The sequence below is a fragment of the Halosimplex marinum genome (assembly GCF_051414075.1).
Classification (GTDB): domain Archaea; phylum Halobacteriota; class Halobacteria; order Halobacteriales; family Haloarculaceae; genus Halosimplex; species Halosimplex marinum.
The window spans coordinates 1-110,547 of sequence record NZ_JBLKNY010000002.1 but is presented as its reverse complement, the minus strand read 5'-3'; the positions used below and the strand labels follow the sequence as shown (position 1 = coordinate 110,547).

Annotated in this window: 113 protein-coding genes (1 of these 113 only partly in view); 56 read left to right on the top strand and 57 right to left on the bottom strand. The window is 70.7% G+C overall.

The features are described 5' to 3' along the window. Positions 1–370, bottom strand: the beginning of a protein-coding gene (locus ACMGFI_RS00825) for a DUF3604 domain-containing protein (RefSeq protein WP_436906688.1). 1,307 nt of this gene lie to the left of the window's left edge; only the first 370 of its 1,677 coding nucleotides appear in the window; it begins with the start codon at positions 368–370; its stop codon lies beyond the left edge, outside the window. Between the two features lie 215 nt (positions 371–585). Between ACMGFI_RS00825 and ACMGFI_RS00820 the strand changes: the two genes are divergently transcribed. The 4 genes from ACMGFI_RS00820 (at position 586) to ACMGFI_RS00805 (ending at position 4,290) form a co-directional block, all read left to right on the top strand. After that, positions 586–2,217 (top strand): protein kinase domain-containing protein, encoded by a 1,632-nt coding sequence (locus ACMGFI_RS00820; protein ID WP_436906687.1) that lies wholly within the window; start codon positions 586–588, stop codon positions 2,215–2,217. Continuing rightward, on the top strand, positions 2,207–2,941 hold the full coding sequence (locus ACMGFI_RS00815; protein ID WP_436906686.1) for a hypothetical protein: 735 nt from the start codon (positions 2,207–2,209) through the stop codon (positions 2,939–2,941). The genes ACMGFI_RS00820 and ACMGFI_RS00815 overlap by 11 nt, the downstream gene beginning before the upstream one ends. 533 nt (positions 2,942–3,474) lie before the next feature. Next, positions 3,475–3,939, top strand: coding sequence for an NUDIX domain-containing protein (locus ACMGFI_RS00810; RefSeq protein ID WP_436906685.1), 465 nt, complete (start codon positions 3,475–3,477; stop codon positions 3,937–3,939). Between the two features lie 78 nt (positions 3,940–4,017). Then, positions 4,018–4,290, top strand: a complete 273-nt coding sequence (locus ACMGFI_RS00805; protein ID WP_436906684.1) for a zinc-ribbon domain-containing protein — start codon at positions 4,018–4,020, stop codon at positions 4,288–4,290. Positions 4,291–4,299: 9 nt separating this feature from the next. Here the strand turns inward: ACMGFI_RS00805 and ACMGFI_RS00800 are convergent, their stop codons facing one another. Next, a complete protein-coding gene (locus ACMGFI_RS00800) occupies positions 4,300–4,911 on the bottom strand; it encodes a DUF998 domain-containing protein (RefSeq protein WP_436906683.1) in 612 nt (203 codons plus the stop codon). A gap of 546 nt (positions 4,912–5,457) precedes the next feature. Between ACMGFI_RS00800 and ACMGFI_RS00795 the strand changes: the two genes are divergently transcribed. Beyond that, positions 5,458–6,561, top strand: a complete 1,104-nt coding sequence (locus ACMGFI_RS00795) for an aminotransferase class V-fold PLP-dependent enzyme (protein ID WP_436906682.1) — start codon at positions 5,458–5,460, stop codon at positions 6,559–6,561. Position 6,562: 1 nt separating this feature from the next. On the opposite strand, the gene ACMGFI_RS00790 is transcribed toward ACMGFI_RS00795, so the two are convergent. Further along, positions 6,563–7,210, bottom strand: a complete 648-nt coding sequence (locus tag ACMGFI_RS00790; protein ID WP_436906681.1) for a glycerophosphodiester phosphodiesterase — start codon at positions 7,208–7,210, stop codon at positions 6,563–6,565. A gap of 85 nt (positions 7,211–7,295) precedes the next feature. On the opposite strand from ACMGFI_RS00790, the gene ACMGFI_RS00785 reads away from it, so the two are divergent. Continuing rightward, complete coding sequence (locus ACMGFI_RS00785) at positions 7,296–8,021, top strand: SDR family oxidoreductase (RefSeq protein WP_436906680.1); 726 nt, start codon at positions 7,296–7,298, stop codon at positions 8,019–8,021. 30 nt (positions 8,022–8,051) lie between these two features. Here ACMGFI_RS00785 and ACMGFI_RS00780 read toward each other — a convergent pair whose 3' ends face one another. Further along, on the bottom strand, positions 8,052–8,684 hold the full coding sequence (locus ACMGFI_RS00780; protein ID WP_436906679.1) for a hypothetical protein: 633 nt from the start codon (positions 8,682–8,684) through the stop codon (positions 8,052–8,054). 174 nt (positions 8,685–8,858) lie between these two features. On the opposite strand from ACMGFI_RS00780, the gene ACMGFI_RS00775 reads away from it, so the two are divergent. The 5 genes from ACMGFI_RS00775 to ACMGFI_RS00755 all read left to right on the top strand — a co-directional run bounded on the left by ACMGFI_RS00775 (position 8,859) and on the right by ACMGFI_RS00755 (position 12,002). After that, positions 8,859–9,065 carry a DUF7331 family protein gene (locus ACMGFI_RS00775; protein ID WP_436906678.1) on the top strand — a complete coding sequence of 69 codons (207 nt, stop codon included), beginning with the start codon at positions 8,859–8,861 and terminating at the stop codon, positions 9,063–9,065. Between the two features lie 57 nt (positions 9,066–9,122). After that, positions 9,123–9,503: a DUF7322 domain-containing protein gene (locus tag ACMGFI_RS00770; protein ID WP_436906677.1), complete on the top strand. Its 381-nt coding sequence runs from the start codon at positions 9,123–9,125 to the stop codon at positions 9,501–9,503. A gap of 83 nt (positions 9,504–9,586) precedes the next feature. Next, entirely contained in the window at positions 9,587–10,108 is a 522-nt protein-coding gene (locus ACMGFI_RS00765) for a DUF7346 family protein (RefSeq protein WP_436906676.1), read from the top strand. 36 nt (positions 10,109–10,144) lie between these two features. After that, positions 10,145–11,059, top strand: a complete 915-nt coding sequence (locus tag ACMGFI_RS00760; protein WP_436906675.1) for a hypothetical protein — start codon at positions 10,145–10,147, stop codon at positions 11,057–11,059. A gap of 166 nt (positions 11,060–11,225) precedes the next feature. Next, positions 11,226–12,002 carry a YihY/virulence factor BrkB family protein gene (locus ACMGFI_RS00755; RefSeq protein ID WP_436906674.1) on the top strand — a complete coding sequence of 259 codons (777 nt, stop codon included), beginning with the start codon at positions 11,226–11,228 and terminating at the stop codon, positions 12,000–12,002. Position 12,003: 1 nt separating this feature from the next. On the opposite strand, the gene rad50 is transcribed toward ACMGFI_RS00755, so the two are convergent. From rad50 to ACMGFI_RS00740, 3 genes are all read right to left on the bottom strand, one after another. Next, a complete protein-coding gene (gene rad50, locus ACMGFI_RS00750) occupies positions 12,004–14,703 on the bottom strand; it encodes a DNA double-strand break repair ATPase Rad50 (protein WP_436906673.1) in 2,700 nt (899 codons plus the stop codon). Continuing rightward, positions 14,700–16,073 (bottom strand): DNA double-strand break repair protein Mre11, encoded by a 1,374-nt coding sequence (gene mre11 / locus ACMGFI_RS00745; protein WP_436906671.1) that lies wholly within the window; start codon positions 16,071–16,073, stop codon positions 14,700–14,702. Before mre11 ends, rad50 begins: the two co-directional genes overlap by 4 nt. 142 nt (positions 16,074–16,215) lie before the next feature. Then, entirely contained in the window at positions 16,216–16,482 is a 267-nt protein-coding gene (locus ACMGFI_RS00740; protein WP_436906670.1) for a MarR family transcriptional regulator, read from the bottom strand. 261 nt (positions 16,483–16,743) lie between these two features. Between ACMGFI_RS00740 and pan1 the strand changes: the two genes are divergently transcribed. Then, positions 16,744–17,955 (top strand): proteasome-activating nucleotidase Pan1, encoded by a 1,212-nt coding sequence (gene pan1 / locus ACMGFI_RS00735; protein WP_436906669.1) that lies wholly within the window; start codon positions 16,744–16,746, stop codon positions 17,953–17,955. Positions 17,956–18,175: 220 nt separating this feature from the next. Here the strand turns inward: pan1 and ACMGFI_RS00730 are convergent, their stop codons facing one another. Then, on the bottom strand, positions 18,176–19,222 hold the full coding sequence (locus ACMGFI_RS00730; RefSeq protein WP_436906667.1) for a PAS domain-containing sensor histidine kinase: 1,047 nt from the start codon (positions 19,220–19,222) through the stop codon (positions 18,176–18,178). Between the two features lie 138 nt (positions 19,223–19,360). On the opposite strand from ACMGFI_RS00730, the gene ACMGFI_RS00725 reads away from it, so the two are divergent. Beyond that, positions 19,361–19,501, top strand: a complete 141-nt coding sequence (locus ACMGFI_RS00725) for a hypothetical protein (RefSeq protein WP_436906666.1) — start codon at positions 19,361–19,363, stop codon at positions 19,499–19,501. Between the two features lie 75 nt (positions 19,502–19,576). Here the strand turns inward: ACMGFI_RS00725 and ACMGFI_RS00720 are convergent, their stop codons facing one another. Further along, complete coding sequence (locus ACMGFI_RS00720) at positions 19,577–19,774, bottom strand: DUF5800 family protein (RefSeq protein WP_436906665.1); 198 nt, start codon at positions 19,772–19,774, stop codon at positions 19,577–19,579. A 146-nt stretch (positions 19,775–19,920) separates the two neighbouring features. Here ACMGFI_RS00720 and ACMGFI_RS00715 point away from each other — a divergent pair, with 146 nt between their 5' ends. Continuing rightward, on the top strand, positions 19,921–21,207 hold the full coding sequence (locus ACMGFI_RS00715) for a polymer-forming cytoskeletal protein (RefSeq protein ID WP_436906664.1): 1,287 nt from the start codon (positions 19,921–19,923) through the stop codon (positions 21,205–21,207). 55 nt (positions 21,208–21,262) lie between these two features. Then, complete coding sequence (locus ACMGFI_RS00710; protein ID WP_436906660.1) at positions 21,263–22,444, top strand: redox-regulated ATPase YchF; 1,182 nt, start codon at positions 21,263–21,265, stop codon at positions 22,442–22,444. A gap of 24 nt (positions 22,445–22,468) precedes the next feature. On the opposite strand, the gene ACMGFI_RS00705 is transcribed toward ACMGFI_RS00710, so the two are convergent. Continuing rightward, positions 22,469–22,915 carry a DUF7124 domain-containing protein gene (locus ACMGFI_RS00705; RefSeq protein ID WP_436906658.1) on the bottom strand — a complete coding sequence of 149 codons (447 nt, stop codon included), beginning with the start codon at positions 22,913–22,915 and terminating at the stop codon, positions 22,469–22,471. Positions 22,916–23,025: 110 nt separating this feature from the next. Here ACMGFI_RS00705 and ACMGFI_RS00700 point away from each other — a divergent pair, with 110 nt between their 5' ends. Beyond that, entirely contained in the window at positions 23,026–23,499 is a 474-nt protein-coding gene (locus ACMGFI_RS00700) for a hypothetical protein (RefSeq protein ID WP_436906657.1), read from the top strand. A gap of 128 nt (positions 23,500–23,627) precedes the next feature. On the opposite strand, the gene ACMGFI_RS00695 is transcribed toward ACMGFI_RS00700, so the two are convergent. From ACMGFI_RS00695 to tmcA, 4 genes are all read right to left on the bottom strand, one after another. After that, the gene (locus ACMGFI_RS00695; protein WP_436906655.1) at positions 23,628–24,692 is read right to left on the bottom strand and encodes a guanosine monophosphate reductase; all 1,065 of its coding nucleotides are present in this window, start codon (positions 24,690–24,692) and stop codon (positions 23,628–23,630) included. 123 nt (positions 24,693–24,815) lie between these two features. Then, positions 24,816–25,670 (bottom strand): UbiA family prenyltransferase, encoded by an 855-nt coding sequence (locus ACMGFI_RS00690; protein ID WP_436906654.1) that lies wholly within the window; start codon positions 25,668–25,670, stop codon positions 24,816–24,818. A gap of 490 nt (positions 25,671–26,160) precedes the next feature. After that, positions 26,161–26,667, bottom strand: a complete 507-nt coding sequence (locus tag ACMGFI_RS00685) for a DUF456 domain-containing protein (RefSeq protein ID WP_436906724.1) — start codon at positions 26,665–26,667, stop codon at positions 26,161–26,163. After that, positions 26,667–29,003: a tRNA(Met) cytidine acetyltransferase TmcA gene (gene tmcA / locus ACMGFI_RS00680; protein ID WP_436906653.1), complete on the bottom strand. Its 2,337-nt coding sequence runs from the start codon at positions 29,001–29,003 to the stop codon at positions 26,667–26,669. The genes ACMGFI_RS00685 and tmcA overlap by 1 nt, the downstream gene beginning before the upstream one ends. Before the next feature lie 73 nt (positions 29,004–29,076). Between tmcA and ACMGFI_RS00675 the strand changes: the two genes are divergently transcribed. The 11 genes from ACMGFI_RS00675 (at position 29,077) to ACMGFI_RS00625 (ending at position 38,011) form a co-directional block, all read left to right on the top strand. After that, positions 29,077–30,132, top strand: coding sequence for an NAD(P)H-dependent flavin oxidoreductase (locus ACMGFI_RS00675; protein ID WP_436906652.1), 1,056 nt, complete (start codon positions 29,077–29,079; stop codon positions 30,130–30,132). Between the two features lie 241 nt (positions 30,133–30,373). Continuing rightward, a complete protein-coding gene (rpl7ae, locus tag ACMGFI_RS00670; RefSeq protein ID WP_436906651.1) occupies positions 30,374–30,736 on the top strand; it encodes a 50S ribosomal protein L7Ae in 363 nt (120 codons plus the stop codon). A gap of 10 nt (positions 30,737–30,746) precedes the next feature. After that, positions 30,747–30,977 carry a 30S ribosomal protein S28e gene (locus tag ACMGFI_RS00665; protein ID WP_135362901.1) on the top strand — a complete coding sequence of 77 codons (231 nt, stop codon included), beginning with the start codon at positions 30,747–30,749 and terminating at the stop codon, positions 30,975–30,977. Beyond that, on the top strand, positions 30,977–31,420 hold the full coding sequence (locus tag ACMGFI_RS00660) for a 50S ribosomal protein L24e (protein WP_436906649.1): 444 nt from the start codon (positions 30,977–30,979) through the stop codon (positions 31,418–31,420). The genes ACMGFI_RS00665 and ACMGFI_RS00660 overlap by 1 nt, the downstream gene beginning before the upstream one ends. Further along, positions 31,417–31,896, top strand: a complete 480-nt coding sequence (gene ndk, locus ACMGFI_RS00655; protein WP_436906648.1) for a nucleoside-diphosphate kinase — start codon at positions 31,417–31,419, stop codon at positions 31,894–31,896. The genes ACMGFI_RS00660 and ndk overlap by 4 nt, the downstream gene beginning before the upstream one ends. 141 nt (positions 31,897–32,037) lie before the next feature. Further along, positions 32,038–32,262 (top strand): hypothetical protein, encoded by a 225-nt coding sequence (locus ACMGFI_RS00650; RefSeq protein WP_436906647.1) that lies wholly within the window; start codon positions 32,038–32,040, stop codon positions 32,260–32,262. Between the two features lie 115 nt (positions 32,263–32,377). Further along, the gene (locus tag ACMGFI_RS00645) at positions 32,378–33,391 is read left to right on the top strand and encodes a phosphotransferase family protein (protein WP_436906646.1); all 1,014 of its coding nucleotides are present in this window, start codon (positions 32,378–32,380) and stop codon (positions 33,389–33,391) included. Between the two features lie 167 nt (positions 33,392–33,558). Further along, complete coding sequence (locus tag ACMGFI_RS00640; RefSeq protein WP_436906645.1) at positions 33,559–34,218, top strand: YIP1 family protein; 660 nt, start codon at positions 33,559–33,561, stop codon at positions 34,216–34,218. Between the two features lie 97 nt (positions 34,219–34,315). Continuing rightward, complete coding sequence (locus tag ACMGFI_RS00635) at positions 34,316–36,088, top strand: COG1361 S-layer family protein (RefSeq protein ID WP_436906644.1); 1,773 nt, start codon at positions 34,316–34,318, stop codon at positions 36,086–36,088. Then, complete coding sequence (locus ACMGFI_RS00630) at positions 36,075–36,866, top strand: ATP-binding cassette domain-containing protein (RefSeq protein WP_436906643.1); 792 nt, start codon at positions 36,075–36,077, stop codon at positions 36,864–36,866. The genes ACMGFI_RS00635 and ACMGFI_RS00630 overlap by 14 nt, the downstream gene beginning before the upstream one ends. A gap of 35 nt (positions 36,867–36,901) precedes the next feature. Next, on the top strand, positions 36,902–38,011 hold the full coding sequence (locus ACMGFI_RS00625; RefSeq protein WP_436906642.1) for an ABC transporter permease: 1,110 nt from the start codon (positions 36,902–36,904) through the stop codon (positions 38,009–38,011). Positions 38,012–38,080: 69 nt separating this feature from the next. Here ACMGFI_RS00625 and ACMGFI_RS00620 read toward each other — a convergent pair whose 3' ends face one another. The 3 genes from ACMGFI_RS00620 to ACMGFI_RS00610 all read right to left on the bottom strand — a co-directional run bounded on the left by ACMGFI_RS00620 (position 38,081) and on the right by ACMGFI_RS00610 (position 40,882). Next, complete coding sequence (locus ACMGFI_RS00620; protein WP_436906641.1) at positions 38,081–38,590, bottom strand: HTH domain-containing protein; 510 nt, start codon at positions 38,588–38,590, stop codon at positions 38,081–38,083. 199 nt (positions 38,591–38,789) lie between these two features. Next, positions 38,790–39,872: a methionine synthase gene (locus tag ACMGFI_RS00615; protein ID WP_436906640.1), complete on the bottom strand. Its 1,083-nt coding sequence runs from the start codon at positions 39,870–39,872 to the stop codon at positions 38,790–38,792. Further along, a complete protein-coding gene (locus ACMGFI_RS00610; protein ID WP_436906639.1) occupies positions 39,869–40,882 on the bottom strand; it encodes a 5-methyltetrahydropteroyltriglutamate--homocysteine methyltransferase in 1,014 nt (337 codons plus the stop codon). Before ACMGFI_RS00610 ends, ACMGFI_RS00615 begins: the two co-directional genes overlap by 4 nt. A 131-nt stretch (positions 40,883–41,013) precedes the next feature. On the opposite strand from ACMGFI_RS00610, the gene ACMGFI_RS00605 reads away from it, so the two are divergent. Continuing rightward, positions 41,014–41,691, top strand: a complete 678-nt coding sequence (locus ACMGFI_RS00605; protein ID WP_436906638.1) for a hypothetical protein — start codon at positions 41,014–41,016, stop codon at positions 41,689–41,691. Here ACMGFI_RS00605 and ACMGFI_RS00600 read toward each other — a convergent pair. The 8 genes from ACMGFI_RS00600 to ACMGFI_RS00565 all read right to left on the bottom strand — a co-directional run bounded on the left by ACMGFI_RS00600 (position 41,675) and on the right by ACMGFI_RS00565 (position 45,873). Then, the gene (locus ACMGFI_RS00600) at positions 41,675–42,319 is read right to left on the bottom strand and encodes a HemK2/MTQ2 family protein methyltransferase (protein ID WP_436906636.1); all 645 of its coding nucleotides are present in this window, start codon (positions 42,317–42,319) and stop codon (positions 41,675–41,677) included. The two genes, ACMGFI_RS00605 and ACMGFI_RS00600, sit on opposite strands and share 17 nt — an antisense overlap. Continuing rightward, the gene (locus tag ACMGFI_RS00595) at positions 42,316–43,257 is read right to left on the bottom strand and encodes a 16S ribosomal RNA methyltransferase A (protein WP_436906634.1); all 942 of its coding nucleotides are present in this window, start codon (positions 43,255–43,257) and stop codon (positions 42,316–42,318) included. Before ACMGFI_RS00595 ends, ACMGFI_RS00600 begins: the two co-directional genes overlap by 4 nt. Next, positions 43,254–43,841 (bottom strand): DUF655 domain-containing protein, encoded by a 588-nt coding sequence (locus tag ACMGFI_RS00590; protein ID WP_436906632.1) that lies wholly within the window; start codon positions 43,839–43,841, stop codon positions 43,254–43,256. Before ACMGFI_RS00590 ends, ACMGFI_RS00595 begins: the two co-directional genes overlap by 4 nt. Before the next feature lie 69 nt (positions 43,842–43,910). Continuing rightward, positions 43,911–44,267 carry an RNA polymerase Rpb4 family protein gene (locus ACMGFI_RS00585; protein ID WP_436906631.1) on the bottom strand — a complete coding sequence of 119 codons (357 nt, stop codon included), beginning with the start codon at positions 44,265–44,267 and terminating at the stop codon, positions 43,911–43,913. Further along, positions 44,264–44,554, bottom strand: a complete 291-nt coding sequence (locus ACMGFI_RS00580) for a 50S ribosomal protein L21e (protein ID WP_436906630.1) — start codon at positions 44,552–44,554, stop codon at positions 44,264–44,266. Before ACMGFI_RS00580 ends, ACMGFI_RS00585 begins: the two co-directional genes overlap by 4 nt. A gap of 152 nt (positions 44,555–44,706) precedes the next feature. Further along, positions 44,707–44,973, bottom strand: coding sequence for an elongation factor 1-beta (locus tag ACMGFI_RS00575; RefSeq protein WP_135362885.1), 267 nt, complete (start codon positions 44,971–44,973; stop codon positions 44,707–44,709). A gap of 2 nt (positions 44,974–44,975) precedes the next feature. Further along, positions 44,976–45,155, bottom strand: coding sequence for an HVO_2753 family zinc finger protein (locus ACMGFI_RS00570; protein WP_436906627.1), 180 nt, complete (start codon positions 45,153–45,155; stop codon positions 44,976–44,978). An 88-nt stretch (positions 45,156–45,243) separates the two neighbouring features. Then, on the bottom strand, positions 45,244–45,873 hold the full coding sequence (locus ACMGFI_RS00565) for an FAD-dependent oxidoreductase (RefSeq protein WP_436906626.1): 630 nt from the start codon (positions 45,871–45,873) through the stop codon (positions 45,244–45,246). Between the two features lie 206 nt (positions 45,874–46,079). Here ACMGFI_RS00565 and ACMGFI_RS00560 point away from each other — a divergent pair, with 206 nt between their 5' ends. The 9 genes from ACMGFI_RS00560 to ACMGFI_RS00520 all read left to right on the top strand — a co-directional run bounded on the left by ACMGFI_RS00560 (position 46,080) and on the right by ACMGFI_RS00520 (position 55,282). Continuing rightward, on the top strand, positions 46,080–46,832 hold the full coding sequence (locus ACMGFI_RS00560) for a DUF4129 domain-containing protein (protein WP_436906624.1): 753 nt from the start codon (positions 46,080–46,082) through the stop codon (positions 46,830–46,832). Positions 46,833–46,863: 31 nt separating this feature from the next. Then, on the top strand, positions 46,864–47,535 hold the full coding sequence (locus ACMGFI_RS00555) for a DUF4129 domain-containing protein (protein ID WP_436906623.1): 672 nt from the start codon (positions 46,864–46,866) through the stop codon (positions 47,533–47,535). Next, the gene (locus tag ACMGFI_RS00550; protein ID WP_436906622.1) at positions 47,532–48,161 is read left to right on the top strand and encodes a DUF7269 family protein; all 630 of its coding nucleotides are present in this window, start codon (positions 47,532–47,534) and stop codon (positions 48,159–48,161) included. Before ACMGFI_RS00555 ends, ACMGFI_RS00550 begins: the two co-directional genes overlap by 4 nt. Further along, entirely contained in the window at positions 48,154–49,539 is a 1,386-nt protein-coding gene (locus ACMGFI_RS00545; protein WP_436906621.1) for a DUF58 domain-containing protein, read from the top strand. Before ACMGFI_RS00550 ends, ACMGFI_RS00545 begins: the two co-directional genes overlap by 8 nt. Continuing rightward, positions 49,530–50,030, top strand: coding sequence for a DUF7519 family protein (locus ACMGFI_RS00540; protein WP_436906620.1), 501 nt, complete (start codon positions 49,530–49,532; stop codon positions 50,028–50,030). Before ACMGFI_RS00545 ends, ACMGFI_RS00540 begins: the two co-directional genes overlap by 10 nt. Positions 50,031–50,145: 115 nt before the next feature. Beyond that, a complete protein-coding gene (locus ACMGFI_RS00535; RefSeq protein ID WP_436906619.1) occupies positions 50,146–51,375 on the top strand; it encodes a digeranylgeranylglycerophospholipid reductase in 1,230 nt (409 codons plus the stop codon). 88 nt (positions 51,376–51,463) lie between these two features. Then, positions 51,464–53,503 carry a hypothetical protein gene (locus tag ACMGFI_RS00530; protein WP_436906618.1) on the top strand — a complete coding sequence of 680 codons (2,040 nt, stop codon included), beginning with the start codon at positions 51,464–51,466 and terminating at the stop codon, positions 53,501–53,503. 57 nt (positions 53,504–53,560) lie between these two features. Next, positions 53,561–54,400, top strand: a complete 840-nt coding sequence (locus ACMGFI_RS00525) for an aldo/keto reductase (protein WP_436906617.1) — start codon at positions 53,561–53,563, stop codon at positions 54,398–54,400. Between the two features lie 135 nt (positions 54,401–54,535). Beyond that, on the top strand, positions 54,536–55,282 hold the full coding sequence (locus ACMGFI_RS00520; RefSeq protein ID WP_436906616.1) for a hypothetical protein: 747 nt from the start codon (positions 54,536–54,538) through the stop codon (positions 55,280–55,282). 46 nt (positions 55,283–55,328) lie between these two features. Here the strand turns inward: ACMGFI_RS00520 and ACMGFI_RS00515 are convergent, their stop codons facing one another. Further along, positions 55,329–56,051, bottom strand: coding sequence for an acyl-CoA synthetase family protein (locus tag ACMGFI_RS00515; protein WP_436906615.1), 723 nt, complete (start codon positions 56,049–56,051; stop codon positions 55,329–55,331). 204 nt (positions 56,052–56,255) lie between these two features. Here ACMGFI_RS00515 and ACMGFI_RS00510 point away from each other — a divergent pair, with 204 nt between their 5' ends. Then, positions 56,256–56,387 carry a hypothetical protein gene (locus ACMGFI_RS00510; protein ID WP_436906614.1) on the top strand — a complete coding sequence of 44 codons (132 nt, stop codon included), beginning with the start codon at positions 56,256–56,258 and terminating at the stop codon, positions 56,385–56,387. Between the two features lie 44 nt (positions 56,388–56,431). Here the strand turns inward: ACMGFI_RS00510 and dnaJ are convergent, their stop codons facing one another. From dnaJ to ACMGFI_RS00440, 14 genes are all read right to left on the bottom strand, one after another. Next, positions 56,432–57,598 (bottom strand): molecular chaperone DnaJ, encoded by a 1,167-nt coding sequence (gene dnaJ, locus ACMGFI_RS00505; protein ID WP_436906612.1) that lies wholly within the window; start codon positions 57,596–57,598, stop codon positions 56,432–56,434. Positions 57,599–57,732: 134 nt separating this feature from the next. Next, a complete protein-coding gene (locus ACMGFI_RS00500) occupies positions 57,733–58,344 on the bottom strand; it encodes a hypothetical protein (protein WP_436906611.1) in 612 nt (203 codons plus the stop codon). 248 nt (positions 58,345–58,592) lie between these two features. Further along, positions 58,593–59,231, bottom strand: coding sequence for a cupin domain-containing protein (locus ACMGFI_RS00495; RefSeq protein ID WP_436906609.1), 639 nt, complete (start codon positions 59,229–59,231; stop codon positions 58,593–58,595). 83 nt (positions 59,232–59,314) lie between these two features. Further along, entirely contained in the window at positions 59,315–59,914 is a 600-nt protein-coding gene (locus ACMGFI_RS00490) for a DUF5789 family protein (RefSeq protein ID WP_436906608.1), read from the bottom strand. Positions 59,915–60,010: 96 nt separating this feature from the next. Then, positions 60,011–60,277 (bottom strand): hypothetical protein, encoded by a 267-nt coding sequence (locus ACMGFI_RS00485; RefSeq protein ID WP_436906607.1) that lies wholly within the window; start codon positions 60,275–60,277, stop codon positions 60,011–60,013. 91 nt (positions 60,278–60,368) lie between these two features. Beyond that, entirely contained in the window at positions 60,369–61,277 is a 909-nt protein-coding gene (locus ACMGFI_RS00480) for an NAD-dependent epimerase/dehydratase family protein (RefSeq protein ID WP_436906606.1), read from the bottom strand. Between the two features lie 172 nt (positions 61,278–61,449). Further along, positions 61,450–62,574 carry a glycosyltransferase family 2 protein gene (locus tag ACMGFI_RS00475; RefSeq protein ID WP_436906605.1) on the bottom strand — a complete coding sequence of 375 codons (1,125 nt, stop codon included), beginning with the start codon at positions 62,572–62,574 and terminating at the stop codon, positions 61,450–61,452. After that, positions 62,571–63,728, bottom strand: coding sequence for a glycosyltransferase family 2 protein (locus ACMGFI_RS00470; protein ID WP_436906604.1), 1,158 nt, complete (start codon positions 63,726–63,728; stop codon positions 62,571–62,573). Before ACMGFI_RS00470 ends, ACMGFI_RS00475 begins: the two co-directional genes overlap by 4 nt. A 184-nt stretch (positions 63,729–63,912) precedes the next feature. Beyond that, positions 63,913–65,700 carry an asparagine synthetase B family protein gene (locus ACMGFI_RS00465; protein WP_436906602.1) on the bottom strand — a complete coding sequence of 596 codons (1,788 nt, stop codon included), beginning with the start codon at positions 65,698–65,700 and terminating at the stop codon, positions 63,913–63,915. Positions 65,701–65,973: 273 nt separating this feature from the next. Then, entirely contained in the window at positions 65,974–66,825 is an 852-nt protein-coding gene (locus ACMGFI_RS00460; RefSeq protein WP_436906601.1) for a glycosyltransferase, read from the bottom strand. 163 nt (positions 66,826–66,988) lie between these two features. Continuing rightward, a complete protein-coding gene (locus tag ACMGFI_RS00455) occupies positions 66,989–68,896 on the bottom strand; it encodes an ABC transporter ATP-binding protein (RefSeq protein ID WP_436906600.1) in 1,908 nt (635 codons plus the stop codon). Further along, positions 68,893–70,776, bottom strand: coding sequence for an ABC transporter ATP-binding protein (locus ACMGFI_RS00450; RefSeq protein WP_436906599.1), 1,884 nt, complete (start codon positions 70,774–70,776; stop codon positions 68,893–68,895). Before ACMGFI_RS00450 ends, ACMGFI_RS00455 begins: the two co-directional genes overlap by 4 nt. A gap of 203 nt (positions 70,777–70,979) precedes the next feature. Continuing rightward, positions 70,980–71,918, bottom strand: a complete 939-nt coding sequence (locus ACMGFI_RS00445; RefSeq protein ID WP_436906598.1) for a thiamine pyrophosphate-dependent enzyme — start codon at positions 71,916–71,918, stop codon at positions 70,980–70,982. 3 nt (positions 71,919–71,921) lie between these two features. Continuing rightward, complete coding sequence (locus tag ACMGFI_RS00440; RefSeq protein ID WP_436906597.1) at positions 71,922–73,826, bottom strand: 2-oxoacid:acceptor oxidoreductase subunit alpha; 1,905 nt, start codon at positions 73,824–73,826, stop codon at positions 71,922–71,924. A 371-nt stretch (positions 73,827–74,197) separates the two neighbouring features. On the opposite strand from ACMGFI_RS00440, the gene ACMGFI_RS00435 reads away from it, so the two are divergent. Together ACMGFI_RS00435 and ACMGFI_RS00430 are read left to right on the top strand one after the other, a co-directional pair. Continuing rightward, positions 74,198–75,961, top strand: a complete 1,764-nt coding sequence (locus ACMGFI_RS00435) for a Rieske (2Fe-2S) protein (protein ID WP_436906596.1) — start codon at positions 74,198–74,200, stop codon at positions 75,959–75,961. A 95-nt stretch (positions 75,962–76,056) separates the two neighbouring features. Further along, complete coding sequence (locus tag ACMGFI_RS00430; RefSeq protein WP_436906594.1) at positions 76,057–76,584, top strand: hypothetical protein; 528 nt, start codon at positions 76,057–76,059, stop codon at positions 76,582–76,584. A 416-nt stretch (positions 76,585–77,000) separates the two neighbouring features. On the opposite strand, the gene ACMGFI_RS00425 is transcribed toward ACMGFI_RS00430, so the two are convergent. Continuing rightward, complete coding sequence (locus ACMGFI_RS00425; protein WP_436906593.1) at positions 77,001–78,194, bottom strand: pyridoxal-phosphate dependent enzyme; 1,194 nt, start codon at positions 78,192–78,194, stop codon at positions 77,001–77,003. 140 nt (positions 78,195–78,334) lie between these two features. On the opposite strand from ACMGFI_RS00425, the gene ACMGFI_RS00420 reads away from it, so the two are divergent. Further along, complete coding sequence (locus ACMGFI_RS00420; RefSeq protein ID WP_436906592.1) at positions 78,335–79,627, top strand: NAD(P)/FAD-dependent oxidoreductase; 1,293 nt, start codon at positions 78,335–78,337, stop codon at positions 79,625–79,627. A 442-nt stretch (positions 79,628–80,069) separates the two neighbouring features. Here ACMGFI_RS00420 and ACMGFI_RS00415 read toward each other — a convergent pair whose 3' ends face one another. The 3 genes from ACMGFI_RS00415 to argS all read right to left on the bottom strand — a co-directional run bounded on the left by ACMGFI_RS00415 (position 80,070) and on the right by argS (position 83,389). After that, entirely contained in the window at positions 80,070–80,771 is a 702-nt protein-coding gene (locus ACMGFI_RS00415; RefSeq protein WP_436906591.1) for a metallophosphoesterase family protein, read from the bottom strand. 65 nt (positions 80,772–80,836) lie between these two features. Further along, on the bottom strand, positions 80,837–81,508 hold the full coding sequence (locus tag ACMGFI_RS00410) for a GNAT family N-acetyltransferase (protein WP_436906590.1): 672 nt from the start codon (positions 81,506–81,508) through the stop codon (positions 80,837–80,839). A gap of 123 nt (positions 81,509–81,631) precedes the next feature. Then, the gene (gene argS / locus ACMGFI_RS00405) at positions 81,632–83,389 is read right to left on the bottom strand and encodes an arginine--tRNA ligase (RefSeq protein ID WP_436906589.1); all 1,758 of its coding nucleotides are present in this window, start codon (positions 83,387–83,389) and stop codon (positions 81,632–81,634) included. A gap of 198 nt (positions 83,390–83,587) precedes the next feature. Between argS and ACMGFI_RS00400 the strand changes: the two genes are divergently transcribed. The 3 genes from ACMGFI_RS00400 to ACMGFI_RS00390 all read left to right on the top strand — a co-directional run bounded on the left by ACMGFI_RS00400 (position 83,588) and on the right by ACMGFI_RS00390 (position 85,808). After that, positions 83,588–84,373 (top strand): DUF7839 domain-containing protein, encoded by a 786-nt coding sequence (locus ACMGFI_RS00400; RefSeq protein WP_436906588.1) that lies wholly within the window; start codon positions 83,588–83,590, stop codon positions 84,371–84,373. Further along, positions 84,373–84,528, top strand: coding sequence for a hypothetical protein (locus ACMGFI_RS00395; protein ID WP_436906586.1), 156 nt, complete (start codon positions 84,373–84,375; stop codon positions 84,526–84,528). Before ACMGFI_RS00400 ends, ACMGFI_RS00395 begins: the two co-directional genes overlap by 1 nt. A 116-nt stretch (positions 84,529–84,644) precedes the next feature. Further along, positions 84,645–85,808 carry a thiolase family protein gene (locus tag ACMGFI_RS00390; RefSeq protein ID WP_436906585.1) on the top strand — a complete coding sequence of 388 codons (1,164 nt, stop codon included), beginning with the start codon at positions 84,645–84,647 and terminating at the stop codon, positions 85,806–85,808. A 161-nt stretch (positions 85,809–85,969) separates the two neighbouring features. Here the strand turns inward: ACMGFI_RS00390 and ACMGFI_RS00385 are convergent, their stop codons facing one another. After that, positions 85,970–86,617 carry a DUF6517 family protein gene (locus tag ACMGFI_RS00385; protein ID WP_436906584.1) on the bottom strand — a complete coding sequence of 216 codons (648 nt, stop codon included), beginning with the start codon at positions 86,615–86,617 and terminating at the stop codon, positions 85,970–85,972. A 165-nt stretch (positions 86,618–86,782) separates the two neighbouring features. Between ACMGFI_RS00385 and ACMGFI_RS00380 the strand changes: the two genes are divergently transcribed. Beyond that, the gene (locus tag ACMGFI_RS00380) at positions 86,783–87,904 is read left to right on the top strand and encodes a pyridoxal phosphate-dependent aminotransferase (RefSeq protein WP_436906583.1); all 1,122 of its coding nucleotides are present in this window, start codon (positions 86,783–86,785) and stop codon (positions 87,902–87,904) included. 84 nt (positions 87,905–87,988) lie between these two features. On the opposite strand, the gene ACMGFI_RS00375 is transcribed toward ACMGFI_RS00380, so the two are convergent. Next, a complete protein-coding gene (locus ACMGFI_RS00375) occupies positions 87,989–89,311 on the bottom strand; it encodes an MFS transporter (protein WP_436906582.1) in 1,323 nt (440 codons plus the stop codon). A 125-nt stretch (positions 89,312–89,436) separates the two neighbouring features. Between ACMGFI_RS00375 and ACMGFI_RS00370 the strand changes: the two genes are divergently transcribed. After that, the gene (locus tag ACMGFI_RS00370) at positions 89,437–89,808 is read left to right on the top strand and encodes a hypothetical protein (protein WP_436906581.1); all 372 of its coding nucleotides are present in this window, start codon (positions 89,437–89,439) and stop codon (positions 89,806–89,808) included. A gap of 25 nt (positions 89,809–89,833) precedes the next feature. Here ACMGFI_RS00370 and ACMGFI_RS00365 read toward each other — a convergent pair whose 3' ends face one another. Then, positions 89,834–90,409 (bottom strand): lycopene cyclase domain-containing protein, encoded by a 576-nt coding sequence (locus ACMGFI_RS00365; protein ID WP_436906580.1) that lies wholly within the window; start codon positions 90,407–90,409, stop codon positions 89,834–89,836. Positions 90,410–90,905: 496 nt separating this feature from the next. Beyond that, complete coding sequence (locus ACMGFI_RS00360) at positions 90,906–91,877, bottom strand: phosphoadenosine phosphosulfate reductase family protein (protein WP_436906578.1); 972 nt, start codon at positions 91,875–91,877, stop codon at positions 90,906–90,908. 170 nt (positions 91,878–92,047) lie between these two features. Here ACMGFI_RS00360 and ACMGFI_RS00355 point away from each other — a divergent pair, with 170 nt between their 5' ends. Together ACMGFI_RS00355 and ddfA are read left to right on the top strand one after the other, a co-directional pair. Next, positions 92,048–92,788 (top strand): stage II sporulation protein M, encoded by a 741-nt coding sequence (locus ACMGFI_RS00355; protein WP_436906577.1) that lies wholly within the window; start codon positions 92,048–92,050, stop codon positions 92,786–92,788. A gap of 85 nt (positions 92,789–92,873) precedes the next feature. Next, complete coding sequence (gene ddfA / locus ACMGFI_RS00350) at positions 92,874–93,128, top strand: DdfA family disk-determining factor (RefSeq protein ID WP_436906575.1); 255 nt, start codon at positions 92,874–92,876, stop codon at positions 93,126–93,128. A 131-nt stretch (positions 93,129–93,259) separates the two neighbouring features. On the opposite strand, the gene ACMGFI_RS00345 is transcribed toward ddfA, so the two are convergent. Further along, positions 93,260–93,865 carry a DUF7110 family protein gene (locus tag ACMGFI_RS00345; RefSeq protein WP_436906574.1) on the bottom strand — a complete coding sequence of 202 codons (606 nt, stop codon included), beginning with the start codon at positions 93,863–93,865 and terminating at the stop codon, positions 93,260–93,262. Positions 93,866–94,060: 195 nt separating this feature from the next. Here ACMGFI_RS00345 and ACMGFI_RS00340 point away from each other — a divergent pair, with 195 nt between their 5' ends. The 4 genes from ACMGFI_RS00340 (at position 94,061) to ACMGFI_RS00325 (ending at position 97,371) form a co-directional block, all read left to right on the top strand. Next, the gene (locus tag ACMGFI_RS00340) at positions 94,061–94,510 is read left to right on the top strand and encodes a DUF5788 family protein (protein WP_436906573.1); all 450 of its coding nucleotides are present in this window, start codon (positions 94,061–94,063) and stop codon (positions 94,508–94,510) included. Continuing rightward, positions 94,507–96,249, top strand: coding sequence for a DNA polymerase/3'-5' exonuclease PolX (polX, locus tag ACMGFI_RS00335; RefSeq protein WP_436906572.1), 1,743 nt, complete (start codon positions 94,507–94,509; stop codon positions 96,247–96,249). The genes ACMGFI_RS00340 and polX overlap by 4 nt, the downstream gene beginning before the upstream one ends. Further along, on the top strand, positions 96,246–96,815 hold the full coding sequence (locus ACMGFI_RS00330; RefSeq protein WP_436906571.1) for a Mut7-C RNAse domain-containing protein: 570 nt from the start codon (positions 96,246–96,248) through the stop codon (positions 96,813–96,815). Before polX ends, ACMGFI_RS00330 begins: the two co-directional genes overlap by 4 nt. Positions 96,816–96,882: 67 nt before the next feature. Then, entirely contained in the window at positions 96,883–97,371 is a 489-nt protein-coding gene (locus ACMGFI_RS00325; protein WP_436906570.1) for a DUF5797 family protein, read from the top strand. A 6-nt stretch (positions 97,372–97,377) separates the two neighbouring features. Here ACMGFI_RS00325 and ACMGFI_RS00320 read toward each other — a convergent pair whose 3' ends face one another. From ACMGFI_RS00320 to ACMGFI_RS00310, 3 genes are all read right to left on the bottom strand, one after another. Next, on the bottom strand, positions 97,378–97,716 hold the full coding sequence (locus ACMGFI_RS00320; protein WP_436906568.1) for a DUF5615 family PIN-like protein: 339 nt from the start codon (positions 97,714–97,716) through the stop codon (positions 97,378–97,380). After that, complete coding sequence (locus ACMGFI_RS00315) at positions 97,713–97,991, bottom strand: DUF433 domain-containing protein (protein WP_436906567.1); 279 nt, start codon at positions 97,989–97,991, stop codon at positions 97,713–97,715. Before ACMGFI_RS00315 ends, ACMGFI_RS00320 begins: the two co-directional genes overlap by 4 nt. 106 nt (positions 97,992–98,097) lie before the next feature. Continuing rightward, on the bottom strand, positions 98,098–99,195 hold the full coding sequence (locus tag ACMGFI_RS00310; RefSeq protein ID WP_436906565.1) for a DUF5787 family protein: 1,098 nt from the start codon (positions 99,193–99,195) through the stop codon (positions 98,098–98,100). A 325-nt stretch (positions 99,196–99,520) separates the two neighbouring features. Here ACMGFI_RS00310 and ACMGFI_RS00305 point away from each other — a divergent pair, with 325 nt between their 5' ends. Continuing rightward, positions 99,521–99,841, top strand: a complete 321-nt coding sequence (locus ACMGFI_RS00305) for a DUF4234 domain-containing protein (RefSeq protein ID WP_436906564.1) — start codon at positions 99,521–99,523, stop codon at positions 99,839–99,841. A 345-nt stretch (positions 99,842–100,186) separates the two neighbouring features. Here the strand turns inward: ACMGFI_RS00305 and ACMGFI_RS00300 are convergent, their stop codons facing one another. After that, positions 100,187–100,636, bottom strand: a complete 450-nt coding sequence (locus ACMGFI_RS00300; protein ID WP_436906563.1) for a bis(5'-nucleosyl)-tetraphosphatase — start codon at positions 100,634–100,636, stop codon at positions 100,187–100,189. Positions 100,637–100,761: 125 nt separating this feature from the next. Between ACMGFI_RS00300 and ACMGFI_RS00295 the strand changes: the two genes are divergently transcribed. After that, the gene (locus ACMGFI_RS00295) at positions 100,762–101,076 is read left to right on the top strand and encodes an uS10/mL48 family ribosomal protein (RefSeq protein ID WP_135362846.1); all 315 of its coding nucleotides are present in this window, start codon (positions 100,762–100,764) and stop codon (positions 101,074–101,076) included. Between the two features lie 353 nt (positions 101,077–101,429). Then, positions 101,430–102,710 (top strand): amidohydrolase, encoded by a 1,281-nt coding sequence (locus ACMGFI_RS00290; RefSeq protein WP_436906562.1) that lies wholly within the window; start codon positions 101,430–101,432, stop codon positions 102,708–102,710. 45 nt (positions 102,711–102,755) lie between these two features. Here ACMGFI_RS00290 and ACMGFI_RS00285 read toward each other — a convergent pair whose 3' ends face one another. The 3 genes from ACMGFI_RS00285 to ACMGFI_RS00275 all read right to left on the bottom strand — a co-directional run bounded on the left by ACMGFI_RS00285 (position 102,756) and on the right by ACMGFI_RS00275 (position 107,755). Next, positions 102,756–103,232 (bottom strand): archaellin/type IV pilin N-terminal domain-containing protein, encoded by a 477-nt coding sequence (locus ACMGFI_RS00285; RefSeq protein WP_436906561.1) that lies wholly within the window; start codon positions 103,230–103,232, stop codon positions 102,756–102,758. Positions 103,233–103,467: 235 nt separating this feature from the next. Continuing rightward, a complete protein-coding gene (locus ACMGFI_RS00280; RefSeq protein ID WP_436906560.1) occupies positions 103,468–105,699 on the bottom strand; it encodes a histidine kinase N-terminal 7TM domain-containing protein in 2,232 nt (743 codons plus the stop codon). 100 nt (positions 105,700–105,799) lie between these two features. Beyond that, complete coding sequence (locus ACMGFI_RS00275; protein WP_436906559.1) at positions 105,800–107,755, bottom strand: hypothetical protein; 1,956 nt, start codon at positions 107,753–107,755, stop codon at positions 105,800–105,802. Positions 107,756–107,944: 189 nt separating this feature from the next. Here ACMGFI_RS00275 and ACMGFI_RS00270 point away from each other — a divergent pair, with 189 nt between their 5' ends. Beyond that, positions 107,945–108,943: a DUF7537 family lipoprotein gene (locus ACMGFI_RS00270; protein WP_436906557.1), complete on the top strand. Its 999-nt coding sequence runs from the start codon at positions 107,945–107,947 to the stop codon at positions 108,941–108,943. Positions 108,944–109,051: 108 nt separating this feature from the next. Here ACMGFI_RS00270 and ACMGFI_RS00265 read toward each other — a convergent pair whose 3' ends face one another. Continuing rightward, the gene (locus ACMGFI_RS00265) at positions 109,052–110,422 is read right to left on the bottom strand and encodes a geranylgeranyl reductase family protein (RefSeq protein WP_436906556.1); all 1,371 of its coding nucleotides are present in this window, start codon (positions 110,420–110,422) and stop codon (positions 109,052–109,054) included. Between the last annotated feature and the right edge of the window lie 125 nt (positions 110,423–110,547).

Here is a 110,547-nt window from a genome sequence, read left to right as displayed (position 1 = left end):
GAACGGGGTTGCTGGTGAACCGCCGCCCCGACTCGTCGGTGAGCGTCAGGTACTGGACGCCGGGCGTCTCGAAGGCGACCCCCGAAAGCTCCGTCACGGCGTCGTCGGTCAGTCCGAAGTCGATCTCCTCGGGGTGGATCGCCTCGGGGTCCGTGCTGTCGACGGTGAGGGTGCCGTCGTAGTCGGGCAACAGCCGGAGGTACTCGTCCCAGACCGAGACGGTGGCCGACAGCGACTCCGCCGCGGCGACGCGGGAGGGGAGGACGCACTCCACGTCGTCGAATTGCCGTCGTCGGCCGCGCGCGAGGTCCCGCAGGGAGGGGTTGTTCTCGGCGAAGACCTTCACGGACTCGATGGCTTTCGTCAGCACGGGCACCACCGCCCCGGGCGGGGTGGCGCGACGGCGCCGCCGACCGCCGGGCGAGCGCCTGTCTGGACGGACATACCACCGGGGTCGGGCGGCTGGGGGTTAAGCTTCCCGGCGGTTCGGGCCGCGCGGATCCCTCCGCGACCCAAACAGTCTTGGCAGATGATCGGTGAATTATCCGAGACGTACCGCGCGTCGGGGCGCGGCGAGCGACCACGATGGCCGAGGACACCGACGGGACGGACCGAACCGGGAGAGGCGCCGGCGGGAGCGGCCGCGACGGCAGCGATGAACGCGGCCGCGACGGCGCCGACGAGCAGGGCAGCAACGGTGCCGACGAGCAGGGAAGCGACAGCGAGGTGCCCGACAGCGACGGCGAGGACCCGGTACTGACCGTCGTGGCCGACCCCGCCCGCGGCGGCGAGCACCTGCCGCAACTGCTCGGCGCGCTCGACGGCGACGACCGCTCTCAGCGGCTCCGCGCGGCGCTCGCGCTCTGTCTCGTCGTCGAGGCGGACCCGGACCTGCTCGGCCCCGTCGTCCGCCGGCTGGTCGACCGGCTGGACGGCGACCCGCCCGTCGAGGTGCCCCACGCGCTCGACTACCTGGCGGCCCGCCGGCCGAAGGCCGTCGACGAGGTAGTCACCGAGTTCGACGAGGAGCGGGAACTGCGGGCGCGCGAGCACCTCTTTCGGTCCGGCGGCGGGTTCGCCCGCAGCGAGTACCTCTCGCCGTCGCCCGGCGACCGCGGCGTCGGCCGGACCCGCGTGGCGGGCGGCGACGGCGGCGACGGCGGCGGCCAGCGCGTCTACACCGACCGCTCGCCCGGCGCCGACTTCGACCCCTCCACGCTCGCCGAGGGCGGTGAGGGGACAGAGGAGGGGGCCGACGCGGACGGCGACGACGAAGGAGCGGACGGCGGGGACGCGGACGGTACCGGCGAGGACGACGGCGACAGCCGACGGGAGCTCACCCGCGGGCGGCTGGCGCTGGTGACCCGTCGCCTGTCGACGGTGATAGAGCGGAGTCGCTTCGACGACCTGTCGGTCCTCTCGGACCGGGCGGAGTGGCGGTTCGGCGACCGCTACCGCGCCGTGGGGACCGTCGGCGACGAGGAGGCGCCGCTCGCGCTGACGGTCTTCCGGCTCCCCGACGAGGACCGGGCGGCGTTCGCTCGCGCGCTCCGGGACGCGCTCGACGCCTGGGCCGGCGTCGACGACCACGACTCGGTACTGAGCGTCCACGACTGGGGGCTGCGCCCGCGGCCGTGGGCCGCGCTCGAACACACCGGGACCGCGCTGGCCGACCGCGACGCGGGGGCGTTCGACCCCGGCGAGGGCGTCGCGACCGCCGTCGAGGTCGCCGACGCCGTCGCCCACGCCCACCAGCGCGGCGTCGTCCACGGCGCGCTCGACCCCGCGACCGTCGCCTACCCCGGCGACCGGCTCACCGAGCGCGAGCGCCAGCGCCCCCGCGTGACCGCCGTCGGCCTCGCCCGCGTCTACGCCGACCACCTGGGCCTCGCGAACGTCGTCGACCCCCGGTACGCCGCGCCGGAGCACTACGCCGGCCGGTTCGGCGGCGTCGACCACGCCACCGACGTGTACGGCCTCGGCGTCCTGCTCTACCGGCTCGTGACCGGCGAGCCGCCGTACGACGGGACCGCCGAGGAGGTCCGCGCGGGCGTGTGCTCCGACCGCGCGCCGGTGCCCAGCGAGGTCGACCCCGATCTGCCCGGCGGGCTGGACCAGGTGGTCCGCAAGGCGACGGCGACGGGGAAGCTCACCAGGTACGAGACGGTCACGCAGTTCCGGCGGGAGCTGCGGGGGGTGACCGGCGATGGCCGGTGACGTGGAGTTCGGGCTCTACCTGATCGCCGACGACCCCAGCCTCACCTTCATCGTCTTCATCGGGCTCGTCCTCCTGACGGTCATCGCCGCCCGCTTCGGCGCTTACGCCTACCTCAACATGCGCGCCACCGGCGTCGACGCCCAGCGGGTCCTCTGGGAGTACCTGCTGTACGTCGGCGGCGTCGCCGCGCTGTACGGCGTCGTCGGCATCCTCGAGATCGTCTCCTCGGTCCGCACCCCCTACGGGACCGGCCTCATGCTCGCCGTCGTCCTCCTGCTCGCGCTCGCGGTCCGGGAGGTCTACTTCAACGCCGCGCTGTCGACGACCGGCGCCGACCGCGTCTTCCCGGGCCGGCGCCTCGTCGAAGTCGCCTTCGTGGGTATCGTCGCTGCCGTCGTCTTCGGCGTCGCCGTCTTCGGCCTCCGGCGGTCGCTGTTGGCGCTCCAGGGCCTCGGGGCGCTGGCGTTCGCAGGCTACGGCTTCTGGTTCGGCCGCAGGCAGACCGCGGCCGCGATGGTCCAGGGGACCATGATCGACTCGCTGCTGCGCCACCTCCTGCCGGTGCTCGCGTTCGCCACGCTCGTCCCCGCGGTCGACCTGGCGACCGTCGCCGGCCTCGACCGCGTCGTCGTCATGCACGTCCAGATCGTCTTCGTCATCATGACCGCCACCGCCCTCATGACCGCCACCATCAAACTCCGACAGAACCTCGCCAGTCTGTGACGGCCGGTGGATTGCCGAATCGGCGCGCGCTGTCGCGCGCTCTCGTGCGCGCGACCGTAGCCGCGCGAGGTCTTCGCGAACCAGTGAGCGAAGGCTCGTCAGAGCTTGCTCTGACAGTGGATGAGCATCGCAGGCCGAAGGCCGAGAAGCGCAAGACGCTGGGGAGGCGTGAGGCTCGCGACACTCTGACCAGCCACCGTTCTGAGGCCACCACGGCAAGAACCTCCCTGGCGGACTGAAAGGGCGAGGCGTGCTCGCGTCCAGTTCAGTCGCCTGAGCGACCCCTATCCGAGCGACCGAAGGGAGCGAGGATATGTCGCTTGGTTCGAGAGAGCGAAGCTCTCTCGTCATCCTGAAAATCTTCGATTTTCAGAGACAGCGACCGCGAGCACGCCGAGGGCTTTCGGCGCTTGTTGTCCAGTGCTGTCGATTCGCTTCAGAGCGAGCACAGTGAGAGTCCAGCGGCGACCAGCGCCCACACGAACCGCGCCGACTCGAAAGACCGAAACCCGATATCCACGATGAGACACACCATGGACGAGTACGCGCACGTCGTCAACGTCGACGGGGTGGTCGCGAGGGAGCGCGACGACGACTCGGACGGCGATACGCCCGAGTTCCTCGTCATCGAGCGGAGCGCCGAGGAGGACCACGCGGCCGGCCTCCTGGGGCTGCCGGGCGGCAAGCTCGAACCCGAACCCGGGACCGACCACGCGATCGAGGCCACGGTCCGCCGCGAGATCGAGGAGGAAGTCGGCGTCACCGTCGGAGAAGTCGAGTACGTCTGCTCGGGCACGTTCGAGACGGACACCGGCCACCAGTGTCTCAACGTCGTCACACGCTGCGAGTACGAGGGCGGCGAGGCCCGCGTCCGCGACCCCGAGGAGGTCGCGGCCGTCCACTGGCTCACGCTCGACGAACTCCGCGCTCGCGGGGACGTACCGGAGTTCACCGAGACCTACGTCGAGCGGGCCGCGGCGGTTCGTGACGGGGAGTAGCGGTTCGACGCGCCGACGAGCCGTCGCGGCCCCAAAACTCATGACAGTCCGCCGTCGATTCCGGATCGGTGACCGACCGTGGCCTCGGAGTACCCATCCACGCTAGTCGAGGTCGGGAAGCTACTGCTGGCCATCCCGGCGCTGTACGCGGCGTTCGTGCTCTTCGGCCTGGGGCCCGTCGGCTGGGCCGTGCTGGCCGCCGCCGTGCTCCTCGGCGGGGCGATCTGGTACGACGGGAGCGACGGCGAGCGCGAGGGGTCGGAGCGGACGAACTGCCCGCACTGCGGGGCGCCCAACGACGCCGGGGCAGCCGTCTGTGAGTACTGTGAGGAGTCGCTCGCAGCGGAGTGAGCCCGCGGCTCACAGCCGGTCTCGGTCGACGCGGACTCGCTGGAACTCCTCGACGGCGAGCCAGCCGCCCCAGACCGCGAAGGCGACCGACCCGACCAGCTCCGGGATAGCGATCCCCGGTGGGAACCACGGGAACAGCGCCCACCAGGCCCACGAGACGACGTGCAGGACACCGAGCAGGACCAGCACCAGCCCGCGCACGGGCCGGTCCGCGGCGTAGTCGCCCGCCCCCCACAGGAACACGGCGAGCGTCAGGAACAGGAAGAAGGGGACGGCGACGACGCCGTGCAGCGGATGGGGCAGCGGGAACGCGCCGACCAGCGCCATGAACAGCATGGCGAGCAGGCCGAAGAGCCCGCCCGCTCGGCGGATCGGGTGGTCGGTGTCGGCCAGCACGGCGACGACGAAGCCGGTGCCGAGGGCGCCGCCGACCAGAAGCGCGCCGTTGAAGATCGGCGCCGTCACGACGCCGCGGGCGCCCAGATCCGAGAGAGCGTAGTACAGCGGCGAGAACCACGGCGCCGCGACCATCGCGTAGACGACGCCGCCGAAGGCGACGACGACCGCCGCGAGTCCGAGGGAGGAGGGAACCCGCTTCAGGGACGGATCGTATTCGGCCATACCGCGCGCTGGGTCCGCCCCGACGAAAAAAGACGGGGATGGTGTTCGGTTCATGGTGCGAGTGTATCAGTCGTTTCGAGTGGATTCTTCGTGGAAGAAACGAGGCCGATCGCAACCGACAGCGAGTGTTGAAAGCCCTCGGCGCGCTCGCGGTCGCTGAGGCGGGATATCCGCGCTCTCCGCACCGCCCGCGCGGATAGTGCCCGCTCAGGCGACTATCGGCGCGAGCGCGCCTCGCCCTTTCAGTCCACCAGGACAGCACCGCCCCGCACCGCCCCGCACAGCACCGCAGACGGCCACATACCTCCCCAGCCGATTCGCGACACGCGAGTCGCGAATCCCTCGCGCGGCTACGGTCGCGCGCATGAAAGCGCGCGACAGCGCACGCCGACCGCACCGCAACCGCTCACCGTAACAGCTACCGCCTGCACTCCGCAACCGTTCACCGCAACAGCCTTCCCCTGTATTGAACACGGCGGTCGCGAGTCCCCGCAGCGACGGCCGCGTGGCGTACGCTTTAACCGCGCAGGCGCCGTCGATTCGGGCATGACTCCCGAGGAACTCCGCGCGGAGATGCCCGCGCTGGACCGCGGCGTCTACCTCAACACCGGCGCCGGCGGGCCGAGCCCCCGCCGGGTCGTCGAGGCGACCGAGGCCGCCCTGGAGTACCACGAGTTCGAGGCGCCGACGGGCGCCGGCACCTACGGCGCGCTGTTCGAGGCGCTCGACGAGACGCGGGACGCCGTCGCCGACCACGTCGGCGTCGCCCCCGAGTCGGTCGCGCTCACCCAGTCCACGACCGACGGCATCGGTCGGATCGCCGCCGGGATGGACTGGGAGCCCGGCGACGCCGTCGTCCGCACCGACCAGGAACACTCCGCCGGGATCCTCCCCTGGGAACGCCTGCGCGAGCGACACGGCGTCGAGGTCCGCGTCGTCGAGGCGGCCGGCGGCCGCGTCGACCGCGACGAGTGGAAAGCCGCCGTCGACGGCGCGAAACTCGCCGTCTTCAGCTCGCTGTGCTGGACCGACGGCTGTCGGCTCCCCGTCGCGGAACTGACCGACATCGCCCGCGACGCCGGCGCCCGCGTCCTCGTCGACGCCGTCCAGTCGGTCGGCCAGCGCCCCGTCGACTTCGGCGCGTGGGGGGCCGACGCCGTCGCCGCCGCCGGCCACAAGTGGCTGCTGGCCCCCACCGGCACCGGCTTCCTCCGCGTCACCGACGAGTTCGCCCGGGAGCTCGAACCCGCACAGGTCGGCTACATGGGCGTCGAGGACCCCGAGGCCGACGACTGGGACCTCAAGCCCGACGCGCGCCGCTTCGAAGTGGGGAGCGTCTCGCCGGTGCCCTACGCCGGCCTCCGCGAGGGGATCGCCACCGTCGAGGAGCTGGGCTTCGAGACCGTCACCGACCGCATCGAGCGGCTGACCGACCGGCTCAAGGACGGCCTGGGCGACCGGCTGGTCTCGCCCGAGCGCTCCGAGTCCGGGCTGGTCGCGTTCGCGGCCGATGACCCTATCGCGACCGCCGAACGACTGGACGAGCAGGGGATCCGCGTCCGCGACATCCCGCCGACGGGCACCGTCCGGGTCTCCGTCCACGTCTTCAACACCGCCGACGACATCGACGCTCTCCTCGACGCGCTCTGAATCAGGACGGGCAACAGTCCGGGAAATCCGTGATCGCGCCGTCGGCGCCCGCCTCGCGGAGCCGCTCGGTCTCCTCGGGGTCGGTGACGGTCCAGGCGGTCACGTCGAGGCCGACGCCGTGTGCCCGTTCGACGAGCGACGCGTCGCAGGCGTCCAGGTTCGGGGCGACCGCCGAACAGCCAAGCTCCCGCGCCCGCGAGACCAGCCCCTCGCTCTCCCACTGGACGAGCGCGGTGGGCAACGCCTCCACTTCGGTCAGCGCCTCCGAGTCGAACGAGGAGACGACGACCTCCGAGTCCGCGTCGGCGGCGACCCGCTCGACGGCCTCGCCGGTCCCGCGCTCCTTCAGCTCCGCGTAGAGCGTCACGCCGTCGGGGATCGCCTCAACGACTTCCTCGAAGGTCGGGACTCCCTGGTCCGATCCCTCGACCGAGAGCGCGGCCAGTTCCTCGGCGGTGTGAGCCGAGACGGGACCGCTCCCGTCTGTCGTCCGGTCGACCGTCTCGTCGTGGCAGACCACGAGCTCGCCGGAACCGCAGATCCGCACGTCGACCTCGACGGCGTCGGCCCGCGATGCGGCGTCCGCGACGGCCGCGACGGTGTTTTCCGGGTTGACGCCGGGGAAGCCGCGGTGAGCGATGCAGTCCATGGCCCGGTGTTCGCTCGACGGTCCGGTAGGTCTTGCGCTGGCCCCGCGACGCACCTTTAACCGCCGCCGGCCCCAACACACGCCTATGTCAGCCGACTTCGACTTCGGGGGCAGCGTGGTGCTCGTGACCGGCGCCGGCGGGACGCTCGGCAGTTCGGTCTGCGAGGCGTTCGCCGACGCGGGCGCGACCGTCTGCGGCGCCGACGTGGTCGGGCCAGACGACGAGGACTTCGGACTGGACACCGACCGCGACCGCGTCGACTTCTACCAGGGCGACTTCACCGACGAGGACGAGGTGGCCGACACCGTCCAGTCCGTCGTCGACGACCACGGCGGCCTCGACGCGCTCGCGAACATCGCCGGCACCTGGCGCGGGGGAACGCCCATCGACGAGACCGACGCGGACACCTTCGACTTCCTCATGGACGTGAACCTCAAGACGATGTTCCTCGCATCGAAACACGCGGTCCCCCACCTCCGGGAGTCAGACCTGACCGGCCAGGGGGCGATCGTCAGCGTCTCGGCGCGCTCGTCGCTGGAGGGGGGCGAGGGCGACGGCCCCTACCGCGCGTCGAAGGCCGGCGTGCGCATCCTCACCGAGACCATCGCCGAGGAGAACGAGGGGGAGGTGCGCGCCAACGCGGTCATGCCGAGCGTTATCGACACGCCGATGAACCGCGAGATGATGCCCGACGCCGACCACGACAAGTGGGTCGACCCCGCCGACATCGCGGAGACGATCCTCTATCTCTGTTCGGACGCCGCCAGCGTCACCAGCGGCGCGGCCGTGCCGGTGTACGGGGAGGCGTAGCGCCCTCGAAATCGAGACGGGAGCGCCGGGCTAACAGCCGCCCGCGCCGCCCGCGGCACTCGCACCGGCACAGCTGGCGCCGGCCGCGCTCGCGCCCGCGGCGGCGGCCGCCGCGCCGGTCACCACGGCGGCGTTGTCGTTGCTGCTGTAGTCGACGCAGTCGCCCCACGCCACTGGCGCGATGTGGTCGTCGATGTCGTCGGCTTCCAGCATCGCCGACTTGAAATCGGCGGCGCCGAAGCCGGGCTCCGAGACGAGTCGGTCGGCCAGTTCGGGCGTGACGGCGATCCGGCGACACTCCTCGGCCTCGAACAGGCCGTCCCCGTCGAAGGTGAACTGCACGTCGTAGTGGCGGACGAACACGCCCTCGAAAGCCGGGACCATCGCCCGGACCGCCTCGCTCGCCAGGTCCCAGACGAGGTCGTAGTCGGGCGACTCCACGTCCTCGCCCAGCGAGAACCGGGCGATGGGCACCGTGATCGGCTCCTCGTCGGGGCCTTCGTTGACGACCGCGACGCCGGTCACCGCGCGGTCGTCGATGCCGTAGGTCTCGGGCGTCACGCGGTTGTGCAGGGCCTCGTGGGCCTCGTCCTCGCGCTCTTCGAGGTCGACACCTTCTTCGGTCGAGTCGTCGCCGAGCAGGCGTTCCAGCAGGGAGGGCATTGCGTTCGGGAGTGCGCGCGGCGTCGGTATAGCTCCTGTGGCGTCGGTGCGGTGGCGTCGTCCGACCGCCGGGGCCGTACCTGCTCCGTCCCCGCGAACGCCCCGTAGCGACCGGCCAGTGTCGGTGCAGGCAGAAGATACTTGCCACGGTGTACCAAACCCGGTCGTGAAGCCATGACGGACCACGCGCGGCGACGCGGCGAGGCGGACAGTGCGGAGAGCCAGCCGTCCGCGGACGTGCGAGTCGCCCCCGCCGACCCCGAGGGGGTCGCGGCCACGGACGCCTATGAGGTCGACGGCGGCGTGGTCCTGTTCGATACGGAGAACCCGCTCGCGTGGGTCGAGGCCGACGACGCCCTCGCGCTCGGGCGGATGGCCTGAGCGGCGTCGACAGGTCGAGTGGGAACCCTTTTGCCCGCGAGTCCGCTACCCGTCGGTGTGCTGGGAGACGACGGCGACGGCGGGGACGACCCGTTCGACGACCCCGGGGGCTCCGAGTCGTCGCTCGGCCCGGACATCCCCGAGGTCGACGTTCCGGAGGTCGACGTGCCCGAGGTCGACCACGACTACGGCGACGCCGACGCCTTCGACGCCGACGTGGACCCGGAGCTCAGGCGGACCTTCTGGCGGCTGGTCGTCGTCTTCGACGTGGCCCTGCTCGCGCTGTCGCTCGGGCCGATGTTCGTCTACTTCAGGGGCGACTGGGCGACCGGCGGCCCGCTGTTCGCGCTCGGCGCCGTCGCGTTCGCCTACGGCGTCCTGACCTACCGCCGCTACCGCGCCGACAACCCGACTGAGTCCGAGCCGGTCGGCGAGTGACGCGGCCCTGTCGCCCGCCGACTCCCCGGCCGTGGCCCTTCGCGACCGGAACGGCTAACCCCGCGAGGCCGCTACCGCCGCTCATGCGAACGGTCCGCGACGACTCCGGCCGACGGCTGGTCCTGCTGAAGGAGTCCGGCGACTCCTCGCTCGTCCGCGATCCCGACACGGGCGAGCGGCGCCACGTCGCCAACGAGACCCTGGAGCCGGTCGACGGCGAGTCGCCGCTGGCGACGGCCAGCCGCGCGGTGCCCGAACCGGTCCGCGCCGTCGCGAGCGCCGTCCGCGACGACCGCTCGCTCGGCCTCCTGCTGGAGATCGACGCCCGCTCGCCCGTCGACGTGCGGACGCTGACGGGCGCCGTCGACCTCTGCGAGAGCGACCTGCACGGCCTCCTCTCGGAGTTCCGGGCCGCCGGGCTGGTGGCCGAGACCGACGTTGCGGGCGTCCGCGGCTACGAGACGACCGACCTGGCGAGCGCGGGGCTGGCCGCGATGCGGGGCGCGGGCGTGGACGGTGACGACCCGGCCGAGAGCGACGACGACCCAGCCGAGAGCGACGACGACCCGGTCGCGGACGACGCCTCGAACGCGGCCGACCCCTGACCAAGACATTTACCGCAGCGCTCCCGACGGAGTGGTATGGACCGGAATTGGCTGCGGGCGCACGTCGTCGGCGAGCGCCCGAAGCTGATCCCGGCCGCGTTCGCCGTCGGCGTCGTCGCCGCGGTCGCGTTCGAACTGTTCCTCGCCGTCCTCGGTACGGGGCCGGGGTTCGCGGTCCTGACGGTGATAGCGTATCTCGTCGGCGCCGCGGCGCTGATCCGCCTCGTGTTGCGGTGGTCGGGCGGCGTCGTCACCGCCTGGGCGGCCGCGTTCCCGTCGATGTACGCGTTCGCCTGGCGGCTCTTCTCGTACGTCGGGATGCCACCACCGGACCTCGGCCGATTTCTCCCGCCCGCGGTCGCGCTGACGCTCGGCGTCGGCACCGCCCTGTACGTCCTCGGCACCGCAGTGGGGTGGATGCTCCGTAGGTCCGGCCTCTCACCCGCGAGCGAGAACCCTGCCGAGGAGGGGGTCGCAGGCGCGGTCCGTCGGAACAGGCGCGCCGTCCTCGTCGGGAGCGTCGGCGGCGTGCTCACCCTGACCGCCGGCGTCGGCCACGCGCTCGGCTGGTGGTGCCAGGCCGAGCCCGCTACCTGCCACGTCGATAACGAACTCCCGAGCGCGGTCGACGCCCGAGTCACCGTCCGCCGGGCGGACGAGACGGTGTTCACCGCGTCGCCGTCGCTCGGTCCGGCCGAGGACACCCAGGCGGGTTCGGCGGACGCGACGCCGGACGACGCCCGGTTCGAGGAGGCCGTCCCGCTCGGCTGTTCGTTCCCCGCGACGGTCACCGTCGCCGTGGAAGCCGACGACCGGTCCGCGACCGAGACGGTGACCTTCCCGGAACCGGACCTCTCCCGGTCAGAGAGCCTGTTCGGGTCGGTCCTCCACATCCGGGTCACGGACGGCGACATCGAGATCGAGGCGAACTACTCGATCGCGATCGCCTGAGTCGCCGGCCTGTCGGAGGCGAACCGGACGACGTAACGGATGGAACGTATCCGCCGCCGACCGTCCGACCCCGGACGCGGGGTTCGCCGTCCGGTCGCCTCGCGAGCCACGCGACCCTTTCCTGCGCCAGCCCCGCTTTCAACCGCTCGCGGCCGGTACCTGGCGTATGTCGACCGTCCGCTCCGTCGTCGCCCTCGCCCGCGACCGCAACCTCACTTTCCTGGCGGCCGGGATCACCTACTACGCGTTCGTGTCGATCATCCCCATCCTGCTGCTCGCCGTCGTCGTCGCGTCGGTCGTCGGCGGCGAGGCCCTGGTCGACCGCGTGGTGTCGATGGCCGACCAGCAGCTCTCCTCGTCGGGCGCCGAGAGCCTGACCCAGGCGCTCACGGCCTCCACCGGCCGCGGCGCCGCGGGAGTCGTCGGGTTCGTCACGCTGACCTGGAGCGCCCTGAAACTGTTCCGCGGCCTCGACCAGGCGTTCGACGAGGTCTACACCGACGACGTGGAGGCCTCGCTGCTCGACCAGATCCGCGACGCCCTTGTCACGGTCGCCGGCATCGGACTCGCCATCGGGCTCGTCGTCGCCGTCGGCGTCGCCCTCTCGGTGCTCCCGCTGGAGATCCCGCTCGTCAACGTCTTCGGGACTCTCGTCCTGGTCGCCGCCCTCGCGATCGCCTTCCTGCCGATATACTACGTGCTCCCGCCGGTCGAGGTGTCCGTCTCGGAGGTGCTCCCCGGCGCCGTCGTCGCCGCCGTCGGCTGGGTGCTCCTCCAGGTCGGGTTCCGGCTCTACGCGTCGAACGCCGGCCGCTACGCCGCCTACGGTGCGATCGGCGCCGTCCTCGTGTTCGTCACCTGGCTGTACTTCGCGAGTATCGTCGTCCTGCTGGGCGCGGCGGTCAACGCCGTCCGCCGCGGGCGGCCGGTCGAAACCGCCTGACTCAGTCGTCGGCCTCGACGGCCTCGGCGAGCCGGTCCTCGGGCTGTTCCCGGCGCACCGACGACCGATTCGTCGTCGAGTCCTTCTCGACGCGGACCAGGTCGTCGGCGGCGCCGACGAGTTCGTCGTCGTGGCTGACGACGAGGATCTGTTCGACCCCGTACTCGCGCATCGCCTCGACGAGTTCCACGAGCTGGGAGACGTGGCCCGAGTCGAGGAAGACGGTCGGTTCGTCGAGGATGAGCGGCGGCATCGGCGCGGCGCCCTCGATGCCCTCCGCGAGCAGTCGGTAGATGGCACACCGCAGGCTGAGGTTGAACAGGGCCCGCTCGCCGCCCGACAGCTGCTCGGGATCGAGCGCCTCGCCGTCCTTCTGGTAGACGGTGAGCTCGTACTCGCCGGAGAGTTCGATCCGGGCGTACGAGTCGTTCTGGTAGACGAGGTCGAAGATCTCGTTGAGCATCGCCTCCAGGCTCTCGACGTTGCGCTGGCGCAGTTCCGCCCGGAGGTCGCCGTACATCCGCTGGAGTCGCTCGGCCTCCTCGTACAGCGAGTCGAGCCGCTCGACGCGCTCGGCGAGTTCCTCGCGGCGCTCACGGAGCGATTCGAGTTCTTCGATCTCGTTCTCGACCCCGCCGATCGCGCTCTGGAGGTCGTCGCGGCGCTCGCGCAGTTCCTCCAGCTTCGCGTCCGCCTTCTCGATGTAGTCGACGGCGTTGTCGTGTTGCTCGCGGGCCTGCTCGATCCGGTCGTCGTCGAACTCCTCCTGTAGCTCCGACCGGCGCTCGCGCTTCTCGGCGAGCCGCTCGCGGCGCTCGTCGTTGGTCTCCGCCAGCTGTTCGCGGCGCTCGCGCAACCCCTCGATAGCGTCGGTCGCGTCGGCGACCTCGTCGAGCAGTTCGTCGACCCGCTCCAGCCGCTCGCGGCGCTCGCGGATCTCGCCGCGTTCGGCGTTGATCTCCCCGGCCCGCTCGCGGCACTCCTCGGCATCGCTCTCGTGTTCCTCGGCGGCCTCCCGTTTCTCCTGGGCCTCGGCCTCGAGGTCGTCGGCCTCCTCGCGGAGCCGCTCGGCCTGCTCGCCCTTCTCTTCGAGAGCGTCCTCGCGCTGTTCGACCAGCTGCTCGACGTTCGAGCGGTTCGTGCGACACTCCTGAACCTCCGATTCGACCTCGACGAGGTCCTCGGCGCGCTCCAGGCGGTCCTCGAGGTCGTCGCGACGCTCGCGGGCGTCTTCGAGGTCGGCCTCCAGTTCGGCGAGGCGCTCGCGGTCGTCGTCGATGGACTCGACGTGGGGGGACCCGTCCACGTCCTGGCCGCACTCGGGACACTTCCCCTCGTCCAGCAGTTCCTCGGCCTCCTCGATCCGGTCGCGCTGGTTCGACACGTCGGATTCGAGGCTGGCGACCCGCTCGCGGGCCTCGCTCAGCTCGTCGGCGACCTCCGCGCGGAACGATTCGGCCTCCCCGAACGCGACGGGCGCGTCGTCGAATTCGGACTGCAGGGACTCGATGCGTTCGCCCAGCTCGTCGATCTTCTCGCGGCGGTCGGCGAGTTCCTCGCGCGTCTCGGCCACCTCCGATTCGAGGTCGTCGGCCTGCTCGCGCTTGGCCTCGGCCTGCGATCCGAGGTCGTCGGCCGTCTCACGGAGGTTCTCCGCCTGCGTGCTGTGCTGGGACACGTCGGCGGTGACCTCCTGCAGCGTCTCCTGTAGCTCGTCGTCGCGCTCGGCGAGGTCGTCGAGCAGCGAGTCGACGGCCGCGGGGTCGGGCGGGTCGTCGGCGGTCCCGTCCAGTTCCGTCTCGGGGAGCAGGTCGCGGAGTTCCTCCCGCCGGGTCTCCCGGCGCTCCCGGTGGTCGGCGATCTCCTCGGACAGATCTTCGCGGTCGCGCTCGGTGTCGGAGATCGCCTCGCGCAGCTCCTCGACGTCCGACTCGATGTCGTCGAGTTCCTCGCGTTTCTCCTCGTAGCTGTCGAGGACGTCCCGGGCCTGGTCGCGCGTCTCGACGGCCTTCTCGCGTTGGTCCTCGAACCGTTCGATGTCCGACGTGACGGATTCGAGGTCCGTCCGGAGCTCGTTGAGCCGGGCGTGGAGGTCGTCGTCCTCCTTGGCCTCGATCTGGTCGTCGAGCTGCGAGAGGGAGCCGCGCTTGTCCCGGCGGACGCGGTCGACGCCGACGCGGGCGTCGCTGGCGCGCTCGCGGTAGTCCTCCAGTTTGCCGAGCTGGAGCAGCGAGTCGAGCATGTCCTGGCGCTGGCTCGGCGAGGCGTTGATGAGCTTGTTCACCTCGCCCTGGCGGACGTACGCGCAGTTGACGAACGCCTCGGCGTCCATCCGCAGCAGCTCCTCGACGTAGCCGCGCACGTCGCGGGCGCCCTCGACGGTCCCGTCGGGGCCCTCCAGCACGCACTTGGCCGTCTGGGCCTGATCGCCGGTCGCGCGGACGCGCCGCTCGACGTGATACGAGTCGCCGCCGTGGGCGAACCAGAGTTCGACCTCGGCGTCGTCGGCGCCGATGGTGACCACCTCGTCGAGGGTGTTGTCCAGCGCCTTCGCGCCGTACAGCGCGAAGAAGCAGGCCTCCAGCAGCGAGGACTTGCCGCTGCCGTTGAGCCCGTGGATGACCGTCACGCCGCGGTCGAGGCGCACGTCCGCGTCGTCGTAACACTTGAAGTTCGAGAGCCTGACGCGCTCGAACCTCACTGGAACTCACCCCACGTCGCCTGACCGTCCCCGTCTTCCGCGGGGGCTCCGTCTTCCGCCGGCGCTCCGTCCTCCCGGGCGTCCGATTCGGCGTCAACGTTTGATTCGCCCCCGGCATCTTCGGATCCGTCAGCGGGGTCGCCGCCGTCGGCCGCCGCGCTCGCGGCGGCCGTCTCGTCGTCGGCCGCTGGGGAAGCGGGTTCTCCGTCGCCGTCGTCTTCTGTCGATTCGGACTCGTCCTCGCGCTCCTCGGGGTCGACCGACTCGAAGGCCGCGGGGTCGCCGTCCTCGACGAGGTCGGCGACCCGGTCTTCGACCACGTCGTCGACGTTGGAGTCGGCGACCTTGCTGGCGCGGACGGTCTCGTCGAGCGAGCGGGCCGCCTCGCTGAGGCCGAGTTCGCGGACCCGCTCGCGGACGGCGTCGTCGGGGTCGGCGAACGACACCTCCCGCTCGGTCTCGTCGGCCGTCTCGCGGTGGTCGGTGACACGGGCGACCAGCGCCCCGCGGTCGAGGGCGAACTCCTCGACGGCGGCCGGGGTGACCGGCTCGCCCTCGCCGTCGATTGTGACGACGACGACCGCGTCCTCCAGGTCGTACTCGCCGACGCGCTGGCGGACGGTTTCGATACCTTCCCCCTCCTTGAGCTCCGGGTCGACGAAGACGAACTCCCGGGTGTCCAGCCCGCGGCGGCGGACATCCACCTCGCCGTCGAACTCGACGACGTTGTAGCCCCGCTCCTCGCGCTCGGCGGCGCTGGTGCGCTCGGTCGACCCGCAGTAGGTGACCCAGGTGTCGTCGACCTGGGCCGTCTCGGCGTGGTGGTTGTCCCCCAGCAGGAGCGCGTCGAAGTCGACATCCGTCGTCGCGAAGATGTCGCGGGGGTCCCACTCGCCGAAGTCGAACGGCTCGAACAGGCCGTGCGTGACTAAGGCGGCGTGGTCGGCGCCGTGCGGTTCGAGGTCCAGTTCGAACCCCTCGCGCTTCGAGCGCGGGACGAAGTCAAGCCCGTAGAAGGCGGTCGATCCGAGTTCGACCGGCTCGGGGCCCAGCCGGGTAGCCAGTCCAAGCGATTCGAACAGGTCGAGCCACTGGCCCTCGCGTTTGGCCTCGTGGTTGCCGACGACGGCGAGGAACGGGACGCCGGCGTCGTCGAGGGTCCGCAGGACCGAGAGGGCGCCCATGATGTCGTCGAGGGTCGGCCGCCGGTCGTGAAAGAGGTCGCCGGCGTGGACGACCGCGTCGACATCGTCGGCCACGGCGTCGTCGGCCACCTGTCGGAACGCGTCGAGGTAGTCCCGCTTGCGCTCCGGCCGGTGGTACTGCCGGTAGCCGAGGTGGGTGTCCCCGGTGTGTATCACGCGCGTCATCTACGCCGGGGTACGAAACCCCGGCCTAAAGAGGTGTCGCGAGCGCGGTGAAAGTACTCCCGTCGGGTACGGTCGACCTACCTCGCGGTCCGGCGAACGCCGCGCCGAGCGGGGAGAACGGGGACGGAACGCGGGAGCGCGATCACTCGATGTCGAGCGTGTAGATGCGCTTGCGGGCGTCGGCGAACGAAAAGCGGGAACTGACCACGTCGACGTCTTCGAGCCTGTTCAGCGCGTAGCGGACGGTCCGTGGGGGCAGCAGCGTCTCCTCGGCGAGCTGGCTCTGGGTCAGCGCGTCGTTGTACTCCAGGGTCTTGGCCACCAGCTTCGCGCTGGGGGGCAGGTCGCGAACGGCGTCCCAGCCGTCTTCGGCCACCGATTCCGCCTCCGCAGTCTCGGACGTGCTCATCGTGACTGTCGCTTTCGGATACAGACTAATAATATTTCCCGTTTCGAATAATTACCTCCGAGAATCTATCGGCAAGAACCGCACTCCCCGTCGTCGCGGGCGGACCGGTGTTCGGGGCCCGATACGTCACTCGATAACACATGACTCGGTCGGTGAGCCGAGCACGTGCGAGAGCGGGCGAGCGGGCCGGACGCGGCCGGGTCGGCAAGTGACCCGCCCGACCCGAAACCTCTTATTATCCCATCCGCTAGCAGGGGTGTAATGACCGACACCGTGGACGAGGTGGACCTGCCGTACGACGACGACGCCTCCCAGCAGGAGAAGATCGAGGCCCTGGAGGAGCGCCTCGAGGTGCTCGAATCGCAAAACGAGGAGATGCGGGACAAGCTGCTGGACGCCAACGCCGAGAACAACAAGTACCAGCAGAAGCTGGAGCGGCTCACCCACGAGAACAAGAAGCTCAAGCAGTCGCCGCTGTTCGTCGCCACGGTGCAGGAACTGACCGACGACGGGGTCATCATCAAACAGCACGGCAACAACCAGGAGGCCATCACCGAGGTCACCGACGAGATGCGCGACGACCTCGAACCCGATTCGAGAGTGGCCGTCAACAACTCCCTGTCGATCGTCAAGAGCCTGGAGGACGAGACGGACGTGCGGGCCCGCGTCATGGAGGTCGAGGAGTCGCCGGACGTGACCTACCAGGACATCGGCGGCATCGAGGACCAGCTGGAGGAGGTCCGCGAGACCGTCGAGATGCCGCTGAAGAACCCCGATATGTTCGAGGAGGTCGGCATCGAGCCGCCGAGCGGCGTCCTCCTGCACGGCCCGCCGGGCACCGGCAAGACGATGCTCGCCAAGGCCGTCGCCAACCAGACCGACGCCACGTTCATCAAGATGGCCGGCTCCGAGCTCGTCCACAAGTTCATCGGCGAGGGCGCCAAGCTCGTCCGCGACCTGTTCGAGCTCGCCCGCCAGCACGAGCCGAGCGTGCTGTTCATCGACGAGATCGACGCCATCGCGGCCAAGCGCACCGACTCCAAGACCTCCGGCGACGCCGAGGTCCAGCGCACGATGATGCAGTTGCTCTCGGAGATGGACGGCTTCGAGGAGCGCGGCGAGGTCCGCATCATCGCCGCCACCAACCGCTTCGACATGCTCGACCGCGCGATCCTCCGCCCCGGTCGCTTCGACCGCCTGATCGAGGTGCCCAAGCCCGACGTGGAGGGCCGCGAGCAGATCTTCCGGATCCACACCCGGAGCATGAACCTCGACGAGGAGCTGGACTTCGCGGAGCTGGCCGAGCTGACCGGCGAGGCCTCCGGCGCCGACGTGAAGGCCGTCTGCACCGAGGCCGGGATGTTCGCCATCCGCGACGACCGCACGGAAGTGCGGATGCAGGACTTCCTCGACGCCTGGGACAAGATCCAGGCCGAAGACGAGGACGAGGACGTGTCGCGCACCTTCGCCTGACCCGTCCGGTCCACCTCTCCTCATACGGATTATTGCAAGCGTGTACCGGGTCGACCGCACGACTGCGTGCGGTCGATCCCGGAATGTCTCGCAGTAATCCGTATCACTCGTTTTCCGACCGGCGAGCGGCCGCGCCGTCCCGTCGGAGCGCCGTGTCGTCGCGTCGGAGCGGTGATACCGGGCCCGGGCCGGAGAGAATAAACCCGTCCGTCCGACCCGGTCAGCGACTCGCGTCCGTTCCGTCGAGTCGCGGGAGCGCGATCTCGACCACGTTCCCGCGCGGTTCGTTCTCCGAGAAGGAGAGTTCGCCGCCGAGCGAGGTGACACACCAGTGCATCACCCAGAGGCCGACGCCGGTGCCGTGGTACGTGCTGGTGGTCTCGACCGTCTCGTCGAGCACCTCGGTCTCCACGTCGGGGATCGGCGGGCCGTCGTCGGCGACGCGGATCACGCACTGCCCACCTTCGGCCGCCACGGTCACCTCGACGGCCGGCGTCTCGCGGTCGTTGTGTTCGACGGCGTTCTCGACGGCGTGTTCGAGCGCGTAGCGGAGCCCGTCGTCTGCCATCAGCCAGGCGTTGTCCTCGACGGTCAGCGACAGCTCCGCGCCGGGATAGGCCTCGCGGGCGCCCTGGACCACCGGTCCGGCGACGGCCCGAACGTTCGTCGGCTCGCGCTCGGTGGCGTCCGGTTCGGCCATCTCCTCGATCTGCCTGACCGACTCGCTCAGCCCCGCGACCTCCTCGGCGGTCGCCTCGACGCGCTCCAGTTCGGCCGCGAGTTCCTCGTCGTCGACCGCCGCGCGGACGTGGCCGGCGCGGCCCGCCACGAGGTTCATCCTGTTGCGGAGGTTGTGGCGGAGGACCCGGCTGAGTAGCCGCAGCCGCCGCTCGCGGGTCCGATACTCCGTGATGTCGTCGATCTCGGCGAGGACGCACGTCCGCCCGTCGATGGTCGTCGGGCTGAGTCGCACGCGGACCCAGAGCAACTCCCCCGTCGCGCGCTCGACCTGCCACTCGAACGACTGGCGCTCGCCCTCGGCGGCCGCCCGGATCCGCCTCGTGGCCTCCGCCTCCGTGAACTTCGTCGACGGCGCCGTGTACTCCCCGACGGTCATCTCCCGAAGCTCCGCCGTCGAGTAGCCGTACAGCCGCTCCAGGCTCTCGTTCACGTCCAGGACCGCGCCGCTCTCCGGGTCGTGAAGGGTGATCCCGACATCCAGGTCGTCGAACGCCGGCGGTAGCGTTACGCCCCGGATCACGCTCATACCGATTGTTGTGATCCCAATCACTTACCAAATCGGCCTAAAATATTTGGCGGATAGGTTCGACCGCGGGACTGCGGTCGGATTCGACGGAGTGTCGACCGACCGAACATCTAAGCCCGCGGGCGTCGACCCTCGACCGTGAACGCACTCGATCGCTTCGACGGGCCCGCGTGGACGACGGCCGCGGCGACGATGGCCAGCTACGGCCTGATCCTCCTCCTGCTGTTCGCGCTGCTGTTCGCCGTCCCGTTCGTCGTCTACTCGCAGGGACTGGTCTGAGTGTGCGCCGGCGGTCGGTCGGGGGCGAGCGCGGCGGCGGCCGGGCCGCTCAGTAACCGCCGGCTGTCGCGTCCATCAGTCGACGATATCGGCGATCCGGCGGGGTTCGCCCGACAGCGAGGGGTCGCTCTCGACGAGCTTCAGCACCTCGTGGTCCGTGACCTCCGGGTAGGACTTCCGGGTGGCGTCCTCGATGAGCGACTTCTCCAGGCGGAAGTCGTGGCCCTCGTACACCACGTCGACCCCCTGCTCGTCGAACGAGAGTACGGTCATGCCCGCCGGTAGGCCGCCGCCGGATAAATATCTGGAGATCCGCGCGTCGGATCGAGAGCCCGCCGCCCGCCACACACCGGAGCCGTCAGACACGCGTCAGACGCCCGTCGTGCGCGGTGTGAGGGTTTATTACGACTGAAATCGCTATGTCGGGTGTGCCGATCCGCTCGGACCCGCTCGACGAACTCGCCATCCCCGACGGCACCACGGTCGAGGAGCACGACCTGGTGACCGACGGGGACGTGATCGTCGGCGGGCAGAGCACCGTCGAGTTCGGCGTCCGCGGCGACGACGTGATGGCGGGCGAGCGGGTCACCTTCGACGGCCACATCGAGGCCGAGGGCGACTGCCGGCTGGACATGTGGAGCGAGGTCGAGGCGGACGTGCTCGTCGGCGGCGACGCCTACCTCGGCGAGCGGACGCGGGTCGGCGGCGAACTCAAGGTCGCCGGCAACGTCGACATCGGTGACGACGTGGACATCGAGGAGAGCTTCGAGGCCAGCGGCCACATCGTCATCCGCAACCCGATGCCGACGGTCGTCTTCCTCGTCGTCTACCTCTCGCAGTTGCTTCGTATCGGCGAGGAGGAGGCCGCCGAGGACCTCGCCTCCCAGCTCGTCGACGCCGAGGACGACGAGGACCAGCCGGTCGTGATCCCCCGCGGCGCCCGCGTCAGCGACGACGCCTGGCGCGTCTCGACGCCGGCTACCGTCGGTGACGACTGTCGGCTCCACGGGAACATCCGCGCCGAGTCGCTCGACGTGGGCGAGAACAACACGGTCTTCGGCAGTCTCCGCGCCCGCGGCGACGTGGTCGTCGGCGCGGACACCGAGATCAAGGGCGACGTGACCACCCGCGGCGGCGACGTGTTCGTCGCGGAGGGCGCGACCGTCTGGGGCGACATCTCCGCCGAGGACGTGGAGCTCCACGAACACGCCGTCGTCGAGGGGAAGATCCGCGTCAGCGGCGAACTCACGCAGGTCCGCGACGCGCTCGGTCCCGAGCCCGCCGACGGCGAACCGACGACGGACGACAACGCGGGGGCCGGCGACGACGCGGCGACCGAAGACAGCGAGGCGGACGAACCGACCGACGCCGATGGCGACGACGGTCCGACAGACGACGAGGCCGAGACGGGCGACGACTCCGTCCCGGCGGAGACCGCCGACGATTCGGTCGACACTGTCGACGACGGGGACTCCGACGACGACACGGACCCCGCCGACGATACCGACTCCGCCGACGGAGTCGAGAGCGACCCTGACGAGGGATCTACCGACGAGCCGCCGGCGGTCGAGAGCCGCGAGAGCGTCGAGGCGGAGTTGGACGGCGTCGTCCCGATGATGGGGGGCGACGCCGACCACATCGAGAACGCGGACCACAGCGAGAACGGTCACGACGAGGACGCGGAGATCGTTCCCGACGCGGACTGACCGCGGCGGAGTGAGGGACCGAAAGCGGCTTTTCGCGGCCCCGGGAAGTAGGGGTATGCTCTCTATCGCGCTTGCCGGCAAGCCCAACGCCGGCAAGTCGACCTTCTACAAGGCGGCGACGATGGCCGACGTGGACGTGGGCAACTACCCGTTCACGACCATCGACGCCAACCGCGGCGTCACGCACGTCCGCACGGAGTGTCCCTGTCTCGACCGCGAGGAACGGTGCGGCGACGAGAACTGCCACGACGGCAAGCGGTTCGTCCCCGTCGAGTTGCTGGACGTGGCCGGCCTCGTCCCGGGCGCCCACGAGGGTCGCGGCCTTGGCAACCAGTTCCTCGACGAACTCTCGAACGCCGACGCCATCCTCCACGTCGTCGACGCTTCTGGAGGTACGGACGAGGAGGGCGAGCCCGTCGAGGTGGGTGAACACGACCCCGTCGAGGACCTGCAGTTCATCGAGGAGGAGATGGACCTGTGGCTCGCCAGCATCGTCGACCGCAACTGGGAGGGCGTCGAGCGGGCCTCGCGCTCGCCCGATTTCGACATCGACGAGGAGCTGACCGAGCTGCTGACCGGCGTCGGCGCGACGGAGCTGGACGTGGCCCGGACCCTCCGCGAGCTGGACTACCCCGACGACCCCATCCAGTGGACCGACGAGCACCGCGAGGAACTCGCCGCCGAGATCCGAGAGCGCACCAAGCCCATCGTCGTCGTCGCGAACAAGGCCGACGTGGCCCCGCCCGAGAACATCCAGGCGCTCAAGGAGCGCAACGAGGCGACCATCCCCGCGACCGCAGACGGCGAACTGGCACTGCGGAAGGCCGCCGAGGCCGGCGTCGTCGACTACGACCCCGGCGATCGGGACTTCGAGATCGACGGCGACGTGAGCGACCAGCAGGCCCAGGGGCTCGAACAGATCCGCGAGGTGATGAACGAACACGGCGGGACGGGCGTCCAGCAAGCGCTGGACACCGCTGTCTACGACGTGTTGAACCAGATCACGGCCTACCCGGTCCAGGACGAGACCCACTGGACCGACGGTCAGGGCAACACCCTCCCCGACGCCTTCCTGCTCGGCGAGGGGTCGACGCCGAAGGACCTGGCCTACGCCGTCCACTCGGACATCGGTGATGGGTATCTCCACGCCGTCGACGCGCGGAAGAATATGCGCATCAGCGACGAGGAGGAACTCGACGAGGGCGACGTGATCAAGATCGTCTCGACGGCGAACTGACTCGTTTCAGAAGCGCCCGCCCGGTCACTCCGACCCGGGGAGGCGGGCCCAGAGACGGTCGAGAAGTCCCGGATCCGACGAGCTGGGACCGCTGTCGGAACCCGCGAGCGACCAGCCGGCGGCGTCGGCCACCTCGGCGGGCCGGCGGAACTCCCAGCCGGTCGCGTCGGCGATCCGGCGGTCCTCCGGCGTCGTGCCGACGAAGACGTGTCGCGGCGCGTCGCTGTCCTCGCGGATGCCCTCCATCGCGAGCCAGATATCGCGGTCGCCCAACTCGAAGTCCTGCCGGATGTCGCGTTCGGCGACGAACTCGGCGACGGCATCGGTGTCGTTTGCGACGACGCCGACGTAGCGGCTCCACTCGCGGGCCTCGGAGAACACCCGTTCGGGGTCCGCGAACTCGCGGACGGCCGCGAGTTCGAACGCGAGGGTCATCTCGCCGTCTCGGTCGCCCCCGGCGTCGACGCTCATAGATGCTCGTTCGGTCGCCTCGGGTAAAGCTACTGGCCGGGCCGCAACGATACGGTGAACGAATAAGTATCAGTCCCAAAATAATAGTTCACTCTTGTAGTATCGTTCCTATGGACGACCTGTCGAGGCCCGAGGTGCCCCTCTCACGACGACAAGTGCTGGCTGCTGTCGGGGGAATCGCAGGGATGGGCGGAGCCGGATACGTAGGGGCCCGCAGGGCGGCGAAAGAGGGGACGATCAACGCTCGATTCGTGGCCGGGAATGACCTCAACGACAGCGGGACGGTAGTCGGGACGACGGATATCCTGACCGTGATCGGTCACATCGATTCACCGCTAACCCGCCGGATCCATCCCGACTATCGGCAAGCCTTCCCCGACGAGCCACCGATGACTGTGTCGGCATCGCTCCACCAAAGGCTCCAAAACGACTTCGACGACGTCGATTACGCCTTGAGCCATTCGTGTCCAGAAGCGGAGTGTTCGACGCCCCAAGTCAGTCGGAAAGATTTCAACAGCGGTAGAATGGGTGAGGAGATCCGACTGCTGTATCACTCCCAGTCGCGGGCGGTCGTTATTCCATAGGAGCCTCTAGGGTACACTGACCAGAGACGAGCGACCGACTGAGGGATTCGGTCGCGGGTGACGCTCTGCCGAATGGATTCTCTGTACCGAGCTTCCGACGGTGGATAGTCTGACCTGCCCCAGGGCCCTCAGTCGTCGACGACGACCGTCTCCCAGTCGTGGTCACCGTGGGCGCCCTCCCGCTCCTTGGCGGCCTGCTCGACGCGGATGAACTCGGCGTTCTCGCGGGCCTCGGGGATGGTGTGGCCGCCGCAGTACGAGAGCCCGGAACGGATGCCGGCGCAGAACTCCTCGGCCACGTCGGCGAGGGGGCCCTTGTACTCGGTGAAACCCTCGACGCCCTCGTCGGCGTCGACCTCGGTCCCGGCGTCTTCCTTGTCCGTGCGGTCCTCGGCGGCGGCGGTCGTCGCCATGCCGCGGGACTTCTTGTAGCGCTCGCCGTCGACCTCGACGATCTCCGGCGGCGTCTCCTCGGTGCCGGCGAAGAGGCTGCCCATCATCACCGTGTCGGCGCCGGCCATCAGCGCCTTGACGGCGTCGCCCGACGAGCGGATGCCCCCGTCTGCGACGATGGGGATGCCCAGGTCGGCGGCGGCGTCCGCGCAGTCGTCGACGGCGGTGAGTTGCGGGACGCCCGCGCCGGCGACGCGGCGGGTCGTGCAGTGGGAGCCGGGGCCGATGCCGACCTTCACGCAGTCGGCGCCGGCGGCCGCCAGGTCGCGGACGCCGTCGGCCGTGGCGACGTTGCCGACGACGAGATCGGTGTCGGGGAACTCCTCGCGGAGGCGTTCGACGGTGTCGAGACACCGTTCGAGGTGGCCGTGGGCCACGTCGACCATCACGCAGTCGGCGCCGGCGTCGACGACCGCCGCCGAGCGGGCGACCGCGTCCTCGGCGATGCCGACCGCGGCGCCGACCTGCTGGCCTGCGTCGACCACCTGTTCGACCGCCGCGGCCTGCTCGTCGACGCTGAGGAAGCGGTGGATCGTGCCGAACCCGCCGGCCCGGCCGAGCGCGATGGCAGCGTCGGGGCCCGTCACGGTGTCCATCGGGGCCGACAGCAGGGGAGTGTCGAGTTCGATGTCGGGCGTCAGCTGCGTCGAGAGGTCAACGTCGCTCCGGCTGTCGACCGGCGACCGCTGGGGGACCAGCAGTACGTCGCCGTACGAGAGGCCGGTTCGGAGGTTGTCCATACCGCCACAATCGTAACGCGTCCGGCCGTATAGCCGTGACGGTCCCGGGTCGGCGTATGCGGTGCCTACTCGCCTCGGAGCCGGCGGACCCGTGGGCACACGTCGGCCTCGGCGCGCCGCTCGTCAGCCAAGCGGTCGGAACCACACCGCGGCGACGAGCGCCGCGAGGAACAGGTACGACCCGCGGATGAGCAGCATCGTCGCGAGTTCGGGTTCGGCGCGGCGGGCGACGAGCGCGACCGCGCCGAAGACGAGCCCCGCGGCGCCCGCGCTGGGCGGGATGGCCCGCAGCCCGAGTGCGAGCGCGACGACCGCGACCATCCCGGTCGCCATGAGCGCGTAGGCGGCCCGGTGGGCGCCCCGCTCGCCCAGCACGACTGCGACCGTCCGCTTGTCGATCGAGCGGTCGTAGTCGTAGTCCTGCGCGTCGTCGATCACCTTGATCCCAGAGAGAAAGAGCAGGAACACGCCAGCGAGCCCGACGACCGCGGGGGTGAGCCGCCCGGCCTGGACGTGGAAGCCGCCGAGGAGCGCGAGCGCGATTCCGGCCGGGTAGCCCATCGTGGCGCCGACGGTGTTGGTGTCGAGCTGGGGGGCGTGAAAGTATCCCAGCGCCCACGTCGGCGCCGTGAGCGCGGCCGCGGCCGGTCCGGCGAGCGCCCAGACCGCGGCGAGCGCGAGCAGAAATCCGGCGGTCGACCCGACGAGCGCGCGCCGGCAGGTCGGCGCCGAGAGCGGGTGGCTGTCGTCCTCGTCGCGGACGTGGAAGTCGACGTAGCCGTCCTTGACGTGGGCCGTGTAGACGGCGAAGAAGAGGGCGGCGACGTGGGCGGCGGCCGCCGCCGGGTCGACCCGCCCGGCGAACACCCCGCCGAACAGCGACGCCGCCAGCGGCGGTAGCATGAACACCGGGTGTACCTGCGAGAGCAACGCTCGAACGACTGGAATTCCCCCACTGGCGTGCGTGGCCTCCCCCATGGGACCCCCTTCGGCCGGGAGCGACAACGTTCTTTCGCAGGATCAGGTTCCACTCTCGTGGGTTCGGTGACGAGAGTGTTCAATTCAGGCGGTAGCTGTTGCGGTCGCGGTGCGGTCGGCGCGCGCTGTCGCGGCCTCCGTGCCGCGACGTAGCCGCGCGAGGGATGAGCGACGATAGGAGCGAATCGGTTGGGGAGGTATGTGGCCGTCTGCGGTGCTGTGCGGGGCGGTGCAGTGCTGTTGCGGTCGCGGTCCTGGTGGACTGAAAGGGCGAGGCGCGCTCGCGCCGGTAGTCGCCTGAGCGGGCTACTATCCGCGCGGGCGGTGCGGAGAGCGCGGATATCCCGCCTCAGCGACCGCGAGCGGGCCGAGGGCTTTCACCGCTTGCTGTCAGGTGCGGTACTGACTCCAGCGAGCGAGCGGGCCGAGGGCTTTCAGCGCTCGCCATCGACTGCGGACACTCTCGAACGACTTTCTTCTACGACCCAACTCACAGCAGGAAGACGCCGACCATGGCGACGAGGACCCCGGCGGTCAGTAGCACCTGGAGGACGCTTGAGGTGAGCATCCCGAGCAGGGTCACGCCGGCGGCGCGGGCGCTCTCCTCGAACTCGCCGCCGTCGGCCAGTTCGAGGACGAACACGGTTCCGGCGGTCCCGAGGAGGAAGCCCAGCGGCCCCCACACGAGGCCGACCAGGCCGACGGCGGTGGCGATGACGGTCGTGCGGGTCGAGGCGCCGCCGGCCTTCGCGGAGACGGCGCCGGCGAGCCAGTCGGTCGCGACGGCGATCAGGGCGACGAACAGCAGTCCCGAGAGGACGAAGACGGTGGGCTCGGCGAAGCCGCTTCCCCACCAGTAGACGACGACGCCGGCGAGCGAGAGGATCCCACCGGGGACCAGCGGGGTGACGCTGCCGACGACGCCGCCGATCAGGAGGACGAACGCGGCGATCACGAACAGGTCGACGGGGAGGGCTTCGAGCGCGGGGAGTTGCATCATTCGAATCGCTCCAGTTCCGCCGCGACCTTCGGGCCGCCCAAGTGTGAAAGTAGCGGTCGGGTCGCCTCCCCGAGCGCCCGCATGCACTGGCCGTGGGAGTGGAAGTCCAACTCGTCGGCCACCGCGCCCCACGGATGGCCCTGCAGCGCCTTCCGGACCAGCAGGCGCTCCTGGCGGGGGTCGAGCAGCGCCCCGCTCGGGTCGTCGCCGGGCGGGTCGTCGTCGGGCGGATCGGCGTCGGTCAGATACCGGACGGTCAACCGCCGGAGCGGCCGCGGCGAGGTGTCGAAGATGCCCGCGCCGCCGACCGTTCCGGCCAGCAGGCGCCACTCCCACTCCGAGAGGTCGAGGTCCGGCGTCGCGTCCGCGCTGCGCAGTGCAGCCCGCACCACGTCGGGGTCCATGTCGTCCAGCGGGTCCGACAGCATCGCCCCGACGCGGTCGACGAACCACCGCGAGTGGCGGTCGGCCAGCTCCCGGCCGGCGTCGCTCGTCGGGTCGAGCATCACCGCGGAGTACTCGCCGCTGGCGTCGTTGCGCGTCGTCGAGAGGTGCACCGTACTGAATCCGTTCGCCCGCCAGAAGGTCAGGAGTTCCGGCGTCGCGCCGTAGCCGGTGCCCAGCCAGTCCACGTCGTCGGCGAACTCCCCCCGTATCTCGGCGAGCAACCGCGAACCCAGCCCCCGCGAGCGGACGGCGTGGTGGGTCGCGATCCGGAGCACGCGTAGCCCCTCCGGCACGCCCGCGTCCTCGTCGCGCAGTTGGCTCGTCAGCACGTCGGGGATCATGTTCCCGCGTACCCGGCCGCCCTCGTACATCTGCGCACGCAGGTCCGCGGGGAGGTTCCCCTCGCGGGCCAGCAGCGCGACCGAGACGACGTGGCCCTCGTAGGTGAGCGCCCGGACGGTCACGTTCGGCGCGTCGAGCAGGCGGGCGAGGTCCGACGGCTCCGTGCGGTAGTGGGCGGCGACGAGCAGCCCGAAGACCTCCCGGAGCAGGTGCTCGTCGGCCAGCAGGTCGGCGGCGTCGAACGCGCGGTAGTCGAGCGAGCCGGCGCCCTCGCCTTCATTCGCGCCGTCGCCGACGCCCTCGACGAGCGGGTCGACGGCGGGGCTGGCGTCGAGCAGGAGCGCGCGGAAGGCCCACACCTCCACGGGGTCGCCGGCGGCGTAGCGGATCGGGTCAGTCATCGCCGCGTCCGTCACTTCGAAGTCGCTGTCGGCCAGGCGGTCGCGGAAGCGGACGGAGAACCCCCGGCCGGCGCCCTCGTAGCCGTGGACCGTCGTGGTGAACGCCGCCGCGGGCGCGTCGAGAAATCGTTCGAGCAGTCGCACGGGTAGCGCCGCGGCCTCGTCGACGACGACCGCGTCGGGGTCGTCGGGCAGTTCGGCCGCGTCGGTCGGTTTCTCGAAGCGGACGCGGCCGGCCGGACCGTCCGTATCGGCGTCGCCTCCTACCTCCAGCAGTTTCGGGTCGGATTCGTCGGGGTCGCCGGCGAGTGCGTCGGCCTCGGCGAGTACCTCGCGGGCGCGGGCGAAGACCTCCGCTGCACTCCGGTACTGCGGCGCGGTCACGAGCACGTCCCGCCCGTCGAGCGCGAGCGCGCCCGCGGCGAGTCCGGCCGCGCTCGACTTCCCGCGGCCGCGGTCCGCCTCCACGACGACGGCGTTACCGGGTTCACCGAGCGCTTCGAGCGCTTCGACGGCGGTCACCTGGTCGTCGGTCCGGCACCGCTCGTAGACGGCGGCCGGGAACGCGGGGTCGTCGGGGACCGCCGGCGGGTCGGGCGGGCGACGCGGCGCGGGGTCGGTCAGTCCGTCGCGTTCGACGGTCGGGTCGCCCGCCCCGTCGCCTACGTCGACGACGGCGACCCCGGGGTGGGCGCGGAGCAACTCGACCAGCCGGCGCCGGAAGTTGCCGGCCACCTCGGACACGTCGAAGGGCGGGACGGCGAGCGTCTCGTCGAAGGCGTCCCGGCGGTCGGGCCAGGCGTCGAGCGACGGGGCACAGAGGACGAGGAGGCCGCCGCCGTCGACGGCCCCCACCGCTCGTCCGAGGGCGTTCGGACGGCACGCCTCGTGGCAGTCCACCACCAGCGCGCCGTGGGTCGTCCCGAGCAGGTCGCCCGCGCGGGCCGGCGGGACCCGCTCCCAGGGGGTACCCTCGGACTCGCCGAGGTAAGTCGCGTCCCGCGAGTCGATGTCGGCCGCGTCGAGCGCCCGCTCGGCGGCTTCGCGGGTGGCTGCCCCCTCCCCGGCGAGGACGAGTAGCCGTCGCTCGTTGGTGGCGCGGCCCTCCGCGCGCAGGGCCTCGGCGACGCGGCCGACGGTCATGGGTCCCCGTCCGCCGCCGAGCGACAAATGCCCGCCGATCGGATTGAAGGGCGGCCGCCGCACAGAGTTGAACGTGTCCCCCCACACGCCGCTCTGCGACGCGTCCGGGATCGACCACCCCGTCGTCCAGGCGCCGGTCGGGAGCGTCTCGACGCCCGAACTGGCGGCGGCGGTCTCCGCCGCCGGCGGACTCGGGACGCTCGCGGTGACCTGGCGCGACCTCGCGGCGACGCGCGCCGCGATCGCCGACATCCGCGACCGGACCGACGCGCCGTTCGCGGTGAACCTCGTCCTCGACGACGCCGCCCGCGAGCGGCCCACCGACGAGCATCTGACGGCGTGTCTCGACGCCGGCGCGCCCCTCGTCTCGTTCTCGTTCGGCGACCCGGCGCCGTACGTCGACCCGGTCCACGACGCCGGCGCGGACGTGCTTGCGACGGTGGGGAGCGCCGACGAGGCGCGCGCGGCGGCCGAGGCGGGCGTCGACGCCGTCGTCGCGCAGGGATGGGAGGCCGGCGGGCACGTCCAGAGCGACGTGGCGACGACGGCACTGGTCCCCCGCGTGGCCGACGCGACGCCCGACGACGTGCCGGTGGTCGCGGCCGGCGGCGTCGCGGACGGGCGCGGGCTCGCGGCGGTCCTCGCGCTGGGGGCGGACGGCGCCTGGCTCGGGACCCGCTTCGTCGCCACCGAGGAGGCCGACGCCCACGAGCGCTACCGCGAGCGCCTCGTCGCCGGCGAGGCGACGGAGACGGTCCGGGGAACGCCGTTCCCGAAGGGCTGGCCCGGCCAGCCCCACCGGACACTCGCCTCGCCGGCCACCGAGCGGTGGATCGCGGCCGGCCGACCGCCGCTGGCCGAGCGGGATGACGCCGACGACGTGGTCGCCGACCTCGACGGGGACCCGCTCGAACGCTACGTCGACCTGCCGCCGCTATCGGGGGTCGACGGGAGTGTCGAGGAACTGCCACACTACGCCGGCCAGAGCGTCGGCGGCGTCGACGCGGTGGCGCCGGCCGCCGATGTCGTCGCGGAGCTGGTCGAGGGGGCCGAGCGGACGCTCCGCTCGCTGGCCCCGGACCGCGACGCCGACGGGCCGGAGGGAGACGGACCGGACGGGCGCGGGTGAACGGCGCCGCTCCGGGCTCCGGGGAGGCGGGCGAAAGCGGACGTGACGTGTGCAGACTGCTCGCACGCCGTTGCATCTTCGAAAGTGCTTTTAGTACTCCTCTGCCAGATGGGTGTACAGCCCGCGCGGGGTTGATGATGCTCCTAGCCTCTCAGGATATTCCGCCGCGATTTTCTCGCGGCGCCCGGGCCAGGCCCGGCGGCGGGGGAGCGCGAGCCCACGCGCGGGAGGTGATCCACAAATGCCAGTATACGTAGATTTCGACGTGCCCGCGGACCTCGAGGACGACGCCCTCGAGGCCCTCGAGGTCGCCCGAGACACAGGCACCGTGAAGAAAGGAACCAACGAGACGACCAAGGCCGTCGAGCGCGGCAACGCCGAGCTCGTCTTCGTCGCCGAGGACGTCCAGCCCGAGGAGATCGTCATGCACCTGCCCGAGCTGGCCGACGAGAAGGACATCCCGTTCGTCTTCATCGGCACGCAGGACGACGTGGGCCACGCCGCCGGCCTCGAGGTCGGCAGCGCCGCGGCAGCCGTCGTCGACGCGGGCGACGCCCAGGACGACGTCGACGACATCGCCGGCAAGGTCGAGGAACTCCGGTAGGTGATCCGGTATGTCCGCTGAAGAATCCGACGGAGACGGCGGTTCCACGGCCGCCGAAGTCATCGAAGTCGTGGGCCGCACGGGGATGCACGGCGAGGCCATGCAGGTCAAGTGCCGTATCCGCGGCGGCGAGAACCAGGGCCGCATCATCACGCGAAACGTCCTCGGGCCGGTCCGGGAGGGCGACGTGCTCCAGCTCCGCGAGACCGCGCGCGAGGCCGACCAGATCGGAGGCCAATAATGCCACGAACGCGCGAATGCGACTACTGCGGCACCGACATCGAGCCCGGGACGGGCACCATGTTCGTCCGCACCAACGGCTCGACCATCCACTACTGCTCCTCGAAGTGCGAGAAGAACGCCGAACTCGGCCGCGAGTCCCGCGACCTCGAGTGGGCCGGAGAGGAGGAGGACGCCGCCGAGGCCGGCGAAGACGAGGAGTCCGAGTCGGCCGCCGACGAGCGCCCGACCGATATCGAGGACCAGGGCCAGGACGTCGACGCCCCCGGTGACACCGACGAGGACCTCGAGGACGTCGAGCCCGACGAGGCCGTCGAGGCCGGGGCCTCGGACCCCGAGGAGGTCGAAGCCGAGGAGGCCGACGAGGGAGCCGAGGCTGACGAAGACGCCGAGGCCGACGCCGACGAGGAAACCGACGCCGAGGAAGCGGAGGCCGAGCGATGAGCCACCACGACGAGCGGACGTTCGTGATGGCCAAGCCCGACGCCGTCCAGCGCGGGCTCACCGGCGAGATCATCACCCGCCTGGAGGAGCGCGGGCTGAAGCTCGTCGGCGCGAAGTTCATGCAGATCGACCGCGAGCTCGCCGAGGCCCACTACGGCGAGCACGAGGACAAGCCCTTCTTCGACGAGCTCGTCGACTTTATCACCAGCGGTCCGGTGATGGCGATGGTCTGGGAGGGCGGCGACGCGACCCGTCAGGTCCGACAGATGATGGGCGCGACCGACCCCGCCGAGGCCGCGCCCGGTACCATCCGCGGCGACTACGGCCTCGACCTCGGTCAGAACGTCATCCACGGTTCCGACCACGAGGACGAGGGCGCCAACGAACGCGAGATCGAGCTGTTCTTCGACGAGGACGAACTCGTCGAGTACGACCGCGCCGACGAGCCCTGGGTCTACGAGGACGAAGACCACTGAGCCGGAACCCCTGAACCGGCACCCCGCTTTTCGGCCGTCGCTGCGCACGTCGACCGGGCTCCGGTCGACTTCGCTTCTCGCCCGCGAGCCGCGGCCGTCCGCCGCCGTAGATATTTATCGGCTCGGTCGCACCGTTGGGCCATGGACGACCTGGCCGAGGACCTGCTCTCGACGCCCCCGGACGCCGACGAGGTGTGTTCCGTCTGCGGCGACCAGATCCCGATCGACGAGGGCGTGGTGCCGCCCGAGGGCGAGGAGTACGCCGTCCTGCGGGCCGCAGACCCCGAAAGTGCCGGCGTGATGACCGAGCGGTGGGTCCACCGCGAGTGTCTCCGGACGTACCTGGACGAGTCGGCCGAGGGGTGACCGGCGACGCTCGGGCGCGTACAGCGGCCGGAGGGGTCGCCCGGACGACAGATCGCGGCCGGGCGGCCTCGCCGCGGGTGATACATTTTTGCACCCCCCTGATCAATAGGGTGGCGTGCAGACGACATCGGCCGCCGACATCGAGGCCGTCCTCGACGAGTCCGGCCCGGACTACGAGGAGTTCAGCTACGAAGCGGCCACGGGCGGGACGCGGGCGGACGTGTACATGGTCACGCTCGTCTACGACGGCAACGAGTACGAGGTCGTCGTCAAGTTCGAGCCGCCCGACGACGACCGGTTCGCGGTCGAGCCGAAGCTCCACGAGTACGTCGCCGACCGGACCGACATCCCGATCCCGCGCATCCTCGTCTTCAAGCAGGAACCGGAGCGGTCGGTGCCGCCCTACTTCGTCACCGAGCGGGTCCGCGGCGACAACCTCGCCGACCAGTACGGCGCGATGACCGACGAGCACTGGGAGCGGGTCATCGAGCAGGTCGGGTCGATCATGGGCGACCTCCACTCGGAGATCGCCTTCGAGGCGTTCGGCCGGCTGATGCTCCACGACGACCGGATCACGATCCGCAACTGGCGGGGCAACTGGCGGGAGTACTTCGCCGACCTCACCCGGTCGCACATCGACCGCCTCTCCGGGACCCCCTTCGAGGGGATGCAGTCGCGGGCCCGCGACGCCGTCGAGGACACTCTCTCGCTGGTGCCCGAGGACGGGATGCCCCGCCTCGTCCACGACGACATGCAGCCGACGAACCTCCTCTGTCTGCTCGACGAGCCGGACCCGATCACCGCGGTGCTGGACTGGCAGGACACGCTCGCCGCCCACCGCGACTACCAGCTCGCCCAGTCGGAGTTCCTCTACATCGACTCGACGTTCGACGACCCGGAGGTCCGCGATCACCTGCGCGAGCGGCTCTACGAGGGCTATCGGCGCCACACCGAGTTCGAGCCCGGCGAGACCTACGAGCGGTGCAAACCCGTCTACCAGCTGTCGACGCTACTGTGGCGGATGACCGGCTTCGACGACGCCTTCGCCGAGGACGATCTGGGCCGGGCCCGCGCGGAGTTCCAGTACCGCCAGCAGTTCGACCGCCTCCTGACCGAACTCCCGCGGTGACGCCTCTCGGCTCCGGCCCCCCCTCGCTCGCGGACCGGTGTCCCCCGCTCGCCGTCCCGGGACGCTCTCGGGGGTCGCGTCTCGCCCGACGCCCGGACCTATCTGTCTTCGGACGTGTTATCTATAACAAAGTTTTTAAGTTACCGCTCTACGGACACCCGGGCGAGATGCCCTCCATATCAGCGTTGCTGACCGATCCCGACGGGTTCTTCGACCGACAGGGGTCGGACCCGTCGCTGAAGGGACCGCTCGTCGTGATACTCGCCGTCGCGGCGGTCGACACGGTGGCCGCGGTGTTGCAGTCCCGGTTCATGTCCCAGCTGTTCGAGGGGGCCGGAGCGGCCGGCGGCTTCCTCGCCGCGATCCAGGCGGTCACGTACCTCTTCGTGGTCGCCGGACCGTTCGTGGTCTGGTTGCTGTACGCCGGCCTGTTCCACGCCGTCTCGGTCGTGTTCGACGGCGACGGCGCGTTCTCGACGACCGCCGCGTTCGTCGGCTGGGGGTTCGTCCCCAGCGTCCTGGGGTCGGTCGCCTCCGCGGCGATCAACTACTACCGGTTCAACGTCCGCGGTATCGACGTGCCCGCAGAGTTCACCCAGGAGTCGATGCGGCAGTTCAACCGGGCGCTGCAGACCGGGCCGCTGGTTGCGCTGTCGGCCGCGCTCGGCATCGTCTTCACGCTCTGGAGCGCGTTCCTCTGGACGTTCGCGCTGAAACACGCCCGCGAGTTGACGGTCCGGCAGGCGGCGCTGACCGTCGCGGTCCCGGTCCTGGTCGCGGTGCTGATATCGCTGCGGACGCTCCTGGTCGCCGTCGAGGTCCTCTGATGGTCCGAGCCGCCCCATTCCCCCGCATCGAGTCGCCAGTCACGAACCACTCCCCGCACAACCGATGAACCGAACCAAGACAGCAGCTGTCCTCGTTTTGCTCGCAGTCGCATCGCTCCCGGCCGTCGCGGCCGCCACCAGCGTCGACGTGACCGTCTCGTCGGTCGAGGTGACGCCCGCCGAACCCGTCCCGGGCGACGAGATAACGATCGAGCCGACCATCGAGAACTTCGGCAGTAGCTCGGCGGGCTACTTCGTCGACCGCGTGCGCCTCATCAAGGCGGACGACGGGCCGGACCCGAAGGAGTACGACGACATCAAGAACGTCGGGACGATCCCGGCCGGCTCCGACAGGACCGTCCCCCTGTCGGTGTCGTTCGACGAGCCCGGCACGTACGACCTGCAGGTCAACGTCTCCGGCCGCGGCGCCGAGGGAGAGGGGGTGACGCGGCTGAGTTACCCCGTCACGCTCACCGTCGAACAGCGCTACCCCCAGCTCGACGTGGACGCCAACGACTCGGTCGCCGGGGTCCGCGCCGACGGGTCGGTCACCGTCGCCAACAGCCTCTCGGCCCCCATCGAGAGCGTCGAACTCACCGTCGACGGGGAGAACGTCACCGTCACCAACCGCCGGGAAGTGCTCGCGACTGTCGGGAGCAACGCCTCCCGCAGTATCGAGTTCGACTACCGCGCGGACGACCCCGGTCGCCACCGGGTGACCGCGACGCTGACCTACACGACCGCGGGCGGCGTCACCGACACGGTCACCGACACCGTGACGGTCCGCACCGAGCGCGAGCGCCCGCAGCTGGACATCGACACCAACACCTCGATCGCGGGGCTGGAGTCCGACGGGACCGTCACCGTCGCCAACGGCCTCGGCGCCCCGGTGACCAACGCGGAACTGACGGTCGCCGGCGACGGCGTGGCCGTCCGCAACGACCGCTCGGTGTTCACCCGGGTCGCCGACGGCGAGTCGGCGACGGCCGCCTTCGACTTCCGGCCGTCGTCGGCCGGCGACCACGAGGTGACCGCGACGCTCTCCTATTCGACGCCCGGCGGCGCGACCCGCACCGTCACCGAGACGGTCACCCTGCAGGCGGACCCGCTGCGCGACAGCGTCGCGCTGGACCTGAACACCCGCGAGGGGGGCAACTCCCAGGCCGTGACGGTGTCGGTGCTCAACGGGGGCAACGCGCCCATCGATAACGTCAGCGTGCGGGCGACCTCGCCGAACGCCTCCGTCGGGCAGGCGCTGGTCGACCGCGTCGCCGCCGGCGAGTCCCGGACGGTCCGGCTGAACGCGACGCTGTCGGCCGACCGCGCGGCCGTCGACGTGGTCGCCACCTACGACGTGGCCCGCCAGCGCGGCGAGGCCACGGCGTCGACGGCGCTGACCCAGACGCCCGGCACCATCGGCCTGACCGGGCTGGAGGTCGTGCCGGAGGGCGGTCGGCTCCGCATCTCCGGGAGCGCGAGCAACCTCGGGACGACCGACGCACAGAGCGTCCTCGTCGGCGTCGTCGACACCGACCGGGTGACGCCGACCGCGCCCAACCGCGAGTACTTCGTCGGCACCGTCCCCGCGAGCGACTTCGTCTCGTTCGACGTGTACGCGGCCACCGAGGGCAACGTCTCGACGGTCCCGCTGCGGGTCGAGTACCTCGTCGACGGCCAGCGCTACACCCGGACCGTCGAGGTCGACGCCGCGGGCGCCAGCCGCGCGCTCGCCGCCGGGCCCGACATCGACCGCAGCTCCGGCGGCGGGGGCGGCGGGTTCCTCCTCCCGCTGGCGGTCGGCGCCGTCGTCGTGGTCGGGGTGCTGGCGGTGGTCGTCCGCGCCTGGAGGAACAGCCGTGGCGGTAATTGAGACCCGGGGCGTCGTCAAGCGCTACCGGACCGGCGGGGAGACCCTGGAGGCGCTGAAGGGGATCGACTTCGCCGTCGAGCCCGGCGAGTTCGTCTCCATCATGGGCCCCAGCGGCAGCGGCAAGACCACGCTGCTCAACCTGCTCGGCCTGCTGGACGACCCCAGCGAGGGGGAGGTCCTGCTCGACGGCGAGGACGTGACCGGCCTCTCCGACCGCGAGCAGACCGCCGCCCGCAAGCGCACCATCGGGTTCGTCTTCCAGAACTTCTACCTCATCCCGACGCTCACGGCGAGGGAGAACGTCGAGGTGCCCGCCCTCTTCGACCACGACCCGACCGTCGAGGAGCGCTCGGTGGACCTGCTCGAACGGATGGGCCTGGGCGACCGCCTCGACCACAAGCCCGACGAACTCTCCGGCGGGCAGAAACAGCGCGTCGCCATCGCCCGCTCGCTCATCAACGAACCGAGAGTGCTGCTGGCCGACGAGCCGACGGGGAACCTCGACCGGGACACCGGCCGGCAGATCCTGGAGGAGTTCGTCGAGATCACCGAGCGCGACGTGGCCGTCATCGCCGTCACCCACGACGAACTCGTCAACGACTACGTCGACCGCACGGTGGAACTCGTCGACGGCCTCATGGGCGCGGACGCGCCGACCGACGCCGGCCGCGGCGAGCCGGGAGCGGCGGCCGACCCCGGAGACGCGGGACCGACCGGCGGCGCGCGTGGCCCGCCGGACCCGCCGGGCGACGGGACCGCCGGAGGTGACCGGCCGTGATAGGCTGGTTGCGCCGGCGGTTCCCGGCGCTTCTGATGGCACGGCGCAACATCGGCCGGACGAAGGTCCGGTCGGTGCTGGCGGCGCTGGGCATCGTCATCGGCGTCATCGCCATCGCGTCGCTGGGGATGTTCGGCCTGACGCTGCGCTACCAGCTCACCCAGAACCTCGGCGACATCGGCAACCAGGTGATGGTCCAGCCGGGCGACTCGGCGGAGGCCCCGGACCTGCTCTCCGAGCGGGACCTCCGGCAGATCGAGTCGGTCGCCAGCCCGGGCGCGACGGTCGCGCCGGCGGTACAGCGGGTCACCACGGTTTCCTACGGCAGGGAGGCGTCCGAAACCAGGCTGGTCATGGGGATCGACCAACCGGACAAGCTGTTCGAGGCCCGCGACGGGTCGATCCCCCAGCCCTACCGGAGCGGCGCCCTGATCGGACCGAACCTCGCCGACCAGCGCGACCTGGGCCCCGGCGACACGATCGCCGTCAACGGCTCGACGGTCAGAGTCGTCGCGGTGCTCTCGCCGAGCCAGGGCTTCGGCTACACCAACCCGAGCGACCAGATCGTGCTCCCGACCCGGAGCTTCGACAGCCGCGGCTACGACACCATCACCGTCACCGAGACCGACAGCACGGCCGCCAACGCCACCGCGATGGCGATCCGCGCCCAGCTGAACGACCGCCGCGAGCGCGTCGCCGTCCAGGACTACTCCGGCGTCGCCGACCAGATCGGCCAGACCTTCCAGGCGCTGAACCTCTTCCTGATCGGCATCGGCTCCATCTCGCTGCTGGTCGCCGGCGTGAGCATCCTCAACGTCATGCTCATGAGCACCGTCGAGCGCCGCCAGGAGATCGGCGTGCTCCGGGCCGTCGGCTTCCAGAAGCTCGACGTGTTGAAGATCATGCTCTCCGAGGCGGTCCTGCTCGGGATCATCGGCGGGCTCGTCGGCGCGGGCTTCTCCATCGTCGCCGGGCTGGTCCTCAACCACTTCGTCGTCGGCGACGCGATGTTGGCCTTCCGCCCGGGTAACTTCCTCTACATCGGGCTCGCCTTCGCCTTCGGCGTCGGTACCAGCCTGATCAGCGGGCTCTACCCGGCGTGGAAGGCCGCCAACGAGCGCCCCGTCGAAGCGCTGCGGAGCTGAAAATCGCCGTCTTTCCCCCGCCGCCCCGTTCTCCGATTTCCCTCGGCCGGAGTCTCCAGTCCCGGCCGGTCAGTCCGCGCCGACCGTCAGCCGCGGGCTCGCGCGGTCGACCGTCACCGGCGCGAACCGCTCGAACCAGTCGGTCTCGCCGGCCTCGAAGGCGTCCAGGCAGTCGCCCACGGTGAAGTGGATCTCGCCGCTCTCGTCGGCGCAGGGGAAGACGGCCTGCAGGTCGTCGCCCTCGTAGACCGCCAGCGACGCCATCGGGAAGACGACCACGTCGTGGACCGCGTCGCTCCCGATGTACGAGCGCTGGCGGCGTTCGAACGCCGGTTCGAGGCGGTAGCCGTTCTCGCTCGCCCACTCGCCGAACTCCTCGTAGGTCGCCAGCGCCTCGTCGCGGCTGTCCTGCTCGGGCGTCCGGATGCGCTGCCAGGAGGCGTCGACCTCGGTGTCGGCGACGACGCCCTCGGTCTCCAGGTCCTCGACCCGTTCGAGGATCCGTTGCTGGCGGTCGTAGCTGCCGTAGGTGTCCCCCCGCAGGTAGAGTTCGATCCGCCGGTCTGTGTTCGCGCTCATGTCTCTTATCCGATCTCTCGGGCGGCCCCCTGAAAACGCTTTCCGACCCATTCCTTCGAGGGACTCTAGGATCCTTGTATGGGTCGTGTTGGCGCCGTTCTTGCGGGTTCCGCCACACGTCCGTGCGGCCCGCTCACGAGCGGGCCGAGGTTCGACAGCGGCCGGAAAAGTCGGAGCCGCGATCAGTCGCCGGTCGCTGTCAGTCGTCGGCCGACGCTCGTCCGCCGGCGGCGGGCACGTCTATCTCGCCGGCGTCGAGTTCCGCCTCGATTTCGCGGGCGGCCTGGACCATGTTCTCCATCTTCCGGTAGGCCTTCTCGCGGGGGAGTAGCTTCAGCCCGCAGTCCGGTGAGATAGTGAGCTGTTCCGGCGGGACGACCTTCAGGCCCTGCCGGATGTTCCCCTTGATCTCCTCGACGGACTCGACCTCGGCGGTGTGGTTGTCGACGACGCCCAGCGCCAGGTCGAGCGTGAACTCGGGGTCGGTGAACACGTCGATCTGCTCGTAGTCGCCGTTCGTGAGCTCGAGGTCGAGCTCGTCGATCGGGTAGTCGAGCACCTCGGGGTAGATCCGCGAGTAGTCGCCGTAACAGACGTGGAGGCCGATGCGGACCTCCTCGGGGATGTCGGCGACGATGCGCTCCAGGGCCTCGCCGACGATGGCGTGGTCGTCGGGCGTCGTGGCCAGCGCGGGCTCGTCGATCTGGATGTAGCGGGCGCCGGCGTCGACCAGCTGTTCGATCTCCTCGTTGACCAGCTCCGCGAGGTCGTATGCCAGCGCCTCGTCGTCCTCGTAGGCCTCGTTGAACGTCCAGTTCGCGAGGGTGTAGGGACCGGTGATGGGGACCTTGACCGGGCGGTCGGCCACCGAGTCGGTGAACTCGAACTCGTCGACGAGCCACTGCTCGCCGTACTGCACGTCGTCGACGACCGACGGCTTGTTGAAGTAGTTGTGCCCCCAGACCTTGACGCGGCCGTTGAACTCGTAGCCCTCGATGCGCTCGGCGAAGTACTCGACCATCTCCGTCCGGCGCATCTCGCCGTCGACGACGGTGTCGAGGCCGGCCCGCTCGTGCTCCTCCGTGATGAGGCGGGCGGCGTCGTCTTTGGCCTCCTCCCACTCGTCGTCGCCGAACTCGGTGTCCTCGTCCTCGTAGAGCTCGCGGGCGCGGTCGAGCCACTTGGGCTTCTTGTAGCTGCCGACGACGCTGGTCAGCAGGAAGTGGTCGTTGTCGTGGTCGGCCGGGCGGAACTGCTCGCGGTTGTCGGCGGGCCGGCTCATGCTTTCACCTCCGCGCGCTCGACGGCGCCAAGGGCCGCCAGCTTCTCCTCGAACTTGCCCGACGGGAGATAGAAGGTCGGCGTGTTGATCGTCGCGTACGCCGTCTCGAAGCCGACGCCGTGGGCGTTGTCGAGCGTCCACTCGACGCGCTCGGCGATCTCCGAGCTGTCCTCGACGAGCGTGTTCTGCCCGTCGACGATCCCCAGCGCGATGTCGTCTTTGGCCCCGTACTCGCTGATGACGTAGGCGTTGTCCTCGTGGTTGGCGACGAAGTCGAAGCCGACCGCGTCCACGTCGGCGTCCATGAGGTGGGCGTAGACCTTCTCGTCGATGCCGCCATCGCCGCCGTGGGACTCCCAGTAGGTGTGGGCGACCACGTCGGCGTCGGCGGCCTGCGCCACCGCGTCGATGGCCTCGCTGGCGCGCTCGTCGGCGCCGTCGCCGGGCGGCGACTCCAGCAGCGAGGGCTCCAGGAGGAACAGCGTCTCGACCTCGGGCAACTGCTCGGCCTCGGCGGCGAGGAAGTCGGCCAGCGCCGAGAGGAACGCCGCCTCGTCGCCGTAGTGGTCGTCGGTCGCGAGCTGGCTGAGCGTGTACGGTCCCGGGAGGACGGCGTTGCGGTCCGCGTCGGTGAGCTCGGCGGTCGCTTCGAGGTCGGCCGCCACGTCACCCGTCGCGCTCAGGTCGCCGGTCACGACCGGCTCGCGGTAGAAGTTGTTGTTGTCGAAGTAGCGGACGATGCCGCGGGTCTCGACCGCGTCGGCGACGGCCAGCGGGTGGGTGAGCATGTCGTCCCACCGCAGCTGGCCCTCGACGACCAGGTCGAGGCCGGCGTCGGCCTGGAGGTCGACGACCTCCTCGCGCGCTCGGTCGTAGGCGTCGCCGACCTCGGCGCTCTCGTCGCCGGAGACCAGACCGCCCTTCTGTCGCCCCTTCAGACTCGCGAGTTCGTCCTTCGCCCAGTCCGGTAGCGGGTACAGGCCGGGCGTCGTGGAGAGTACCTGCGTCATTGGAGTCGCCTACGAAATGACGCCCTATAATATTTCTTATCTCGGTTGATGCACTGTGGTAATTTGATCGGCGGATCGTCGACGACTATCGGGTCAGAAAATTCATGTGTCCTTCAGCGGAACGCGAGAGCGTGTCACGGCTGTCTCGACTTGGCCCTGTCGGAACTCGAACCGTCGGTGCGGGGGTCGCCGCCGGGTCGCTGGCCGTGCTGCTCCTGTACCCCTACTACATGCGATATCACTACGCCGTGCCCGCGGCCGGCCGCTCCTACGCGTTCGCAGTCCTCGCGATGTTACTGGCGTTCGTCTGGGCCCCGGCGGCTGCGTGGGGAGTTGCGACCGCAGTTCGGGGACGATTCCGGTCGCTGACTCCATCGCTGGCGTGCGTTGCCGTCCCACTCGCACCGCTACCGGTGGCGCTCGACACCTTCCGCAGGCCCAGGACCGACGTCGTCCCGACGCCCGAGTACATCACCGAGTGGACGCCGCCGTCCGGTCCGGTCGAACTCGCGGTTCGGACCTTCGAAACCGCCGACTTCTGGTGGATCGGCTGCGTCCTCTTCTTCGTCGCCGGCGTGGCGTGGGCTCGTTGCCAGCGTCGCTGGCTGCTCGGAAGTTTCGTCGCGCTCGTCTGCTACGGCGGCGCGTACGGGGCTGTCACCACGACCCTCTTCGAGGGGCTCCTCGTCCGGCCGCTGTTCGCCATGCCCGTCGGCGCGGTGCTGTTCGCCGCCGGCGCGAAGCTGGCGGCCAAGCCGGACGAAACGACGACGGACACCGCGGCGGCCCGAGTCAGCCCGGACGCGTGAACCGCACGACCAGTAGCGTCTCGAAGGGGTGCGATTCGCTGGCGACCTCCTCGCTCGCCAGCCCGTTCGCCGCCGCGCGCTCCCGGACGGCGTCGGGGTCGGTCAGCGAACTCACGAGCAGGTACGCCGCACCGTCGGGCGCCAGCACGCGCGCCACGTCGTCGAGGAACGGGTCGACGGCCGCGCGGCCGTCCTCCCCTCCGGAGAGCGCCCGCTCCATCCAGTCGCCCCACTCCCGGTCGGGCTCGGTCGGCAGGTACGGCGGGTTGAACGCCACCACGTCGAAGCTCCCGTCCCGGAACGGCCCCGTCAGGTCCGCCCGGACGACCGGGATCCCCGCCTCGACGGCCTGCCGGCAGGCGTGCGGATTGAGGTCGGCACCCACCGCGTCGGCGCCCGCCTCGGCCATTCGCGCTGCGACGTAGCCCGACCCGGTCCCCACGTCCAGCGCCCGGTCGCCGCCCTCGACGCGTTCGACCACGGCGTCGGCCAGCAGCTTCGAGTCCTCCGCCGGCTGGTAGACCTGTTCCACGCCGCGCTGTGCTGCGAGTCCCGGTTTCCCATCGGAGTCGCCACCGTCGGCCGCGTCACCGTCGGTCGCGTCGCCGTCCGTTCCGTCCTCGCTCATCGCTCGCCGGGCTCGCCCACTTCGTAGGCCAGCGTCGCCAGGTCCGCGAACTCGGCGGGCGTGACGTTGCCGGCGCGGGCGCTCATCAGGTCCTCGTCGGCCGCGTCGACGACGGCGTCGGGGTCGCCCAGCCCGGAGATGTGGGCGGTGTTGCGGACGGCGTTGCGCATCGTCTTCCGGCGCTGGGTGAACACGGCCTTCAGGAAGTCCATGAAAAAGTCCTCGTCGTCGACCTTGTAGTCCGGGTCCCGCGGCGTCGTTCGCACGACCGCGCTCTGGACGGCCGGCGGCGGCGAGAACGCCTCCTTGGGTACTGGCTCGACCACCTCGGCGTCCGCGTAGTGGCCCGCCGTCACCGACAGTCGGCCGTAGTCGTCGGTCCCCGGCTCGGCGGCCATCCGCTCGGCGAACTCCCGCTGGAACATGAGCACCAGCGGGCGCTTCTCGGGCAGCAGCCGGAAGGCCAGTTCGCTCGACGGGCCGTACGGGAGATTGGAGATCGACGCGGTGAAATCGGGCAACTCGACCGCCAGCGCGTCGCCCTCGACCACGGTGAGCCGGCCCGCGTCGATCTCCGCGGCGAACTCCTCGCGGAGGAACGCGGCGAGGTCGGGGTCGCGCTCGATGGCGGTCACCCGGTCGGCCGCGGCGAGCAGGCGGTCGGTCAGCGCGCCGGTCCCGGCGCCGATCTCCAAAACGTGCGAGAGGTCGACGTTCGCCTCCGCGGCGTACTCGGGCAGCCGGTCGAGCACGCGGTCGTCGACCAGGAAGTGCTGGTCGCGGTCGGGGTCGCCGCGGACGCCCGCCCGCCGGAGGAGGGCGTCGGGATCGCGGGCTCCCGGCTCGGGCGCGTCGGCCGGCCTATCGCCGTCGCGGTTGCTGTCGGCGGACGCGCCGCTCTCGCGCCCTTCCCCGCTGTTCGTGCCGTCGCCGTTCATTCCTCGTCGTCCCGGCGGGCGAAGGTGCGGTACTTCAGGTCGTCCTCGCGGATCTCCTCCAGGATGCGCTCGACGACGACCTCGCGGGGGTTGTGCAGCCCGTCGACCCGTTCGCCCAGGTCCTCGAAGCTCTCGAAGGGGCCGCGCTTGCGCTCGTCGAGGATCGCGTTGCGGAGCTTCTTCCCGATGCCGGGGAGGAGGTTCAGCTGGTGGAGCCGCAGCGTGATGGGCTGGGCGTCGTTGTAGAAGTCGACGAACCGTTGCTCCTCCTCGTCGACGAGGTCCTCGACGGCGTACTCCAGCTCCGACTGGGCGCCGCCGGGGAGGTCCTCGTACTCGACCTCGCCGGTCCGCTCGATGGCGTCGGCCGCCCGGTCGACCACCAGGTCGTCGCCGATCGACACGTCGGCGTCGGGCCCGAGGACCACCTCGAACAGGCGGAAGTCCTCGCGCCCGAGCCCGTAGGCGAGGGGCTGTTTCTGGTACTGCGGGCGGTCGTCCTCAGTCCGGCCGTGGGCGAGAAAGTCGAGGACGACGGCCGTGGGCCCCCCCGGGTCGTCGTCGCCGCGCTCGGTGTCACTCATGACAGGCGAGTAGGGCGAGACGGAACTTAAACCCCCGCCGTCGGGCGCTCCGCGGAGACGCGGAGCGGGTCAGACGTACTTGGCGACGACTTCGAGGATGGCGTCGAGTTCGTCGCCCGAGAGGGTGAACCGCTCCTGGGCGTAGATCGAGCGCAGCTCGTCGCGGTCCCGCGGGCGCAGGTTCGCGATCTTGTAGGCGGTCGGCTCGTCGACCTTGTCGAGCTCCCGCAGTTCCGCGACGAACTCGCGGGACTCCTCGGGGTCGAGCACGGCGAAGCGGTTGACGTGCTCGACGGCCCGCGCGAGCTCGTAGCGCATCTCGCGGTCCTCGTCGGCCGCGCGCTCGCGTTCGAGCTCCTCCAGGATCGCCTTCGTCTCGGCGACCGTGAGGTACTCTTCGTCGACCTTCTCTTTGAAGATCGTCATGCCTGGCTGCGGAGGTGGGCGGGCTTGACGATCAGCGTCTTCTCGACGCTGTCGTCGCTGATGGCGACCTTGTAGGCCGTGCCCTGCTCGCCGACGACCTCGCCGGTGCGGCCGTCGAACCGCGGGTGGAAGCGCCCGTCGGGGACGCTCGGGTCGATCTTCAGGTGGACCTTCTCGCCGGTCTCGAACTCGGTGACCGACCGCTGGGGCGGCGACGTGCCGCTCTCTCGGGGCTCGTTGCGGAGCTTCTTGCGCGTCTTCTTCCGGGGTCCGTTGGAGTTGGGCATTCGTGCGGTCCCGTTATCCGGTCACGCTTATAAAACGTGCGTTACGCGGCCGAGCGGCGTGCGAGCGGGTACCGCGACCGCGCGACTACGGTAGCGTGGCAGCCGGCAGCGCGGCTCGGCGGTCGGGCGTGTCGGGAAAAGCGAGCGAACCGTTACAGGCGACCCACGTCGCCGACTTCGACGCTCTCGACCCCCTCGACGCCGGCGAAGGCCTCCTCGACGGCCTCGGTGCCGCCGGCCTCGTCCGGGACGACGACGGTCGGGAGCAGGGCGACGAGGCCGAAGGCCACGTCGTCGCGCTCGAAGCCGTTGATCTTCGCGCCCTCGGGGAGCGACGCCTCGAGTCGCTCCTGGAGCGCGTCGAGGTCGACCTCCGGGTTCTGCGGCATGACCTTGATCTGCGCGGCGACTTTCCCCATCGTTACGGCCCCGTGAACCCGCAGTCCGGGCACTCGTAGAGGTTGCTCTGCTTGCGACACTTCGCGCAGCGGTAGATCTGCTGGCCGCACTCGGGACACTTGAACGCGGCGGCGTTCGTGCCGGCGATGTTGATGCCGCACGAAACGCACTTTTGCTGGCGTTTCTGTTGGCTCTCGCTCATACCACCCCGTACCTCCTCACGGGTTTTAACCGTTGTCAAAGGCGCCGGCGGTCGTCGCTCGCCGCCCGGACAGTCCGGCCGGCGGGGCTCACCCGAAGTTCTCGACCTTCGCGGCCTCGGCGTCCCCGCCGGCCGCCTCGATGGCGGCCGTGGCGTCGTCGAGGAAGTCGGCGAAGCCGTAGACGAACACCTGGGTGTCCTCGGTCAGGGCGTCGTCGACCGACGACGCCAGCGGCGACGACGGCGCGAGGACGGCCACGGAGGCGCCCCGCTCGTTCAGCTCGGTCAGCCGGTCGTCGTGGATCGGCGCGGCGTCGCGGTAGACGATGGCGGCCTCGCCGCCCTCGTCGAGCGCCCGCTCGGCGATCCCGATCGCCGGGCCGACGCCGGGTCCGCCCGCGAGGATCAGCACCCGCTGTTCGCCCTCGTAGTAGGCGTCGCCGTAGGGGCCCGACACCTCGACGGTGTCGCCGGCGGTCAGCTCGGCCAGTTCCGGCCCGACCTCGCCCTCGGGGTCGATGCCGACGGTGATCTCGAACGTCCCGTCCACGTCCGGCGAGGAGATGGTGTAGAACCGCGACTCCTCGACCCCGTAGAGGGCGACCTTCACGAACTGCCCCGGCTGCGCGTCGAAGCCCGCGGGCGTCTCGAAGTCGATGGCGACGGCGTCCTCGCCGACCGATTCGACCGCGACGACGGCGACTTCGGTGTCTTCCATGCTCACGTGTCGCGGGCGCCGGCGCAAGGCCCTTTCGTTCCCGGGCGTCGCGGCGCGCCGTCCTCCGGATCGGGTCGTCGCCGAAGCACCGGGTCGTTACCGAAGCACCGGGTCGTTACCGAAGCACCGGGTCGTCACCGAAGCACCGCGACGACCCCGTCCTTTCAGCCGGAAATCACTTGGCCGACCCGGTCTTCGGTGCGGACGTGCAACGTTCCGGGACCGCTCTCGTCGGACTCCTCGCGCTGGTCGCGCTCGCGGGGGCCGCGGGCACGTTCGGCGCCGTCGAGGGTCCCGTCGTCGGGGGCGACGGGGGGCCGGAGGGTCCGGCGGCGCCCACCGAGGTGCCGCCGCCGACCGGCGCGCCCGGCGGGGTCTCGGACGCCGAGGTCCAGCGGGCGGAGGCGCCGACGACGGCCGCGGCGGGCGATTCCGGCGGCGTCTCCCCGTTCGTCGTGCCCGCGGTCGGCGGCTCGCTGCTCGCGGCCGGGCTGCTCGTCGTCTTCCTGACCGGCCACGACGAGCGCGCTCCCGAGGTCCCCGACGACGGTCGGGGTGAGGGCGACCCGACGCCGACCGTCGACCCGGCGTACGACTCGCCCGACGGGAACGCGGTGACGCGGGCGTGGCGACGCCTCCGCGACCGGGCGGGCGCCGGCGAGACGGCGACGCCCGGCGACGTGGCGGCGCGGGCGCTCGACCGCCGGCTTCCACAGGAGCCGGTCGCGACCGTCACCGAGCGGTTCCGCGCGGTCCGCTACGGCGGCGACTCGCCGTCCGCCGACGGGTCCGAGGCCGCCGCCGCGGCCGCCCAGCGACTCGAATCGGTCGACGGTCCCGCCAACGATGACCCCACCGACGACTCCGTCACCGAGGACGACGACCCCGCCGCGGAAGTCGACCCCGCCGCGGACGACCCCGACGCGGACGGCGAGTCGGGCGCGAATCCGGGTCGGTAAAAACTTGTAGCTGGGCCGAACACTCCCGTCCGTGAGACGACCCGCGACCGCCCTGGTCGCCCTCCTCGCGCTGGTCGCGCTCGTGACGGCCGCGGGGTCGCTCGGCGGGACCGACCAGCCGACGCTGTACTCCGGGACGACGCCGACCGAGCCGATGCCGACCGGACCGCCCCCCGCCGCGCCCGGGAACGGGACCGACGCGACCGACTCGCGGCAGGTCGCCGGCGGGACGACCGCGGTCCCGCCGGACGAGAGCGGCGGCGACGGCGGCGTGTCGACGCTGCTCGTCGCGGGCCTCGTCGGCGGGCTGCTCGTCGCCGCCGCCCTCGCCGTCCTGCTGACCGGCGACGACACCCGCGCGCCGCCGCGCGAGGAGGACGGGGAGGGCGACGGACCCGCCGGACCCCCGACGCCGACGGTCGACCCCGCGTACGACCCGCCGGCGGACAGCGCAGTAGTCCGCGCCTGGCGGCGGCTCCGCGACCGGGCGGGCGCCGACGAGTCGGCCACGCCCGGCGAGACGGCCGCAACCGCCGTCGACCGCGGCTACCCCGACGAGGCCGTCGAGCGCGTGACCCGCGGCTTCGAGGCGGTCCGCTACGGCCGCCGGTCCCCGACCGACGAACAGGAGCGGGGCGCCCGCCGGCTGGCCGACCGGCTGGACGACGCCGACCGCGACGACAACGGGGGTGACGGCGGGTGAGCCGCCGCCGTCGGGCCCTGCTGGCGGTCGGGGTCGCGGCCGTCGCCGCGGGGGTCGTCCTGACCCTCCGCCCCGGGCTCGTCGCGTTCGACTGGGCGACGCTGGTGACGCTGGGGGTCTGGTTCGGGGCGCTCGTCGGGGTCGCGCTCGCCGCGGTCGAGCGGTTCGAGGGCGACGGCGCGCCGGCCGGCGGCCTCCCCAGGGTGGGCGAGCGCCCCGACTACGGCGTGCCGGGCGACGACCTCGCGACGGCCGTCTCGGCGGTGGGCGCCGGCGAGCGCGACGCGGCCGAGCGCGACCGCCTCCGCGAACGTCTGCGCGGCGCCGCCGTCGACGCCCTGGAGCGGTTCGCCGGCGTCACGCCCGACGAGGCCGAGCGCCGGGTCGCCGACGGCTCGTGGACTGACGACCCCGAGGCGGCCGCGCTGTTCGCCGGCGACGACGACTCGGTCCACGAGGGCGTCGAAGCGGACTTCGACTATCGGGCCGAGCGCGCCGCGGCGGCCGTCGCGCGGTTCCGCGACCGGGGCGACGGGCGTGGCAGCGACCGCGACGCCGGTGGCGGCCCGGACGGACGCGGCGAGTCCAGCGGAGCCGGTCGGTCCGGAGGTGTCGCCGATGACTGAGGCGGCGGCCGTGGGTGCGGACCTGGCCCGCGGCGAGGGGCGCCTCGAACGGACCGGCCGCTGGGCGGGGGTCCACGGGCTCGCGCTGGCGGCGACGGCGGTCGCCATCCTCGTCGGGGAGCCGGTCGCCATCCTCGCCGGGCTGGCCGGCGTCGGCTTCGCGGCATACAGCCGGGCCGCCGAGGCGCCCGACCCCGAACTCGCCGTCGAACGCCACGTCAGCGACACCGACCCGGCGCCGGGCGACCGGGTCCGCGTCACGCTCACCGTCGAAAACGAGAGCGGGGCGACGCTCCCTGACCTGCGATTCGCCGACGACGTGCCCGCCGGCCTGGAAGTCGTCGACGGGACCGCCCGGCACACGACCGCGCTCCGACCGGGCAAGCGCGCGTCGATCGCCTACGAGTTCGAGGCGGTCCGCGGGCGCCACGAGTTCGACAGCCTCACCGTCGTGACCCGCGACCTCAGCGGCGCGAGCCGCCGGGTGGCCCGCGAGGCGACCGACCGCTCGACGGTCGTGTGTCGGCCGACCTACGAGGACCGGACGGCGCCGCTGGGCGAGCTGGCGACGCGGCTGACCGGCAGCCAGCCCGTCTCGGCCACCGGCGAGGGGCAGGCGTTCCACTCGCTGCGGGAGTACCGCAACGGTGACCCGCTCGGGAGCATCGACTGGAACCGCTTCGCGAAGGAGGGGGAACTCGCGACGCGGCGGTTCGACCAGCCCCGGACGGTCAAGGTCGTCCTGCTGGTCGACGCGCGGGTCGCGGCGTACGTGACCGCCGGCGACGGCCGCCCAGCCGTCGACGCCTGCGTCCGCGCCGCGGGCGCGCTCGTCGGCGGTCTCGCCGAGGCGGACTGTCACGTCGGTCTCGCCGCGCTGTCGCCCCGGGAGTGCTGGCTCCCGCCCGCCTCCGGCCGGACCCACCGCGAGCGACTGCTCGACACGCTCACCACTCACGACGCCTTCGGCTGGCGGCCGCCCGCGTCGGCGGACGAGACCGACGCGGGACGGGACGGTCCGGCGGACGGGTTCGACCGCTTGCTGACCCAGCTGTCGGGCGACACGCAGGTGGTCGTCTGCTCGCCGCTGGTCGACGACCGTCCGGTCGCGGTCGCGCGGGCGCTCGACGCCCGGGGCCACGACGTGACCGTCGCCAGCCCGGACGTGACCGCCGACGACACCGCGTACCGCCGTCTCGCCGCCACCGAACGGCAGGTGCGACTCGACGAGTGTCGGCGGGCCGGAATCTCGGTCGTGGAGTGGACGGATGGCGACGACCGCGGGACGACACAGGCGCGGAGCGCGACGGACGCGGGCCCCGACCCCGACGCCGGAACGCGGATCGCGACCGACGGGGGTGACCGCCGGTGGCGGTGAGCCGCGGGACCGACCGGCGGCGGCCGCGGGCGAGCCACGCGCTGGCGCTCCTCGCCGCCGTCGCGGCGGTGGCGGCGGTCCGCGGGTCGACGATGGCGACGCTGGTCGGGGTCTCGGGCGCCGTGGCCGTCCTCGCCGGACTCCTGCGCCGGTCGGAGTCGTCGGTCGTCTTCGGCGGCGCGGCGCTGTTCGCCGCGACGGTCCTGGCGGCGACCGGACCCGCGTCCGCGGAGTCGGTCCTGCTCGGCGGGTTCGCCGCGGTGGTCGCGGCGGACCTGGGGACCTTCGGGCTCGGCATCGACCGGGACGCCGACCCGGCGGTGGCGACGACGCGGGTCGAACTGCTCCACGCCGTCGGGAGCGTCGTCGTCGCGGTCCTGACCGCGGGCGTCGGGTACGTCCTCTTCGAGGCGGTCCCCCGCGGCGGCTCGCTCGGCGTCGTCGCGCTGCTGCTGGGCGGCGTCGTGCTGGCCTGGCTGTTGCGGGAGTAGGTCGGAACCGCCGGGGGACGGGACCGTCGGGAGCCGGTCCGCGGCGGGCGAAAACCCATCGCAGGGGGTCGTCCCGTTCAGGAACGTTAATTACGCAGACGCCGGACCAACGTCTATGGGCGACCGCTTTGACGTGGTGATCGCGGGTGCCGGACCCGCCGGAGCGCAGTGCGCGCGCGACCTGGCGGCGAGAGACCACGAGGTGCTCGTGCTGGAGACGGAACCCGAGGCCGAGTTCCCGCGTCAGAGCAACAAGTCGACCGCCGGGACCTTCCCGTCGATGATGGCGTCGTTCAACGTCCCCGACGAGGTGGTGATGAACTTCACCGAGACGGTCGTGCTGGAGTCGCCGAACGACCACTTCGTCCGCGACCAGCCCGGCGCGGTCCTGGAGTTCGCCGACTTCAAGCGCTGGCTCGTCGCGGAGGGACGCGAGAACGGTGCGGAGTATCGCTTCGACTCGCGGGTCTCGAAACCGATCGTCGAGGACGGCGAGCCGGTCGGCGTCCGCTACGACGGGCAGAAAGAGGTGTACGCCGACATCGTGATCGACGCGACGGGGCCGGCGGCGCCGCTGGCGAAGGACCTCGGTGTCACCGACCTCCGGCGCGAGCGCCAGGCCATCGGCGTCGAGTACGAGTTCGAGGGCGTCGAGGCCGACCACCCCGAGTTCGCCGACTGCCGCGACGCGATGATGCTCCGGCTGGACCACGACCTCGCGCCGGGCGGCTACTCCTGGCTGTTCCACACCGGCGAGGACACGGCGAAGGTCGGGCTCTGCTACATCCAGAACGACAGCCACCGCGAGTACGCGAAGGAGGGGATGGGCATCGACGACTACCTGGAGTACTGGCTGGAGAGCGACCCCCGCTTCGAGAACGCGACCCGACTGGACGGCAAGCAACACCGCGGGTCGGCCCACATCCAGAAGCCCGGGCAGATGACCACCGACAGCTTCATCGCCATCGGCGACACCGTCCCGACCATCGACCCGCTGTGGGGCGAGGGCATCCACAAGGGGATGCTCTCGGCGCGGGCGGCGGCGGCCACCGCCGACCGGGCGCTGACCGGCACGGTCGACACCTCCGCCGACGAGATGGCCATCTACAACGATCTGTGGCACAGCGACGTGGCGCCGAAGATGAACACGCGCCTGCTGATGACCGAGCTACTGTATCTCGCGCCCAACGAGCGCTACGACCGGCTGATGGCGGACCTGCGGCGGGCCGACGGCGACACGCTCGCGAAGGTCAACAACGGGAACCGCCTGGCGATGCGGAACCTGGTCCACCTCGACGACATCCCGCTGCTGGCGCGGTTCGCCCGCGAGCGGCTGGGGAGCTGAGCGGGCGGCCGACCCGCGGCCGGCGCGAGCCCGCGGTTACCATAGATGGGCCGACAGGATTTTACCGCTCCCGGTCGCGTCGTCGGGCATGGAACGGGAACCGAGCAGGCGACGATTCATCAGGGGATGCTGTCTCGCGGGCGCGGGGGCGCTCGCGGCGAGCGGAGCCGCCGGCGGAGCGGCGGCGAGCGACCGACAGGAAGCGCCGCCGGCGCGCTGGGACCGCACGTACGAGCGGGGGACGAGCGCGGCGGCGAACGGCCTCGCGCCCGCCGGGGACGGCGGGTACGTCGTCGCGGGGACGACCGAGCCCGGCGACGGCGACAACGTCAGGGAGATCTGGCTCTACAGAGTGAGCGGCGCCGGCCGACTGGAGTGGGAGACGACCGTCGCCGAGCGCGCCGTCACGGAGGGGTTCGACGTGGCGGCCGTCGGCGACGGGTTCGTCGTCGCCGGCCACACCCACGCCGAGGGGTCGAGCGAACAGAGCGCGCTCGCCGTCCGCGTCGACGGCGAGGGGACCGAGCAGTGGCGCCGGACCTTCAACGCCAGGCCGGAGACGACCGACACGATGCGGTCGGTCGACGTCGATTCGGAGGGCCGGTACGTCTTCGCCGGCTGGACGAGCCGGTTCGAGGACGCGTGGATCGCGCGGCTGTCGGGCGAGGGGAGCATCGACTGGACGGAGCGGTACGGCCCCGGCGACCGCAACCAGCTCCACGGGGTCGTCGCGGCCTCGGAGGGCGGGTACGTCGCCGTCGGCGAGACCGACGACACCGACGGGGACACCGCGGGGTGGGCGGTCAAGTTCGACGACGGGGGGACCCAGGTGTTCTCCCGGCAGTTCAAGAAACAGTCCGGCGTGGCCACCAACCCGTACGACGACTACAACGTCCTCTACGACGTGGCCGAGACGCGGAACGGGTTCGTCGGCGTCGGCGCCAACGCCCTCAACCCGCAGACGAACGACCGACGGGGCTGGGCGCTGGAGTTCAACGTCAACGGCGGCAAGCTCTGGGGGACCCGCGTCGAGTCCGACACCTACACCGTGTTACGCAGCGTCGAGTACAGTAACCTGGAGTACTTCGCCGCCGGCGAGACGGCCACGAACGGGTCCGGCGACGACGCCCGGGGGTTCGCGGCCAACCTCGGTATCGACGGCGAGATGAAGTGGAAGGCGACGTACGGCAGCGGGTCCAGCGAGTTCTCGGCGTTCCACCTGACCGACGAGGAGGGGATGGTCTGCGTCGGGAGCACGGCCGAGTCGGCCGGTGGACCCGCCGCCGGCTGGGGCGTGCAGGTCGGCGGCGAGGAGGTCGCCACGCCGACGCCCAGCCCCACGCCGTCCCCGACAGCCACGCCCACGTCGTCCCCGACGTTCACTCCGACGCCGACCGACGAACCGGGCGGCACCGACGGGCCAGGCGGCACCGACGCGACGGGCGGCGACGGGACGGCCACCGCGGCGCCGACGCCGACCGCGACGCCGTCGGACGATCCGGGGACGACCGCGGGCGGCGGCGGCGGGGACGCGACGACGACTGGCGGCGGCGGTGGCGGCGGGCTCTCGCCGGCCGTGGTCGGCGTCGGCGCGGTGATCGTGGCGCTCGGGAGCGCGGGCCTGCTCTACAACCGCTTCCTCGGCGACGAGGGCGAGGCGTCGGGTCCCGACGACACCGGCGGCGGACCGCCCGGGGACACCGGCGGCGGACCGCCCGGCGACGCCGGCGGGGGGCCCCCCGACGACACCGGCGGCGTCGAGACCACCGAACCGGATACCCAGGGAACCGAAGAGGTCCAGAGGGCCCAGACTGTCGTCGAGGGCGCCGACGCGGGCGAAGACGGTCAGATCGACGACACCGACGCGGACGGCGACGACGGCGTCGAGAGCGCGGACGAGGGCGCCGACGCGGACGGCGACGACGGAACCGACGCGGGCGACGGCGGCGTCGACGCGGGCGGTGACGGCGCGGATACCGCCGACGCGGGCGACCCGGGTGAGGAGCCGGACGGCGAGGCCGGCTCTGGAACCGACGGGGGCGAAGAGGCCGGCACGGACGGCGACGACGAAGCCGACGCGGACCAGCCGGACGCGGTCGATACGGACGACGAGGAGTCGGAGGGGTAGTCCCGCGGGGTTTCCGGAGTCGCAACCCCTATTGGTCGCTCGTCCCGAGTGTCGCGTATGTCACAGGACAGTCAGACTCCCGGGAGCGTGCCGCGCGCCGACGGGATGCCGACGTTCGGGATCGGAACCTGGCAGAACGAGAACCCGGAGCAGTGCGCGGAGAGCGTCCGGACGGCCCTGGAGATGGGCTATCGCCACGTCGACACCGCCCAGATCTACGGTAACGAGTCGGCCGTCGGCGACGGCATCGCCGCGGCCGACGTGCCTCGCGAGCAGGTCTTCCTCGCGACGAAGGCGTGGATCGACCACCTCGACCGCGACGGCGTGGTCGAGAGCACGGAGGAGAGCCTCGACAAGCTCGGCGTCGACAGCGTCGACCTGCTGTACGTCCACTGGCCCTCGCGCACCTACGACGCCGCGGAGACGCTGCCCGCCTTCGAGGAACTGGTCGACCGCGGCCTGGTCGACCGCATCGGCGTCTCGAACTTCGAGCCTCACCACCTCGACGAGGCACGCGAGGTGCTCGACGAGCCGATCTTCGCCAACCAGGTCGAGTGTCATCCGCTACTGCCCCAGGCGGAGCTCCGCGAGTACGTCGCGGGGACGGACATCGAACTCGTCGGCTACTCGCCGCTGGCCCGCGGCGCCGTCTTCGACGTGCCCGAACTCTCGGAGATCGCCGAGAAACACGGCGTCAGCGAGGCGCAGGTGTCGCTGGCGTGGCTCCGCGAGAAGGGCGTGACCGCGATCCCGAAGGCCACCAGCGAGGCGCACATCCGCGACAACTGGGAGAGCCTGACGCTCGACCTGGACGAGGAGGACGTGGCGACCATCGACGCCATCGACCGCACCGACCGCCAGGTCCACACCAGCTTCGCCCCCGACGCCTGGGACTGACCGGCGTCCCCGCCTCGGCCGGCGCCCGTCCGATAACGGCCGATCCTATCGTTTAGAGAACCTGTCGATGGCGAACAGCGATCGGCGTCGCCGGGCAACAGAAGAGGTATACAGGGTGGTGCCAAATTCCGGAATATGTCAGTCGGGAACCGGCAGGGGGTCGTCGAAGCGGTCCGCTTCGACCTGAACAAGTTCCACGAGACGTGGATGGAGTTGCTCTACCCGCGCCAGCGCGGGGCCGGCGACACCGTCCTCGGGAAGTGGCAACCGGAGACCACCCGGGAGAAGGTGACGTACAACGCGTGGGCGGCGCTGGGGGCGCTCGTCGTCGCGGTGCTGTACCCGCTGGCCCTGTTCGGCGTCGTCGTCCGCTTCCACGCCCGGAAGATCGACGTGTCGGTGGAGAAACTCGGCGCGGTCGGCGTCATCCTGCTCGCGATCGCCGTCTGGGGCGGCCTCTCGGCGCTGGTCGAGTTCCGGCTGGACTACTCGAACCAGGCGGCGAACGCCATCATCGCCGCCAGCGTCGTCGCCGTCGTCTCGGCGGCGCTGGCCGTGTTCTTCCGGGCGGTCGGCGGGCGGGTCACCACGGTCGTCTTCGCGTACCCGTTCGGGATGACGGCCATCTTCCTGCCGCCGGTCGTCGCCGCGCTCGTCTCCGACGACATGCCCCAGTTCAGCATCGCTTACGCCGACATGATCAAGGACTTCGTCCGGCTCGAAGTGCTCAGACCGATCGGTCTCAAGGACTACTTCGACAAGCGATTCGACATGACCGAGTTCGCCTACGTCCTCATCTGGATCGGGGTCTCGGTCCCGCTCGGGTGGCTGCTCGGCACGACCGTCGCGCTCGCGGACTTCATCCGCCCGAAAGGGGAGTAGGCGTCACCGTTCGTCTTTCCGCTCCCGTTGTCTGTCGACCGCGGACTCAGAGCACGTCTTCCGGGTCCATAACGGTCGATTCCGGCGCGGTCGTCGCCGCGTCGCCGCCCGCGACGGCGACCGTCCCGGTCGAGTCGCGGTCGACGAGCACCGTGGCGCCCGCGGCGACCGGCGCGAGCACGCCCGCGACGACGGTCCCGGGCTCGGTCAGCGGCGCCCGGACGGCCACCTCGTCGTCGGCGTCGAGACCGTACTCGTCGACGACACGCTCGGCGGCCGTCAGCAGTCGCCCGTGGCTGAACTCGCGGTCGTCGGTCGCGAGTGCGGTATCGTCGGGGGCGACCCGGTCCGGCGGGGCGGTCGGGTTCTCGCTCCACATCTCGGCCTCGAAGTGGGCGAACTCGGGGTCGGCGGGCACGTCGCCGTAGACGAAGGTCTTCGTTCCCGGGTCGGGGTCGTAGGCGCCGGCGCGGGCCGCGGGGACGACGAGCGCCTTCGCCGACGGCGACTCGCCGGGGTCGAAACGGGTCGTCGCCCCCAGGAGGCTCGCGCCGAACAGGGCGAGCAGCGGCGGCGGCGACAGGGACTGGCCGGCGTCGACGGCGACGGTCGCGCCGCCGCGGACCCCGTAGTGACGCAGGATGTTGCCCGTCTTCCAGGCGTTCGTGCAGAACTTCCCGTAGCTGTACGACCCGGCCCGGCTGTCGGTCCGCACCGCGATGGCGTCGCCGCGGCGCTCGCGCGCGACCAGGTCCCCGATCACGTCCATGGCGGCGCTTCGGCCGGTGTCGGCAAAAGGAGTCCGACACGGTACTGTGGGAGTATTCGGGGACGGGAGGCCGACCACCCTCGGCGGTGCTCATCCGGGTAGTCCGTACCCTACGGAGACAGTATCGACTTACTTCCGGGTAACAGCGCCGTAGACGGTCGTATCCGGCGTGTACCTTTCCGACCCGGGCGCCGATCGTGTCGTATGGTAACGGATAGCGCTGGGGGGCGGTCACTGGAGGTGTGCCCGGACTGCGAGAGCCCCCTCGTGGAAGACGTGAAACACGGGTACTACTGCGAGAACTGCGGCTGGCGGCACGTCCGCCGGACCGCGTAGGAGGGGGTCGTGTCGTCCCGGCGGGAGACGCCGGCGGGACGCTCTCAGAAACTGTCCTTGATCTTCTCGAAGAAGCCCTGGCCCACGTCGACCTCCTCTCCGCCGGCCTCGGCGAAGGCTTCGAGGGCTTCCTTCTGTTCGCTGTTGAGGTCGTCGGGGGTGACGACCTGGACCTGGACGTAGAGGTCGCCGTCGCCGCGCCGGCGCAGGCGGGGCATCCCCTTGCCGGAGAGGCGGAACGTCTCGCCGCTCTGGGTGCCGGCGGGCACGTCGAGTTCGACGGCGCCGTCGAGCGTCGAGACCTCGATGGTGTCGCCGAAGACGGCCTGCGGGAAGGAGATGGGCTCCTGGTGGTGCAGGTCCGCGCCGTCGCGCTCGAAGTCGGGGTGGTCCCGCACCGACACCTCGATGAGCAGGTCGCCCTTCGGGCCGCCGCGCTCTCCGGGAGCGCCCTCCAGCTCCATGCGGAGGGTCTGTCCGTCCTCGATGCCGGCGGGGACCTCGACGGAGAGAGAGGCGTCCTCGCGGACGACGCCGTCGCCGCGACAGGTCGAACAGGTCTCCTCGTAGACGGTGCCTTCCCCCTCGCAGTGGCGGCAGGTCTGCCGTTGCTGGACGCGGCCCATCGGCGTCTGCTGGGTGGTCGTGGTCTGCCCGCGGCCGTTGCACTCGGGGCACTGCCGGGAGTCGGTGCCCGGCGGGTGACCCTTCCCGTCGCAGTCCGGGCAGGTGTCGGGTCGGGTGACGTTGAGTTCCTTCTCGACGCCGCGGTAGGCGTCTTCGAGGTCGATCTCCAGGGTGGTGCGCAGGTCCCGACCCTGGCGGGGCCGGTTGGAGTCGCCGCGACCCCCGCCCCCGCCGAAGAACGTCTCGAAGATGTCGGACATGTCGCCGAAGGGGCCCTGGCCGCCTCCGCCGCCCATGCCGCCCATGCCCCCCATGCCGCCGGCGCCGGCGCCGCCGTTGTCGGTGGCGCCGTGTTTGTCGGCCTCGACGTAGCGGTCGTGGCCGAGCCGGTCGTACATCTGCCGCTGTTCCTCGTCGGTGAGGACCTCCTTGGCCTTCTTGACCTGCTTGAACTTCTCCTCGGCGTCGGCCTCGTCGCTCACGTCGGGGTGATACTCCCGGGCTTTCTCCCGGTAGGCCTGCTGGATCTCCTCCTCGCTGGCGTCCCGGGAGACCCCCAGCACCTCGTAGAAGTCCTCGCTCATCGCTTGTCGCGGTGTAGACGATTGAGGTACTTCAATAGAACGGGTCTAGATTCGTGGCGGCCGGGCAACGCGACGGCCGCGGCCGCCGGTCCGACCCGGGTGCCGGGCTGTCGCGGCGAGCTATCGGCGGGTGGTCAGCCGGAGTCGGTCGCGGTGCCGGTACCGTTGTCGTCGTCCTCGTCGTCGAGCCACCAGTCCTCGTTGTCCAGCAGGTCGTCCTCCTCGTCCTCACCGACCGCGGTGAAGTTGATCGTCGTGAGCCAGCCGTCGGTGTCGAACAGCGTGAACTCGGGCTGGACGGTGAACACCTCCGGCTGGACCGTGCCGTCGTCGGCGGTGTCGCCCGCGTCGTCGATGACGTAGCCGGCCTCCTCGTCGTACTCGGGGAGTTCGGCCTCCTCGGCGACGAAGATGGTCGCCCGCTCGCCGGTCCCGAGGTAGCGGATCATCCGGGTGTTGTAGTCCGACCAGACGTTGTCGCGGACCTCCTCGACGTTCGGGTTCCACCGGATCACCGGCGACGTGACGACGAAGTCCGATCTCGGGCGCACGCTGTCGGTGAACAGGATCGCCTTCTGGGACTCCGCGGCCTCGGCGTCGTCCCCGTCGTCGTCATCGTCCTGGGCCGCCGCGACGCCCGCGCCGGACGCGGCGGCGGTGCCCGCGGCCGCGAGCGCGCTCTTTTTCATCACTGATCGGCGCGATTCCTCCGGCGTGTCGAACGGCAGGACGGAGTCGTCTGTCATCGTATATCCCCGTGCGTCGGTTGCGGAGCCACGCCGAACAGTCCGGAGCCTGCCATCGAAACGCCCGCGCCGCCGTCGCCGGGCCGCTCACCCGCCGACAACGGGCGGACGGGAGGAGGACATCTGCGCCCGTCGTTCGCGGCCGCGCTGTGGTCGCTACCGCCCGATATTTGCCCCTTCTCGCCGTCCGCCCGCTTGCAAGTTCCGCGGTCGACGGCTCGCCGTTCCGCAGTCGACAGCTCGCCGGTTCAGTCGCGGAACGGCGGCGAGTCGAACGCCGCTCCGCAGCCGTCACACGACGCGACGACCGCACCGTCGCCGTCGAGCGTGAGCGTCAGCGCGTCGCTCCCGCAGTCGGGACACGCCGCGGGGACGCGCTCGGTCCCGCAGTCGGGGCAGCGGAACGCCAGCCGTTCGCCCCCGGCGTCGAGCGCGAAGTCGGCCGCCCCGCAGCCGGGACAGCGGACGGGCACGCGAACGTCGGTGGTCTCCCGCGGCGCGCCGACGGCCAGCGCGACCAGGTCGTCGTCGCCGCGGTTGTACCCCGACTGGTACTCGCCGGGGGCGAACCGGACCGCCTGGCCCGCCGGGACTGTGACCTCGCGGCCGGTCGGCGGGCCGTCCGGACCGCGGGAGCCGGCGCCCGAGTCGTTCGGCCCGTCGGGGTCGCGACCGGGTAGCGTCTCGAACGTCGCGGTCCCGTCGAGGACGACGAACACCTCCTCCTGGTCGGCGTGGGTGTGGAGGCCGCTCGGGAACCCCTCGCCGGGGGGGATCCGGTAGCGGTTGATCGCGACGCCGTCGGTGTCGAGCGGACCGGAGAGGCCGCGGCGGTCGACGCCGTCCGCCGGCCCGTCGGTCGACTCGTCGAACGCGACGCGTTCCATGTCGGCCCCTCGCGGCCGAGCGGGAAATCACTGTGGGCGGTCGCCCGGTCTAACCGCGGCGGACCGGAATGCCTGCCCCCTTCTCACACCCCGAGCCACTCGTCGTTGCGGACCTCGTAGCCGTTCGAGCGGCAGAACTTCGCCGCCCGCCGGCGCACCGCCCGCGAGCCCGGCAGCGATTCGTCCTCCCGGATCCGCTCGACGATCCAGTCGGCCACGACCTCGATCCCCTCGTCGTCGTCGACGGCGTCGATGGCCCTGAGCTCCCGGAACGTCCGCTCGTAGGCCTCGTACTGCGAGCTGCCGAACTCGGCCGACTGGTGTTCGCCGGCGGCCTCGACGACCCGCTTCATCGCCGCGGCGACGGTCGGCCGCTGGACTCGCATCCGCACCGCCTCGGGCGACTCGTAGGTCTCCGTCATCGTCCCGGGGATCAGCTCGCCCAGCTCGTAGTCCCCATCCTCTGACTCGACTTCGTGGTACCCGAACGCCTCGACGACCTCCTGGCCCGTCGCCGGGAACTCCATCGTCTCCAGCTCCGCGTCGAGGTCCCCGAGTTCGCCCTCGTCGACCGGCGGCTCGGTCTCGTCGCCCCGTTCCAGTTCCTCCAGGATCGCCCGCCGCCGCTGTCTGTTCTCCCGGTCGCGGTCCTGCTTCTCTCGGCCCCGTTTGTCGTCCGGCATTCGCGGTGCGTTCGGGCCGGTGCGGGTTAGACCTGTGGCCGGCCACTGCCGGCCCCCGCCACGTCTCAGCCGGTATCGTCCGACCGGGATCGGTCCCTATCGGTCGTCTCCGTCGCCCTCGCCGTCCAGCGGCTCCGAACAGTACCGGCAGACCGACCGTTCCTCCCCGTTGCGGGCGCCGCACGCGGCGCAGTTCGTCATCGCCGCCGGGTCGGTGTCGCTCGGCGCCCCGACCCCGAGCGCCGAGAGCCCGTAGTGTACGCGGTGGCCGACCGTGAGATAGGCCAGCCAGCCTGCCAGCCCGAGCGCACACAGATACGCCGCGAGGACCCCGATATCCGCGACCGTCCCCGGCAGGCTCATACGCGGTCGTTGGTCCCGACCGGGAATCACGTTTTCCCCGACCCGGGGCGGCGCAGTCGACGGACGCCGCGTCGCCTGTCCGGACCGGGCGCTATCGCCGGGCCGAGAGCACCTGTTCGATCCCGGTCTCCCAGTCGACCGTCGGAGACCAGTCACAGAGCGCCGCGGCGCCGGAGGGGTCGCCGACGAGCGTCTCCGGGGTTCGCGAGCAGTCCGCGTCGGACGCGGGGCGGACCTCGCCCGGAGCGTCCGCGACTTCGTAGATCCGCTCGGCCACCGCCCGCACCCGGCGACCGCGACCGCTGCAGACCTCCGCGCGCTCGAAACTCCGCTCCGTGTCGGCCTCCATCGCCGCCCGGAGAAACGCGACCACGTCCGCGACGTGGACGAAATCGCGCACGTGGTCGGGGCAGTTCGGGGCGAAGTCCTCCCCGGCGACGGCCGCGGCGGCTGCGGCGGGGACCAGCCCGTCGGTGGGCGGCTGTGACGGGCCGTAGACGGTGTGGACGACGGGGACGACGCAGTCGATCCCGCTCTGACTCGCGACGGCGCGACAGAGCTGCTCCCCGGCCGCCTTCGACGCGCCGTACACGTCGATCGGGGACGGTTCGTCGCCGACGGCGCCCCGCCGGTAGGCCGAACTCGCGTAGACGACCCGTTCGACGCCGCTCCTCGCGGCGGCGGAGAGCACGTTGTACGTCCCCATCACGTTCGTCTCGACCGTCTCGAACCGGCCCCGCTCGCTCCCGGTGTCGTCCCGGGCCGCCAGGTGGACGACGGTGTCCGGGGCGACCCGCCCGAGGAGGTCGGTCACGGCCGACCGGTCCCTGACGTCCGCCACGTGGGTGCGGACACCGTCCGCGTCCCGGAGCGTCGGCGGCGGTTCGCCGTGCGAGACGACGTGGACCGCCATGTCCGACCCGAGCAACGCCTCGGTCAGCCGCCGACCGATGAATCCGGTTCCGCCGGTGATCACCACCGAGTCGTGTTCTCGGCCCATCACGTTCCAGTGCTCGGCTCTCGGATATATCTCCGTCGGTGGCGCCGCCGCCCGCCGGAGCGGTCCCGCCGGGTCCCGCGCCCGTTCCCACGGTCCGGCGGCGGCCGACTCGCCGCGTCGTCCGCCGCGCTTCCCGGCCGGCCGGCGGCGCGTCCGCGGCGCTCCGAGCGCGCTACGCGACGGCGAGCAGGAGCGTCCCGACGAGCGCGACGCCGACCGCGAACAGGTGGCTGTACTCGTCGCGTATCACGAGCGTCCCTCGCCCCGTGATCGAGTCCGGGTCGGCGTACGGGGTGAACTGGTACAGGGCGGCGTCCGGCCTGCCGGCGGCGAGCGCGCGCCTGAGCCGTCCGGCCCCGTAGGCGTACCCGTACAGTCGGTAGACGAGCGCTTCGGCCGGCGTCTTGCCGCGGAGCACGCTCCCCGATACCGCCACCAGCGTGTGGACCAGGAGATAGATCGGCGCCACGGCAGCCCCGAGTAGCGGACCGGAGAGGGCGCCCGCGGCGAGCGACCCCGCCGCGAGCACGGCACCGAGAGCGAGCGGGCTGTCCAGCCGCGGGACCCGTTTCGAGCCGTGTCGCACCTGGAGGTCGGTTTCACCGAGCCCGTAGGCGTAGAAGCGCCTCGCGTTGCCGGTGACGGAGTTCCACGTCGCCGTCGTGTGCCGGACGAGCGGGTCGGAGACGCCGACCAGGCGCCCGCCGGCCTCCCGCAGTCGCGTCCCCAGGTCGACGTCCTCGCCCCCCGCGCCCGCGGTGAACGAGCTATCGAAGCCGCCGACGGCCGTCAGCTTCTCCCGGTCGAACGCCGCGAGCGTCAGGGCCCCGAACGGGACCGATTCCGCCCGCGCCGGCAGCGTGAACACGGACGTGAACCGCGTGTCCTCACACGCGCGAAACGCCCTCGTCCGGCTTCCGGCGAACTCCGTGACGGGATAGATGCCCGCGAGGTCGTCGTCGTCTCGGCGCCGTATCTCCCCGGCCAGGACGGAGAGCGACTCGGCGTCTATCACGCAGTCGTCGTCGACGAACACTACCCACTCAGCCGAGGCGGCGCGCAGTCCGCGGTTCCGTTTGGCCGCCGCCCCCGGCAGGTCCGGGACGTGGATCTCTCTCGTCGCCTCGCCGGGGTCGTCGAACAGCGGCTCCGCGGAGCTGTTCACCACGACGAGCGAAGCCGACCCCTCGTAGGCGTCGATCGCCTCCCGAACGGACCGACAGCACTTCGCGGCGAGCGCCTCGCGCTGGTGCGTCGCGACGACGACGCAGAACGACGGGTGATACTCGGCCGTCATATCGATCGTTCCACCCCGGCGACGACCGCCGCGAAGAGGACGACGGCGTACGCCAGTGCCATCGCCTTCAGCTGGGGCGTCTCGTCGGGATACACCCACCGCTCCCGTCCGGACGGCGACGACCCCTCGGTTCCCCAGTCGAACGCTTCGAAGCTCCGGAACGCGTTCGTCACGGGACCCGACCGGATCGAACTGACCGTGTCGCCCAGTTCGAACGCGTAGACGTACAACCGGAGGACCGTCAGCTCTCGCGGTGACTTGTCGCAGAGCCGGTCGTAGAAGCGATAGGAGAGGAGTTGCCCCGCCAGCCCGTAACTGGCGACGAACAGGACGCCGGCCGCCGGGGTCACCGCGACCCAGAGCACGAGAGCCGAAACGAGAACCGCGAGCGCGATCGAGGGGAGTTTGTTGAACTGCAGGTATCGCTGGGACCGATGTTTGCGCTTCAGGTCCCCTTCGCCGTACCCGTACGCGTAGAACCGGTTCGCGTTCCCGCGGACGGAGTTCCACGTCGAAGTGGTGTGATAGGCGATCGTGTCCGGGATGCCCCTGAGTCGATAGCCCGCTCGCCGGATCGACGCACCGAGGTCCACGTCCTCGCCGCTCACCTCGAACGACTCGTCGATACCGTCGACCGATTCGAGCGCGGACCGCCTGAAGACCGCGAAGGTGAGCGGTCCCCAGTCCAGTTCCTCCCGCCGGCTCGCGAACCTGAACAGGTTCGTGAAGAAGGTCCCCTCGCAGGCCTCGAACCCGAGTTCGGTGTCGCCGCTGAACTCGGTGACCGGATAGAACCCGCCGACGTCTCCGGACGCGTCCGCGAGGTACTCCCGCAGGATTTCGAAGGTGTCCGGATCGACCGTGCAGTCGTCGTCCATGAAGGCGACCCACTCCGACTCGGCCGACCGCCAGCCGATGTTGCGCTTCTCGGCCGCCGACCGGTCGCGTCGAACGGATATCTCCTCGAAGCGCTCGTCGTCTCCGTCCGTGACCCGTTCGCTCGCGCTGTTGACGACCGTGACCGAAACGTCGCCCTCGTACCCGTCGATCGCTGTTTCCAGCGAGTCGCACGCCGCTCGACAGAGGTCAACTCGGTCGTGAGTCGGGACGACCACCGAAACCGACGGCGCGCTACCCGCTCCGTCCCGATCCATCGTTGGCTGTTCTGAACAACCGAGTTTAATAACAGTTTTGGAAACACATACGATTGAGGGGAAGACGAACCGACGGATCGGGTCGGACCTTCGCGGCGGGACCGAGACGGAGCGACCCGTCGGGAACTGCGGCGACGTCGGGTGCGAAGCGCGGAGCGGCGACGCCTCGCGCCGTCGAGCCCCGTCAGCTATCGAGAAACGCCGCCGCGGTCAGCCACCGCCAGGCCCTCAGCCCTCCGTCGCGGTCGCCGCCGGAGAGCGCCTCGGCGGGACTGTCCGCGCCGAGCGCGTCGACGTCGGCCAGCGGTCGTCGGTCGGGGTCTCCGTCGGCGGCGAGACGGTCGCGCACGACCGCCGAATACGCGTTCTCGGACACGCCCTGGCGTCTGACCGGCCGGGGCAATACGTCGGCGGTCGCCCGCCGGAACAACCGCTTGTACGTCCCGCCGCAGTACAGCGACGCCGAGTCCAGCCCCAGCAGGAACTCGACGAGTCGCGCGTCCATCCAGGGGTGACGCAGTTCCACCCCGTGCCGGAGGGCGAGGCGCCGGGCGCTGTCCGCCGCGAAGTCCATGTACGGGTCGCGCAGGTCCCGGACGATGCGGCGGTCGCTCGCCCGCCGGAACGGGTCGCTCGGCGCCTCGGACCGGAAGCGGGCGGCCAGGTCGACCCGCTCCGCGAACGACGGTTCGAGCCAGTCCGGCCAGGGAGGGTACCACCGCCCGTCAAGGAGCCGTTCGGCGTCCCTCGTGGTGACCAACGGGACGAGCGCGTACGCCAGCGCGACCGGGACCGAGAGCGAACCGTTCCGGACCGTCCGGGCGAACCGCCGGAACTCGCGGTCGGCGAGCATGTCGGACAGCGCGACCGGCGACCCGTCGAAGAGGTTGCCCCCGAGGCCGGTGAGGAGGACCCGCCGACCGCGGGGCACGCGGTCGAAGACGGACTCGTAGACGAACGACGTGCTGTCGATGCAGGGGTGGTCGGGGAGGAGCCACCGCCGGCGACGCGACGACCGCAGGGCCGCCGTCTCGCGGATCTTCGTCACCGCCACGTCGGTGTCGGCCGCGAGGGCGTCGATAGTCGACTCCTCCGTGATCTCCTCGCGGTCGGGAAAGACCACCGAGTACGCCGGAACCGGCTCCGAGGCGGCCTCGGCGAGATACGCCGCGACCGCCGTCGAGTCGATCCCGCCGCTCATCATCACCGGCTGAGGGTCGGCGGCCCGGCCCCGGTCCCGCACGGCACGCCGGAGGAGCGCGTCGAACGCCGCCGCGGCGTCGCCGTCGGGTTCCGGCCGGGCGTCCTCGCTCGTCGGCCAGTACCGGACCGACTCGACCGATCCCCGGTCCGCCCCCGGGTCGTACGCCACGTACTCGCCGGGCCGGACCGAACGGATCCCGTCGTAGAACGTCTCCCCCGTCGTCACCACGTCCCCGAGGAGGTACTCGCCGACGAGCCCCTCGTTCACCGGCCAGTCGGTTCCGATCGCGCGTATCGCGCCGACCTCCGAGGCGACCAGCAACTCGTCGGCCCCCGTGACGGCGTAGTACAGCGACCGGATCCCCGTCTTGTCCCTCGCGCAGTACAGCCGTTCCCGGTCCGCGTCCCAGATCGCTACCGCGTACGCCCCGACGAGAGCGGACAGGCAGTCGATCCCCCACCGGTCGTACGCGTGGCCGATCAGTTCCGCGTCGCCGACCGCCCCCTGGACCGACGACGGGAGCGCGTCGAGCACCCGCTCACGGTTGTCGACGCGCCCGTCGACCGTGACCCAGGCGCCGTCCACTTCGACCGGCTGGGTCGCCCCGCGCTCGTTCGGGTGCGTGTCGTGATGGAGGTGCCCGAGTTCGGCGTCGTCGAGCCGGACGTGGTCGACACCGTCGATGCCCCTGTATCGCATCGGGCGGAGCAGCGCGGCGATGTCGGTGCGGTCCTCGGCGTCCGAGACGACCGCGGCTATCCCCGACATCGCTTCATCGACTCGCGCGCACGGACACGCCGGTGTCCGCTCCGTCCGACCGATCCGGTCGCGGGCGTCCCGTCGACCGCGAACGGCCGCGTTCTCGACACCACACCCGTCCCGTTCCGCGACGTGCCATATGAGTGTTGCTGTGAAACGATATCTTCGTCGACCTGTTCGAACGAACTGTGTATCTACCGGGAGAACTGTCCGGCGCTGTGGCCGGAGCACCGCCGGCCCGCCGGCGGTTCCGGGGACGGGACCGTCCGGGCGATACCCGTGCTACCCGGTCACCTTCTCGCGGGCACTGTGTCCGTAGGCGAGGAGACTCCGGCCGACCGACCGGACGGTGCGAGCCGGCTCCGACGCCTTCAGTTCGAGTTCGGCCAGTCGCCAGTACAGTCTCGCGAGGCGTTCGGGGTCGTTGTCGCGGAACTTCCGGCGGTGTTTGCGCAGCACTCGCCGGAGGCCGGTCGCGTTTTTCGCCACGTCGCGACTGAGGCTGTCGTCCAGCGTCGCCATCCGGACGAGCGGTTCGTCGACGAACGCGAACTCGTACTCCTCGGAGAGCCGGATCCACAGCTCCCAGTCCTCCATCGACGGGAGCGTCTCGTCGAAGCCCCCCAGCTCCCGGAAGCACTCGCGTCGCACCAGCGCCGTCGACGCCGTCACGAGGTTCATCTCGAGCAACTGCCGGTGGATGTCGCCGCTCGTCCGGCCGACCTCGTCCGTCCGCGGGACGTACTGTTCGGTCCCGTCGCGGAGTTCCCGACGGAACGCCGTGTACACCACCCCCACGTCGGCCCCGCCCGCCTCGAAGCGGTCGAGCTGTTTCTCCAGCTTCGACGGCTCCCAGACGTCGTCGCTGTCCTGGAACGCGATGTAGGCCCCGGACGCGAGGTCGATCCCGCGGTTTCGGGCCTCGCTCGGTCCGTCGTCGGGTTCCCGCACGAATCGGAGCCGGTCGTCGTCGATCTCACCCACCACCCGCTCGGTCCCGTCGGTCGACCCGCCGTCGACGACGATCAGCTCGAGGTCCTCGACCGTCTGCTCCAGCACGCTCCGCACGGCTCGTCCGATGGTTTCGCACCGGTCGTACGTCGGGAGCACGACGCTGACCGTCGGCGTACTCATCCTGTGGTCTGACATTCTCACTGAAACGAACATCAATCTACTGGTCGCCCCGACGACCCGCCCGCGAAACGACCCCGCCCGGGTCGGTGACCAGAGGAGTCGACGATGCCCGGCGGCGGACGCGACTCCGAGCGGGGCCGCCCGGTCGGGACGGCGACCGGGGTCACTCGGACCGGGGGGTATCGCTCCTCGGTTCCTCGTCGAAGTACGTCCCCGAGTGGGAGTCGACATCGCCGACCTGCACGCTCCACAGCGAGGCGTACAGCCCGTCGCCGTTCGCCAACAGCTCCTCGTGGCTCCCCTCCTCGACCAGGTTCCCGTCGTCGAGGACCAGGATCCGGTCCGCGTCCTTGACCGTCGACAGCCGGTGGGCGACGACGAACGTGGTCCGCTCCCTGGTGAGCTCCCTGAGGCTCTGCTGGATGAGCACCTCCGTCTCGTTGTCGACGTGGCTGGTGGCCTCGTCCAGCACGAGGATAGCGGGGTCGAGTAACATCGCGCGTGCGAGACAGAGCCGCTGGCGCTGGCCGCCGGAGAGCTTGACGCCCCGCTCGCCGATCCGCGTGTCGAGACCGTCGGGGAGCTCCGAGACGAACGCGTCCGCCTCCGCGCGCTCGACGGCGTCCCAGACCGCTTCGTCGTCGTCGACGGTCGTCCCGTACGTGACGTTCTCCCGAACCGTCCCCGAGAACAGGTACGGGTCCTGACTGATGTACCCGATCGAGTCCCGCAGGCTGTCGAGCGAGACGTCGCGCACGTCCGTCCCGTCCACGCGGACGGTCCCCTCGTCGACGTCGTAGAACCGGAGGAGCAGCTTGAGCAGCGTCGACTTGCCGGCGCCGGTCGGCCCCACGATGCCGACCGTCTCACCGGCGTTCGCGGTGAACGAGATATCGGTGATCACCGGGTCACCGTCCGACTCCTCCGAGTAGCTGAACGACACGTCCCGGTACTCGACCCGTCCGTCGACGTCGGTGAGGTCCTCGGCGTCCGGCCGTTCCGTGACCGACTCCGAGGCGTTGCGGACCCCGACGAGGCGGTCGGCGGAGGCCCTGGCGTTCTGGTAGCTCTCGATGATGCCCGCGACCTCCCGCATCGGCCACGCGATGTGTTGCGTGTAGAGCAGGAACGTGACGAGCGCACCCGCGGTCAGGGGCGCGGTGAACGGACCGGGCGGTCCGTTCATGACCCAGAAGCTCCCGAGGCTGAACGTGACGAAGACCCCGGCGCCGGTCAGCAACCGCATCGACGGGTAGTGGATCGACCCGACGTCGATGGCCTCGACGTTCGCGTCGACGACGTCGTCGGAGGCGTCGGCGACTCGCTCGTGTTCGAAGGGCTCGGCCGTGTAGGCCTTGACGACGCTGACGCCGCTCACGCTGTTGCGCAGTTGCGCGTTGAGTTTCCCCTCCGTCTCGCGCACGCGCTCGTAGACCCTGCCGATGATGTCCGAGAACCGGTAGTTGACGACGACGATGACCGGGGCGACCGACAGCGCGACGAGCGCGAACTGCCAGTTCAGCAGGAACATGTAGAAGCTGACGCCGACGACGAACGACGCGACCGTCATGGCCGAATCGATCGTGTCGGTGAAGAACGTCTCCATGGCGTCGACGTCGTTGTTCAGGACCGACATCACCTCGCCGGTCTGGTTGTCGTCGAAAAACCCCATCTCGAGGCGTTGCACGACGTCGTACGTGTCGGTCCGGATGTCGTGCTGGAGACGGTAGGCGAACCGACCCCACGCGAGGCTCCGGACCAGACCGACGGCGTGGCCGACGACCGAGAGGCCCAGGAGGACGCCCACCGCGAACCACAGCTGTCCGAGCTGTGTCTCCGGCAGCCACGCCGCCGGGACGAGGGGGATCGCGAACGCCCGCGTCTCGCTGAAGACCGTGTCGAACAGGTACCCGACGAGCGCCGGTCCGGCCTGTCCCGGCAACATCCACGCCAGTCGCAGACCGACCCCGACGAGCGCCAGCGCGACGTGCGACCGCCCGTGCTCGCGGAGCAGCGCGAGCAACGGGCGGTCGGTCTCGGCGTGGAACGGGTCGTCGTCTCCGTCGCTCACGCGGCATCACCCTCCCGAACGCGGTCGAGAAACGCCTCCGGGAGCGCCTCGACGTCGCCGACCTGCACCCGCCAGAGGTTCGCGTACAGCCCGTCCCGGGCGAGCAGTTCCTCGTGGGTGCCCCGCTCGACGATCTCGCCGCCGTCGAGGACGAGGATCGTGTCCGCGTCGCGAACCGTCGAGAGCCGGTGTGCGATCAGGAACGTCGTCCTGTCGGCCGCGATGTCGTCGAGGGTCCGCTGGATCTGCATCTCGGTCTCGTTGTCGACGTGACTGGTGGCCTCGTCCAGCACGAGGATCTCCGGGTCCCGGACGATCGCCCGCGCGAGCGCGATCCGCTGGCGCTGGCCGCCCGACAGCTTGACGCCGCGCTCGCCCACCGCCGTCTCGTACCCCTCGGGTAACTGTTCGACGAACTCGTGTGCGCCGGCGAGCTTCGCCGCTTCGACGACTTCCTCGTCGGAGGTGTCGGGAGCGGCGTACGCGACGTTGTCCCGCACCGTCCCGTAGAAGAGAAACGGGTCCTGGGAGACGTATCCGAGCGACTCCCGGAGGCTCTCGACGGTCACCGACCGGACGTCGGTGTCGTCGATCCGGACGTCCCCGGTGTCGGGGTCGTAGAACCGGAAGAGCAGCTTGAGCAGCGTCGACTTGCCGGCGCCGGTCGGGCCGACGACCCCGACCGTCTCGCCCGCCTCGACCTCGAAGGAGACGCGGTCGAGCGCCAGCTCGTCGCGGCCGGGGTAGCTGAACCGCACGTCCTCGTAGGTGACGTCACCGTCTACCCGTTCGAGCGACGCCGCGTCCTCCCGTTCGGTGACGGTGTCGTAGCCCATGATCCCCTCGAGGCGCCTGGCCGCGGCCTTCCCGTTCTGGTAGGAGTCGACGACGCTGGCGACCCCCTGCATCGCCGTGACCAGCGACCCGACGAAGAAGTAGAAGGTGAACAGCGCCCCGACGGTGAGCGTCCCCGAGAAAAAGAGCGGCGGGCCGACCAGTACCCAGTACCCGCCGAGAAGAAGCGTCAGCGCGCGCGAACTCTCGGAGACGACACGCATGACGGGGTCGACGGACGCCTCCGTGCTGTAGGCGTCCCACTGGGTGTCGACGACGCGGTTCGAGGTGCGCCCCACGCGCTCGCTCTCCTCGGTCTCGGTACCGAACGCCTTGATCACGGAGATACCGTCGATGTTGTTGTTCAGCCGGCTGTTCAGGTCGCCGACGCGCTCGCGGACCGCCTGGTGTTTCGGGTCGAGCCACGCCGAGAAGCGATGGCTCAGGACGAGCAACACCAGCGGGACGACGAACAGGACGACCGCGAGCTGCCAGTTGAGCCACAGCATGTAGACGTACGCCGCACCGGCGAGCGTCCCCATCCGGGCGATCCGGCCGAGGACGCCGAACACGAGGGAGTTGAGTTCCTGCACGTCGTCGTTGAGAACGCTCATCACCTCTCCGGTGTCGTGCGAGTCGAAAAACCCCAGTTCGAGACGCTGTACCGTGTCGAAGACGTCGGTTCGGATATCGTGCTGGAGGTTCTGTGCGAACCGACCGAGGACGCGCCGGGAGGTGAAGTCCGCGGCCGCTTCGCCGACGTAACTCGCGACGAGCAATCCACCCAGGAGCACCAGCTGGTTCTCCATCGTCGTGGGGAGCCACGCGTCGGGCACCAGCGGGAGCCGGAACGGCCCGGTGTCCAACAGCACCGAGTCGATCGCCACCCCGAACAGGACGATCGGGAGGCGCTGCGGGAACCGGCCGAGCGCGACGATCCCGATCCCGAGCGAGAACGCCGGCAAGTGCGACCGTCCGTACCGGCGAAGCACCCAGCCGAGCGGGTTTCCGGCGGACGTGTCGTCTCCCGTAATTGTCTCTCCCATGACGCGTCACATTGACACCATCTGTTATAAAATTAGTACAATCTGTCTCGAAAGAACATCGGTCGATCGGAGCGACGAACCCGACCGACGGGGTCGGTCCGTCCGATCCCGGCGGGCCCTGCACGCTGACTGTCACGGGACGGCTCCGTCCCCTCCCCCGCGCTCGGTGACGGCCCCCGCGGAAACCGCTCACGGATCGCTCTTCAGGTGTGTTTGTCGATGAGCTGTTCGGCGCAGCGTTCCCATTCAGCGTTTTCGTCGTAGTAGCGTTCGGCGAGGGGGTCGTCGGGCATTTCGCCGGTGGCGCGTTTCTCCTCGCCGTAGGAGGGGCGGGTGTCGTCCTTGTAGAAGCGGCCGGTGAGCACTTCGCCCTCGTAGAGTTTGGACTCGACTTCGTACATCATCTCGCCGGCTTCCTGGCGGTCGGTGACGTCGAAGTCGTAGTCGTCCGAATCCTGGACGTCCGTGTAGGGGACGTACTGGCGGGCGTCCTTGTTCCAGGTGGGGCACTGGGTGAGGAAGTCGATGTGGGCGAACCCGTCGTGTTCGACGGCCTCGGCGATGATGTCGGCCGCCTGGTTGGGGTTGACCGCCGCCGTCCGGGCGACGTACGACGCCCCCGAGGCCAGCGACAGCGACAGTGGCCGGACGGGCTGTTTGGCGCTGCCCGACGGCTGAGTCTTGGACTTGTGACCTTTCGGGCTGGTGGGGGAGGTCTGGCCCTTGGTGAGCCCGAAGATCTCGTTGTTGAAGACGATGTAGGTCATGTCGTGGTTCTCGCGGGCGGTGTGCATGAAGTGGTTGCCGCCGATGCCGTAGCCGTCGCCGTCGCCGCCGGCGGCGACGACTTCGACGCCGGGATTCGCGAGTTTCGCGGCCCGCGCCACGGGCAGCGAGCGCCCGTGGATGGTGTGGAAGCCGTAGCTCTCGAAGTAGCTGTTCAGCTTGCCCGAACAGCCGATGCCCGTACACAACAGCACCTCGTCGGGGTTCTTGCCCAGGCGGGACATGGCCTTCTTGAGGGCGTTGTTGACCGCGAAGTCGCCACAGCCCGGACACCACGTGGGCTGGGGCTCGATCCCCGGGGTGAACTCGTCTTCGTCCGCTTCTCGCTGGTCGCCGATGGCACTGAATGCACTCATTGGTCAGTCACCTGCCGCAGGTACGTACTTCATGTTGTTTACCGCCAGTTCCTCGTCCTCGATGCTGGACTCGAAGCCCTCGACGATCTCCGCCGGTTCGAACGGGTTGCCGTTGTACTTCAGCAGGCTGGAGAGCTTCGGCCCGAAGCGGCCGAGCTCCTTCTGGGTGAGCCCGCGGAACTGCCCGGTCGCGTTCATCTCGACGACGAGACACTCCTCGACGGATTCGAGGAACTCCGAGACCTCCGCCTCGGGGTAGGGCATCAGGTCGCTGACGCCCAGCGCCTTGACCGAGTGACCCGCGTCGTTGAGCCGGTCGACGGCCTCGAACACGGTGTCCTGCTGGCTGCCCCAGGTCATGATGCCGTACTCGGCGTCCTCGGGGCCGTGGTGGGTCTGGTTGCCCTTCTCGTCGAGCTCCTCGCGGATGTTTTCGAGCTTGCCGATCCGGCGGTCCATCTGCAGGACGCGGTTGTCGGGGTCCTCGCTGATGTGGCCGGCCTCGTTGTGCTCGTTGCCGGTCGCGAGGTAGCGCCCGCCCTTCTGTCCGGGGACCGACCGCGGCCGGACGTTCTCGGGCACGCCCTCGGCGGCGTCGTAGTCGAACCGCTCGAACTTGCCCGCGTGGTGCTCGGCGGCCTCGGCGATCTCCTCCTCGCTGAGGACCGACCCGGGGTCGGCGTCGGGCTCGCGGTCGAAGAAGCTCGCGTCGACGTTGCGCAGTTCGCCCTGGAGCTTCTGGTCGTAGACGAGGATCGCCGGGATCTGGTACTCGTAGGCGATCTCGAAGGCGGTGCGGATCTGCTCGTAACACTCCTCCTGGTTGGCCGGCGCGAGGACGACCCGCGCGGAGTCGCCCTGGCTCGTGTAGAGGACGTGCTCGAGGTCGCCCTGCTCGGGCTTGGTCGGCATGCCCGTCGAGGGGCCGGCGCGCATCGCCTCGATGAGCACGACCGGCGTCTCGGTCATCTCGGCGAGGCCGAGCGGTTCGCTCATCAGCGCGAACCCGCCGCCCGAGGAGCCGGACATCGCCTTGACGCCGGCGTGGGAGGCGCCGATCGCCAGCGCCGCGGCGGCGATCTCGTCCTCGACCTGCTCGGAGATCCCGCCGAACTGCGGCAGGTTCTGGGACATGATCGTGAACACGTCCGTCCACGGCGTCATCGGGTAGCCGGCGATGAACCGACAGCCGGCGTCTAAGGCGCCGTAGGCGATGGCGTCGCTCCCCGAGACCAGCGCCTGCTCCTCGTCGTGGGGGTTCGGCTCGGAGACCGACAGCTCGTGGGTCTGGTCGAGGTCGCCCGCCCCCTCGTAGGCCTCGTCGAACACCTCCAGGTTCGCCTCCATCGTGTCGCCGGACATGTTCTCCCGGATCAGCTCCTTGAAGTAGGAGGGATCCAGGTCGACGAGGGCCGCGACCGCGCCGATACCGGCGGTGTTGCGCATGATCTCGCGGCCGTGGTCCTTGGCGATGGCGCGCAGGTCGATCGGGTAGACGTGCCAGTCGTTCTCCTCGGCGCGCTCCTCCAGGTCGATCTCGGCGACCTGCTCCTCGTCGATGAGCCCCGAGTCGTAGACGATGACGCCGCCCTCGCGGAGGTCGTCGAGGTTCTCGGTGAGCGGCTTCAGCTCCTCGTTGCCGTAGTAGGCGTCCTCGGCGGGGTTGCGCGCGAAGCTGTCGCCCAGAGAGAGCAGGATGTTGTAGCCGTCGCCGCGGGACTGGACCTCGTCGTCGCTCGCGCTGATCTCGACGTAGATGTGTCCCCCCCGGATCCGCGATGTGTAGTGCTGGTGCGTGAACACGTTCCGTCCGGAGCGCATCAGCGCCTTCGCGGCGCTCTGGGCCGTGGTGATGGCCCCGTCTCCGGAACCGCCCGCAATCCGCCACCGTAATCCGTTCTGAGTCATAGTGATCCGGTCAAAAATACGGCGTCCTTGGTACTTATAAACAAGGGGACCTCCCTTATTACACCAAACAATAATTAAAGTTAATTCCGGGTCGGCCGATTATTTTAAAATATACAGGAACGCGGCGGCGGGGAGCGTCGGCCGGCGGTAGCCGGCCCGACTCCCGCAGATCGAGCGGGGCCGTCCGCGTCGGCGGTGCGATCACGTGTCCGCCGATAGGGGGGCGAGGTTCACAAATCCGTCGGTCGACGAACTCGGCTCCGGAGATCGGGTCTCGAGGGGGGACGCGGGGTCGCGAGCGAAACTGTCCGATCCGTTTCAAAAGGCGGTTTCAGCGAACGCCTATACGGGCGGCGGCCGATCCGTGCGGTATGGCAACGGAGTCCACTGACGGCCCCGAGGGATACGAACGCGCGGCGGACCTCGATTCGCTCCGCGAGGAGGGACGGGCGGTGACGACGGTCGGCGGCCACAGCGTCGCCCTCTTCCACCACGAGGGGGAGGTCTACGGCGTCGACAACCGCTGTCCGCACATGGGGTTCCCGCTCGCGAAGGGGACCGTCGAGGACGGCCTGCTGACGTGTCACTGGCACCACGCGCGGTTCGAGCTGTCCTGCGGGGACACGTTCGACATCTGGGCGGACGACGTGCAGACGTTCCCGACAGCGGTACGCGACGGCGCGGTGTACGTCGACCCCGACCCCGAGACGGACGTGGCGCCCGAGGTCCACTGGCGCAACCGGCTGGTCGACGGCATGGCCGAGAACCTCTCGCTCGTGCTCGCCAAGAGCGCGATCCACCTCGACGGCCTCGGCGAGGGGTTCGCGACGCCGCTGGAGACGGCGGTCGACTTCGGGACGAAGTACCGCGCCGACGGCTGGGGGCGCGGGCTGACGACGCTGGGCGCGATGGCGAACCTCTACGACGAGGTCGACCACGACGAGAAACAGCGCGCGATGTTCGTCGGCGTCCGCGAGGTGGCGGCCAACTGCGCGGGCGAGCCCCCGCGGTTCGACCAGTACGCGCTGGACAACGAGGACCTCGGCAAGGACCGCCTGAAGTCGTGGTTCCGCGAGACCTGCGAGGTCCGCGACAGCGACGGCGCCGAGCGCTGCCTGCGGGCGGCGACCGCGACACTCCCGCCCGAGGACCTGGCCGAGATCCTCGTCGCCGCCGCGACCGACCACCTCTACATGAACAGCAGTCACACGGTCGACTTCATCAACAAGGCGTTCGAGACGCTCGACCACGTCGGCTGGGAGGAGGCCCCGGACGTGCTCGCGTCGACGGTCGACACGATCACGGACGGCTCCCGCGCCGAGGAGACGAGTGCCTGGCGCCAGCCGGTCGACGTGGCCGAACTCTGTTTCGAGGCCGACGACGACATCCCCGAGCTCTCGGCGGCGGGCGCCGGGAACGACTGGGAGCGGCCCGACGACTTCGTCGACCGCCTGCTCGGCGACGACCCCCACGCCATCGACGAGGCGTTGCGCGAGGCGGTCCGGGACGGTGCGACGACCGAGCAGCTGGCCCACGCGGTCGCCGTGGCGGCGCTCCGGCGGGTCGCGCACTTCGCGACCAGCAACGAGTTCGGCGACTGGAACACGGTGCATCACACCTTCTCGTTCGCCAACGCGGTCGAACAGCTCGCGGGCCGCACCGACGCCGACGACCTGTACCGGGCCTGCTGGCAGGGCGCGATGTCGGTGTATCTCGACCGCTTTCTCAACCAGCCGAGGGCGCCGCTCCCGGAGGTCGGCGCCGGCGAGGGCGACGACCCCGCGGAACTGCGCGAGCGCCTGCTTTCGACCTTCGACGAGCAGGGTCGCGTCGACGAGGCCGGGCGGATCGTCTCCCGGCACTTCGACGCCGGCGGCGACCCCGACCGGCTGAAGCGAACGATGGCCGAGGGGCTCCTGCGGGAGGACGCCGGCTTCCACACCCTCCAGAACGTCGAGGGCGGGTTCGCGCAGTTCGAGTCGGCGGGTAGCGACCGCGAGCGGCGGCTGGGGCTGATCGCACCCGCGAGGTACATGGCCGCGCACTTCCCGACCCGCCGCGAGGCCGAGCAGACGTTCACCATCGCCGAACGGCTGTACCGCGGCGAGGCGATCCACGAGGAAGCCGGGGACTGAGCGCGGACCGAGCGCTGTGTGCGGCCGGCGGTCGCGCCGGTCGTGGCAGGGCCGGACCCCGACACCTAACTACCCGGCGCGAGTGCTGTCGGGTAATGACGCGGGCTCGCTCCGGACTGGTCGACGACGAGCGCGGCGGCGTCGAGCGGTGGGTCGTCTGGCTGGTCGCCGTGGCGGTCGTCGTCGGACTCGTCGGCTCGGTCGTCTACCTCGACGACGAACTCCGCCGCGACAGCCCGGGCGCCGACTTCTCGGTGTCGTTCGACGCCGAGGCGGGGTCGGTGACCGTCGAACACGCGGGCGGCGACGTGATATCCGACCGGACGACCGAGCGGCTGGCCGTCGTCGTCCGCGACAGTTCGGCCGGGACGAGCGCGGAGGTGGTGTGGGTCGGCGACTCGCCCGGCGCGACCAAGCGGGGGGTGGGGTATCCGGTCGCTCCCGGCGACTCGCTGACGGTCGACGACCCCAGCGTGGACTCGAACGGGGACGGGAACTACCTGGACGCCGAGCGGAGCGTGGGGTTCTACCTGGAGCCCGGGGACTCGGTGCGGGTCGTCTGGACCGGCTCGATGCGCGGGACCGAACGGACCGTGACGCTCGCGAACGCGACCCTGGAGTGAGTGGGTTCGCTCTCTGGGTGGACGTGAGAGCCGAACTTGACAGCAGGCGCTGAAAGCCCTCGGCGCGCTCGCTAGCAGTCATCTCGACCGCGGATGGCAGCAAGCGCTGAAAGCCCTCGGCGCGCTCGCGGTCGCTGAGCGACATATCCGCGCTCTCGGCACCGCCCGCGCGGATAGGGGTCGCTCAGGCGACTGAAATACACGCGAGCACGCCTCGCCCTTTCAGTCCGCCAGGAAACATCTCGTCGCGGCCGTCTCAAACGGCGGCTGGTCGGCCAGGCGTGAGCCTCGCGCCTCCCCAGCCTCTTGCGCTTCTCGGCCTCCGGCCTGCGATGCTCATCCCTCGCGCGATGCCTGTCGCGAGACGAGACTCGCGACAGCGCGCGCCGTTCGGACGGCCGGTCGATCTGAGCGGGTCAGACGCCCTTTCGCATCAGGTGGCTACGGAGCACGTCGTTCTCCTTGGTGCCGGCGACGGGGTTGACGACCACGACCACGTCGTCGCTCCCGAGGTGGCCGCCGTCGGCGAGTTCTTGAGCGGCGGCGGCGCCGACGCCCCCGGTGGCGCTGGCCTCGATGCCCTCGGCGTTGAGCCGGACCGCGGCCTCCAGCGCGTCGTCGTCGCTTGCGCCGACCGCCCAGCCGCCGGTGTCCCGGACGGCCTCCAGGGCGAGCGCGCCGCCGGCCGGGTCCGGAACCTCCAGCGAGCCGATCAGGGTGTCCGGCCGCTCCCACGCCTCGGTGTCGTCGTCGCCCGTGTCGTCCGCGGCGACGACGGGCGCGCAGTCTTCGGGCTGAGCGACGTGCAGGGCGGGCGCGTCGTCGACGAGGCCTGCGGCCTGCAACTGCTCGGCGGCGAGGTGACTGCCGACGACGCCGAGGCCGTGGCCGGTCGGGTGGACGACGGCGTCGGGAACTTCCCAGTCGAGTTGTTCGACGACTTCGAACAACAGCGTCTTGGCGCCCTCGTGGCGGTAGGGGGTGTCGAACGGGGCCAGCGAGTGCCAGTCGTCGTCCCCGTCGCTCATCGCGCCCTCGAAAGCGTCGACTGCGTCGGGGTAGCGACCCTCGACGACGCTCATCTCGCCGCCGTGGACGTTGGTCATCGCCTTGGCGACGAACGTCGAGCGCGTCGGGACGAACGCCTCCGACTCTATGCCCGCGCGGGCCGCGTAGGCGGCGACGCTCTGCCCGGCGTCGCCCGTGGTGGGGAGCGCGACTTTCTCCGCGCCGTGGCCGCGGGCGGCGGTCACGGCGAGGGCGGACCCGCGGTCGGCGGTCGTCCCGGTCGGGTTCGCGCCCTCGTCTTTGACGTAGACGGCGCCGACGCCGAGTTCCTCTGCGAGTTCCGGCGCGGGGATCAGCGGCGTCGTCCCCTCGTCGAGCGTCACGAGCGCGTCGGCGGGGAACGGTAGCAGGTCGGCGAAGCGGGCGATGCCGTCGAAGCGGGTGTCGGCGAGCGACTCGCGGGTCACGTCCGCGCTCGCGGCGTCGTAGCTCGCGCGGAGGACGCCGCCGCAGTCGGGACAGCGCCGCGGGGCCGCCGCGGGGTCGTGGGTCGCCGCACAGTCGGCGCAGACGAGGCCGTCGAGCGACGTAGTCGTGTCCATATCGGGTTCGGCGGATGCCATCGACTAAGCACTGTCCGTTCGGGCGCGTCGCGGGTACGAACACGTTCACGAGCGGGGCGGGAGCCGTTGGGAGCAGGGCGAATAGGGGGCGTTTAGTGGGTCCGCTCCAAGTGAGGGGTATGAGCGAGGTCGTCATCGTCGGCGGCGGACTGGCGGGCCTGGTGGCCGCGCGGCGCCTGGCACGGGACGGGGCGGACGTGACGCTGTTCGAGCGGCGCACGGAACTCGGGGGACGCGTCCGCTCGCGCGAGGTCGGCGGCTTCACCCTCGACCGGGGCTTCCAGGTCCTCTTCTCGGCGTACCCGGCCGTCCGCGAGGAACTCGATCTGGACGCCCTCGACCTCCGCACCTTCGCCCCCGGCGCGACTATCGCCCGCCCGGACCACCGTTCGACGCTCGCCGACCCGTTTCGGGCGCCGCTTTCCGCCGTCGAGTCCGCGATGAACCCCGACGTGACCCTGCTGGACAAACTCCGCGTGCTCAGACTCCGCCGGGAACTCGGCAACGCCGACCCCGACGCACTCCTCGACGGGCCGACCGAGAGCATCCGCGAGTATCTCGACCGCCGCGGCTTCTCCGAGAAGTTCGTCGAGAACTTCGCCGCGCCGTTCTACGGCGGTATCACGCTCGACCGCTCGCTGTCGACCGACGCGGGCGTCTTCCGCTACACCTTCTCGATGCTCGCGCGCGGGCAGACCGCGGTCCCCGCCGACGGGATGGGCGCCATCTCCCGGCAACTCGCCGCCCGCGCCCGCGACGCCGGCGCGTCCATCGAGACCGACACCGAGGTCACCGCGGTCGACGGAGATGCCGGCGGGGCGGCCGCCAGCGAAGGGGGCGACAGCGGGGCGACCGTCGAAACCGGGAACGAGACTGTCGACGCCGACGCCGTCGTGGTCGCGACCGACCCGAGGACGGCTCGCGAGTTGACCGGCGTCGAGTCGATCCCGACGGACTCGCGGGGCTGTGTCACCCAGTACTTCCGGACGCGTGAACACCGCTCGCTCGATACCGGCCACCGGCTCGTCCTCAACGCGGTCGATAGCTGTCCCAACACCGTTGCCCCCCTCTCGACGGTCGCGCCGGAGTACGCCCCCGACGGTCACGCCCTCCTCTCGGCGACGACGCTCGGCGTCCCCGAGCGGAGCGACGAGGAACTCGCAACCGGCGTCCGCGACGCCCTGGTCACCTGGTACCCCGAACACCGCTTCGACGACCTGGAACTCCTCGCGACCGACCGCGTCGAGTTCGCCCAGTTCGACCAGCCGCCGGGTTTCCGCGACGGCCTCCCCGCCGCCGACGCGCCCGAGGAGCCCGTCTACCTCGCCGGCGACTACACCCGGTGGTCGTCGATCCAGGGCGCGCTGGAGAGCGGGCAGGTCGCCGCCGGGACGGTCTCGGACGAGCTGTGAGCCCGTAGACCGGAGCGAGTTAATCAACGTGGCGCGCGCTGTCGCGCGCGTTCATGCGCGCGACGGAACTGCGCGAGGGATGAGCACCGCACGCCGCAGGCGCGCGGAGCGCAAGAGGCTGGGGAGGCGCGAGGCTCGCGCCTGGCCGACCAGCCGCCGTCCTGAGGCGACCACGACGAGATTTCTCCTGGCGGACTGAAAGGGCGAGGCGCGCTCGCGTGTATTTCAGTCGCCTGAGCGACCCCTATCCGCGCGGGCGGTGCCGAGAGCGCGGATATGTCGCTCAGCGACCGCGAGCGCGCTGAGGGCTTTCAGCGCTTGCTGCCATCCGCGGTCGAGACGACTGCTAGCGAGCGCGCCGAGGGCTTTCAGCGCCTGCCGTTACCTCCCGCCGATCAAGCTGTTGCCGAACGAGTCGAGAGATCCGACACTCGAACAACCCCTACAACATCCGCGAGAACTGGCCGAGCGGCGGGAACCTCAGCGTCTCCTCGCTGTCCTCGTCGTACACCACGGGTCGGTACTGCGAGATCCCGGTCACGACGGGGGATAGCTCCGGCCGGGCGGTCCCGATCCGGCCGTTGACTGAGACGCCCTCGACGAGGCGGTTGAACGACGGGAGGACGAGCACGTCCGAGCGGCGATACGCGCCGTCGCCGACGAGGAAGCAGGGCCGTTTCCGTCCCTCGATCTCGATGGCCGGATGGTCGTGGCCGACGACGTAGGCGTCGGCCGAGGTATTGGGCTCCTCGTGGCCGTGGGTCACCACGACGGTCTCCGCCCCGTCGGTGTCGAGTTCGTACTCGTCGTGGAGGTCGCCCGCGTACGCCGCGTCGAGCATCGTGTCGTGGTTGCCCTCGACGACGACGAGGCGCGCGCCCGCGTCGCGGACCGCCCGCCGCACCCCCGACAGCGCCTCGGCGGCCGAGTCGGGCACGTAGTCGAACGAGTGGAACACGTCGCCCGCCAGGACCACCTCCTCGGGGTCGAAGCGGTCGAGCAACCCGTCCAGGCGCTCGACGCAGTCCTCGCCGGCGCCGACGGGGAACTCGACGGTCGAGGCCTCGCCCTTCCCGAAGTGGGTGTCCGCGAGGACGAGCGTCCCGTCGAGGTACGCCGCACGGTCGCGGTACTCGGGGTCCATCGCCCGCACCTCGGCGCCCGGCCGACAAATGCCTGACGCCCGCCGGCGGTTCTCGCCGTCGCCTCCTACTCCCCGTCGCCGCCGGCGGTGGCCGCCCGGTACTCCGCGGCGGTGACGGTGAACCGATGCACGTCCGCGACGGAGCCGTCCTGAGCCACCTCGAAGTTCCGAAGCAGTCCCTCGCGGCGGCCGCCGTGGGCCTCGACGTACCGGGAGACCGCTTTGCGGGACTTCTCGTTGCCCTCGTGGACGCCGACGACGACGGCGTCGAGGTCGAGCCGGTCGAACGCGACCGCCAGCAGTGCCGCCGCGCGCTCGCCGGAGTAGCCCCGGCCCCAGAAGCGCTTGCGGAGCCACGTGCCGAGCGTCGCCGTCCGCCGGTCCCAGTCGACGGCGAGCCCCGTGAGGCCCGCGAACTCGCCCGCGCTGTCTCGCGGCCCATCGCCGTTCGACCCTTCCGAGGCGCTCCGCGCCTCGCTCTCCTCCCCCGGTTTCGGCCGGACCACGTAGGTCGCGCCCTCGCCGTTCTCGCGCTCCTCGGTGACGAGTTCGAGGAACTCCGCGGTCTCTTTCGGTGTCTCGTGGGGCGTCCACGTGAGATACTCCGTGACCTCGTCGATGTGCGGGGCGCCCTCGCGGACGTGTTCGTACAGTTCCAGCGGGTCGACGGTCCCGGTCGTCGCCGCTTCGAGGACGAGCCGCTCGGTCTCGATGCGCTCGGGGAAGAGGTCGGACATACGTCGACGGGCGCAGTCCGCGGAAAAAGTGCTTTCGTGGCGATGGCACGGTTTCGCACACTCGGCCGAGCGGCGAGCGCCCCGGCGGCGGGGCGACCCGCTGTCGGGGCGGCCGCCGCCCGTCTACATCGATTCGGGGGCGGGAACGCCGAGCGCGTCGAGGGCGTTGGCGACCGTTATCCGGGTCGCCTCCACGAGCGCCAGCCGGGCGCGCCGCGTGTCGTCGTCGGCGGACAGGACCTGGCACTCCCGGTAGAACGCGTTGAACGCCTCGGCGAGGTCCTGGGTGTACGTCGCGACGACGTGCGGCCGGAGCTGGTCGGCCGCCTCCTCGATCCGGGAGGGGAACGCCGCGATCACCCGGATCAGCTCCCGTTCGGCGTCCGTCGACAGTTCCCCGGCGTCGAACTCGTCGGCCCCGGGGAGGGCGATGTCCTGCCCCTCCGCTTCGTCCAGGATTCCGTGACAGCGGGCGTGGATGTACTGGACGTACGGGGCGGACTGCGCCTCGAAGTCGAGCGCCCGGTCCCACTCGAAGGTGATCCCCTTGGTGGGCTGCTGGGAGACGATGTCGTACCGGACGGCCCCGATACCGACCTGCTCCGCGATCCGGTCGATGTCGGACTCGGAGAGGTCGTCGTCCCGGGAGCGGTCCGCCAGTCGCTCCTCGACCTCCGCCCGCGCCTGTTCGACGGCCTCGTCGAGCAGGTCGTCGAGGTCGATCCCGGTCCCCTCCCGCGTCGACATCCCGCCTTCCGGGAGGTTCACCCACGAGTAGTGGACCCGCGAGAGCGGCGCCGTGTCGTGGCCGAGCAGTTCGAGCGCGCTCCCCAGCTGCCTGGCCTGGAGTTCGTGGTCCTCTCCGACGACGGTCACGGACTCGTCGAAGTTCTCGAGCTTCCACTCGTGGTAGGCCAGGTCTCGCGTGGTGTACAGCGAGGTGCCGTCCGACCGGAGGAAGACGAGGTTCTTCTCGAAGTCCGGCAGGTCCAGCTGCCAGGCGTCGTCCTCGTAGACGGCGCAGTCGAGCGCCTTGAGCCGCTCGACGACGTCGTCTGTCGCCCCGTTCCTGATGAACCTGGTCTCCTTGACGAAGCTGTCGAACTCCGCGGGCAGGCGCTCGAGCGTCCGCCGCATCCCCGGTAACACGGTGTCGACGACTTCGGAGACCCGCTCGTACGCCTCGTCGTCGTTCGCGTCGAGGCCCTGCAGGATCTCCCGGATCTCGGCTTCGGCCGCTTCGACCTCCTCGGAGTCGGCCTCCTCGAGGAACTCGTTGCCCTTCCGGTAGTAGCGGACCATCTCGTACTCGGGGGAGTCCCGCTCCGGCTCCGGGAGGTCGGCCTCGTCGAACGTCTCGTAGGCCCACGTGAACACGGCGATCTGCCGGCCCGCGTCGTTGACGTAGTACTGGCGCTCGACGTCGTTGCCGGCGTAGCGCAGGACCCGGGCGATCGCATCCCCGATGATCGGGTTGCGCGCGCGCCCGATGTGGATCGGTCCCGTCGGGTTCGCGGAGGTGTGCTCGACGAGGACCTCGTCCCCGGTGGGTTCGAGCGTGCCGTAGTCACCGTCCTGGGCCGCCCGCACCGTGTCCGCGAAGTAGCGCTCGCTCGGGAAGAAGTTCACGTAGGGGCCGTGGCTCCCGACCGCGTCGATGTACTCGCAGGTCTCGACCTCGGTCTCGTCGGCGATCTCGGCTGCTACCGCCGCCGGGTCCGACCCGACCTCGCTGGCGATCCGAAACGCGACGCTGGAGGCGAAGACCGCGTCGATATCGTCGGGCGGCCGCTCGATCGAGAGGTCGCTGTCCGGGTACTCGAGGCGGGCCAGCGCCGCCTCGAGCTCCGAACGCACCTCCTCACGTGCCGATAGGAACATGGCTGTGAGTTCTCTGCGAGGGGTTTAGGTGTAACGGGTTGGGGCAGGCGCCGTCCCGGACGACTGCCCGGCCGGCGGACGGGACAGGCCGGGCTCCCCAGTCGGGCGGACGGGCCGGGACCGCCCGACGGCCCCGCACGGTCGACCGAGCGGACGACGGCGGGGAGATTTATACCGGCGGGGTCCCCAGACGGGAGTATGGTCGACGTCCTCGCGAACAAGCGCGCGGCGACGCGCTTTCGCGTCCTCGTGGAGATCGCCGAGCGCCAGCCGGCGGTCAGCCAGGGGGAGATCGCCGACGCCGTCGGCGTGACCAGCCAGGCGGTCAGCGAGTACATCCGCGACCTCGTCGAGGACGGCCTCGTCGAGAAGCAGGGCCGCTCGCGCTACCGCGTCACCACCGAGGGCGTCGACTGGACGCTCCAGGCCGCCGCCGACGTGCGGCGGTTCGCCGAGCACGTCACCGACGACGTGCTGGGCTCCGTCCAGGAGGACGCCGCCATCGCCACCGACGCCATCGACGAGGGCGAGACCGTCTCCCTCTCGATGCGCGAGGGCCTCCAGTACGCCGCGCCGCTCGGCGCCGAGGGCGGGACCGAGGCCGCCACCGGCGTCGCGACGACCGGCGCCGCCGCCGGTGAGGTCGTCGGCGTCACCGGCTTCGAGGGGGTCATCGATCTGGACCCCGGCGAGGTGCGCGTCCTCCAGGTCCCCTCGATCCGCTCGGGCCGACCCGACGACGACCGGCTCGCCGACCTCGGCGAGGCCTGTGAGACGGCTGATCTCGTCGTCGCCTCGGGCGTTGAGGCCGTCGGCGCGCTCCGTTCTGTGGGCGTCGACCCCGCCACGTACTTCGCCGCCGGCGAGGTGGCGGCCGACGCGGCCTCCCGCGGGCTCTCCGTCGTCGTCGTCGCCACGGCCGACGGCGTCGGCCGCGTGACCGACGCCCTCCGCGACACCGGCGTCTCCTTCGAGGTGAGATGATGACCGACGATCTCGACACGGCCGTCGAGGAGTTCCTCGACAAGACCGACGCAGCGCTCTCCGAGTACGACGACGGCTACGCCGACGCGGACGCGACACTCCGCGTCGTTCGAAACCACCTCGCGGACCTCCGCGAGGCCGCCGAAGACGAGTAACGCCCGGCGCGCGGCCGCGGTTTCGGCTCGGTTTCCGTCCCCGTGGTCTCGCGTCGACCGCGCTCTTTCCCGCCCCGGGGAAACACCGATGACGGTGCCGCGCGAACCGTTCACACATGACAGACGTAGTGATAGTCGACGGCTCGCGGACGGCCCACGGCGCGATGCTCGGGTCGCTGTCGGCGGTGCGCGCGCCGGACCTGGGCGCGACGGTGCTGGAAGACCTGGTCGCCCGCTCGGGCGTCGAACCCGGGGACCTGGACTGGGTCGGACTGGGCAACGCCGTCCAGGCCGGCGTCGGGCAGGTGCCCGCGCGGCAGGCGGTCACGCGGGCGGGGCTCCCCGAGGACACGCCGGCGACGACCGTCAACGAGGCGTCGGGGTCGGGACTGCGCGCCATCATGCTCGCGGTCGACCGCATCGCGGCCGGTCGGGCCGACATCGCCGTCGGCGGCGGGATGGAGTCGATGTCCAACGCCCCGTATCTCCTCCGTGAACTCCGCGAGGGGCGCCGACACGGCAACACCGAGCTGGTCGACTCGATGATCTTCGACGCGCTGTGGGACGTGGGTTACGACGCTCACATGGGCGAACTCACCGAACGCCTCGCCGAAGCCCACGACATCACCCGCGAGGAGCAGGACCGCTACGCCCTGCGGAGCAACCGCCGCGCCGCCGAGTCGATCGAGGAGGGCCGCTTCGACGAGGAACTCGTCCCCGTCGAGGTCGACGACCGCCTCGTCACCGAGGACGAGGGGCCGCGGGGCGACACCTCGCTGAACCGGCTCGGGGGGCTCTCCGCGGCGTTCCGCGACGGGGGAACCATCACGCCGGGCAACGCCTCGAAGCTGGCGGACGGGGCCGGCGGCGTCGTCCTCGCCAGCGCCGAGGCAGCCGAGGAACACGGGCTCGGCCCGATGGTCCACGTGGAGGACTACGCCGTCGCCTACCGCGACCCCGCCGAGTTCTCGCAGGCCGTCGGCGACGCGATCGAGAAACTTCTGGAGCGAAACGACCTGGCCGTCGACGACGTGGACCACTACGAGGTCAACGAGGCGTTCGCCGCCCAGGCGGTCTACGTGCGCGACCGCCTCGGCATCCCGGAAGAGCGACTGAATCCGCTCGGCGGCGCGGTGGCCCTGGGCCACCCCATCGGCGCCAGCGGCGGGATCCTGGCGACGACGATCGCCCACGCGATGGTCCGGGAGGACCACGACTACGGGGTCGTGGGGATGAGCGTCGGCGGCGGCGGTGCCGTGATGGCGTTGCTGTCGCGATGAGTTAGCAGTTCGGCCGCCGGCGCCGACGGGAGTGAGCGTCGGCGGCGGCGGTGCCGTGATGGCGTTGCTGTCGCGGTGAGTTAGCAGTTCGGCCGCCGGCGGAGCCACTCGTCGCGCGACTCGGCTGTTTCGGGCGAAAAAGCGAAGCGACTAGCCGTCGGTCACTCCTCGCCGTCGTGTTCTAGCCCCTCGGTGAGCGCGACGACGTTCTCGGCCTCGCCGTCGAGTCGCTGGGGGTAGATACCGACGGCGACGACGTAGTCGCCCTCGTGCTTGAACTTCGCGGCGTGGACGTACACGTCGACCTCGCTGCCGCCGAGCGTGGCGGTCCCCTCGAACTGTTCGAGGGTGCGCTGGTTCCCAAGCGAGCGGACGCTCCGGTTGTCGACGCTGTCGCCCACGCTCAGCCCCTCGTACTGGGACTCGAACTGCCGGAGGATCTCGCGGGTGGACATATCGGAGATGGGGTTGAACGTCTGCCCGACGACGCTCACCTCGGGGCTGGCGAAGGTGACGAACACGGCCGCGCGCTGGGAACCAAGCGGGCCGAGGTCGACCGCCCGTTCGTAGCGGGCCTGCTGGTTGGTCACCTCGACCTGTCTGGTCTGACCGGCGGCGCTGAAGTTGCGCGTGACCGTCGAGTTCGTGACGGCCCGCTCCTCGTAGCCCGTCTCCGAGAGCGCGTCGGCGCTCGCGGTCGCCGGCGACGCGCTGAACGCCAGCGCGCTCTGACCGGTGATGAACCCGCAGCCCGCCGTCACCGTCAGGACGAGGACCGCCAGCGTCGCGAGTGTCTGCCGTGTGTGCATACTCCCCCCGTTTCGGCAGGATGCTGGTAAACCTGCTGGTGATCGAAATTCCGGTTCCGCGGTCGAACAGTCGGCTCGGGTGACCCTTCCGCGGTGGGAGGGTCGCCCCGAGCGGCGGGCGGCGGACCCTCAACAGTTATCGGGGAGCGCGCCCGCCGTGGGAGTATGACGGAGTTCTCTCGACGCGTCGAGCAGGTGTCGATAAGCGGGATCCGCGAGGTCTTCGAGGCCGCGGGCGAGGACGCGATCAACCTCGGGCTGGGCCAGCCCGACTTCCCGACGCCCGAACACGCCCGCGAGGGCGCCATCGAGGCCATCCGCGCGGGGGAGGCCGACGGCTACACCTCCAACAAGGGAACCGAGTCGCTGCGGGAGGCTATCTCCGGTCGGTACGCCGAGGACCGTGACATCGACGTGGACCCGAACGACGTCATCGCCACCGCCGGCGGGAGCGAGGCGCTCCACATCGCGCTGGAAGCGCACGTCGACCCCGGAGAGGAGGTCGTCTTCCCCGACCCCGGGTTCGTCTCCTACGACCCGCTCACGCGGCTCGCCGGCGGCGAGCCGAAGCCGGTCCCGCTGCGCGACGACCTCACGATGGACCCTGCCACCGTCGAGGAGGCGATCACCGACGACACCGCCGCGTTCGTCGTCAACAGTCCCGCCAACCCCACCGGCGCGGTCCAGTCGCCGGAGGACATGCGGGAGTTCGCCCGCATCGCCGATCGGCACGACGTGCTCTGCATCTCCGACGAGGTGTACGAGCACATCGTCTTCGAGGGCGAACACCGCTCGCCGCTGGAGTTCGCCGAGAGCGACAACGCCGTCGTCGTGAGCGCCTGCTCGAAGACCTACTCGATGACGGGCTGGCGGCTCGGGTGGGTCACCGGCTCGAACCGGCGGATCGAACGGATGCTCCGGGTCCACCAGTACGGCCAAGCCTGCGCGACGGCCGCCGCCCAGCACGCCGCCGAGGCCGCGCTGACCGGGCCGCAGGACCCCGTCGACGAGATGGTCGAGGCCTTCGAACAGCGCCGGGACGTGCTGCTCGACGGCCTCGCCGACATCGGGCTGGAGTGCCCGACGCCGAAGGGCGCGTTCTACGCGATGCCCGAAGTACCGGAGGGGTTCGTCGACGAGGTGATCGACCGCGGCGTCGTCGTCGTCCCCGGAGAGGCCTTCGGCGAGCACGGCGAGGGCTACGCCCGCATTTCCTACGCCGTCAACGTCGAGACGCTGAAGGAGGCTCTGGAGATCATGGACGACGCCTACGACGCGGTGGCCTGATTCATACGGATTATTGCAAGCGTTTACCGGGTCGACCGCACGACTGCGTGCGGTCGATCCCGGACTGACCTGCAATAATCCGTATCAGTTCGCCGCGCCGCCGCCGTCGGTTTCCGCATCGTCACTGGCGTCCGCCGCGTCCTCGTCGGGGAACGGCGAGCTCAGGAGGACGAGAGGTACGGCCGTCACGACCAGGAGGGCACCGAGCGCACCGTACGCCGCGATCGGTCCACGGGCGCCCGCCGCGACGCCGGCGAGGACGACGAACGGCGTCCGGGCGAGGCCGACGACCATCGAGACGGCCGACAGCACGGTCGCCCGACCGACGCTCTCGACCCGGTCGTTGACGTGGCCCTCGACCATCGGGCGGAGCAGGTAGTGGACCGCCCGGAGGAGGTAGAACGTCGCGAACGCTGCCAGCGGGACCGCGAGGGGGACTAGCGTCGCCGCGACGAGGACGACCGCGGCTCCCGCGAGCACGCGGGAGAGGCCGAACCGCGCCTCGATCGGCCCCGCGTAGTAGCTGACGACGCCGGCGACGAGTGCGAAACTCGCGTACAGCGGCCCCAGCCCGGTCGCCGCCGACACCGGGATGTCGACCGGGAGCGACGCCGATCCGGCAGCTTCGGCGACGCCGCCGACTAGCGGGAGCGCGGCGAGGTCGCTCCCCTCGACGACCGCGACGGCGATCGGCTGGACGTACTGGTTGCCGGCGCCGACGGCGCCGAAGACGAGCGCGGCGAAGGCGACGAACGACCGCAGCGGCGGGCGGGCGAGGCGGTCGCGCAGCAGCGGGAGCGCGTCGCGGACCGACGGGCCGGCCGTCTCGCCGGCCTCGAACTGCTCGGTGCGGGGGAGCGTCGCGATCACCCCTGCACCCACGAGCATGAGCGCGCCCGCCGCGAGGAAGGGGGCACGTGGGTCGACCCCGTAGAGGACCGCGCCGACGACGGTCGTCACCGCGGAGCTCCAGCGGGCGATCGACTGCCCGCGACCGCGGACGGTCGTGAACTTGTCCTCGCCGACGGTCGATTCGAGCACCTCGTAGAGCCAGGCGCCGCCCGTCCCCGAGGTCAGGGCGACCCCGGCCCCCCAGAGGATGTAGACGACGAGGTACGACGCGAACGAGTCGACGAGGAGAAACCCCAGCAACGAGGCGGCCATTGTCAGCTTGCTCGCGACGAGCGTGTCCCGGCGGCCCGCGCGGTCGCCGACGTAGCCCGTCGGGATCTCGCCGCCCACCAGTACCAGCGAGTAGACGGCACTTAGCGTCCCGTACTGCGGATACGTCAGGTCGCGGAGGACGAACAGCGCAAAGATCGGTGAGATGAATCCCACCGCTGCCAGCGCCTGGAAGAGGTAGTACCGGCGGATCAGCGCCCGCGGATCCGACAGGTCGACGCGCACAGGCGGTCCGTCGGGCGGCGCGGACTTGACGTTTCCCTGAACGGGGTTGAAGTAGGCGGTCTGACAGTTCGGCCCGACATTCGCCTGCGGAACGTAGAAACGTCTCGCGACCGTACGCGCGGTCGATGGACCAACTGGCGCCGTCGAACGTCCCGACCTACGAGACCAAGGCGGAGGGGCGGTCGCTGTGGGACCGCTGCGCCGACCGCGGGCTCCCGGTCGTCGCCGTCCGCGAGGGCGAGCGCGGCTACGTCGTCCGCTACGACCTCCAGCACCTCGACGGCCAGCTCTCCGAGCGGGCGCTGCGGCGGCTCCGCGAGCACGTCCGCTCGCTGCGCTCCTACTCGGTCCGCGTCGACCCCGACTCCCAGACCGCGGGCGTCGGCGGCGAGACCGGCCACGTCGCCGGCGAACTCCACGCCGAGACCGAGGACGACGCCCGACGGCTCGCCTCCCACGTCTCCTCGTTCGTCTTCGACGACGACAACCTGGTCTGAGCGCCGTCTCCCTCCCCCTTCGGCGTCACTCGGGCTCGTGCCCGAATCCGGACCGACCGTGTATCGTCTCGTGGACGCCGAGCACGAGCGCCGGCACGACGAGCATGAACAGGTGTTCCTCCACGGGGATCCCGACGAACTCGGCGCCGGTCCGCAGCGGGATGGCGAACACGCCGACTTCGAGCGTGTACCAGTCCCAGACGTACGCCAGCGGGTAGACGACGGCGACTGTCACGGCCGCACGGCGGAGCGACTCGCGGCCCGCCCGGACGAGCAGTCCGACCGCGAACGCCCCGAAGGCGACCTCGGTCGCGAGGTAGGTGTACGGGCCGAGGACGCCGATATCGGGGAGTGGAACGCCGGCCAGCGGTTCGACGGCGACCGCGACGGCGAGCGTGACTAGACCGGCGGCACCGCCGAGGGCGAGGCGACGCGGCGCCTGCGTGGCGGGCCCTGTGGCAATCGCGAGCGCGGTCGCGAACCAGGCGACCGCGACGAGGGCCCCGCTCGGCGGGACGACGCCCGCGACGGTCGCCCAGAGGGCGGCGATACCCAGGGCGAAGGTGGCGGCGACGAACCCCTTCGCGCGACCGCTGTCCATACCGTCGCAAGCGGCGCCACCACCATGAGCGGTCGGGTGGGTTCGGGGATTCGGTTTGGTTTGTATCGTGAGTGTTGTCGTGGTTTCGAACTGTATCTTCGTGGGAGATACGGGGACGACTGGGGCCGCCGAGGGTAGCGAGCGCTGAAAGCCCTCGGCCCGCTCGCGGTCGCTGAGCGGGATATCCGCGCTCTCCGCACGGCCCGCGCGGATAGTGCCCGCTCAGACGACTAAACTGGACGCGAGCGCGCCTCGCCCTTTCAGTCCGCCAGGACAGCACCGCAACCGCACCGCCCCGCACGGCGCCGCAGACGGCCACGAACCTCCCCAGCCGATTCGCTCCTGTCGTCGCTCATCCCTCGCGCGGCTCCGGTCGCGCGCATGAAAGCGCGCTCCAGCGCGCGCCAACCGCACCGCAACCGCTACCTATGCCTCCTGCACGGCGTGTCGACACGCGAAAGAAACAGTCCGCGAAAGGGGTCGAAACCGACCGGCGTTACATGTAGCCGAGGTCGCGCAGGCGCTCCATCAGGTCTTCCTTGTCCTGGGCGCGGCCGGCGCGCTCGGTCGTCGAGTCGAGATCCTGCTGCCAGGCGGGCTCCTCGGCGGCCTTGTCGGTACTGACCTCGCTACCGAGCGAGCGGAAACCGGCGAAGTACTTCGGCGAGACGGGGATGTCCTCCTGTTCGACGCCCTCGGGGAGGTCGTCGTCGGTCTCGGGGACGTAGCCCTCGTCGGGGAACTCCTCGACGGTGTCGGGGACCACGAAGTTCCAGAACGCCTCCCAGACGGCGGCCTCGTCGAACTGGAGGATGGTCTGGACCCGGTCGTGGGGCGGGTAGATGTCCGGGTCGTGGCGCGGCGAGAAGAACGTCTCGTCGGCGCGGGACTCCTGCTCGTCCCAGCGGATGCCGGAGATGATGCCATCGACGTCGTGCTCCTCGATGGCGTCGTTGAGCGCCACCGTCTTGAGGAGGTGGTTGCCGACGTAGGTGTCCAGCAGGAACGGGAAGGTGTCCTCCTCGTACTCCAGAATCTCCCGGACGTGGTGCTGGTTGTGCTCGGAGAGCTCGTCGATGGGGATGTCATCGCCCGGTTCGAGGCCGTGCTCGTCGACGTACTCGCCCACGTCCTCGTTGCGGGCCCAGATCACGTCGAGGTCCCACTCGTCGGCCCAGTGCTCGACGAAGTCGATCAGCTCGTCGAAGTGCTGGTAGTGGTCGATGAACACGACCGGCGGGACCTCCAGGTCGAACTGGTCCGCGACCTCCTTGACGAAGTACAGCGTGAGCGTCGAGTCCTTGCCGCCCGTCCACATCACGACCGGGTTCTCGTACTCCTCGAGGCCCTGCCGGGTGACCTCGATGGCCTTCTCGATCTTGTCGTTGACGTGCGGGTAGTCGGCCGGGTCCTCGCCTTCGCCTGCGCTGTAATCGACGTCCAGGTAATCGGGGAACTCCTCTGTCATCGGTAATGAGATGTAATTAGTGGCTCGGTTAAGTTCTTTTTGGAGGACCAGTCGTCCGGCGTATGTGATCGTGTGGCAGGGTCGCGGACGGGAACGGGGAGGCGCAGGCAGTCGTTCGGCGGTCGTGTCGGCCGGAGGACAGAAGGGGGCGGGGGCCGAACGGCGTGGTAATGAGTGGAGACAGCGACCGCCGGGACGCGGAGGGGAGCACGGATCCCGACCCGGATCAGGACCTGGGCCCGAACCGGGACCCGGACGGGGGGCCCGAATCGAACGACGGGACGAGCGGGGGGTCGATCCGGGCGCTCCACCGGGAGGCGCGGTTCACGCGGTGGCTGCGGTGGCACCTGGTCGCGGCGCTGGTCGTCTTCTTCGGGAGCGCGTTCGCGGCCTACGCGGTGGTCGGGTCGATCCCCGTCGCCCAGCTGGAGGCGCTGATCGAACAGCTCCAGGCCGAGGCGCCGGCGGACAGCCCCCTCCCCGAGCTGGCGTTCGTGCCGCTTCTGGTCAACAACCTCCGTGCGCTCCTGCTGATCGGGCTCGGGGCGGTCACCGGCGGGCTGCTCTCGCTGTTCGGGCTGGTCGTCAACGGGGTCATCGTCGGCGCGGTGGTCTCGGTCGTCGTCCGGCAGACCTCCTGGGCGGTGATCCTCGCGCTGTTGCTCCCCCACGGGGTGATCGAGCTCTCGGCGTTTTTCGTCGCGGCGGCGGTCGGCCTGCGGGTCCCCCACCGGGTCGTCCGATACCTGCTCGGCTGGGACGAGAAACCGCTGACCCGGGTCGAGCTGTACGAACTCGCGGTCATCGGGGCCGTCCTCGTGGTCATGATCCTCGTCGCCGCCTGGATCGAGGTGTACCTCACCCGCGACGTGGCCGAGTGGCTCCTCGGGCCCGGCGCGCTCCCGGAGTGACCGCCCTCCCGACGGCCTTCAAGTTCGTCGATCGTCGCATGAACCTTCGGTGGAGTTTTACGTGGGAATAGAGAACCCGCGGTCAATGAGTACGACCGCATCAGATCACGGCGACGAGCGGCAATCGCCGAGCGAGGCAGTCGTGTCGTCGGTCGCGGCCCACAAGGGCGTCGACGAGGTCGCGCTGCCGCCGCTGTACGAGGCGCTCGACCCGGACGCCCTCGACGCGCTGTTCACCGGGCCGGCCGGGACGGACGGGCGGGTGACCTTCGACTATGCGGGCTGTCGGGTCGAGTGTACGAGCGACGGGCGCGTCGACGTGCGAGACGCCGCGTCGTAGGAGCGTCTCGGGCCGGGTGGTTCCGCGGCGGACGGTTCTGTGGCGGACGGTTTTGCGACGGACGGTCCCGCAACTCGGAGGTGTTGTGACGGATGGAGGAGAGCGGAGCGCGGGGACCGGCGGGACGGTAGCTACCCGGAGATGAACTCGTTGTCGCGCCAGTTGACGCCGTCGGAGTCCTCGTCGTCGCGGGGGTCCTCGACGACGTTGATCGAGGCCGGGCGGTCCTCGCCGTCGACGATGCGGACGGCTTCGAGGTCGTCGTCCGGCGAGGTGATCGCGGTGAGCGTGCCCTTCTCGGCCTCGCGGGCGATGTCGCAGAGCACGAGGAACATCTCGTACTGGTGGGTGCTGTTCTGCAGGACGGTCTCGCGGTCGCCCTTGAAGCAGGCGTACTCGACGAGTTCCGAGGGGGGCTCCTCTTCCTCTTCTTCGAGGGCGCCCCACTGCGGGCCGCCCGCGGTGTCGGTGGTGTGGACGGGGGAACTCTCGTCCTCCTCGTCCTCCTCGATCTCCTCGTAGACGCGGTTCTCCGTGACGCTGGCCTTCAACTGGGCCGTGGGCGTGTACTTGCTGATGCTCTCGTCGGCGGAGACAGCGCTGATGATGAGCGTGTTGTTCCGGCGTGTGATGTCGACGTCCTCGATGTCCTCGGGCAGGTCCGGGTCATCGAAGAAGTCGTACACGTCCTCCAGGGGCAGTTCCAGTGTCGAGTGGAGTCTGTATACGCGGGACATAGTTGGGTGAATCGCCGGCCGTCCGCTGACGACGGTGCTACACCCCTGTAGGACGCCCACCCATATAGGGCCTACCCTTCCGATCCGACGGGGGCGGACCCGTCGCCGGCCGGCGCGCGGGCGCCGTCGGGCGGGAATCGGCCGCGGACGGAACCACCGCGTGGGTTTTTCACCGTCGAGACCGGACTGGCGACCGTGCAAGAGTACGAGCGCAAACAGCTCCTGGAGCGCATCGGCCGGGAGGGAGCCACCGTGGGCGCGACGATCCCCGAGCGCATCGAGATCCGGGGGGAGCCCGTCGACCTGCGGGAGTTCGTCTTCGAGATCAAGCGCCGGGACACCGTCCCCGCGGGCGAGCGCGAGCGCGTCGAACGGGCGAAGACGAACCTCCGGCGCGAGCGCAAGGAGCGCAAGGAGCGCATCGAGGCCGGCGACATCTCCCGGGAGGAGGGCGAACGGCTGGTCGAAGCGATCATCGGTATCGACCGCGCGCTCAACGCCTTGGAGAGCCTCGGCCCGACGAACCTCGAAGCGGAGATCGAGGCCCAGGAGACCGCCGACAAGAAGCGCTGGATGAACTTCCTCAAGAAGGCGCTGGGCGACGACCGGGACAGCCAGGGGAGCCACCGCTCGGGGTCGCCATGAGCCGCAACGACGAGATCGCCGACCGCCTCGAGGAGTTCGCCGACCGCCTCGAGGCGAAGGGCGTCGAGTACAAGCCCCGTGCCTACCGCCGCGCCGCCGAGAACGTGCGGGCGTTCCCCGGCGATGTGGCCGGCCTCGCCGAGGACGACGGGGAGGCGGCCGTCGGCGAGATCGAGGGCGTCGGCGACGCCATCTCCGCGAAGGTCGTCGAGTACGTCGAGACCGGCGATATCGAGGAACTCGAGGAGCTACGCGCGGAGATGCCGGTCGACGTCGAGGCGCTCACCCGGGTCGAGGGCGTCGGCCCGAAGACCGTCGGGAGCCTCTACGAGGCGCTGGGCGTCGAGACGCTCGACGACCTGGAGGCCGCGGCCGAGGCCGGCGAGATCCGCGAGGTCAGCGGCTTCGGCGCGAAGACGGAGGAGAACATCCTGGAGAACGTCCAGTTCGCCCGCGAGGCGACCGAGCGCGAGTCGCTGGGCGAAGCGCGCCCACGCGGGGAGAGCGTCGTCTCGTACCTCGACGGACAGCCGGGCGTCGAGCGGGTGGACCTCGCGGGGTCGCTGCGCCGCTGGAAGGAGACGATCGGCGACGTGGACGTGCTCGTCGCAAGCGACGAACCCGAGACGGTGATCGGGGCGTTCACGGACTGGCCCGAGGCCGACACCGTCATCGAGGCGGGCGACCAGAAGGCCAGCGTCCGCTCGGGGGAGGTCCGGGTGGACCTGCGGGTGGTCGACCCCGCCGAGTTCGGGGCCGCCTTGCAGTACTTCACCGGCAGCAAGGACCACAACGTCAAGCTCCGGAACGTCGCCATCGAGGCGGACCTGAAGATGAACGAGTACGGCGTCTTCGACGTGTCCGACGTGGACGACCCCGACGCCGACCAGCGGGCCGGCGAACGCGTCGCGGGTGAGACCGAGGAGGGGATGTACGAGGCGCTGGACCTGCCGTGGATGCCCCCCGAGCTCCGGGAGAACTGGGGCGAGATCGAGGCCGCGCGGGAGGGCGATCTGCCGGATCTGGTCACGGACGAGGACGTGCGCGGGGATCTCCACACCCACACGGGCTGGTCGGACGGCGACCACACGGTCGCGGAGATGGTCGCGGGCGCGGCCGAGTTCGGCCACGACTACGTGGCGATCACCGACCACGCCACCGGGCCGGGGATGGTCGGCGGCGTCGGCGTCCCCGACGACGAACTCCGCGAGCAACTCGGCGAGGTGCGGGCGGTCGCCGACGAGGCCGACATCGGGGTGTTCTCGGGCGTCGAGGCGAACATCGGGGCGGACGGGTCGATCTCTGTGGCCGACGACCTGCTGACCGAACTGGACGTGGTCGTCGCCTCCCCGCACTCCGGGCTGGACGGCGACGGGACCGACCGCCTGGTCGCCGCGGCGGAACACCCCGAGGTCGACATCATCGGTCACCCGACCGGCCGGTACATCAACCAGCGGTCGGGGCTGGACCTGGACGTGGAGCGACTCGCGTCGGTCGCGGCCGAGCACGACACCGCGCTGGAGGTCAACGCGAACCCGGCGCGGCTGGACCTGGGCGGCGGCGCGGTCAAGGCGGCCGTCGAGGCGGGGGCGACGATCGCGGTCGACACCGACGCCCACCGGCCGGAGAGCTACGGACTCGTCCGCTACGGCGTCCACACGGCCCGCCGGGGCTGGGCCGAGGAGACCGACGTACTCAATACGCGAGGCGTCGAAGGCCTGCGCGAGTTCCTCGAATGACCGGCGACGACTCCGACACCGACTACGGGGCTAAGGGCACCGCGGGCACCGTCGTTGCGGGCGACGGCGGGACCGACGAGGCGACCGACGGCGACGCGATCCCGCCGGAGCCGGCCGGCGAGACGGCGCTGTTGCTCGACACCATGCTCGGGAAGCTGGCGACGTACCTGCGGATGTGCGGGTACGACGCCGCCTACGCGGGCGAGCGCGCCGTCGAGGCCGACGACGACGTGCTGGCGCTGGCCCACACCGAGGGTCGGGTGCTGGTGACCCGCGACCGCGAACTGGCCGCCCGCGCCGAGCGGTCGCAGCTGCTCTCGACCCGGGAGGTCACCGAACAGTTGCGCGAACTCCGGCGGTCGGGGTTCGATCTCGAACTGTCCGACGAGCCCGCGCGCTGTTCGGCCTGCAACGGCCCGCTCGAACGCGTCGACCGGACGGAGCCGACGCCCGACTACGCGCCGGAGACCCACGAGGAGACCGTCTGGCGCTGTCGCAACTGCGGCCAGCACTTCTGGAAGGGCAGTCACTGGGACGACGTGGCCGGCACGCTCGACGACCTCTGAGCGGGCGCGCTCGGCCGCGTCCGGCAAGCAACACGGATTAATAACCCGGTGAACTACCCTCGGGCGAATGACGCTATCGGACGAGGCCCGCGAGCGACTCGCGGACGTGGTGGCGCTCCAGCCGACGAAAAACGCCGAGCTGCAGGCCCAGTGGGACATGGACAGCGGGAGCGACGTCCACCAGTACCTCGAATCCGAACTGAAAGAGTACTACTACCGCAACGAGGACAGCCTCATCTGCGCGACCCCCGAGGCCAACCGCCTCGTCGGCGACGACGTGGAGGGGGAGATCGACGAACAGGTCGTCACCGTCCCCGCGCTGCAGGCGGCGACCATCGACGCCCTCCCCGACCACGACGACGAGCCCCAGAGCGTCGTCGCGACGCTACACGACCTCCGGGCGGCGGGCCGCGACCCCGAGGTCGACGAGGTGCGGTCGGCGCTGCGGTCGCTCGCCGAGAAGGGCGTCGTCGAGCGCGTCCAGAAGACCGTTCCGACCTACCGACTGGCCGTCGAGCGCGACGCGCTGGAGGTCCAGCGGCTGGACGACGACTGACCGACTCTAGAGCCAGCTTTCGCCGACCGTCAGGAAGCCGCGGAGATCGCCCTCCCCGTAGTACGAAGCGATCTCGTCGAGGGCGCCGGCGATCCGCTTCGCCGAGTGAGTCTGGTCCGGCAGGTACAACACCGCGTGGTAGTCGTCGTCTTCGAAGTCGTCCCGAAAGTCGTCGTCGTAGGTGACGATCACGAACTCGCGTTCGCGCGAGAACGCCGCGAGGTCACTGTCGGGATCCCCCTTGCTCAGTTCGCCGCTCAGGTCGACGTGTACCACCTCGTGGTCGCGGTTCCGGAGCCGATGGACTACCTCGTGTTCGAGGTTCTCGTCGAGGAGGTACCTCATTCCGGTTTTTCGAGCGTCTCGGACTCCGCGGCGACCGTCTCCCTGTGGTCCTCGACCGCCTGCATCTCCTCTGGGTTCCGGTGGTAGTACGCGAGCGCCTCGTACACGTCCGCGAGGTCGAGGTTCAACCGCTCCGCGACGGTCTCGGGGCGGAGTCCGCGCCCCTCGACCCGCTCGCGAACGTGGAGGACGGTCACCCGGCTCCCCTCGATGTGGGGTTCGTCGTGGATCTCCGAGTCGTCGCCGGAGACGATCCGATGCTTCGTCACTGCCATACCGACCCTTGGAGCAGCGACCGCAAAAAACCCGCGCTGACTGGACCAAATACCCCCTCGAACCGACCGCTCACAGGCGCGAACCTCGGGTTCACCGTTCGATGGGTCACGGTCTGTCGTCCAGCCCCGGCCGCTGACGCCGCCGCTGCCGGTCCAGCAACCGCTTGATCCCCTTGCCGGGGCCGCCCGAGACCGGCCAACCGTTCGAACGCCAGGCCGGCGGCTCCGGTTCGAACTCCGGACAGGACCCCGAGCACTCGCCGGCCGTCGGGTGACACTCCTTCGCAGCACAGCGGGGCAGAAAGCCCGCATCGGTATCGGTCAGCCGGAAGTGTCGGCAGTCGGGGCGCATCGTGTCGGCGTAGGACCGCCACCCGCGGCCATAGGCCCGCTCGGCGAGTTCGAGCCGCTTGTCGGCCTTCCACTCAGGGTCGGCGTACTCGAAGCGGGCGGCAGAGGCGTCGCGGTCGCCGCCCGCCGGCCGTTCGAGGATCCGGGTTCCAGGGTCGTCGACCGCGAGCGTCCGGGGGTGCCACGAGACTTCGGCCTCGCCCCTTGCGTCGACCGTGAGGACGCCGGCCTCGACGGGCACGTCCTCGATCAGCGCCGGCTCGACCGTCTCGCCGGTTTCGGTCGTCGCTACCCACACCTCGTCGGCGAGCGCGAGCGCCACGTCGCGCTCCAGTTGCGGCCCGAGTTCGCGGGCGGCGCTGGCGTCGAGGTCCGGCTTGTTCTCGACGGCGACGACCCGCTCGACCCAGTCGGGGTAGGCCCACTTGCGGCGGATCTCGACGCGGTTGTTCGACCGGCGGCGACGCTCGACGACCCCGCGGTCGGCCGCCTCGTGGACCGCCTCGCGGACGTACCGCCAGGGGTAGCCCGGGTCGGGGAGGGCGTCGCGGTACCAGGCCCACTCCGCCGGGGCGTTGCGCACGACGTGCAACAGGTCCGAGTCGAGTTCCGCGAGCCCGAAGTTCGCCCGCCGGCGCAGACCTTCGGGGTCGCACTCGACGACGACGGTGTCCCACCGCCGGCGCTTGGTCCCGATCTGCCGGGCGACGATCGTCGGGGTGTCGTCGTCCCCGGCCCCGACGCCGGCCGGGGGCCACTCCCGCTCTGCCCACTGACAGACTGCAAGCTCGAAGACGAACTCCAAGCCGTAGGCGGGCGCCGCGGTCGCGGCGTCGTCGACAGGTTTCGTCATGGGTCTCGGGTCCGGGGTTCCGTCCGTATCGATCCGTGCCGGGAGGGATATAAACACCCGTCTCGGTCCGCCTCCGTCCGTCGAATATCTAACACAGCGGACTAGTCTACTATCGAATACTGAATCGTCGCTGACTGGAAGGTGGTGGGATCGGCGGATCGAACGAATGCGCGGCGATTCGAGGAGTCGGCCGATCCCGAAATACGACCAGCAGAGCCGATCCGTGATCGAATTTCGGTCTCGGAACATCTTCCCTGCGGGGATATACGTAATCTAAATTATAGTTCCAAAGAAATTTATACTCTATCGATCTGTTACGGCCTGTATGTCGACACAAATCGTGGACCAGTCGGCGTTCAAAAAGGGGTCGCTCGGGAAACAAGTGGCGCTGGCGGTCGTCACGCTGGGGCTGTACATGGTCTACTGGATGTACAGTACGGCCAAACAGCTGAACCAGGGGACCGACGCGAGTTTCTCGCCGATCCTCGTGATCGTTCCCTTCTACGGGCAGTGGAAGCTCGCCGACGCGGCCGAGGCGGTGACCGACCAGAGCAGCGGCCTGCTGTTCGTCCTGTTCCTGTTCCTCGGTCCGGCCGCGTGGTTCCTGATCCAGTCCGGTATCAACGACGTCGCGTCGGGCGCCTGAGCGGTCGCGTCGGGTCGTCGGACGACCGGGAACCCCGGTCCCGGCGACACTGTGGAGGGACCGAACGGGAGTCGGGGACAGCGTTCGGTGTCGACCCGCGCCCCGCGACGGGCCGGCGGCCACCGGACGGCCGCGCGCCGGGTACGGGGTCGGCACTGGGGCCGCTCACCGGCGGGTCGGTCCACGGGCGGCGTGACCGATTCTGCCGTCGGGCGAGTAGCGACGCGAGAGTCGGCACCGTAGACCTGCCGCCGGGCGTTCGCGGCCGCTGTGTATCGACCCGCCGGTCGGTACGACGGCCGGTCGGCCCGTCGGAAAGCTCGTACCGGGTCACGCGGCCGGTCGCTACTCCTCGTCGTCTTCCTCTTCGTCCTCGTCGAGTTTCTCGTCGAGGAACTCGTGGGCCTCTTCGAGTATCTCGCGGGGACCGTCCTGGGTGACGGTGTTGATGGCCTGTTCGTAGTCGCGCCACTGGAGGTCGCGGTGCTCGTGGGAGAGCTCCGCCGACGCCTCGAACGACCGGGCGATGAACAGGTGTACGGTCTTGTGGATGGTGTTGCCGTTGGCTTCGAACACGTAGTCGTAGTCCTCTCGGAAGCCGTCCAAGAGCCGGAAGTCGCCGATCCCGGCCTCCTCTTTCACTTCGCGGATGGCGGTCTGCTGGAGCTCCTCGTCGCCCTCGACGCCCCCTTTCGGGAACTCCCAGTCGCCCGGGCGACTCTTCAGGAGGAGGTACTCCCGCCGGCCACGCGTGTCGCGAAAGAGGATGGCTCCCGCGCTCGTGGCCTCTATCATTGCCAGTAGGTACTCTATCACTCCTTAAGTGAATATCGGAGCATCGCCGCGGTGACCACTCGCCGGCTCGACACGACGCGGCGGCAAGCGCATGGCTTATCCCGACTCCCGGCGACCGAGTGGGTATGCCCTTCGTCACGAAGCTCACGTTCACGAGCGGGGACCGCCGGCTCCTCGACGACGTCGTCGACGGGGTCAAGGCCGCCGCCGAGCGCAAGGGCGTGGAGCTGAAAGGGCCCCATCCACAGCCGCCGACCGACCACCGCGTGCCCCAGTCCAAGCGGCTCGCGGCCGACGGCGGCGAGTTCGAGCCCTGGCAGTACACCGCCTACACCCGCACCGTCGAGATCCACGGCCACGACGAGTTCGCCCGCTCGGTCGCCGGCGACGACTACCCCGACCGGATCCACGTCGAAGCCGAGATCGAACAGGTCCGCTGAGTTCGAGACGTTCGGATCGATTCTCCGAGAGCCGCGATTACAGTGACTCTCACCGTCGCGGGCGTCACCATCGACCGTACTGGCGTCACAAACAGCGTGAAAGCCCCGGCCGTCTGCACTCCCGCGGCTCGCTGCGCGCTCCCCTCGCTCCGCTCGGTCCAGTGCTTGCGTCGCCGGGGTTCGTGCAGGCGACCGCCCCTTTCATTCCCACCCGCACAGACCGTCGATCCGGCCGAAACGGGTCGGGACTTCCACGCTGTTCGCGGCGGCGGACCGAGTCGAGCCGGTACTGATCTCGATTTTCACGCCTGATCGCCGAAACCCACACCTTCCCGGGGCGCCCACAGTCGCCCATGAGTCAGCCGAGCCGCGAGCGTCTGGTCGCGCTACGCCGGGAGTTCCACCGGAGACCCGAGCCCGCCTGGCGAGAGTTCTGGACGACCGCGCGGATCGTCGACGAACTCGAATCGATGGACGTCGACGAGATACTGGTCGGTCCCGAAGTGCTCGCGGAGGGCGAACGCATCGCCGTCCCCGACGACGAGGAGCTACAGCGGTGGTACCGGCAGGCGGAGGAAGCGGGCGCGAACCCCGAAACGCTGGAGCGACTGCGCGGCGGTTACACGGGCGCCGCGGCGACCCTCGAACGCGGGGGCGGCCCGACGGTCGCTCTGCGGGTCGACATCGACGGCCTGCCCCAGCAGGAGTCGACCGACGACGAGCACGTCCCCGCCCGCGAGGGCTTCCGGTCGGAGCACGAGGGGGCGATGCACGCCTGCGGTCACGACGCCCACGCGACCATCGGGCTCGGCGTGCTGGAGGCGGTCGCGGACGGCGACTTCGAGGGGACGCTGAAGGTCCTGTTCCAGCCCGCCGAGGAGGCCGTCGGCGGCGGGAAGCCGGTGGCCGAGAGCGGCCTGCTCGACGACGTCGACTACCTGCTCGCCGTCCACATCGGGCTCGACCACCCGACGGGCGAGGTGGTCGCCGGGGTCGAGGGGTTCCTGGCGGTCCACCATTTCCGCGCCGACTTCGCGGGGGAGTCCGCCCACGCCGGCGGACAGCCGGCGGCGGGGCGCAACGCCGTCCAGGCGATGGCCGCCGCCGTCCAGAATCTCTACGCGATCCCTCGCCACGAGGACGGCGTCACCCGGGTCAACGCCGGGAAGGTCGGCGGCGGGACCGCGGCGAACGTGATCCCCGAGGAGGCCCACATCGAGGGCGAGGTGCGCGGCGAGACGACGGGGCTCATGGAGTACATGCGCGAGCGGGCGTACTCGGTCCTCGAAGGCGCGGCGACGATGCACGGCTGCGAGGTCGACGTGACGCCGGACGGGGAAGCGCCGGGCGGCGAGAGCGACGCCGCCGTCGTCGACGTGGTCGAGGCGGTCGCCGGGCGGACCGAGGGCGTCGACTCCGTGCTGCGCACCGACGACCTCGGCGGGAGCGAGGACGCCACGTTCCTGATGAACCGCGTGCAAGGGCGAGGCGGGCGGGCAGCGTACGTCGGCGTCGGGACCGACCACCCCGGGGGTCACCACACCGCCACTTTCGACGTGGACGAGGACTCGCTGGTCGCCGGCGTCGAGGTGCTGTCTGAGGCCGTCCGCGCGCTGGCGCGGGACCGACCCTGACAAGTCCGCGTCCGGCGACCAGACCGCACTCCGGCCGCGGTCCGGTCAGGCTCCGGGGCCGCGCCAGCGGTAGAGGACGGTCCCCTCCCCGTCGGGGTCGACCCACGAGACGGTCACCTCGGTCCGCGAGAGGTCGAGCCGGCTCGCGGTCGGCGGGCAGACCGTGTCGACGGCGACTTCGGCCTCCGACCCGGCGGCGACCGTCGACCCGGAGACGCCCAGCTCCGCCAGGCCGTAGCGGTCGGTGACCGAACCGACGCCCCGACAGCCCGCCCCCGCGACGTGGACCCGCACGTCCTCCCGCGCCAGCACGTCGCCGCCGGTGAACTCGACGGCCAGTTCGTGGCCGCCGCTGTCGACGTCGAACTCGCCCTGTACCGCCACGGTCGGCGTCCGCGACAGCTCCCCTTCGAACCCCATGAAGAACGTCGCCGCCGTCGCCGCAAGCAGGACGGTGATCGCGACCATCAGGATGGCCCCGATGACCGGCGAAACTGCTCTCCGTGTGTCTCGGTCTCTCATCGTTTGCCTTCCCCACGCGCGTCTGAATCCGTCCGGACGCCCCTGTGGGACGGCGCCCCAGTCGCCGTCCCCGCCCCGTTCGGACCGTTCCCCACCGCGCGTTACTCCTCAGTACGTTGTCGAATGCGCATAAACTTTTACCATAAATTTTCCTACAGTGGTACGTTCAGGTGAAGGCGGACCGACCCCTACTGAAGGGACAGGACGGGACGGGTGGGCGCTCGCGGGCGCTCCCTCACGACTCCGAATTCGCCTCCCCCGAGGGGTCGCCGTTGGAGACCTCGAACAGGTCGACCAGTAGCGACCGCTCGGCCTTCCGGAGGTGCGAGTGGAGCGTGGCCGAGGAGATGTCGAGCGTTTCGGCGACCTCCTCGGCGTTCGAGTCGCGGGGCCACTCGAAGTAGCCGGCGCGGTAGGCCGCCTCCAGCACCTCGCGCTGGCGGTCGGTGAGGTCCTCCAGCGGCGCGTCGGGGAGCGCGTCGGCCGCCTCGACCCCCTGTGACCGCTCGCGCTTGCTGAGAAGCCGCACGTCGTCGAACCGCTCGCGGAGGTGGTCGACCAGCGCCCGCACGTCGGCGGCGGCGGCGATGTCGAGCTCGTAGCTGGCTCGGCCGTCCGCCGCGGCGGCCCGGTGGACGTTCGCGCCGCGGTCGAAGATCGCGCCCAGTGGCGCCCCGCCGGTGACCTGCCACTCCAGCAGGCCGCCGTTCGCGTCCCCGGCCGTCCGGACCACGCGGCTCTCGCCCCCGTCGGCCGCGAGCGCCTCGCGGGCGGCCTCGGGGTCGGCCCCCGCGACCTGGAGATACGCCACGGGGCCCTCGGCGCCGCCCGGGACGATCCCCTCGAGTTCGACCTCGCAGGACAGGTCCGAGGCGACCGCGACGAGCGGGTCGGCCTCGTCCCCGCAGGCGATCTCCAGTTCCACGACGGACTCGGCGGAGAGCAGCTGCCGCGTCTCGACCGCGTTGACGGCGTGGCCGATGGTCTCGCCCAGTTCGGCCAGGATCTCCCGCTCGCGCTCGCTGACCGACTCCCGGACCGTGTGGAGCCCGAGCGCCCCGTACACCGTTCGGCCGTAGGTGATGGGGACGACGGTCCAGTCACCGCCGTCGGCCGCCGTCGCGACGAGCGGCCCCGTCCCCCCGTCCGCCGCGTTCTCCGCCGGACGGAGTCCGTCGTCGTCCAGCGCGGGCGGGGTGGGCTCCCCCGCGGCGCTGCTCGCGACCGTCCACCGGTCGGCGTCGCCGGTCCACGTCGCCACGTCACCGATGCAGACCGTCCGGTAGAGCTCGGAGTCGGCGACCCGGTCACAGACCGTCCGCTCGATCGCCTCGCGGCTGCCCGCCGAGACCAGCGCCTGGTTGACGCCGCGAATGACCGCGTTCAGCTCGTTCAGCGTGGCGAGTTCGTCGCGCTGGTTTGCCAGCTCCCGCTCGCGCTCCTTGCGCGCGGTCACGTCGTGGACGATCAGCGTGTGGCCGATGAGCCGGTCGTTCCGGTCGGCGATCGGCGACGTGCGGACCTCGTAGACTGCATCGCCGCGCTCCAGCTCCGCGAGGGCGCCGTCCGCGTCGAAGTCGATGGTCTCGGCGTCGACGAGCGCGCCCACCTCGCGGCCGAGCGCCGCCGTGGGCTGGCAGCCGAACACGTCCGCCGCAGCGGCGTTGCAGTAGACGACCCGCCGGTCGGTGTCCACGATGACGACCCCGGTGTCGAGCTGCCGGATGGCGGCGTCGCGGCCGATCTTCCGGGTCGCCGGGATGAGGTCGAACAGCTGCCGGCGAAACAGCGCGTACCCGAAGGCCAGCCCGCTGACGGCGAACGTCACCGGCGTCAGGTCGACGCTCGCCTGCCCGCCGAGCATGAACACCTCCACGACGTTCGCCACGAACGGCGTCAGGATACCGACGGCGAGGAACGCCGACTGGTCGGTGTAGAGGTACTCCGACTGGTAGATGAGCCGGAGCAGGAGCGCCACGCCGACGATCTCGATGCCGTAGCCGTAGACGATGTTGATCCAGAACAGCGGGCCGTACGTCGGGATCAGGGTCGCCATCCCGTCGACGACGACGACCTCCTGGGCCGTCCAGAGGAGGTGGTGCCACTGGTTCGTCCACGCCGCCAGCACCACGACCACCGGGATGGCGGCGAGCGCTCCGACGGTTCGCCGGTCGAGGACGTCGTCGTTCCCGGTGTAGGCGAGCGCGAACAGGAGGATGAACAGCGGCGGCATGGGGTGAGCGAGCCACTGGACCCTGAGGACGACGAGCCGCCAGAACCGGGACCCGGTGATCTGGAGCCCGACCGCGTACCAGAGCGACCAGTGGGCCAGCGTCAGCATCAGGAGCGCGAACGGCTTGGCTCCCGGGACTTTCCGGTGTCGGTACGCGAAGGCCGTCAGCGCCACCGTCGCGCCCCCCGACGCGAGCAGGACCGCAGTGTACAGCAGCCTGGCGGTCGCTACCATCTCGGATACAATTACGTTGCGTGTTACTACCGCGACATAAATCCCTTTCGGCGCCCGCAACCGACGGTCGGTGCTCGGACGGGTCAGTCGGGCGGACCCGTCACCGGACGACGTTGTTCGATGTCGTGATCGTCGACGTCTGGTCGCCCGTCGGCGGCCGGTCGTCGGAGGCGCGGAACGCGTCGCCGTCGAACTCGGCGATCAGGCTGTTCCGGACCGTCGCTTCGGCGCCGACCGCCCCCGCGACGGCGGCTTTCGACGGCGATTCGATGTTCGCCCAGTCCGACGAGCCCGTGTGCCGGATCTCGACGCCGTCGATGACGTTGTCCGAGCTCGCGGTGTTGAAGTATCGGATCCCCTTCCAGTATCCCGGTGTCCCCTCCTCGCCGCGGAGGAGCGTCGTTCGGCCCCCGTCGCCGGTCTCGCTACCCTCGACCCGGAGCGACCCCCCGTCGATGACGTCGATGCCGGCGTCCTCCGCGAAGCGGATCTCGGTGCCGTCCGAGACGGTCACGTCGGCGGCCAGGGTGACGAGCCCGCCCACACTGCTCCGGGAGAACCGGTAGGGGACGTTGATCGCGGGCACGGTCAGCGACTCCTCGATGGGGTTCGTGGGGTTGACCACCTCGACGCGGTCGGTGTCGTTGCCGCTGTAGTCCGACGACGGCGCCAGCGCCGGGACGGTCGTGACGTAGACGAGGGCCGACTCGGCGTTGTCGCGGATCCGCGCTCCGGCGACGGTCTGGAGTTCGTTGGCCTTGTTCACGAACAGGCCGTACCCCCCGTTGTCCTCGATCAGCGCCCCGTCGACGGTGAGCCGGGACCCGGTCAGTACGCTTAGCCCGGCCGCCTCCTGGTAGATGCCGCGGCCGGCGGGCTCGCTGCCAGCGTGGCGGATCACGACGCCGGAGAGGACGTTGTTCGCGTCCTTCGTATTCGAGTACATCACGCCCTGCCAGTACCCGGCGGTGGCCTGGGCGCCCCGGAACGTGACCGCGCTGTCGGGCGGGCGCTCCATCGCCCCCTCCGACGGGAGGTCGCCGTCGCGCGCGGCCGCGTTCAGCGAGCCGGTGACGAAGACACCGTTGCCCTCCGCGACCCGCAGTTCGAGCCCTGGCGACAGCGTCAGGTCGCCTTCGACGCGGAACGTGCCGCGGTTCTGCCTGAGATACAGCGGGACGCCCGGGTCCGCCCACGCGTGTGACTCCCCCTCCGGGATCACGTAATCGAGCGACGCCAGGACGTGTACCCGGTCGGTGTCGTTGCCGGTCAGCGCGTTGTCCCCGGCGATGGCCCGAACGTTGCTCGCGGTGACCTCGACCGGCTCGGCGTTGCCGGTGATCCCGTTCCCGCTGAACGCTTCGACGCGCGCGCGCCGGTCGATCCGCACCCCGAAGTTCCGGCTGCCGCGGATCTCGGAGTTCGTGACGCTGACGGGGGCTGTGCTCCTGATCTCGACCCCGGCGCCGTCCTCGGGGCCGGCGTTCTCGACGAGGACGTGGTCGAGCGTTCCCCCCGCCCGGCCCGCGAAGGTGACCCCGCCCCAGGCGCCCCGCTCGTCCGACTGCCCGGTGAGGAAGATCGGAGCCGAACAGCTGCCGGCCGCGGAGAGAGTCCCCGCGACGCGCAGTTGCGCCCGCCGCGAGAACGCGAGCGTGGTCCCGGGCTCGACGGTGAGCGTCGCCCCGGACGCGACGCTGAGGAGGGTATCGACCCGCACCACGTCGGCGTCGGTCCCGAGCGTCGTGTCCTCGCTGATCGTCGGTGGCCCCTCGTAGGTCGTTTCGCTACCGGCCGGTGGCTGCTGGCACGGGCCGGACGGGATCGCTGTCAGTGCCGTTCCCCCGGCGGTTTCGGTGCCGCCGGCGGTGGCGGTCCCGCCGGCAGTGTCGGTATCGCCAGCGGTGTCGGTACCGCCCGTCGCGGCGGTCCCAGTGCCGCCGATCCCGCTACACCCGGCGAGCAGGCCGGCCGCCCCCGCGCTCACCGCCGCGAGATACCGTCGACGCGTCCCGTCGGTTCGCCCCGTGTCGCCGTCGCCGTCATCCTGTGTCATCGACGGTACGTCTCCCCCGCGGTGATTAACTCGGCGCGCTACGTGTCTAGACTCGGAACCGCCGGGCGACACGGAGCCCGATGCGTGCCGGCCAGGGAACCCCGTTCCGATGTGACGCCGCGCTCGCCGTCGACCTAGCCCTCTAGACTTCCCCTCTATGTCCACGTGTCGACAATTCGAACTCGACCGATGCAGGTCAGACCACTCGACATCGACGGGCACGCGGTCGGCGTCGCATGCATCGCGCTCCTGGTCGCCCTGGCCGGCTGTGCCGGTCCGACCGGCGGCGGGAACGGCGAAGACGCCGCCTCGCCGGAGGGACCGAGCGGCGCGGGGACCGACGCGCCGACCGACGGCGACTCGGACAGCGGAGCAACGACGGCCGGTGACGGCGATACGACTGCGGGAGACGGGGATACCACCACCGGTGACGCCGCCACGACGGCCGACGAGGGGGCCACGGCGACTCCTGACGCGGCTACGGCAACACCTGACGCGGCCACGGCGACCGACGCCGGGACGGCCACGGCCGGCAGCGGCGGGGCGAGCGACGTCCTGTCGCGGTCGTTCGTGACCGGCTGGGCACAGCACCTCCGGTCGGAGGGGTCGTTCACCGCCGAGATGAGCGGGATCACGGTGACGGGAACGACGGGCGAAGGCGACAGCGAGCCGCCCCTCGTCAACTGGACGATGAAGGTGGACCTGTCGACCGGCGAGCGGTACGCGAACGGGACGGTCACCGGCGGATCCGGCGGCTCGATCCCGGTCGAGCTGTACCACCCGCCGTCGTCGAACACCACGTACACCCGGACGACGTTCCGGGGGCGGAGCCAGGTCTCGCAGTCCAACGCCACGAACAACCGGGGCGAGCCGGTCCCGGCGGGACTGCTGAACACGGTCAGGCTCACCCGGGACGGCACCGGGACCGTCGACGGCGACTCCCTCCAGCGGTACACCGGGGAGGGGTCGGACGCAATCGTCAACCAGTCGTACTTCGACGGGTCGGTGACTGATCTCCGTGTGGAGGCGCTCGTGGACCGCGACGCCGGGCTCGTCCGCGTGATAGACTACAGGTACGAGGTCACGAGCGGCGACACCACGACCACCCAGTCGCTCCGCATCCGATACACGGACATCGGCGACACGACCGTCGAGCGCCCCGACTGGATGGACGGGGTCGGAAACTGAGCGGGGGCACGGCCGCCGCGACCGCTCATACGGATTATTGCGAGCGTTTACCGGGTCGACCGCACGCAGTCGTGCGGTCGATCCCGGAATGTCTTGCGATAATCCGTATCAGTACTTGGGGTCGGCGCCGGTCGTCTCGTAGACGTCGTCTAAGATCTCGTCGCGGCGGATCTGCCAGTCGGCGAAGCCCTCGCGGCTGTCGGGGTAGTCCTCGTAGTGGTCGAGCACGCGCTCGGCCAGTTGCTTCGTCTCGTAGAGGTCGTAGATGGTGCCCCAGTGGCCGACCGACTTGACCGCGGTCTTGAGCTTGAGCCAGAGGCCGATGTCGGTCTCGCCGGCGTAGAGCCCCTCGGCGATCTTCTCGGCGGGCAGGGCCGCCAGCATCCCCATCAGGTCGTCGATGTCGTAGGCGGTCACGAAGATGTTGTACACGTCCAGCGTGGCGAAGCGGGCGCCGAAGTGGTCCATCACCCGCTTGTTGTACTCCCAGAGGGTGTCCTCGCCCACGTCGCCGTCCTCGATGGCGGCGACGGCCTGCTCGCCGGCGTACTGCCCGGAGTAGGCGGCGCCGCCGATGCCGCCGCCGGTCGTCGGGTTCACGAGGCCCGCCGCGTCGCCGGCCGCGAGAAAGCCCGGCGCGACCGCCGAGTCGTAGGGCCGCCGCGTCGGCAGGGCGGCGCCGAGCTTGTCCTCGACAGTCGCGCCGTCGAACTCCTCGCGGTTCCGGAGATCCCGTTTGAGGTCCTCGACGAGGTGCATCGGCTCCTCGTTCATCTGGAAGCCCAGCCCGGCGTTGATCTCGGTGTCGGTCCGCGGGAAGTACCACAGGTAGCCCGCGGCGCGCTCGGTCGGCTTGAAGACGAGGGCGTCGGACCACTCGACGGGCTCGTCGACCGTGACGATCTCACGGTAGGCCGAGCAGAACTGGCTGTAACTGACGTTCGTATCGAAGGTCGACCCGTCGAAGTCGACGTTGTCCTGGAGGATCGACAGCGCGCCCGCGCCGTCGATCACCATCTCGGCCTCGTAGTCGACGGGGTCGCCCGTCCGCATCGCGCGGACGCCCGTCACGGTGCCGTCGTCGGCCTGACGCACGTCCTTGACGAGCGTGTCGAAGTGGATCTCGGCGCCGGCGTCGCGGGCGCCCTCGATGACGGCCTTGCCGTACTCCCAGCGGTCGATGACGGCGAGTTCCCCGGGGACGGGGATCTCGAGGACGGTGTCCTCCTGGGGGATCTCGAAGCGGCCGTGGTCGACGCCGGTGTTGGTCATCGCGGGTTCGATCTGCGATTTCGGGATCGCGTCGGGGAACGAGCTGGCGCCCTTGAGGGCGTCGCCGCAGGCGATGTGTCCCCCCTCCTCCTCGGGCTTGCGCTCGAGGAGCGCGACGTCGTAGCCCTCGCGGGCGACGGTCGCCGCGGCGTAACAGCCGGCGGTCCCCGCCCCGACGACGACGACGTCGTACTCGCGCGTGGTCATGGTCCATCTTTCGCGGGGCGGGGGAGAAAACTCTTTACCAACCATCTTTTCGTTCGGGGGGTTTCCTCGCTCGCTTCGCTCGCTGCGGGAACTGCGTGGCGGCGCCGCCGCCACGACGTACGGTC

Coding starts and splice junctions, on each gene's coding strand:
- ACMGFI_RS00820 (WP_436906687.1), top strand. CDS start 586: ATGGCCGAGGACACCGACGGGACGGACCGAACCGGGAGAGGCGCCGGC.
- ACMGFI_RS00815 (WP_436906686.1), top strand. CDS start 2,207: ATGGCCGGTGACGTGGAGTTCGGGCTCTACCTGATCGCCGACGACCCC.
- ACMGFI_RS00810 (WP_436906685.1), top strand. CDS start 3,475: ATGGACGAGTACGCGCACGTCGTCAACGTCGACGGGGTGGTCGCGAGG.
- ACMGFI_RS00800 (WP_436906683.1), bottom strand. CDS start 4,911: ATGGCCGAATACGATCCGTCCCTGAAGCGGGTTCCCTCCTCCCTCGGA.
- ACMGFI_RS00795 (WP_436906682.1), top strand. CDS start 5,458: ATGACTCCCGAGGAACTCCGCGCGGAGATGCCCGCGCTGGACCGCGGC.
- ACMGFI_RS00790 (WP_436906681.1), bottom strand. CDS start 7,210: ATGGACTGCATCGCTCACCGCGGCTTCCCCGGCGTCAACCCGGAAAAC.
- ACMGFI_RS00785 (WP_436906680.1), top strand. CDS start 7,296: ATGTCAGCCGACTTCGACTTCGGGGGCAGCGTGGTGCTCGTGACCGGC.
- ACMGFI_RS00780 (WP_436906679.1), bottom strand. CDS start 8,684: ATGCCCTCCCTGCTGGAACGCCTGCTCGGCGACGACTCGACCGAAGAA.
- ACMGFI_RS00775 (WP_436906678.1), top strand. CDS start 8,859: ATGACGGACCACGCGCGGCGACGCGGCGAGGCGGACAGTGCGGAGAGC.
- ACMGFI_RS00765 (WP_436906676.1), top strand. CDS start 9,587: ATGCGAACGGTCCGCGACGACTCCGGCCGACGGCTGGTCCTGCTGAAG.
- ACMGFI_RS00760 (WP_436906675.1), top strand. CDS start 10,145: ATGGACCGGAATTGGCTGCGGGCGCACGTCGTCGGCGAGCGCCCGAAG.
- ACMGFI_RS00755 (WP_436906674.1), top strand. CDS start 11,226: ATGTCGACCGTCCGCTCCGTCGTCGCCCTCGCCCGCGACCGCAACCTC.
- mre11 (WP_436906671.1), bottom strand. CDS start 16,073: ATGACGCGCGTGATACACACCGGGGACACCCACCTCGGCTACCGGCAG.
- ACMGFI_RS00740 (WP_436906670.1), bottom strand. CDS start 16,482: ATGAGCACGTCCGAGACTGCGGAGGCGGAATCGGTGGCCGAAGACGGC.
- pan1 (WP_436906669.1), top strand. CDS start 16,744: ATGACCGACACCGTGGACGAGGTGGACCTGCCGTACGACGACGACGCC.
- ACMGFI_RS00730 (WP_436906667.1), bottom strand. CDS start 19,222: ATGAGCGTGATCCGGGGCGTAACGCTACCGCCGGCGTTCGACGACCTG.
- ACMGFI_RS00720 (WP_436906665.1), bottom strand. CDS start 19,774: ATGACCGTACTCTCGTTCGACGAGCAGGGGGTCGACGTGGTGTACGAG.
- ACMGFI_RS00715 (WP_436906664.1), top strand. CDS start 19,921: ATGTCGGGTGTGCCGATCCGCTCGGACCCGCTCGACGAACTCGCCATC.
- ACMGFI_RS00710 (WP_436906660.1), top strand. CDS start 21,263: ATGCTCTCTATCGCGCTTGCCGGCAAGCCCAACGCCGGCAAGTCGACC.
- ACMGFI_RS00705 (WP_436906658.1), bottom strand. CDS start 22,915: ATGAGCGTCGACGCCGGGGGCGACCGAGACGGCGAGATGACCCTCGCG.
- ACMGFI_RS00700 (WP_436906657.1), top strand. CDS start 23,026: ATGGACGACCTGTCGAGGCCCGAGGTGCCCCTCTCACGACGACAAGTG.
- ACMGFI_RS00695 (WP_436906655.1), bottom strand. CDS start 24,692: ATGGACAACCTCCGAACCGGCCTCTCGTACGGCGACGTACTGCTGGTC.
- ACMGFI_RS00690 (WP_436906654.1), bottom strand. CDS start 25,670: ATGGGGGAGGCCACGCACGCCAGTGGGGGAATTCCAGTCGTTCGAGCG.
- ACMGFI_RS00685 (WP_436906724.1), bottom strand. CDS start 26,667: ATGCAACTCCCCGCGCTCGAAGCCCTCCCCGTCGACCTGTTCGTGATC.
- tmcA (WP_436906653.1), bottom strand. CDS start 29,003: ATGACCGTCGGCCGCGTCGCCGAGGCCCTGCGCGCGGAGGGCCGCGCC.
- rpl7ae (WP_436906651.1), top strand. CDS start 30,374: ATGCCAGTATACGTAGATTTCGACGTGCCCGCGGACCTCGAGGACGAC.
- ACMGFI_RS00665 (WP_135362901.1), top strand. CDS start 30,747: ATGTCCGCTGAAGAATCCGACGGAGACGGCGGTTCCACGGCCGCCGAA.
- ACMGFI_RS00660 (WP_436906649.1), top strand. CDS start 30,977: ATGCCACGAACGCGCGAATGCGACTACTGCGGCACCGACATCGAGCCC.
- ndk (WP_436906648.1), top strand. CDS start 31,417: ATGAGCCACCACGACGAGCGGACGTTCGTGATGGCCAAGCCCGACGCC.
- ACMGFI_RS00650 (WP_436906647.1), top strand. CDS start 32,038: ATGGACGACCTGGCCGAGGACCTGCTCTCGACGCCCCCGGACGCCGAC.
- ACMGFI_RS00640 (WP_436906645.1), top strand. CDS start 33,559: ATGCCCTCCATATCAGCGTTGCTGACCGATCCCGACGGGTTCTTCGAC.
- ACMGFI_RS00625 (WP_436906642.1), top strand. CDS start 36,902: ATGGCACGGCGCAACATCGGCCGGACGAAGGTCCGGTCGGTGCTGGCG.
- ACMGFI_RS00620 (WP_436906641.1), bottom strand. CDS start 38,590: ATGAGCGCGAACACAGACCGGCGGATCGAACTCTACCTGCGGGGGGAC.
- ACMGFI_RS00615 (WP_436906640.1), bottom strand. CDS start 39,872: ATGAGCCGGCCCGCCGACAACCGCGAGCAGTTCCGCCCGGCCGACCAC.
- ACMGFI_RS00610 (WP_436906639.1), bottom strand. CDS start 40,882: ATGACGCAGGTACTCTCCACGACGCCCGGCCTGTACCCGCTACCGGAC.
- ACMGFI_RS00600 (WP_436906636.1), bottom strand. CDS start 42,319: ATGAGCGAGGACGGAACGGACGGCGACGCGACCGACGGTGACGCGGCC.
- ACMGFI_RS00595 (WP_436906634.1), bottom strand. CDS start 43,257: ATGAACGGCGACGGCACGAACAGCGGGGAAGGGCGCGAGAGCGGCGCG.
- ACMGFI_RS00590 (WP_436906632.1), bottom strand. CDS start 43,841: ATGAGTGACACCGAGCGCGGCGACGACGACCCGGGGGGGCCCACGGCC.
- ACMGFI_RS00585 (WP_436906631.1), bottom strand. CDS start 44,267: ATGACGATCTTCAAAGAGAAGGTCGACGAAGAGTACCTCACGGTCGCC.
- ACMGFI_RS00580 (WP_436906630.1), bottom strand. CDS start 44,554: ATGCCCAACTCCAACGGACCCCGGAAGAAGACGCGCAAGAAGCTCCGC.
- ACMGFI_RS00575 (WP_135362885.1), bottom strand. CDS start 44,973: ATGGGGAAAGTCGCCGCGCAGATCAAGGTCATGCCGCAGAACCCGGAG.
- ACMGFI_RS00570 (WP_436906627.1), bottom strand. CDS start 45,155: ATGAGCGAGAGCCAACAGAAACGCCAGCAAAAGTGCGTTTCGTGCGGC.
- ACMGFI_RS00565 (WP_436906626.1), bottom strand. CDS start 45,873: ATGGAAGACACCGAAGTCGCCGTCGTCGCGGTCGAATCGGTCGGCGAG.
- ACMGFI_RS00545 (WP_436906621.1), top strand. CDS start 48,154: ATGACTGAGGCGGCGGCCGTGGGTGCGGACCTGGCCCGCGGCGAGGGG.
- ACMGFI_RS00535 (WP_436906619.1), top strand. CDS start 50,146: ATGGGCGACCGCTTTGACGTGGTGATCGCGGGTGCCGGACCCGCCGGA.
- ACMGFI_RS00530 (WP_436906618.1), top strand. CDS start 51,464: ATGGAACGGGAACCGAGCAGGCGACGATTCATCAGGGGATGCTGTCTC.
- ACMGFI_RS00525 (WP_436906617.1), top strand. CDS start 53,561: ATGTCACAGGACAGTCAGACTCCCGGGAGCGTGCCGCGCGCCGACGGG.
- ACMGFI_RS00520 (WP_436906616.1), top strand. CDS start 54,536: ATGTCAGTCGGGAACCGGCAGGGGGTCGTCGAAGCGGTCCGCTTCGAC.
- ACMGFI_RS00515 (WP_436906615.1), bottom strand. CDS start 56,051: ATGGACGTGATCGGGGACCTGGTCGCGCGCGAGCGCCGCGGCGACGCC.
- ACMGFI_RS00510 (WP_436906614.1), top strand. CDS start 56,256: ATGGTAACGGATAGCGCTGGGGGGCGGTCACTGGAGGTGTGCCCGGAC.
- dnaJ (WP_436906612.1), bottom strand. CDS start 57,598: ATGAGCGAGGACTTCTACGAGGTGCTGGGGGTCTCCCGGGACGCCAGC.
- ACMGFI_RS00500 (WP_436906611.1), bottom strand. CDS start 58,344: ATGACAGACGACTCCGTCCTGCCGTTCGACACGCCGGAGGAATCGCGC.
- ACMGFI_RS00495 (WP_436906609.1), bottom strand. CDS start 59,231: ATGGAACGCGTCGCGTTCGACGAGTCGACCGACGGGCCGGCGGACGGC.
- ACMGFI_RS00490 (WP_436906608.1), bottom strand. CDS start 59,914: ATGCCGGACGACAAACGGGGCCGAGAGAAGCAGGACCGCGACCGGGAG.
- ACMGFI_RS00485 (WP_436906607.1), bottom strand. CDS start 60,277: ATGAGCCTGCCGGGGACGGTCGCGGATATCGGGGTCCTCGCGGCGTAT.
- ACMGFI_RS00480 (WP_436906606.1), bottom strand. CDS start 61,277: ATGGGCCGAGAACACGACTCGGTGGTGATCACCGGCGGAACCGGATTC.
- ACMGFI_RS00475 (WP_436906605.1), bottom strand. CDS start 62,574: ATGACGGCCGAGTATCACCCGTCGTTCTGCGTCGTCGTCGCGACGCAC.
- ACMGFI_RS00470 (WP_436906604.1), bottom strand. CDS start 63,728: ATGGATCGGGACGGAGCGGGTAGCGCGCCGTCGGTTTCGGTGGTCGTC.
- ACMGFI_RS00465 (WP_436906602.1), bottom strand. CDS start 65,700: ATGTCGGGGATAGCCGCGGTCGTCTCGGACGCCGAGGACCGCACCGAC.
- ACMGFI_RS00460 (WP_436906601.1), bottom strand. CDS start 66,825: ATGAGTACGCCGACGGTCAGCGTCGTGCTCCCGACGTACGACCGGTGC.
- ACMGFI_RS00450 (WP_436906599.1), bottom strand. CDS start 70,776: ATGGGAGAGACAATTACGGGAGACGACACGTCCGCCGGAAACCCGCTC.
- ACMGFI_RS00445 (WP_436906598.1), bottom strand. CDS start 71,918: ATGAGTGCATTCAGTGCCATCGGCGACCAGCGAGAAGCGGACGAAGAC.
- ACMGFI_RS00440 (WP_436906597.1), bottom strand. CDS start 73,826: ATGACTCAGAACGGATTACGGTGGCGGATTGCGGGCGGTTCCGGAGAC.
- ACMGFI_RS00435 (WP_436906596.1), top strand. CDS start 74,198: ATGGCAACGGAGTCCACTGACGGCCCCGAGGGATACGAACGCGCGGCG.
- ACMGFI_RS00430 (WP_436906594.1), top strand. CDS start 76,057: ATGACGCGGGCTCGCTCCGGACTGGTCGACGACGAGCGCGGCGGCGTC.
- ACMGFI_RS00425 (WP_436906593.1), bottom strand. CDS start 78,194: ATGGACACGACTACGTCGCTCGACGGCCTCGTCTGCGCCGACTGTGCG.
- ACMGFI_RS00420 (WP_436906592.1), top strand. CDS start 78,335: ATGAGCGAGGTCGTCATCGTCGGCGGCGGACTGGCGGGCCTGGTGGCC.
- ACMGFI_RS00415 (WP_436906591.1), bottom strand. CDS start 80,771: ATGGACCCCGAGTACCGCGACCGTGCGGCGTACCTCGACGGGACGCTC.
- ACMGFI_RS00410 (WP_436906590.1), bottom strand. CDS start 81,508: ATGTCCGACCTCTTCCCCGAGCGCATCGAGACCGAGCGGCTCGTCCTC.
- argS (WP_436906589.1), bottom strand. CDS start 83,389: ATGTTCCTATCGGCACGTGAGGAGGTGCGTTCGGAGCTCGAGGCGGCG.
- ACMGFI_RS00400 (WP_436906588.1), top strand. CDS start 83,588: ATGGTCGACGTCCTCGCGAACAAGCGCGCGGCGACGCGCTTTCGCGTC.
- ACMGFI_RS00395 (WP_436906586.1), top strand. CDS start 84,373: ATGACCGACGATCTCGACACGGCCGTCGAGGAGTTCCTCGACAAGACC.
- ACMGFI_RS00390 (WP_436906585.1), top strand. CDS start 84,645: ATGACAGACGTAGTGATAGTCGACGGCTCGCGGACGGCCCACGGCGCG.
- ACMGFI_RS00385 (WP_436906584.1), bottom strand. CDS start 86,617: ATGCACACACGGCAGACACTCGCGACGCTGGCGGTCCTCGTCCTGACG.
- ACMGFI_RS00380 (WP_436906583.1), top strand. CDS start 86,783: ATGACGGAGTTCTCTCGACGCGTCGAGCAGGTGTCGATAAGCGGGATC.
- ACMGFI_RS00370 (WP_436906581.1), top strand. CDS start 89,437: ATGGACCAACTGGCGCCGTCGAACGTCCCGACCTACGAGACCAAGGCG.
- ACMGFI_RS00365 (WP_436906580.1), bottom strand. CDS start 90,409: ATGGACAGCGGTCGCGCGAAGGGGTTCGTCGCCGCCACCTTCGCCCTG.
- ACMGFI_RS00360 (WP_436906578.1), bottom strand. CDS start 91,877: ATGACAGAGGAGTTCCCCGATTACCTGGACGTCGATTACAGCGCAGGC.
- ACMGFI_RS00355 (WP_436906577.1), top strand. CDS start 92,048: ATGAGTGGAGACAGCGACCGCCGGGACGCGGAGGGGAGCACGGATCCC.
- ddfA (WP_436906575.1), top strand. CDS start 92,874: ATGAGTACGACCGCATCAGATCACGGCGACGAGCGGCAATCGCCGAGC.
- ACMGFI_RS00345 (WP_436906574.1), bottom strand. CDS start 93,865: ATGTCCCGCGTATACAGACTCCACTCGACACTGGAACTGCCCCTGGAG.
- polX (WP_436906572.1), top strand. CDS start 94,507: ATGAGCCGCAACGACGAGATCGCCGACCGCCTCGAGGAGTTCGCCGAC.
- ACMGFI_RS00330 (WP_436906571.1), top strand. CDS start 96,246: ATGACCGGCGACGACTCCGACACCGACTACGGGGCTAAGGGCACCGCG.
- ACMGFI_RS00325 (WP_436906570.1), top strand. CDS start 96,883: ATGACGCTATCGGACGAGGCCCGCGAGCGACTCGCGGACGTGGTGGCG.
- ACMGFI_RS00320 (WP_436906568.1), bottom strand. CDS start 97,716: ATGAGGTACCTCCTCGACGAGAACCTCGAACACGAGGTAGTCCATCGG.
- ACMGFI_RS00315 (WP_436906567.1), bottom strand. CDS start 97,991: ATGGCAGTGACGAAGCATCGGATCGTCTCCGGCGACGACTCGGAGATC.
- ACMGFI_RS00310 (WP_436906565.1), bottom strand. CDS start 99,195: ATGACGAAACCTGTCGACGACGCCGCGACCGCGGCGCCCGCCTACGGC.
- ACMGFI_RS00305 (WP_436906564.1), top strand. CDS start 99,521: ATGTCGACACAAATCGTGGACCAGTCGGCGTTCAAAAAGGGGTCGCTC.
- ACMGFI_RS00300 (WP_436906563.1), bottom strand. CDS start 100,636: ATGATAGAGGCCACGAGCGCGGGAGCCATCCTCTTTCGCGACACGCGT.
- ACMGFI_RS00295 (WP_135362846.1), top strand. CDS start 100,762: ATGCCCTTCGTCACGAAGCTCACGTTCACGAGCGGGGACCGCCGGCTC.
- ACMGFI_RS00290 (WP_436906562.1), top strand. CDS start 101,430: ATGAGTCAGCCGAGCCGCGAGCGTCTGGTCGCGCTACGCCGGGAGTTC.
- ACMGFI_RS00285 (WP_436906561.1), bottom strand. CDS start 103,232: ATGAGAGACCGAGACACACGGAGAGCAGTTTCGCCGGTCATCGGGGCC.
- ACMGFI_RS00280 (WP_436906560.1), bottom strand. CDS start 105,699: ATGGTAGCGACCGCCAGGCTGCTGTACACTGCGGTCCTGCTCGCGTCG.
- ACMGFI_RS00275 (WP_436906559.1), bottom strand. CDS start 107,755: ATGACACAGGATGACGGCGACGGCGACACGGGGCGAACCGACGGGACG.
- ACMGFI_RS00270 (WP_436906557.1), top strand. CDS start 107,945: ATGCAGGTCAGACCACTCGACATCGACGGGCACGCGGTCGGCGTCGCA.
- ACMGFI_RS00265 (WP_436906556.1), bottom strand. CDS start 110,422: ATGACCACGCGCGAGTACGACGTCGTCGTCGTCGGGGCGGGGACCGCC.